A 115,343-nucleotide genomic window follows, 5' to 3' on the forward strand; every position below is an offset into this window, starting at 1 on the left:
CGTATTTTGTGCCAGAGACATGGCAATCCAAGCACGTTGACGCTGTCCTCCAGATAAGGAGTCTACAGGACGATCTTGCAGCTCAATAAGATGAGTCGCCTCTAAAGCAGAACGCACAGCTTCTTCATCTTTCTTGGACCACTGTTGCAACCAGCTTTGATAAGGATATCGTCCTTGTTTCACCAATTGGATGACCGTCAATCCTTCTGGTGTGACAGGTGACTGTGGAAGAATGGCGAGTTGTCTTGCCACTTTTTTCGTGGAAGATTGATGGATGTCCTTACCATTTATGATGATGTTGCCTGATTTCGGTTTCAACAGCCGGGCAAGCGCTTTCAACAATGTTGACTTACCAGAACCGTTGCTTCCGATCAGGACGGTGATTTTACCTTTAGGTATTTTAAAATTCAGATCCTCGATAATCGGTGTATCTTGATAAGCTAATGTGAGCTTTTTCGTTTCAAGAGAAAACATGTTTTTCTCCCCTTTATCGTACCGGGTACCGGCATTATTCGCTCCTTTAAGTTTATTTCAAATGAGAATCACTGTCAATGAATTTGAGAATCATTATCACCATTTTATCAATAATATTCACCCTTTTTACATAAAAAAAGCACTGACCCTTAATGGACCAGTACTTTCAGTTTCATAGATTTTCTTTGAATACTTCTTCTAGTCCGGTTACGACTTTCAGGTTGTCATGCTCGAGCTCGATGCCTGTTGGTTGGATGTACATGGTCCGCATTCCCAATAGGAGAGCAGGTGCAATTTCATTGATCAGATTATCTCCGATTGAGACGGTTTCTTCTGGCTTCACTCCATACTTCTCCATCAATTCAAGGAAGATTTTTTTCGTTTGCACCGGCTTTTGTGCAAGCGGAATGATTTCTGGGAAGATGTCTTTGAGGCCCAACTCCTCTAGAAGACGCTGCACATCGTCTTCTTCACTATTGGTGACGAGAACGACCTCTGCCTCTTCTTTTAACTTCAAAAGTCCTTCCTTCAAACCAGGAGTCTTCGTCAGTTGAAACGCATCGGTCACCATGAATTCCTTCGTTCGGGAATAACATTCATATGTTTCTTCAATGGAAACACCGTGATGTCTTGCAGAGGAATATGGAAGCCACCATCCATCTCCTATGGCAATGATTTTTTCAAAATCGAATGAGAGGTCACCGGAGTATGTATGTTCAATGCGCTCTTTATCCCATTCTGTTCCGTCCCAATCCTGTACATGTGTCACCTTCAAAGTCAGGGGATCGAGTGTTAGAACAGAGTCGTTGACAGCGTCATATGCCTTTCCGATGCTGACAGTATGTTCTCCTCTCTTCATTGCTACATAATCGTCCATGAAATCTTCTTGATGTTCAGGAGCGACTCTTTCTTGTAGAAGAGAAGCATAGTGATCGAAGTGATCGGTATCTTCATATAAAGTCCCGTCCAAGTCGAAAATGATCAATTTACAATCCGGGTAGTACCGTTTCATCATTACATCCCCCACTGATCTATTTTGATTAAATTATATTCTTAGTCATTATAAGGGTTCTTTTTTCGGAAGGCAAAGAAGAAACAGTATGACACAATTATTTAATAATATGTAAATATAATAAAGAATTTGTAAATGAGTATGGAAAAGTTTGTAGAATTATAGGATAATATAGTTGTTGTTTTTAAATTTTCTAAACTTTTTGGGGGGAAATAGGAATGAAAAAGGTTTTTGCACTTTTGTTTGCGGCTCTTCTCGTAGTCGGGTTGACTGCATGCGGTACAAGCAGTGACTCTGGTTCTGGTGATTCAAAAGACGGAGGCGATCCAGAAAAGCTCGTGATGGGATTCGTACCATCTCAAGACTCTGATGAAATTGCTGACACGGTCAAGCCACTTGCAGACAAGTTGAGCGAGGAGCTCGGCGTTGAAGTTGAAGGACAGGTCATGACGAGCTATTCAGCACTTGTTGAAGCAATGGGAAGCAATCAGGTACAAATCGGTTTCCTACCTGCTTTCGGTTACGTTCTTGCAAATGAAAAGCACGGTGTAGAAGTAATTTTGAAGTCTGAGCGTTATGGCAGCGGAACTTACAAAGCACAATATGTTGTCCGTGCAGACTCTGACATTGAAACGCTTGAAGACATGGAAGGAAAAGCTTGGGCGATTCCTGACCTGACATCTACTAGTGGGTTCTTGTTCCCAGCAGCTCAAATCATGGATAAGTTCAATGTAGAAGATGTTCAATCTGGTTTCTTCAGCAACACGATTGAAGCAGGTGGACATGACAACGCGTTGATCGCTGTTTACGAAGGGGATGCAGATGTTGCTACAACATTTGACGATGCACGCTCTACGATTGAAGAAGACTATCCAGACGTAATGGAAAAGCTGAAAGTAGTAGAATATACTGCTGAAATTCCAAACGACACCATTTCCGTATCAAAAGACCTTTCTGACGACATGCAAAAGAAAGTCAAAGAAACATTCCTATCATTCAATGAAGACGAAGAAATGATCAAAGTCATGAACGAAGTATACAGCTGGGATGCGATCATTGAAGCAGACGACAGCGAATACGACGTTGTTCGTGACACTTATGAGAAGTTCAAAGATTCAATTTCACTTGATTAATAGAATTAATAGAATTGAAGATTTATGATGATTGAAGACCTGGGGGAAGCTAGCCTTCTCCCTTTTTTTCTACAAAAATGCAATTTAAAACTATTTCAAAAGTAGAGAAATTGCACCTCTGTAACTACTAAATATTCATTTTTGTTAGGGGAGTAAGTATGATCGAATTCAAAGATTTATCACTCGTATATCCAAATGGCACCCAAGGTTTGAAAGATGTGAATGTCAAGATCAATGAAGGTGAATTTGTCGTCATCGTCGGCTTGTCCGGTGCAGGTAAATCCACGTTCATTCGTAGCATCAACCGTATGGTAACACCGACACATGGTGAATTGCTTGTTGAGGATGAAAACATACTGAAGTATAAAGGAAATGATCTACGGAAACTTCGTACAAAAGTCGGTATGATCTTCCAAAACTATAATCTCGTCAAACGTTCGACCGTCATGAAGAACGTCATTTCAGGTCGCTTAGGGCATACAGGTACGTTGAGAAGTATCCTGAACCTCTACAAGAAAGAAGATATGGCTTTGGCTTATGAAAGCTTGAAGCGTGTCAATATTGAAGAAAAGCTCTATTCTCGTGCAGATCAATTGAGTGGCGGACAACAGCAAAGGGTATCGATCGCACGCGTATTGACTCAGCAACCGTCTGTCGTATTGGCGGATGAGCCTGTAGCGAGTCTTGACCCTCCAACCTCTCACCAGGTCATGAAATACTTGAAGAAAATCAACCGTGAAGATAACATCACGACTATTGTCAACTTGCACTTCATTGATATGGCGATGGAATATGCGGATCGCATCATCGGTATGCGCTCTGGAGAAATCGTATTTGATGGTCCAGCGAGCGAAGTGAATGAGCAAACATTCGAAGAAATTTACGGCCGACCGATTAAAGAGGATGATATTCGAGGGGGGAAGGACGACAATGAGCAAACCCCTTAATACAAACGTTCCTTCCGGCCTTGTTTCCGGTAAAGCGAAACTTCGGATGAATCTGATCATGCTCGTCGTACTCGGACTTTATATCTTCAGTTCTGTCATGACCAATTCTTCAGTACTCCGTTTCAACGCTGAGTTCTTTGAAAATGTTTGGGTCATGGTCGTTCAGCTCTTCCCTCCTAACTGGGCCTATACAGGTGTCGTATGGGATAAGCTGATGGAAACTGTGAAAATGGCACTGATTGCAACGACAATCGCTGGTATTTTATGTATACCGTTCAGTCTTTTGGCTGCTAACAACATTGTCCATAATAAGTTTTTGTACAACTTTACGAAGATGTTCTTGAACATCATGCGTACGATTCCAGAACTCATTCTGGCGGTTGTGTTCGTTGGTTTGTTCGGAATCGGGGTATTTTCAGGGATTCTCGCATTGATCATCTTTTCACTCGGAATCCTTGCGAAGTTGATCAGTGAAACGATTGAATCAATCGATATGAATCCTTTGGAAGCGATTCGGGCATCTGGTGGTAACACCCTACAGGTGATTTGGTATGCTGTCGTACCTCAAGTGTTGCCTCAGTTCGTATCGTTCACGCTTTATGTGTTTGAAATCAACGTACGGGCTTCTGTCGTCCTCGGGTTCGTCGGTGCAGGTGGAATAGGTTTGATCCTCCGCCAGCAAATCAACTTCCTGAGCTATCAGAATGTCAGTACGATCATCGTCATAACGTTCGTAGTCGTTGTCATCATCGACTATATCAGTAACAAGTTAAGGGGGCGACTTGTCTAATGAACAACATCACAGTACCTCCTAAACCACAGAAAAGTCCTACTAAACTGGTTCGTAACATCGGGATTGGTATCGGTTTGCTCGCTTTGTATATCTGGGCATTCGCTACGATTGAAATCCCGTGGGGTCGTATTTTCAGTGAGCGGACAATCGCGAACTTTGACCGTGTCATACCGAAGCTGTTCAATCCAGACTTCACATTTGCGGAAAAAGTGCTGAACTACATGATGGAAACGTTGTTCATCGCTTTCACAGGCTCATTTATGGCAGCGATCCTAGCCGTTCCATTCGGATTTTTTGCAGCATCGAACATCAACCGTAATCCATTCCTGAATACGATGGGAAAATGGATTTTGAATGCTGACCGGACGTTCCCGGAAATCTTGCTTGCATTGATTTTCGTCGTTGCGATCGGACCAGGTGCTTTTGCCGGTGTCCTTGCGATTGCAATCCACTCGGTCGGAATGCTCGGGAAATTGTACTCTGAAGTCATCGAGTCGATTGATATGCATGTCGTTGAAGCGATGGAAGCCAACGGGGCAAACAAGATCCAGATTTTCTTCTACGGCATCATGCCGCAGGTCATTCCTGAATTCTTGTCTTATGCGATTTATCGATTCGAAATCGATGTCCGTGCTTCCTCCATTCTTGGAATCATCGGCGCCGGTGGTATCGGTACGCTTCTCGTCATTTCATCCCGTAACCGTAACTGGGATGAAGTCGGTATGATCTTGCTCGTCATCATCATATTCGTAAGCATCATCGACTATATTAGTACCGCAATCCGAAAAAGAATCGTATAAAGTCGAAAGGAGCCTGAACCAAAAGCATATGAAGCTTTGGTTCGGCTCTTTTTTGTTGTTTTCTGGTCACCCTTGTAGGTTTTCTGTTCATCCTTGTAGGTTTTCTGGTCATTTCGAAGCTTTTTCTGGTCATTCCAGAACATATTCTGTTCATTCTACTGCATTATTACATCAATTCTCTTCTTCTGTATCAAAAGAAAGACTGACCTCTACACGAAAAGGTCAGTCCCCTATATCATTTACTCACTTCAATTTTTCGCATGAACGTATGAATGGCATGAGCTACGCCGCTTTCATCATTCGTTTTCGTCGTAAAGGAACAAAGCCGCTTGATGTCTTCCTCCGCGTTCCCCATCGCCACACTGATACCAGCGAGCTCGAACATGGAAACATCGTTGTAATTATCACCTATCGCCATGACCTCTTTCATCGGAATGCCGAGTTCATCTGCATAGTTTTTCACTGCGATCCCTTTCTGTGCATCACGGTGTGTAATCTCAATATTCGCTTCTGCAGAACGGCTCACCGCTAAATCATTGAATGTAAGGAAATCATTCATCGCATCTGTTCGATTCTTCTCATTCCGTGAGAAGCTCAACAGTTTGTAGATTTCCACCTCAGGATCCTTCACGATATCATGGTAATCTTCAGTATAGTGAATGCGGCCATTTTTCACTCGGTAGTCCGCCAGTTTATGTGCATGAGAGTCCGTCACTTCTGGGTTCGCACTCTTAATGATGTCGACGATGATATCGATTGCCATTTCCAAATCGTTGCTGTACGTCCCTTTATTCGTATATAACTCATAGTACATGGAGTAATGGTTCAGCAACTCATCTACTTTATAGTACGTCTCTTTGGAGAGCGTGATGCTGTTTTTGATTTCGCCTTCTTTATTTCGAAATTGCGCTCCGTTGATCGCGATGATCGGGAGATTCAATCCGGCTTCTTCAACTGGATTGACCGCCTCTTCAAAAGAGCGTCCAGTAGCTACGACAACATGAATGCCCGCCGCCTGCGCTTTTTTGATCGCTTCAACATTCTCCTCATTGATCGTTGTATTATTATTGACAAGTGTTCCGTCCATATCGATTGCGATTAATTTCATAGTATCCTGTCCTTTTTTGAAGTTTTCTTAGCTATTTTTCCCATTTTATCAGTCTGGGAAACAAAAAGAAAAAAAGAGCCTCTAATCAGCTCTTTTGAAAACGCTTTATATTCCCTTTAGCTCCCATGAACGTGGTGATGGTTTCTTTTACATTAAAAAAAGCATTCATTGTTGTTGCCATCTCAGTCACCTCAAATATGGGAGTAAAATCAATATAACATTCTTCTCCAGTGTTTGGAAAGTTAAGTTATTGTTAAGTGAACAGCAAGCTGAGCGTACATAACACGCCTACTGAGCAGATGACGATAACGATCAGACTAGCCCCGAAATAAGCTGCAACAAACGCAGTCAGTGCTCCGACAATCCCCATCCAAAGATTTTCGTTGAAGACCAGGATTCCCGGGAAAATCAATGCCCCTAAAATCGCGTAAGGAACGTTCTTCAATACCCCTCTCAGGAATGGAGGAATTGAATCCGTCTGGAAAGCGACGAGCGGTAACATCCGTGGGATATAAGTGACGATCGCCATACCGAGAATGATCCATATATACGTGCTATTCATCGACCTTCTCCCCTTTCCAAACGAGTTCAATGACGACCGCAGCGACAGATGTCGATAAGATGATCGTCCAGCCCGTTGACATTTCTGTTGTGAACGTTAGAATACTATTCAACAAGGCTGCAATTGCAGCTAACAAGACGACTTTCATCGATTTCCGTGCGCTTGGTACGAGAAGCCCGATGAACAAGGCATATAATGCGATGCCCATACTATCTTGCAGGATGGATGGCAGTCCCGCACCAATCAGATAACCGATTGCAGAAAACGAAACCCAGCTGGTCCAGACGACCAACCCAAGCCCGATCATGAAGGCGGATTGAACCTTCCCTTTCTCCAGAGACGCGAGGGTAAAGGTTTCATCGGTTATGAAAAAGCTGTACAGTGCCTTTTTCCACTTTGGTTCATTGGCCGATTTTTCACCGATTGAAGCACTCATCAACAGGTGACGGATGTTGACGATGAACGTAGTCAGTATGATTTCAAAACCGCCGATACCAGCTGCAAAAAGGGTGAGCGAGATGTATTGAGCGGCCCCGGCAAAAACGAACACACTCATGCTGACCGTCTCGAACAGATTGAGCCCGGAACTTTTCGCCAATAGACCGAATGTAAAAGCAACCGGCATATACCCGATGGCGATACTGCTCCCCTTCTGGAATCCCTGCTTAAATAACGATGTTGTCAAACGCTGTGCCAAAGCGGTATTCATAGGTTTCCCTGCCTTCCAGAATTTTGTGTGAATGATGTTATGTATGATATATTGTATGTATTGTATGTTATAGCATATATCTAGTCAAGGAGAATTTAATAAATGTCACATGAAGTAAATCGAATGATCGGTGATAAAATTAAAGCGATCCGTGCTGAGCGCAAGTTAAGCCTGGATGAACTATCGAGAATAACACAGGTGAGCAAAGCGATGCTCGGACAAATCGAAAGAGGTACTTCCAGTCCAACCGTCAGCACACTCTGGAAAATTGCGACCGGACTCGGTGTTGCGTTTTCTTCATTCGTTGAGGAAGAACAGCCGAAGTTTTCGAAGGTCAACATTTCTGAGATTGAACCGTTACTTGAAGATGATGGACGCTATCTCGTCCACACGCTGTTTCCGACTGAACCGAAGCGGAATTTCGAGGTGTATTCCGTTTCTTTAAAACCAGGATGTGAATACACGAGTCCCGCTCATATCCATGGTGTGGAAGAATATCTGTTTTTACATAGCGGGGAAATGACCGTTATGGTCGCCGAGGCTGAACACCTGTTGAAAGCAGGAGATGCATTCCGGTTCTCTGCGGATTACGAGCATACGTATGTGAACCAATCGGAAGAGACATGCGAGCTCTTCCTGATTGTGCATTACACTTAAAAAGGAGGTCTGACCAAGTGTCAGACCTCCTTTTACTCATCCTACGGGTTGAGCGTCCTTTTTCTGTTGTTTATTCGGCGGTACGTGGATAGCTGTTCCGGTCATGCTTTCGAGCGCTTCCAACCAGCCTTCATTGAAACTTGGGTGTGGATAGAATGGATACAGCATATCTTCCTCTCTCGCTGCCATTTCTAATGCGGTCACACCGGACGAAATCATTTCAACGGCTCCTTGGCCAATCATATGCACTCCGAGCAAAAGATCCGTCTTGCTGTCTTTGACGATCTTGACGAGGCCTTCTTTTTTACCGGTGATGCTCGCAAATCCATTTCCAGACATCGAGAATTGACCTGTCGTTACTTCAAATCCTTCTGCCACTGCTTCCTCTTCAGTCAAACCTGCAAATGCGATCGGAGTCGACGTGTGCACGACTGTCGGAATGTAACGGAGATTGAGCTCAGTGGATTGACCAGCTGCGTGTTCAGCTGCCACTTTTCCTTGTTTGATCGCTTTAACAGCAAGGGCAGGTCCGATCGTCACGTCCCCAACTGCATACAGCCCTGTTTCATTCGTTTCGCTGTACTCGTTCACAACGAGGAATCCGTTGTCATCTGTTTCAACCTTCAGTGCATCTAGACCTAATTCCTTCGTGTTCGGTCTGAACCCTGTGGAAATCAGTAGGTGACTACCTTCCACCGTCACTTTTTCCTCCCCTTTTACGAGGTGCAGTGTGACGTGATCTCCATTTGATTCCACTGATTCCAGACTGCTGTCTTTGACGACCTTCACTTTGGACTTTTTCAATACTCGGTTCAACTCTTTGTTAAGATCTGCGTCAAAACCAAAGTCACTTTCCTCATCAAGTACGATCGTCACTTTCGCGCCTAATGCATTGAAGCTTGTTGCAGCTTCCAATGCAATGTAATCAGAACCATAAATGACGAGATGTTCAGGTACCTCTTCAAGAGAGTAGATGTTCTGAGCGGAGTATACACGTTCCGCACTCAGATCGATTCCTTCTGGCACATAGACGGAAGCTCCTGTCGCAACGATTGCTTTCTCGTACTTGTATATTTCGAACGTGTCGCCCGACTCTACACCGATTCGATTTCCTGTCATGAAGGAACCTGAACCGTTGATGACCTCAATCTTATTCGCTTTGCAGAGTGCTTCTACACCTTTCTGCAATCCTGAAACAGTTTGTGCCATATACTTTTGGTGTTGCTCCATGTTAAAAGTAGGCTCACCTGCTTCGATTCCGATCTGCTCCATATGCTTCCAATCGGAAAGTTTGCCAGCAGTATGTGCGAAAAGCTTGGAAGGAATACAGCCTTTGCTTAAGCAGATTCCTCCGAGCTCTCCTTTTTCAACCAGCGTCACTTCGATTCCGAGCTGAGCGGCACGGATGGCAGCATTGTAACCACCAGGTCCGCCACCGACGATGATCAGCTCACGCTCTTGGATTACTTCGCCAACTACCATCTATATCAGCTCCAATGTCATTGCTGCAGGGTTTTCAATATAGTGCATAAAACGATTCGTGAACGCAACAGCTGTTGCACCATCCGCTACACGATGGTCGAATGTCATCGACACGTTCATGATTGAACGAATGACGATTTCATCATTGATGACGACCGGCATCTTCTTCGTCTTATGGAACGCCATCAAGCCGACTTCAGGATGGTTGATGATCGGTGTCGCACCCGTACTGCCGAGTGGGCCGACGTTACTGATCGTGAACGTTCCACCTTTCATGTCAGATGGCTTCAGCTTGTTCGTCTTCGCCTTTTGAATCAACTCTTTCATTTCACGGTTGATTGTCGCGATCGACTTTTGTTCCACGTTTTTCACGACAGGAACGATCAAGCCATCATCGGCATCCGTTGCGAGCCCCATGTTCACTTCGCCTTCTAAGCGGATGACTTCGTTCTCTTCATCGAGCTTTGCATTGAAGATCGGATAGTCGCGCATCGCGAGCTGGATCGCTTTGACGAAAAAGGCTGCAAGGGATACGTTCATACCTTTTGAACCGTCTGGATCTGCTGCTTTCAGAGATTTTTTCAATTCTAATAGATTCGTAAGGTCTACTTCGTCAAAATGAGAGACGTGCGGAATCGTATACAACGATTGCGTCATCTTCTGAGCGATCTGTTTACGACGGCCTTTGAACGGAATCTCTTTCGCTTCCATCGACTTGTAGACCGGTTGAGCATCAGGCGTGGTACTCGTTTCTTCGGCTACAGGCTCAGCTTGCGTTTGCGGCTCGCTGCCTCCGTCGATAAAGTTGTAGACATCCTCTTCGGTCACACGACCACCAGGTCCTGTACCTTCAACCTGTTCGATATCGACGCTGTTGTCTCGTGCAATTTTTCGCGTATAAGGAGCTGCCAACACGCGGCGTGTCAGTCGTGCCATCGTCTGTACTGCCGTATTGGTGCGCTTTTGTTTCATTTCCTCGGAATGCGTACTCTTCGGTTTTTCTTCTGCTTTTGGTTCGTTTGATGGTGCATCGTCAGAAGGGACACTGCCTTCTTTTTCAATGAGGATGATCGTCGTGCCGACCGTGACGACATCCCCTTCGGATGCTTTGATTTCTTTTACCGTACCAGCGACAGGAGACGGAAGTTCTGCTGTGACCTTGTCCGTCTGTACTTCGACAAGCGGTTGGTCGATTTTCACAGCATCGCCAGGAGAAACGTGAAAATGCGTAATCTCCCCTTCTGTAATTCCTTCGCCAATGTCATGGAGCTTTACTTCAATCATTTTCTTCCTCCTTTTTAAAAACGAGCGGTTTCGATGATCGCTTGCTTGACGCGGTCTGCGTTCGGTAGATATTCGTCTTCGATGGCGCACATTGGTACTGGCGTATCATGGCCTGTCACACGCTTGATCGGTGAACGCATGTATAAGAAAGATGTATCGTTGATAAGGGAAACAACGTCGTTCCCGACTCCGCCTGTTCCAGGTGCTTCATGTACGATGACTGCGCGTCCTGTTTTTTGTACCGATTCGGCAATAAGATCACGGTCCATCGGATAAAGTGTACGAAGGTCGAGCACGTCACACTTGATGCCTTCTTCCTCTTCAATTTCCTTGGCAGCTTTTTTGATCACGTCGACCATTGCGCCCCAGGCGATCAAAGTAATGTCGTCGCCTTCTTGAAGACGAGCACCTTTTCCGATTTCGACTGTGTACTTCTCTTCTGGTACTTCTAGTTTGTGAGAACGATAGTTACGCATCGGCTCAAGGAATAGAACCGGATCCGGGTCCTCGATACTCGCAATCAGTAGACCTTTCGCGTCATATGCGTTGGACGGAATGACGACCTTAATCCCTGGCATATGCGTGAAGAGTGCCTCTACACTGTCCGAGTGGATTTCCGGTGCTCTTACACCTGCTCCGAACGGCGCACGAATGACCATTGGCACGGTAAAATGTCCAAGCGTCCGTGAACGGATACGGGAAGCGTGCGTCATGATCTGGTTGAACGCCGGGTAGATGAATCCGAGGAATTGCATTTCAGCAATCGGACGGAAGCCGTTCATCGCAAGTCCGATTGACGTGCCGATGATGCCGGATTCTGCAAGAGGTGTATCGATGACACGCTTATCACCGAATTCAGCTTCAAGCCCGTCTGTCGCACGGAATACGCCTCCGTTTTTCCCAACATCTTCACCGAGGACGAGGATGTCGTCGTGCTCACGCATCATTGTCGCCATCGCATCTGTGATCGCTTGTACCATCGTAAGTTTCTGAGTTTTTACCGCTGTACTCATCTATACTTCCTCCTTTACGCGAGCCTTGAATGCATCAAACTGATCCTGGACAGACCAAGTCGGAGTCTTGAAAACATGGGTGAACATGTCGTTCGGCTCTGCTGGACCGAACGCTTCCATATCCTCAACCGCTTTTTCGATTTCCTTCGTGATGTCTTCTTCCACTTGTGCTTTCCATGATTCTTCAAAATAGCCTTTGTTTTGTAGATAACGCTCAAGGCGTAGAAGTGGATCCGTCGTTTCACGTCTGCGCTTGCTTTCTTCCTGATCACGGTATTTGCTCGGATCATCTGCTGTCGTGTGAGCGCCATAACGGTAGGTCACCGCTTCAATCAATGTAGGACCTTCGCCATGACGAGCGCGTTCCATCGCTGCTTTCGTTTCAAAATAGACGACGAAGATATCGTTTCCGTCAAGACGTACACCAGGAATATCATACGCGACCGCTTTTTGCGCAATCGTCTTCGATTTCATTTGTTTTTCCGTCGGTACGGAAATCGCGAATCCGTTGTTCTGGTTGAAGAAGACGACCGGTGCATTGAATACGCTTGCAAAATTGAGCCCTTCATGGAAGTCCCCTTCAGAAGTCGCTCCATCACCGAAGTAGACAATCGAGCCGCGGTCTGTTCCTTTCAACTGTTCCGCCCAAGCTGTACCTGTCGCATGTAGCAGCTGGGAAGCAATCGGTACCGCTGGTGGAAAGATGTTCTTTCCTTCCGGTGGCACACAGCCCATCGGATACCCTTTCCAATATAAGAACAGGTTTCGCGCAGAGTGACCATACGTTAGTGTTGCACCGTGATCACGGTACGTCGGGAACATCCAGTCACCTTCTTCAAGGACGAGTGCACTACCGACTTGTGCCGCCTCTTGTCCTTCAAATGGCACATAAGTCCCGATACGCCCCTGACGTTGCAGATTGACGCTTTTACGGTCGAACATGCGCGCTCTCAGCATCATGACATAAAGCTCTTTCGTCAGTTCCTCTGTCATTTGGCTTTCATATTCCGCGTTCACAACGATTCCATCTTCATTTAAGATCTGTTTCATCGGAAATTGCGTTTCCATAAGACCCCTCCTTAGTTACGTACGTTCCATTTTGGTCGCTTATCATGACTGAAGAAGCTGTTACGCTTTCGTCTGCTTTCGATTCGGTTGTTACAGAATTGATTCGCTGCTTCTGCAGTTGAAATCGAGTCTGCCTTCGATTGTTGATAGATTTCCATGAGCGTGTCATAGATCGCTCTCGTTTTCGCCAACACACGCGCTTTGTTCGGTGTGTACAGCTCATCTGCTACTTGGATGAGTCCACCGGCATTAACGATGTAGTCCGGTGCATACAGAATGCCTCTTTCCTGTAAGAAAGAACCATGCTCATCTCTTAAAAGCTGGTTGTTCGCTGAACCGACAACCGCTTTCACTTTCAGGTGCTCGATTGTTTCGTCGTTGATGATGCCGCCTAAAGCACACGGGACGAACACATCCGCAGGGACACTGTAAATCTCATCTCCTTCGACGACTTTAACATTCCCTTTCAGGACTTCCGCCTGGTCGACGATTTGACGGATCGCTTTTTCATTGATATCGGTCACATAGATATCTGCGCCTGCTTCAAGAAGTTGTTCAGCGACTTTATAACCGACTTTGCCTAATCCTTGGATGGAGTAGGTTTTACCAGATAAGTCTTCAGAACCGAAGAGCACGTTGTTCGTCGCTTTCAGTCCATAAAGCACACCCTCTGCCGTCGGTACGGAAGAATCGCCGTTTCCGCCATACTCTTCCGGTACTCCGACGATGCAATTCGTCTCTTTCAATGCGTGGACGAAATCGTTCGGCGTCGTCCCCATGTCCGTTCCTGTGTAGAATCGGCCGTTGAGAGAGTCGACAAACTGTCCGAACGCACGGAACATTTCCGGTGTGCGGTCTTTCAACGGATCGCCGATGATGACGGCTTTACCGCCGCCGAAGTCCACATCAGCAGCCGCACATTTGTACGTCATCCCTTTTGATAGACGGAGGACGTCTTCAATCGCCTCATCCGTCGTCTTATATGGACGCATCCGGCAGCCACCGAGTGCTGGCCCTAGCGTCGTATTATGTATGGCGATGATCGCCTTCAACCCCGTGTGTTCATCATTACAAAATAGCAATTGTTCATGTTCACTTATGCGTTCAAACATGTTGTCTTCCCCCAATACTAGTAATCTTTCAAACTTTCAAACGAGTAAACGCTTTCATAAAATCTTTTTTAAAAAGGCTTATGCCTTCATGGCCTCTATTTTTTCGCGGATCATTTCTCTTGGCAGGATATATTGTGTAACTTCCCCTTCACCGATGACTTCTTTCTGATTGCGGACCTCCAAGTCACAAATGACCGCTTTTCCCTTGATAGCGCGTAATGTTGCAGTCACCGAGATCTCGCTTCCTTCCGGTGTCGGATTCAGGTGTTTGGCAGCTACTCCCCCACCGATTCCTTCTTCATGATCCTCTAGATACGGAAGGATGATCTGACGCGCCGCCCATTCCATATGGTACACCATCGAAACCGTCGAGTACGCTGGATGTACGACGTTTCCTTCGAATTGAGCGAACATTTCTGGTGTGACCGTTGCTGTAATCGTAGCCTGTTGGCCAACTTCCATGCCTGGTTTCACTCGTTCTCCGCCTCCTTTTATGTGTAAAAAATGCGTTCTCATTTTGTAGCGTATTATCCGTAAAATATATGACGTTTATTTAACGATATAATATCATTTTGTTAAATAAAAAGCAATGTAATGTCAGGTTGTGTCGAGGGCTGAAGGACTGGTACGAATGGGTTTTTACGTAAAAAAAGATGACCCATCCTTTCGTTCTGGGTCATCTCCTGGTGTATGGTTTTTATTATGCGCGTGGGTATTCTTGTGAGAGTGGATGGAGCAGAATCTCATCGACGACCATATGTTTTGCGGCAGATGCCATGTAGCATACCGCTTCAGCGATGTCATCGACCTTCAGCCAATCCTCTTTGTGCGTTTCACCTTGATTCGAACCTGCAAAGTACGTGTCGATTGCGCCCGGGTTCACCGTTCCCATGCGGATACCGTATTCCTGGACTTCTTGCGCGACCGAGTTGATGAAGCCTTGGACCGCATATTTTGTCGCCGTGTAAGCCGATCCATTTGCGATCGCTCTTCGTCCAACGTCAGATGAGATCGTGATGATGGTTCCCGACCGGTTTTCCTTCATGGAAGGCAGGACTTCACGCGTTGTAAGGAAGACGCCTTTCGTGTTCACATTGAACACCTTGTCCCACTCTTCGACCGTTGTTTCTTCTGCCGTTTTGAAAAATCCGATTCCTGCATTGTTGACGAGAATGTCGATTTTGCCATATTGATCAATCGCTTGCTGGAATGCTTCTTTCACTTGTTGTTCGTTTGCTACGTCCGCTTGAAGGCTGAGGACTTCCCCTCCGCTTTCTTTCAGCTCTGTGGCTGTTTCGTGGATTTGTTCAGAAGAACCGATGATTGCAAGCTTGACGCCTTCTGACATGAGGCGCGTCGCAATTGCTTTCCCTGCTCCTCTTGAAGCTCCTGTAACGACTGCTACTTTTCCATTCAGCATGATTTTGGTCTCCTTTCCACTGTCTGATCTAAGTTGTCCATCCATATTGTACTACAAACCTACCAAAACATTCGAATCCGGGGGCGATTTTGGTGTCGGTTTGGGGTGGTTTTAGAAAAAGTGGGCTTGGTTTTAGAAAAAAGAGGGTTCATTTTAGAAAAATGAACCTACGTTTTAGAAATTTGAGGGTTGGTTTTCGAAAAATGAAGGTCGGTTTTAGAATTCGGGTCAAAAGTCCTGCTCCATATAGAAAAAGGACTGCCCCTATCAAGGGACAGTCCTCTCAGATTAACCAAATAATAAGTCGAACACGCCGAGCGCATCCAGGAATACGATGATGATCAGAACCGGTACGAAGTACTTCAGCATGAGGAGCCAGAGCGCCAACAGCTGTTTGCCGCGACTGCTGCCATCCGTCAGTTCTTCGACCAACACTTCGCGCTTCATTTTCCATGGTACGAAGATGGAGATCAACAATGCACCAATCGGAAGCATGATGTTACTCACAAGGTAGTCCATTAAATCAAAGATCGTTTTGTCGAACAGCTTCACATCGGCCAGTAAGCCGTAAGAAAGTGCTGATGGAATTCCAACACCGAAAATGATCAATCCGACAACCCAAGCCGCTTTTGAACGACGTTGGCTGGAATTCTTCGAAACCGAAGCGACGATGATCTCAAGCATCGAGAACGCAGATGTTAAGGTTGCGAACAAGAACAATGCCAAGAACACGATGAAGAAAATGGTTCCGCCCGGCATTTCCGCAAACACAGACGGCAAGACGATGAACAGCAGTCCTGGTCCTTCGGTCGGCTCGAAATTGAACGAGAAGACTGCTGGGAAAATTGCCAGTCCAGACAGGATCGTAATGAAGATGTTCATGAAAACGATAGACGTTGCAGATCTTCCAAGGCTTTCTGTTTTAGATAGGTAAGAACTGTATGTGACCATGACCGACACACCGAGACTGAGTGAGAAGAACGACTGGCCGAGTGCGAACAGGACGCCTTCAGACGTTAACTTCGAGAAGTCCGGTTGCAGGAAGAAACGGACCCCTTCCATTGCCCCATCGAGTGTCAAAGAACGTGCGATCAAGATGATGAAGAGCACGAACAAGGCCGGCATCATCCATTTACTCGCTTTTTCAATCCCTTCTTTAATCCCTTTCGCAACGACGAGGATCGTCAAGAGAATGAACGCAAGCTGTGAACCGACTGCGGTCCAAGGGTTGGAAATAATCGTTCCGAATAACTGTTCATAGTTGTCGACACCCGATACATAACCGGTAATACTAGCACCAAAGTATAATAGAATCCAACCACCGATCACACTGTAGAAGGATAATAGGATGAATGCTGTGAAAACACCAATCCGACCGATGAATTCCCAACCTGGTGCAATTGAGCGGTAGGCAGAGATCGCTTCTTTCTGAGTGCTACGTCCAATAACGAATTCAGCTAGTAAAAGTGGAAAACCTACTAAAAACGTGAAGAGTAGGAATACGAGGAAGAATGCTCCTCCACCACTCGTACCTGCGACATAAGGAAACTTCCAAATCGCACCGAGCCCGATTGCAGAGCCGGCAGCTGCTAGAATGAATGTGAGTTTCGAAGTCCATTGCTCTTGTTGTGCCATAAGTACCTCCAGTGGTTAAAAAGAATTAGTTCAATTAATGTATATTTGTAACAAATCTCACCGATATAGGCAAGAGGAAATTTTTCCGCACCAAAGCTTTTAAGTGTTAAAGCGACTTCATAGCCTGGTAAAAATTCCGCGTCTACAGCAAATTTTCCGTTTTACGAAGCGTCTCTTTTGCTTCTTTTACCATACGCTGAAGCAATTCTTCGGCGGTAGGGATGTCTTTGATCAGCCCTGCAATCTGTCCGGAGTTGATGAATCCTTTATCGAAGTCACCCTCAACTGCGCCTTTGCGATGATAATCTTCTGTTGTCTTCTGCACGAACTTCTCAACATCAGCACCAGAAGCTTCGTCTTTCAACAGTTCGAGTGCGTATGGCGTTTTCATGAGTCTGCGGATTTTACCATATGATCGCCCGACAATCGTCGTTTCCGTATCTGTCGCTTCCATCAACTTCTGTTTGTAGTTCTCATGGAAAGCACCTTCCTGGGTGGCGATGAACCTTGTGCCCATTTGTACACCCGCTGCACCGAGAGAGAGTGCTGCGGCTAGTCCTCTGCCATCGCCAATCCCACCAGCTGCGATGACCGGAATGTCCACCGCATCCACGACCTGAGGAATCAACGTCATCGTAGTCGATTCTTCCGTCGCATTGATACCAGCCGCTTCGTATCCTTCAGCCACGATGATGTCAGCTCCAGCCTGTTCCGCTTTTTTCGCATGCTTGACGGAGGCGACCACGCATATGACCGTCAGTCCCTTTTCTTTGAACTTCGGAATGAACGGTGCCGGGTTACCAGCTGAAAGCACGACGACTGGAACCTCATATTGAAAAAGCAGCATCGCTGTTTCTTTGACCGCAGGTGAGACGCTAAGCGGGATGTTCACGGCGAACGGCTTGTCCGTTCGTTCCTTTGTATCCTTTATGAGCGCTTCAATTTCATCAGGTTGCATCGTACCAATTCCGAGTGTTCCGAGGCCGCCCGCTTCGGAAATTGCTGCAGTCAACGGGGCATTCGAAACGTTCCCCATGCCTCCCTGGATGATCGGATATTGGATGTTGAGCAGTTCATATAACCGGTTCATTTTGAAAGATCCTTTCTATAGAAAATTACAATTTATCGGGAGAAGTGGTTCGATCTCCTCGACAAGTGGTTCGTATTGATCGTGAAGTGGAGCGATTTCCTCTAGAAGTGGTTCGCAAACCTCCAGAAACGGGTCGATCGCTTCGAGAAGTGGTTCGTAAACCTCCTGAAACGGGTCGTAACCTCTCAAAAGTGGTTCGTAAACCCCAGATACGGGTCAATCACCTCTCGTTCAACTCCCGACTTCTGATATGTTATACTTTAGAAAACGTTTTCAAGGAGGTCTATTATGCTTTATCCATATAACGGGAAGAATCCGAAAGTCGATGAATCCGTCTTCATCGCGCCAGGAGTACATATCATAGGTGACGTTTCCATCGGCAAAAATTCAAGTGTTTGGTTCAACACGGTCGTCCGTGGAGACGAAGCGCCGATCGTCATCGGTGAGCGCTGCAATATTCAAGACAATTGCACGTGTCATTTGTATGAAGAGTACCCGCTCATCCTGGAAGACGAGGTTTCTGTCGGGCATAACGTCATCCTTCATGGATGTACGATTCGTAAAGGTGCCTTGATCGGCATGGGCGCAACCATCCTCGATGGTGCTGAAATCGGGGAATCGGCATTCATCGGTGCAAATACGTTGATTCCTCCAGGTAAAAAGATCCCCCCTCGTACTATGGTCATGGGTTCTCCAGGAAAAGTCATCCGCGAACTCACGGACAAAGACCTGGAGCTCATCCAATTGACAATCGACACTTACGAGCAAAAGGGCAAAGAGTTTAAAGAAAACTTAGGTGAAATCAAGCTGTAAGCGCAGATTGAACCTTAGTTGCGCTTATACTGGTTTCCCAACTTTTCCACCACGTCGAAACAACACCTTGCTGAAAAGTAATTCAAATCAGTGTAAAGAAAACTTAGGTGAAATTAAGCTATAAACGAAATAGTTTCATAGATAAGGGGCTGACCTTCGTCAGTCCCTTATTTGTTATTCTCTATGATCAGCGGATGATTCAACGCGTCATACTTCTTGTCCTTGTTCTTCACTTCGTTTCCTTCACTGAATACGTCCTCGAAGAATCGGCTCGCGGGCTGAGCGAGCGCCTTGTAATAATCACTGAACAGACTCGCAGCATAATCCCCCAGCCATTTTTTCGGTAAAAGCTCTTCAGGCAAACCTGGGTCGACGAACAAGAATTTACGGTATTCATGGACGAGCTTCGTACGCTCGACGAAACACTCTCCATCCGTCATCTCGCCTTTTTCAATCTTGTTTTTGTCCATAACGTACTTCTGACTGTACGTCTTGATGAACTCATCATACTTCTCGTTGATGTCGTTCAAGTCCCAGCATTCTTCCACAAGCTTCTCGCTTTTATGAGGACCTTTGTATTCCGAAACGAAGAAATGGACGTAATCTTCGATGTCATACTTATCGATCATCTGTTTCAATTGTTTCTCCTGCTTGTTCGGAGAAATCCAAAAGCTGTTGGACAGAAGTCCGAACCCGCTCCACACAAGTTCCTTCCGCAACTCATCCCGGATGTTTCGTTTCTCCTCCGGTATCGTGTAAGTGAACATGCGCCACTGACCGTCCCAGTTTTCCGGTTGCAACTTGAAGATCCTCTTCGCCGCTTCTTCAATTCTTTGCACACCAGGTTCCGTCAAACGGTAATAACTTTTGTTCCCTTTCCGTTCCGCTATGACCCAGCCTTGTTTGTTCATTCTCGAGATCGCTGCGCGTACGGATTGCTCGTTATGTCCGAATTCCTTCAACAGTCTGATCAGACTTCCAATCCATATGTCGTTGCCGTAATGGCGAATGTAATCTCCGTATAACGTGAAAATCATTGAACGAGTGTTCAAACTGTTCTGCATGGTGCTCATCCTTTTCCGGTTCATTTCTAAATGATTTCTTTATGATACTAAATATCGTGTACCCTCTCAATCTTTCTCTTTATAACGGCGAAAAGGATGGCCACTTTGTTCCTGTTATTCTCCCTTGAATTCAGGCGGACGCTTTTCACCGAATGCGACTAACGCTTCGACACGGTCCTTCGTCGGAATCGTCACTTCGTAGGCTTTCGCTTCGAGATTCAATCCTGTTTCGAGGTCGACGTTCATTCCTTGCTTGATCGCATATTTCGCTTGCTTCAATGCGATTGGACCGTTGCTTAGCATTCTTTCTGCCCATTGCTCGGCCGTTTCAATCAATCTGTCGAAAGAAACGACTTCATTGACGATACCATATTGGAGTGCTTCTTCGGATGATACTTTTTTCGCTGTTAAAATCAGTTCCATCGCTTTCGCCTGGCCGATCAAGCGTGGCAAGCGTTGCGTACCGCCAGCTCCAGGGATAATCGCCCATCCAAGCTCGGTCAAGCCCATCTTCGTATCTTCGACTGCAATTCGGAAGTCACACGCCAACGCCAGCTCGAATCCTCCACCAAATGCATAGCCGTTCATGACGGCAATCGTCGGCTGAGGCAACTTATCGACTGCCGTAAAGACGTCTCTGATTTTCGTGACGTTACGACGGACTTCGTTTTCCGTCAACGTCTTACGTTCTTTCAGGTCAGCACCTGCACTGAACGCTTTCTCCCCTGCACCTGTGAAGATGACGACTCTCGCTTCAGGGTTATGATGGATCTCCTCGACGACTTCGCCCAACTGTTTCAACGTATCGTAATTGAAGCAGTTCAACACGTCCGGACGATTCAATGTGACGTATGCGATATGGTTCTTCACTTCATATAAAATGGATGACATGCCGATTCCTCCTAATAAAATTTAGTCGTTATATCCTTCTACGATTGCTGCGATTCCCTGGCCGACACCGATGCACATCGTTGCAAGGCCGTATTGGGTCTTCTGTTTCCGCATCTCATGTAAAAGCGTTGTGAGAATACGCGCGCCGCTTGCTCCGAGCGGATGACCGTAAGCGATCGCTCCTCCGTTCATGTTGACGCGAGATGGATCGAGCTCCAGTTGACGGATACACTCAAGCGACTGGGAAGCAAAAGCTTCGTTCAGCTCAATCAATCCGAGGTCGCTCGATGAAAGTCCTGCACGTTTCAACGCTTTACGTGAAGCGTGGATGGGTCCGAGTCCCATGACACGTGGCTCGAGTCCTGCTGTTGCGGACGTCACGTATTTCGCCATCGGCTTCAAACCGAGCGCTTCCGCTTTTTCCTTGCTCATGATCAGGAGGGCTGATGCACCATCGTTGATTCCCGATGCGTTTCCTGCAGTAATCGTCCCGTCTTTGAACAGCGGTTTTAGCGTGGAAAGCTTTTCAAGAGAACTTGTCGGACGAGGGTGCTCATCCGTATCGACGACGATTTCATTCCCTTTGCGATCCTTGTAAACGACGGGAACGATTTCGTCCTTAAGGCGACCTTCATCCATTGCGCGTTTCGCCTTCATCTGGCTTTCATAAGCGAATTGGTCCTGCTCTTCACGGGAAATTCCGTAGTCTTGTGCTACGTTTTCCGCCGTCTCCGGCATGCTGTCTGTCCCGAATTTTTCCTCAAGCGCCGGGTTTACGAAGCGCCAGCCAATCGTCGTATCGAACATTTCCATGTTGCCACGTGGGAATTCCTTGTCCGGTTTCCCCATAACAAACGGTGCACGGGTCATACTCTCCGTACCACCTGCAATGAAAATGTCCCCTTCATCCGCCATGATGGCACGTGCCGCATAAGAGACAGCATCAAGACCGGATCCACAAAGACGGTTGATGGTCGTACCGCCGACCTCGACTGGTAGATCTGCAAGGAGTGCTGACATACGCGCTACGTTCCGGTTTTCTTCACCGGCACCGTTCGCGTTTCCGAAAACGACTTCCTCGATTTGTTCCTTCGGTAGATCAGGATTCCGTTCTAGAAGCGCTTTGATGACAAGGCTTCCGAGGTCATCCGGGCGAATGTTCTTCAGTGCGCCTTTATAGCGTCCAATCGGTGTGCGGACTGCATCTACGATGACAACTTCACGCATGTTAGTTGCCTCCTTTTTCACTATAATCGTAAACACCCATGCCTGACTTGCGGCCAAGGCGTCCTGCTTTGACATATTTCACAAGCAGCGGACATGGGCGATATTTTTCACCAAGTGTTTCATGTAAATACTTCAAATTGTTCAAGCGTGTATCAAGTCCGACGAGGTCACCGAGTTCAAAAGGTCCCATCGGATAATTCAAACCAAGCTTGATCGCTTTGTCGATTTCCTCCGGTGCGCCAACGCCTTCTTGCAGCATATAGAACGCTTCGTTTCCGACGAGTGCACTGATCCGGCTCGTCACAAATCCAGGAAATTCATTCACTGTGACGGTTTCTTTCCCCATCTTAGTCGCGACTTCATTGGCGACTTTCACCGTATCTTCAGCTGTATCCAGTCCTTTGATGATTTCGATCAACGGCATCTTATGTACCGGATTGAAAAAGTGCATTGCGATCACTTTCCCAGGACGGTTCGTGAATGAAGCGATTTCCGTCGGGCTCATTGTGGATGTATTCGTTGCAAAATAGCAATGCTCCGGTGCATGCTTGTCGATCGTTTCGAAGACGTTCTTCTTGATGTTGAGGTTTTCCGGTACCGCTTCGATGACCATGTCCGTGTTGGCGACGGTCTCTTCCAAGCTTGACGAATAGCTCATGCGCTCCATGCTTTCGTTCGCTGCATCTTCAGAAATCTTGTTGCGTTGAACCCCTTTGTCGAAGATGGCATTGATTTCCGTTTTAGCACTAGCGAGCGCTTGTTCAGATATGTCCACGAGCGTCGTGTTGTAACCACCGACCGCTGAAACGTAGGCGATTCCACGACCCATGACACCAGAACCGATGACTGTAATGTGCTTGATCATGCTCTTCCACTCCCTTATTGGAACTTTTGTCCGATAGTATTCAAACGTTGAAGCAATTTTTCTATGCTCTTTTCGCATACATTGTTGCTCTTGTATGTTTTGATCTCCGCTCCAGGTTGCTCGCTTTCCACGGGGCGACGGTGAGCCTCCTGGCGCTTTGCGCCATTAGGAGTCTCCACCTGACCGCTTGTCCCGTAGGACAAGGAAAGCTTCAGCAGCGATACATCGCACGAAGAAAATACGATTTCCATTTTCGAGGAGTATCGCACCTTACGCTTCAATCAACTCAAATAAAGAAGAGTGCCAAAAGCAACAATCTTTTAGAAAACTGCCTTTTTCTAAAATGGAAGGCGAGCTACCTGAAAAGGTGCTCGCCTATTGGTTGATTATGGTTACACTCCGAACGGATTCAGCGGCTTGCCTCCAACATAGGAGATGACACTTTTTGTTTCTGTATATAGGTCGAGTGTTTCAATACAAAGCTCTCTTCCGAATCCAGATTGCTTGTAACCACCGAACGGCGTTCCAGGGAATGCGGAGAACGGTGAGTTGACCATCACAGTACCAGCTTTCAGCTTAGTAGCGACGCGGTTTGCACGTGCGTGGTCCGTTGTCCAGATTGCTGCTGCAAGTCCGAATACTGTATCGTTCGCAAGCTTCAGAACTTCCTTCTCGTCACTGTACTTCATAACAACGACAACTGGTCCGAAGATTTCTTCTTGAGCAATCTTCATGTCGTTCGTAACATCCGTGATGACTGTTGGCAGGTACCAGTGCCCGTTTTCGTAGCCGTCGACCTTCGCGCGACCACCACCGACAAGTACTTTCGCACCTTGTTTTTCTGCTTCTTTTACATAACCGTCGATCACTTCTACCTGGCTTTCGCTGATGATTGAGCCGATGTGTGTACCTTGATCAAGCGGGTTACCAAGAACTAGCTTTTTCGTCTTCTCAACGAACTTCTCCATGAACTCGTCATAAATGTTTTCGTGTACGAAGAGACGGGAACGAGCTTCACAAGATTGACCTGTGTTGTAGAAGATTCCGAATAGAGACCCGTCAACAGCAGCGTCCATGTTCGCATCTTCGAATACGATGTTCGGAGACTTTCCTCCAAGCTCAAGCGTTACGCGCTTCAATGTTTCAGAAGCTTTTGCCATGATGTCTTTCCCTGTTCCTGTTTCACCAGTGAACGCAACTTTATCAACACCAGGGTGCTCGACCAAGTGGTTTCCGACTGTTGAACCAGGTCCTGTTACGATGTTTACAACACCTTCTGGTACGCCTGCTTCGTGGCAGATTTCCGTCAAGATGATTGCTGTTAGTGGCGTCAAGCTTGCTGGCTTCAATACGATCGAGTTACCAGCAGCGATTGCCGGCGCTACTTTCCAAGAAGCCATCATCATCGGATAGTTCCATGGGATGATTTGCGCACATACGCCAAGTGGCTCTTTCGTTTCTGTATTTGTAAAAGGTCCAGGCATGTTGTTTACATGTCCGCGGTGACCAACGATTGCACCTGCGTAGAATTCGAAGTTTTCAACTGCTTGCATCACTTGCCCTTGAGCAGCTGACAATGACTTACCGCTGTTCAAGACTTCTAGTTCAACCAATTCGTTGAAACGGCTGCGCATGATTGAAGCGATTTTGTTCAATACGCGAGCACGCTTTCCGACTGGATACTTCGGCCATTTCCCTTTTTCAAAAGCGTTACGAGCTGCTTCGACCGCTTTGTCGACGTCTTCTGTACCCGCTTTAGCTACTTGAGCAAGTACTTCACCAGTTGCTGGGTTATATGTTGTGAATGTTTCACCAGATACGCTGTCGACTTGCTCTCCGTTGATGACCATTTTGTAAGCGTCACGTTTCATCTCTACTGCAGTTTGTTGTTGTTCTTTCGTTGTACTCATTGATCAGTCACTCCTTCTAAGTAATTTAGTTCTAACGTTGATACATCTTCTGCTTCTTCTAATCTAACGCCCTTTGAATTCAGGCATTCTTTTTTCGATAAAAGCTTTGACTCCTTCGGCGTGGTCTTCCGTCATCCCCGCTGTTCGTTGAGCGTATGCCTCGTTCTCGAGCATTTCGCTCAAGTCCGCGTCCCAACTTTTACGTAGATAGCGCTTGATGAGACCGATCGCTTTCGTCGGTTTGTTCGCAAGATTTTCCGCAAAAGCGGTCACTTCTTCTTCCCAGCTGTCCAATGGAATCACCTTGTTCGCAAGTCCAAGGTCTTTCGCTTCTTCTGCCGACACCTTGTCTCCCATGACCGCAAGCTCTAGTGCTTTTGCATGTCCAACAAGTCTTGGAAGATAGAACAAGTTCCCTGAGTCAGGTACGAGTCCGACATTGATGAACGCCTCTATGAAACTCGCTTTCTCTGACATCAGTCGGAAATCACAAGCAAGTGCGAGACTCATGCCTGCTCCAGCTGCAACCCCATTGACTGCCGCCACGACTGGTTTTTCGAAGCTCGCCAGCTTCTCCACCATCGGGTTATATCTTTTTCGTAAAATTTCCGCGTGATCCGTATCCTCTTTGACCCCCGCCAGGTCTTCGCCTGAACAAAATGCTTTTCCATTACCGGTGATGACCAGGCAACGAACTTCCTTGTCTCTCTCTGCCTCTTTTAATGCTTTCGTGATCTCGAAGTTCATTTGTTCGGTGAAGGCATTAAATTTGTCCGGTCGGTTCAGTCGAAGCCAAGCAACATTGTTTTCCGTACGGTATTCAATCGTTTCAAACATCCTTCAACCGCTCCTTATTTCCCTTTGAATTGTGGTTTCCGTTTTTCGACGAATGCGCGCATGCCTTCCTTCTGATCTTCTGAAGAGAACAGCATATAGAAGTTTTTACGCTCGAACTGCATCGCTTCATAAATGGAATGATCGACAGATTTGTTGACCGCTTCCTTGATCATACGGACAGACAACGGTGCTTGCTTCGCAATTTTCCGAGCGAGTTTCATCGCTTCTTCAAATACGAGCTCAGGTGCGACCGTTCGGTTCACGACGCCATTTGCTTTCGCAAATTCTGCTGTCATATAGTCTCCCGTCCAGAGCCATTCAAGTGCTTTTGCACGGCCCATCAATTTCGTCAGTCGAACCGTTCCTCCAGCACCAGGCATGACACCGAGGTTGATTTCAGGGAATCCGAACTGGGCATTTTCCGCTGCAACGATCAAGTCACAGCTGAGTGCCAATTCGAAAGCTCCTCCAAGACAATAGCCGTTAACAGCACCGATGATCGGCTTCTTCACCCAGGCAAGACGGTCCCACTCAGCGAACTGGTTCAACAGCTCGAGAGAAATCGAGTCGTCTTCTGCCATTTCGTCGATATCAGCACCTGCCGCGAAGACTTTCGGTCCGCCTGTCACGATCATGACCGCGACGTCATCATCACGATCCCACGCTTCCATCGTTTCAAGGATTTCAGTAACCATTTTACGGTTGAGTGCGTTCAAAACCTTCGGACGATCTAGTTGGATGACACCGACACCAGCTTCAGTCCATGTTTTGATGGTTTCTTTACTCACCATCGACTTCCTCACCGATCATCAGTGTTACCAAGTCACCTGCAAATCCCATGAGGTCCTTCCCAGAAGCTTTTGCTTCATCTGTTTTCATTGCTGCTTTCAAAGCATCGTGATCGTCATAGTACATTTCACATAGAAGGTGATAGTCGCTTCCTCCCATTGGTGAACCTACGATTTTCGTCACTTCCATTTTGCGAAGTCCGGGTATCTTAGCTGTGATTGGTGAATGTGTGTTGAAATAGTGCTCGTCGAATTCTTCTTTGTTTTCAGGATTTCTGTAAAGTGCGATCAATTTTACCATTAAATAAACACCCTTTCTTATTCGTCACCGATGTTGGCGACGGGTTTCATAGCTTCAAATGGATTTTTACAGCTTCTGCAATAGAGAATGCATCGGCACGCTGTCGGGCCGAACAGATTCTCCATCGTGGTATAGACCGACCCGCAATACGGGCATGGGATCTCCCACGGTTCTCCAGGTGTATGATTTGCAGGAGGAGGCGATATTCCGAATTGCTTCAGTTGTTCTTTCCCTTGATCAGTGATTCGGTCTGTCGTCCAGATCGGTTTGGATGGAAAAATGACTTCCACTTCTTCGATGCCGTCTACTTCAATGACAGCATTGACAATGTCCCGTTGGATGATGTCGAGTGCTGGACAACCTGTGAATGTCGGTAAAATTGAGACCGTTGCTTTCGATTCATCCACGTCAACCTTCTCCACCATTCCAAGATCACGGATGCTGACAGAATCAATTTCAGGGTCAGTGACATTTTGAAGCACTTGATAAACCGTCTCTACCAATTGTTTCGATTCGATTCCGGTCATCGTAATCCTCCTCTCAAACTCATAATCTTAAAAATTAGGTCAAAACTCGTCGTTTTCTACCAGGCTACCTTTGGATTTGTTTCGTACACTTCCGAAAGTGTTTCTAGTGCTTGCGTCAGGTCTTCTGTATGTTCTCCCTGACGGCCGTTTCCTTTTGTCATACCGAGCTCGCCTGGGAAGTCCGCGCCGATTTGTTCGAATGTCTTTTCCATATGATCGAGCCATTTCGTACGCATCGTTTCTTCGCTTGCGATATAGCCCTTCTCAGCCATTTCGTCTGCCATCGGTCCGAGTGAAAGCACTCCGCCCATTTCATTCCAGCAACGATCGATCGCTGCTGTCATACGGCGCTTCGCTTCATCGGTACTCGTCATCAATTGCTTGAACCAAGTCTCCCAGTGCATCAGGTGGTACTGAAGCTCGATGCTTACTTTTTTCGCGGTATCGCTGAGAGGTTCATAGCTTGATTTTCTCAGAGAGTCCATTCGGTACTTTTTATGGATCGAATAGAAGTAGTTTCGAACAACAGCGAACGCCCAATCGTATTGAGGTTGTTCAAGGTACGTCCCTTCTCCGTTCTTCTCCTCTAAAAGGACTGCGTTCCGGAACTTCTCAGGTGCTCTCAAGTGAGAAAGCTCGTCTGCGTCGCCTTCTCCCAACTCTTCCAATAGGTGATAATACTTCGCTGCGTGTCCCATCATGTCCTGATTGATCGATGAGTACGCAACATCTTCCTCGATGTGTGGTGCAAGACCGAGCCACTCAGACCCTCGATACGCCAAAATGAAATCATCATCAGCAAGTGTGTAGAGAAGCTCAACCAATGCTTTGTCTTGTGCCATTACTTGGATCCTCCCTTGCTGTTGCTATTACTAAGCAGGTTCTTTTCTGTAAATTGCTCCTGCTGGTATTTACGCCACTTTTTCTTCAGATAACCGTAACCTTTTGTTTCACGGTAATCCTTATCGTCCAAACGCTTGAGCATTTCCTTCTCTTCCTGGTTCATCACGCGGATATCTTCACGCTTGACGACCCAGATGTCGGCTACAGGCTCACGGCGGAAGAAGTTTTCACGAGCCATGATGAGTGCCATTTCTTCGTTCGGTGCCAATAGACTGAATTGATGTTGTAGTGGACTTTTATCTGTTTTTTTACTGAATACTTCATAGACGCTGTAGAAGCCGTCTTTTCCTTTTTCACTCAATGGATTCCCTCCTCCTCCGGTTAAATCGCTTGTGCTGCAGAGTTCAATGCTTCGCGTACCCAGCGGTTGTTTTCGTATGATGTTTCACGAAGCTCAAGGCGTTCTTTCGATTGAGGTCCGTTACCAGTAACGATTTCTTTGAATTCGTTCCAGTCAGGATCTTGATAGACCCATAGACCTTGTTCTTCGTCAAAGTGGATCGTTTCATCCGGAATCGTCAGGCCGAGAGACCAGATTCGCGGTACATATTTGTTGAAGAATTCTTGACGAAGTTCTTCGTTCGTTTTTTCACGGATTTTATAGCGCATGTTCTTATCAACGTGAGAAGTCGATGCATTCTCTTTGCTCTTTGGTCCGAAGAACATGAGAAGTGCAGTCCACCAGCGGTTCAATGCATCTTGTAAAAGTTCGCGCTGCTCTGGCGTTCCTTCTGCTAAAGCCATGATGATACTTTCTCCGTGTTGTGCATGGAAGACTTCCTCTGCACAAATTCGCTTCAATGCTCTTGCATACGGGCCGTATGAAGAATTCAGCATCATACTCTGTGAAATGATCGCCGCGCCGTCAACGAGCCATGCGATGATTCCAGCGTCGCCCCATGTAGGCGCTTTCATATGAAACACATTGTGGAACTTCAGTTTTCCCGAGAATAAGTTCTGCATAATGTCTTCACGGTTCATTCCAAGTGGTTCCATCAGGTCTTCAGCTACACGAAGAAGGAGCTGGCCGTGGCCCATCTCATCTTGAACCTTTGCCATGATGGCAAGTTTACGGTGTAACGTCGGTGCTTTCGGAACCCATTCCTTTTCTGGAAGCGCTCCCATTATTTCGCTGATTCCATGCATGGAGATCAGACGAATCAACGATTGACGGTAATCATCCGGCATCCAGTCGTTTGGCTCGATCTTCTCACCAGCGTCGATACGCGCAAGGAAATGCTCGTATTTTTCATCTTCTGTCAACTGATCGAACGATGTTTCGATAGTCATCTATTATCACCTTCCGAGTATTACGTTTATTTAACGTCATTATAGAATATCGTTATAATTAATTCAATGCTTTTTACCCCATATTCTGAAAAGTACTACTTCTGTAGGGCTTCTTCTTTTCGTAAATCCACAACCCGCACGGCTTTTCCTTCTGATCGGGGAACAGAATTCGGCTTCTGGATATCAACATCGATGGAAACGAGGCAATTCGTTTTGATCGTGTGCTGAATTTTGCTCTTCAAGCCTTCCATCATGAGGTGAGACAAGTCTTGAGAGCATTCATCGAACACCTTTTCACTGACTTCAACTTGTAAAACGACCTGGTCCATCGTACCGTCCCTCTTCAATTGAATTTGATAATGTGGAACGATTTCTTCTAGCTGTAAAAGGCAGTTTTCAATTTCAGAAGGGAAAACATTCACACCGCGGATGATGAGCATGTCATCGATTCGGCCTTTCACTCGCGACATCCGGACCGATGTACGTCCGCATTTACACGGCTCACTATTGATGGCAGCGATATCACCTGTACGATAACGGATGATCGGGAATGCTTCTTTCGTCAAGCTTGTGAAAACGAGTTCACCGTATTCTCCATCCGGCAGCGGTTGAAGTGTTTCGGGATCGATAACTTCAGCGTAAAAATGATCGTCTGCGATATGTAGTCCATCTTGTGCTTCATGGCATTCAATGGAGACCCCTGGTCCGATAATTTCGCTCAGTCCGTAGATATCGACTGCCTTGATGTTGAGCTTCTCTTCAAGCGTTTGCCGCATTTCCTCTGACCATGGTTCGGCACCGAAGATCCCGTATTTGAGACTCGTATTTCTCGGGTCTTTCCCCATCTTTTCCATCGTTTCAGCAATGTTGAGAATGTAGGAAGGTGTCCCACAGATGACCTGAGGTTTGAAATCTTCAATCAATAGGATTTGTCGTTGCGTGTTCCCGCCTGATACCGGAACAGTCGCCATTCCAAGCTGTTCAGACCCATAATGCAGACCAAGTCCACCCGTGAAGAGGCCGTACCCGTAGGCGTTATGAAGCACATTGCCCGGTTCGCCACCAGAAGCTGCAATCGCTCGTGCAACGACTTCGCTGAATAATTCAATATCACTTTTCGTATACCCGACGACAGTCGGTTTTCCACTTGTACCTGATGACGCATGGAGACGAACGATGTCCTTTTGATCCACCGCAAAAAGACCGAATGGATAGTGGTCACGCAAGTCCTGTTTCTTCGTAAACGGAAGCTTCTTCAAATCTTCTAAACTATTGATTTGATCAGGAGTAATGTTTGAATCTTCAAACTTCTTTTTGTAAAAAGGGACCTTCTCATACACAGTCTGTGCCGTTTTCTTCAAGCGTTCGAGTTGCAACCGCTCCTTTTCCTCGACACCCATCGTTTCCTTCTCGACATTGTAAATCACTGCTTCCCCTCCTCTGAAATATAACGAAAATAAATCGAACTCCAATAAATATGATATATAAAAAGCTTATAAGGAAAGCGCTTTCTTGTCAACGAAGTGCTCATCAGTACTCCATCATTACCTCTTCAGTACCTGGTACGCTCAAAGAATCCTTGCCAGCAGCGGAATCGTAATCGGTGCCAGGTACCGATAGTGTCAGGCACCTACTACTGGAATGATCAATGTTGTTGGAGCCTGACACATCGAGAAGCATAAAAAAACTCCCTGAAGTGAGGGAGTTTTAGTAGTACGGGTATGGATAGTATGGATAGGGTTGGTAGTAGGGGACGAGTGACAGGGCTGCAAGACCCGCAAGCGGTAAAATCAATCCCCCGAAACGGCGGAACCTCGGCTGTCGATACCCTTGTTCTCTCATTTGTCCATAGGATTCCGGCTCCATCATTTCCGGTACGAGCAGTTCCACCTTATCCTTCTTCACGTCCATGATGATTGCATCGAATTTCTTACCGTCTTTCGTTTCGACAAGGACGTGGTACTTCGTATATTCCTTACATTTTTCATACATGTGTTTGTGTTTCGCTCGATCTTCTTCTCTCGGTTGGTTGCCCTGTCTCGTCGAATTTGTCGGTCGTTTTTGTTCAGACATCATCATCACTCCTTTCTTACATAACCATGATATTCACCTATAGGAGGGATGTGCCTATTTTTTGTTCACACGAGCTTGTCACCTGTGAAAAGTAAAAAACGGATGCATTGAAAAAGACGACCTGTCCAAAGGTCGCCTCTCCTTAATTCCTTAGTGCACCAAATCCAAGAATTGCTCTCTTGTAATTTTTCCAAGGTAATGTCCGATATCCAAATCACTGATTGCTTTCTCGATTTCCTCTCGATCATATTTCACTCCGATTAAACGGGACTCGATCTCTTCTACATCCCCTACACCGAAGAAGTCACCATAAATTTTACAATGCTGGATCGTATTCTTCTCCACATCCAATCGGAGATCAAGCTGCCCAGCTCCCTCAAAACGGTGAGAATGCTTCACGTTGAACTTAGGTGATTTACCATAATTCCAATCCCAGTTTTGATAGCGTTCCTCGGAAATCTTGTGGATGTTCTTCCAATCTTCCTCGGTCAACGTGTAATACGGGATTTCCTCTTGCTCCTCGAAAAGGTACTTCAGAAGGGTTTCTCTGAACTCCTCAGCTGTCATGTCCTCATCCAGGTGCTCACGGATATTCGTGACTCGACTTCGGATCGATTTGATTCCCTTTGACTTGATCTTGTCCATGTTCACATTCAATGCAGAAACGACGTTCTCAATTTCAGAGTCAAACATGAGCGTCCCATGACTGAACATGCGCCCTTTCGTTGAGAACTGTGCATTCCCAGAGATCTTTTTCCCATCTACTAAAATGTCGTTCCGACCACTGAGTTCAGCCGGTACACCCAGGCGATGCAGTGCTTTGACGACTGGATCGGTGAACTTTTTGAAATCGTGGAAGCTGTTGCCATCATCCTTCGTTATGAAACTGAAGTTCAAGTTCCCAAGGTCATGATACACAGCTCCACCACCTGATAGACGACGGACGACATGAATGCCATGTTCCCTCACATAATCGGAATTGATTTCTTCTACCGTATTCTGGTTCTTTCCAATGATAATGGACGGTTCGTTGATGTAGAACAGCAAGTAAGTATCATTGATATCAAGGTGTTTCAAGGCATATTCTTCAATCGCCAAATTGATTCTTGGATCTGTGATGTTGTTGTTATCGATAAATAAGAGCATATTTATGTCCTCCTCTATATTTTTTCTCCGTCCCAGACGTAACCACTTTTCGCAAGGGTCACGGGACCGTCAAACTTTTCTTCCGCTTCTTTCACGAGCTGGTCGAGATCACCAAAGTGAGGCAGATGGGTCAGGACGAGTTGACGAACATTCGACTCCTTCGCAAGAATTCCCGCTTCTTCACTCGTCGTATGGCCGATGCTGGCACCGTCCATTCCTTTATACAGGTTAGATTCCATCAACAAGAGATCCGCTCCACGGAAAAAGTCGAAAAACTCCTCCTGGTAACTCGTATCCGCCGAATAGACGACCGTATGATTCTGACCTTCAATCCGCATCGCATAACATGGGACTGGATGCCTCGTTTGTAAAAACGAAATTTTAAACGGACCAATTGTAATCGGAACCGCCGGATTATACTCTTCACCAACCGTAAAACCTTTATAGGAAAGCCGCTGGAATTCCCCTTCGTTGAAACGATGGCCGTAAATCGGAAGCTCAGGTAACTTAGAGCCAGTGTGTGATTTGACGAGCCGTGCGAATTGCAAAGGACCGATATCGGCAATATGGTCATGATGATAGTGGGACAAAATGACGGCGTCCAAATCCTCAACATCTATGTACGCTTGCAGCTGGGAAAGCACACCACTTCCGCAATCGACGAGCAGGTTGAATCCATCTTCCTGTAGCAAGTAACCAGATGTCGCTTCCAGCTTCCTAGGAAAGCCGCCCCAGCAACCGACTATTGTGACTTTCATTTAGTTCACCTCTCACTTTTCTTCTATTGTATAAAAACACCGACTAATGTTCTAGTATGGCGCTGCTTCTCATTCGAAATCGTTTATATTCTTTGCTAATGTGGAACATAATAACTATGTTTTCAGAAGGGAGCTGGAATAGACAATGAAAGTACTCGTTGCAGGAGCAAACGGAGGTACAGGTCGAAGTATCATTCAACATTTAGCTGAAAATGGACATGAGCCAGTGGCCATGATCCGTGACATTACACAATCTGCTGAACTAGAGCAGTTAGGAGCGAAAGAGACAGCGCTCGCGAACCTGGAAGATGAGGTGGACCATGCCGTAGAAGGCTGCGATGCGATCATCTTCGCTGCGGGATCCGGATCCAAGACCGGACCTGAAAAAACGATTACGGTCGACCAAGAAGGTGCCATCAAACTGATTGAAAGCGCTGAAAAATTGGGTGTGAAACGCTTCGTTATGCTCAGTACAGTCGGAGCCGACAACCCTGAATATGGTTCTGACGAAATGAAGCACTATTTTGAGGCAAAAGGAAAAGCAGATGATGCACTCCGAAACAGTTCTCTCGAATACACGATCGTAAGACCAGGAAGGCTTTCTTATGGTGCTGGCAACGGTCAGATCCGTGCAGCAGAGAAACTGGACAATTATGAAGGAGAGATTTCGCGTGAAGACGTTGCTAATGTGATGGTTAAAACGCTGGATCTTAAGAACACATATGGAAAAACGTTCGAAATCCTTTCAGGCGATAAAAGCATTACGGATGCTTTGAAAGCTATATAAAATAATGAAAGCGGCCATTTGCGGCCGCTTTTTTCATTCATTTTCTCTATATTTACGTTCACTGGAGGAGTCGTCTTTCGATTTCTCCTTCTTCTTTTCCTCTTTTATTTCTTGCCTATGGTCCTCTGTTGGTATCGGATCGACGGTCTCGTCTTCATGAAGTGTATGGTCAGGTTCTTTCTGCTTCTTTTTATCAGTTGGCATGGTTAATACCTCCTTTTAACCCCTCATTACCGTTCTGCGGAGTTTTAAAACTTGGGAAACTAAAGGATCAGCCCAAATTTTTGGGGTTGCTTCAGGAAGTTTGATACTGACTTGTGGAAGATTCGCTTTTACTTGGGGAACTTTTGCTCTCACTTGTGGAACTTTCATCTTCACTTGTGGAACTTTCCCTCTCGCTTGGGGAACTCAATACTTTTTTACTACGAAAAAAGAGCCCCACTAATCAGTGGGACTCTTCCTCATTTATGCCAACTTATAAACGCGTGCTTCATACGGTTTCAACGTCAACCCTTCGAGTGAATGATCGCGTACATCATAGTTGGAGATCAACAGCTCAGGACGACTGCCGTCAAGACCAGCTGGAAGCTTGAAGACAGGCTTCTCTCCACTGAAGTTCGTAATGACGAGCAGCTTCTCATCACCTAACGTTCTTGTATACGCGTAAATTTGCTCATCGTCTTCGAGAATCAAGTCGTAATCGCCATGAACGACGATTTCGTGCTGTTTTCTCAACTGGATAAGACGCTTGTAGTACGAGTAAACGGAGTTTGGATCGTTCACTTGCTGTTCCGCATTGATGTCTTTGTAATTCGGATTCACCTTGATCCACGGTTCAGCATCACTGAAGCCAGCGTTCGTGCCACTGTTCCAATGCATCGGCGTACGCGCATTGTCTCGACCTTTCGCACGGATTGCATCCATGATCATTTCCGGATCCTCGCTTCCGTTCTCGACGACATCACGGTAGAAGTTATGGATCTCAACATCCTTATAATCTTCTAAACGCTCGAATGCGACGTTCGTCATGCCAAGCTCTTGCCCTTGATAAACATAAGGCGTTCCTTGCATCATATGAAGCCAGGTCGCAAGCATCTTCGCAGACACCTCATGGTATTTTCCGTCATCGGCAAAACGGGAAACCGACCGTGGTTGATCGTGATTTTCCAAGTAAAGGCTGTTCCAACCTTTCCCTTCCTGCATAGAGACCTGCCACTTCGTCATGATCTTCTTCAGATCCGTCAGTTTCCAGTCCGGATTGATTTTCCACTTTCCGAGGTGGCTTCCAGGCGTACTGTCGACGTCCATGTGTTCGAATTGGAACAGCATGCTGCAGATCCCATCTTCTTCATTTGTAAAACGAACGCCGTCCTCTGGCGTGACCATCGGTGTTTCGCCGACCGTCATCACATCGTAGTGATCCAGCACTTTCTCGTTCATCTCTTTCATGAACTCCATGAAGCGTGGACCGTTCACAAAGTGCTCTCCACCCCACTGGTACTTGCTGTCTGTTGTCACTTCTGCATCCGGGAGACCTGGCGTTTTCGAAATGACGTTGATGACGTCCATGCGGAAGCCGTCAATTCCTTTATCGAGCCAGAATTTCATCAGATCATACACTTCTTCACGGAGCTTCGGGTTCTCCCAGTTGAGATCCGGCTGCTTTTTCGTGAAAAGGTGCAAGTAATATTCTTCCGTTGCCTCATCATACTGCCATGCGGAACCACTGAAGAACGACACCCAGTTGTTCGGTTCAGCCCCATCTTTTCCAGGATCCCAAATATAGTAATCACGATATGGATTATCCTTCGATTTTCTCGATTCTGCGAACCAGGCGTGCTCATCAGACGAGTGGTTGACCACCAAGTCCATCACGAGCTTCAAGCCGCGATTGTGCATCTCTTCCAACAAGCGATCCCAATCTTCCATTGTCCCGAATTCGTCCATGATCGCCCGGTAATTGGAAATGTCATAGCCATTATCGTCATTTGGAGATTCATAGACTGGAGATAACCAGACGACGTCGACACCCAGGTCCTTCAGGTAATCCAATTTTTCAATGATGCCATTCAAGTCTCCGATTCCGTCATTGTTGCTGTCGTTGAAGCTACGAGGATAGATTTGATAAACGACACTTTCTTTCCACCATTGTTTCGCCATAATTGCCTCCTAAGTTGTAAACTGATCCCTATTCTTTCACTGCTCCTGATGTTAGTCCGGATACGATTCGTCGTTGGAACAAGAGTACCATGATGACAAGTGGTACCGTCACGACGACGGTTGCAGCTGAAATTTCGCCCCAAGGAATCGTGAACTGTCCCTGGAACATCGCGATTCCGACTGGTACCGTCTTATACGCTTCCTCCGTATTCAACACGAGCGCGAACAGGAACTCGTTCCATGCTGCAATGAATACAAGAATTGCTGTTGTAAAAATACCAGGCACCGCAAGTGGAAGGATGACCCTCCAATACGTCTGCATGATGCTTGCCCCATCGATTTTCGCGGCTTCCTCCAAATCGAATGGGATCTTCCGGAAGAACGTCACCAAAATCCAGATCGATAGCGGCAAGGTGATTGTTGTATAAGGAATGATCAGCCCAATATAACTATTGGTCAGACCGAGATTTTTCAAAATGATATAGATCGGTGAAATCGTCGCCACTTGCGGGAACATCGACACGGACAGAACAAGTCCGAGGATGATCGTTTTCCCTTTGAATTGCATACGCGCAATGGCGTAAGCTGCGAACGATGCGATGAACACCGTGTAGATCGTCGTCACACCCGAGACGATCAAACTGTTTTTCAAATAAACCAAGAACGGATGGTTCACGAATACCGATTCATAGTTTTTGAACGTCGGATCTGAAGTATAGGGAATGAATGCTTTCTCACCGAATAATTCAGATACCGGCTTGAACGAACTGATCAAAATCCATAAGAATGGAAACATGACAAGGAAAATAAACACGAATAAACCTATATAGAATAATGGTCCAGCTTTCTTCTGCATTCAACTCACCCTTTCCCTTCCATTATTTCTTATCATCCAACAGGTCTCTGCCGAGTAATGAAATGTAGATGATCGAGATGATCGCCACACAAATGAACACGACTACAGATAATGCGGAACCTTCACCGAAGTTCGATTGCGCAATCATGACCTTGTAGGCGAGGAGGGATATGGTTTCCGTTGAATTCGCTGGTCCTCCACCCGTCAATACGAAAATCAGGTCGAATACACGGAATGCATCCAACGTACGGAATAGCAATGCGACGAGAATGCTCGTTTTCAACAATGGCAGTGTGATGGTGAAAAATTGCTTCAACTTGCCAGCTCCATCGATGGCTGCAGCTTCATACAAGCTGCGCGGGATCGTCTGAAGACCTGCCAAAAGCAACAACGCCATGTACGGAGTCGTTTTCCATACGTCTGCAAAAATGACCGAGAACATCGCACCGGTATCGTTTGTGAGCAAGGTCGCCATCCGATTGATAAGCCCAACCTCTTCAAATACTTTTGCAACGATTCCGTTCTGACCATCATATAGGAACTTCCACATCAACGCGGCTACAACGGTCGGAATTGCCCAAGGTATTAGGATCGAGGCACGGACCAATCCTCTTCCGAAGAAAGCTTTGTTGATCAACAATGCAATCAAGAGACCGAGGACTAATTCAAAAGCGACCGAAACGACTGTAAAAACAACGGTGTTCCAGATCGACATCCACATCCGTTTGTCGGTCAGGTTTTTCGCGTAATGGTCAAAGCCGATGAAGTTCGGCTTGATGACGGTCTCTGCAAGTGCGGAACTCAGTCCTTTTACACCGTTTGCGTCTTCCAAGTTTTCAAGTGCCTTCAGTTCCTTTTCAACAGAACTTAATTTCCCCTGGATTTTTTGAGCTCGTTCTTGATCAACTTCAATCATCCGTTCTTTCGCACCGATTTTTTCGAAGTTCATGAGCTTCTCATCAATGACTTCATATCGTTCAGCAATTTTCTCATCTTCTAAAAGGGTACTGTTCAGTTGATTAAGATCTTCTTTTACCGAAGTCAATGTTTCTTCATTCGGTCCTTCAGCATTTCTCAATTCTTTATCGATTGCACCTTGCAAGAAAGGATAGTTATCCAAATACCGCTTCAAATCCAGCTGATAATCAGTATGTACCTCTGATTTCGTCGGATTGTTGAGCCTGAGGTCGAACATTGAAAAATAAAACGATTGAATGACCGGCCAAATGGCAATGACAAGTATCAAAAGTAAAGAAGGTGCAATGAGTAAATAGGCGATGGATTTTTCCGAAAGTTTTCTTTTTTTCTTAGGCTTTGATGTGTTTTCGCTCAACCGTTCTTCACACCTTTCAAAGATAGAGGCTGACCTGAAAAGCATTCAGTCAGCCTCATATGATTTTCGTTATTGCATTGCTTCTTCGATTTTGGTCTGCATGTTCTTGGCTGCTTCTTCAGCTGTCACCTTACCTGTGATCGCTTTAGAGATTTCAATCTGGATGATCTCAGAGATTTCAGGATAGTTCGGTACGACTGGTCTAGATACAGCACTGTCGAGCGCATTGACGAAACCTTCTTCTTTAAAGAACGGGTTCGCTTCTAAGATTTCCTCATCTTCAAAAAGGGATGGAAGGGTTGGTGCAAGTCCACCATGAATCGCAGAAATCTTCTGCCCTTCAGGTCCAGTCATGAACTTCAAGAACTCCCAAGCTTCCTTCGGATGCTCAGAGTATGCATTGATTGCACTCATCCAACCGCCTAAGGCTGCAGCAGAACCTGCATTACCTTCTGGTAGTGGTGCTACGCCTACATTACCAACGATTTCAGATTGCTCTTTGTCATTTGCCAACGCATATTGATATGGCCAGTTACGGATGAACGGGGATTCTCCTTCAATGAAAGAAGTATGAGATTCAGGCTCAGTGAATGTTGTGATGTTTTCTGGAACAAAGTCAGCATTCGCTACCTCAACCATTTTCTTGATACCTTGGATTGCATCTTCACTATTGACTACGACTTCTCCATTTTCGTCAACGATCTGTCCACCGTAGGAAGCGATATACTCAACAGCGTTCGTTACAAGACCTTCATATTGCTTCGCTTGCATCAAGTAGCCGAACTTCGTGTCTTTCTCACCTTGAAGTTCTCCTGCTTTCGTCAGCAACTCGTCCCACGTTTTCGGTACACTTCCTTCTTCCACGATATCAGTACGGTAAAACAACATTCCAGCATCGATGAATTTCGGCATAGCCCATTGCTTACCGTTGAAGTTAGCTGCGCTTAAAGCACCTTCGTTGTATTCACTCAATTCGATGCCATCTTTTTGGATGAAACGATCGAGCGCCATGACGTAACCCGCTTGTGCGAATTCTGCCGGCCAAACAACATCAAGGTCCATCACGTCAATTTCACTTGATTTTCCGTTTAGAGAAGTTACATATGCATCATGCTGTGCACCGGAATCAGAAGGCATTTCACGGTATTCAACGTTGATGTTCGGGTGTTTTTCCTCAAAAGCTTCAATAATCTTGTCTGTCGCTTTTGTCGCATCCATTCCTCTTGCATAGACGATTGTCACTTGTTCTTCAGAGTCGTTGTTTTCATCTTCGTTTCCACCTTCGCCACTTTCACTATCAGAACTACAAGCTGCTAGCACAAGGACGAAAACGAGCATTAATGAAAATAGGCTTGTCCATTTTACTTTACGCATCAATAAATCCTCCCTGAATTCTTGTTTTTGGAATCGATTCCATAATCGTGTAAAAAGAAACTTGGTTATACCAAGGTTCTACTAAACTGTTCAACTGGTTTTCTATCAAGTCGTTTCTCGGATGATCAGTTCGAAAGGTAATTCCACACGTCGTGCATCACCCATCTTCTTGGATTTGATTTGTTGGATCATGAGTTCCATCGCGGTCTTTCCGAGCCTGTCGATCGGTTGCTTCACCGTCGTCAGTCCCATCAGCTCCGCAATCGGTTGATCATCAAATCCGATGACGGCCAAATCTTCTGGGACCCGGTAACCGTTCTTCCTCGCCTCATGAATGAGTCCTGCTGCGACTTCATCACTTCCGGTGAAGATGGCGGTTGGTCGGTCCTTCTGGTGATGGATGCGATAAAAGAGCCTTTTACCGCCTTCAACTGTAAACTGGTCTGAAAACATCCACTCCGGTCTGATCTTCAAATCAGCCTGTTGCATCGCCTTTATGTATCCTTCTTGGCGGTCTTTGGAAACCCTGCTGATGCCAGGCTCCGAACTGCAATAGACGATTGCTTCATGTCCTCGATCGATCAAGTGCTTCGTCCCGATGTACCCGCCCATGACTTGGTCAAGATGAGCAATAGGAACTCTAGCGGAGTAATCGTAATCATTGCAAAGGACGATGGGACCATATAATAAGTAAGGCTCGATCTCAGACCATGGGTTTTCCATTGAAGTAAGAATCAAACCATCAATCTGTTTACCTTTTAAAATTTGCAGGTAATTCAATTCTTGTTGCTTGTTGTATCTGGTTTGACAAAGTAATAATTGAAAGCCTTCTTCCACTGCAACCTCTTCCATCGTTTCAACCAATTGGCTGAAAAATGGATTGGTCAGTCGCGGTACATAAACTGCAATCGTTTCCGTACTCTGTTTCCTCAATTTCTGAGCGTTCGAGTTCGGAACATACTTCAACTCAAGCATCGCCTGTTCGACGAGTTTTTTCTTATCCTCGCTCACATAGGGATGTTGGTTGATGACTCTCGATACAGTCGTACGTGAAAGCCCAGCGCGCTTCGCTACATCTGATATCGTTGCCATTTGGATATCCTACGTATAGGATGCGCCTCCCTTCAAATGGAATCGATTTCATAGAAACTATGAAATCGTTTTCATAGTCCGATTATAGTGAATCTAGTAAGCGATGACAACCCAAATCTACAAATTTCTTATAAAGTTTTCTGATAATTCGAAAGGAGTCGTACCAGGTACCAATCCGTAACCGTTGATACATAAGAGGTTATGATCGGTACCTGGCACCGTTCTCAAACCGTTGATACATTTGGATTCAAAAAAAGTGCCAGGCACCAGGACCTGACACTTGATCTACTATTCTACTTTCTTTCCGACGAGTGGTGAGATCTCCCCTTCATGGAGGATCCAGAGCTGGTGCAGTGCGCGGGTACATCCGACATACATCAGCTTCGCATCAAAATCATTCAGCGGATAATGCTGAGCGTCCGCATCCATCATTATGACTGCATCGAATTCGAGTCCCTTCGTCATGTACACGGGCATGATTGATATCCCGCCTCGGTACTCGGTTTGATCCGCAGTGATGAGCGTAGCTTCCACGCCTGCATCAGTCAGACTTTCATACAAGTCTGCGCAGGATTTTGCCGTCCTTCCTACTAATGCGATGCTTTGGAAATCGGCTTTTTCAATCTCCTTCAACAGACGGATCACTTCTGACGTCCGTTCTCCACTCTTGATCCGGACTTCTTTCACCGGCTCTCCACTTCGGAAAACCGGTTTTGCCAATCCGGCTGTATGTTTCATATTTTCTAACATTCGGTTTGCATATTCGATGATTTCATAGGTGGAGCGATAACTTCTTTCCAGTTGAACGTATTTGCTCGGTCTTTCGTCAAACACATCCATGAATTCCTCCCACCGGTCAATTCCTTTATACGCATGAATGCCTTGCGAGATATCTCCTAGAATGGTGAATGAATCTTCCATCGCAATAGACTTCAACACTTCTATATGGAAAGGTGACACATCTTGCGCTTCATCAATCACCACGTGCTGATACGTAAACTGTTTCTCTTTACCGACAAGCTTCTGGTGGATCCACAGTATTGCAGGAAGATCTTCCGCAGTGACTTCTTTCTTTCCTAACCGCTTTCTCGTCTCTGCCACCACTTCATCCGGCAGGTATGTTTGAACCGGCTGTGCATACTCAGGCGCGTTCGTCTTTTTGAATAATTCCTTGTAAAAAGAGAACGCATCATAGTCCGGCCATGCCTTCATATATGTTCTTAATTTCTGATTGGCTGTTTTCTTCCGTTCTTTCCGCTCATGCGGCATTTGGTTTTCGACCTGTTGCTCGATCCAGGATTTCATCCGTTTCATGATTCGGTTACGTCGCACGCTCACCGCAAACAGCTGCTGCTCTTCATACCATTTCCTAATGATCTCACCTGTCAGCCTACAACCTTCCCATAAAACGAGATCGCCGTCTGGCACGAGGTTCTTCTCATACTTCAAAAAGACGTCTTCTGTCGCCTGTAGATACTTAAGAGAACCTTTCAACTTGCCGGGCTCCATCCCATTCTCTACAATGGTTCCTTTTTCAAAATAAGATTCCAAATGACTACTGTCGTCTATGACCTTGAACGTTCCACCGAGAATCTCTTTCGCCCATTCAGCGAATGTTGTTTGCTGGATGCCACCTACCCCTAGCTCCGGTAATACATTTGAAATGTAATCCAAGAACATCCGGTTTGGTGCAAAAATGATCATCTGACCTGCGCTGAGCGTATCCCTGTAATGGTATAGAAGATACGCAAGCCGATGCAACGCAACCGTCGTCTTTCCAGAACCTGCGACTCCTTGGATGATCAACGGCTGATTTTTTTCCGCTCGGATAATGTGGTTCTGCTCTGACTGAATCGTTGAAACGATATCGCGGAGCCGATTATCTTTCCGGTCCCCTAACCGGTATAGCAGGAATTCATCCGTACCACCCGTTTCATGGCTACCTTTCACATATGTATCGACCACTCGCTGCAATTTCCGGTTGCGTATGACGACATTCCGTTTCAGATGGATGTCCCCTTCAACCGTTCCCTCAGGCGAAGTGTAATAGATGTCTTCTTCTCCGCCGCTGAACGAGTAGAAAAGACTTGCAACTGGTGCCCTCCAATCAATGACAAGCAAGTCGTTCGTCGCTTCTCTAGAGACCCCGACTTTTCCGATACACAGCTCATCAGGGACCGATTTTCCTTCTTCGTGAAAATCGAGCCGACCGAAATACGGCTCTTCCTTCGCAATCCTCAGGTTTTGCCTCGTTTGCTCGCGGCTGTCATCAATCGCCTGTTCCGTAATATCCTCACCGTAATAGCGTCCGATTTTTTCCAACCGTGATAATTGATCTTCAATCTCTGCAGCGATTTGATCGAGTTGCTGCTTCTCCACTTCAAAGGCACTTTGAATCTTCTTACTCATATTCAGTTACCTCCTCTTTTAGATTTGTCCTGTAAAAAAGAGACAGAGTACAGATTTTACCAGATTTCTGAATCTAGAACAATCGCTTTTTGTCGGTCTTTAATAAAAAACAAAGGACACCTATGTGCCCTTTGTTTACGGTTGGACGTAAAGCTCTGCTTCCATTCTCTCGCTCACTTGATGTAGCGCTTCGAGCGATGAAACATCTCCGTCCAGCAACGGAATATAGATTTTTTCTTGTGCAAACGTTCGATTGATCCACTCGAGGTACTCTTTTTCCTGCTCCATCCGCTTTTGGAAAAACGAGCTCGTTTCCTCTTTTGGCAAAAGCTTGTTCACGACTAGCGTCCGAACATCGATCTCATGCTTCTTCAAAGTTTGGACGGCTTTTTCAGTCTCGACAATCGGAAGGCGCTCCGGATTCAGTACGAAGACATATTCCGTCTGCCGCTCATCCAGCAACACCTCACGGACTGCAGAGAACCGCTCCTTCCTTTTATGGAGGATGTCGTAAATCGGGTCCTCAATAGGTTCGCCGTCCTCCATCCAGGCAGAGTAGTTTTCGTTCATGCTCTGTCTTCGCTTCAACATGCCGTCGATCCAAGCGCCCATCAATTCCGGTAACGTCAGTAAACGAATGGTATGACCTGTCGGCGCTGTATCAAACACAATCGTATCGAACGCCGCTTTTTCATCAAGGATGATAGAGACAAGACGGTCGAATAACGCCGCTTCATCTGCACCAGGCGAGCCAGCCGCCAGGTCGATCTGTCTATGGACCTCTTCCACCATTTTCGATTTGACAAGCCCTTTCAAATTTTTCTTTACTCCATCTAAATATCGCTTCGTTTCTTCATCCGGATCGATTTCAATCGCCCATAGATTATCCGTCAAGGATTGCGGCTTCCCGGATAATGGCTTTTGAAAAATATCCCCGACATTATGCGCCGGATCCGTGGAGACCAGCAATGTCCGGTTTCCCTGTTTCGCAAGAGTCAGAGCGAATGCTGAAGCAGAGGTCGATTTACCGACGCCACCTTTTCCTCCGAAGAACACGATCTTTTTATTCAGTATCTTTTTCAATGGACCACACTACCCTTCTGTTCAGCAACAACGTATGCCTTCTAATGGTGATTTTTCCATCCCCATCCGCAAGTGCCACTCATGAAATCTTTCAATGATGACAGGATAGATTTCAAGCGTGTAATAGGAAACGGGATTCGGTATCCCTAACAGCTCTGATACGCATAACAGCAGGAATAGATCATCCTCGTCCCTCAGTTCTCTTTTGATTTCGGTTTTATGTGGATGGCTTAAGATCTCATCGTACATTTCAATCAACTTTTTGATCGACCACTTCATATCTGTCATTTTCCAACACCCAATTCTTGATGTATATTCTCCACAAGCGTTTCAATTGATTGAGAAGCCTGATTCATCCAATGTCCATTCAGAAACACAGCACCTCTCCGTGAACCCCAGAACGTATTCTTGATCATTGCGGTGAATCCGATCTGTCTTCTCTTCAACTGCCGGAACATATAATCCATGATGGAAATTGTATTGCGGGGGTCTACATAAATGACGTCGAGACGGTCCCCGAACCGCTCTACGATTTCCTGATACACCTTGCCGGTTTCTCTCATTTCATGAATGTCTTCTTCGAACTGATCGCTCATACTGATGAACCCGTCACCAGAAACACCGCCGCATCAGCCTCCACCGACCTCCGGCCAAACACGGATAATCAACAGCTCGTCCTTCATGAATCGTCCCTCCTTTATTGGTAAAAAAAGAAGGTCGGTATCCCGACCTTCTTTAATTGTTATGCGGACTTATCAATGTCAGAAGGTGTCCCTTTCTTGGAGAGGATGGTCATAGCCTCAAGTATGATCCAGAGCGCAAAGCCAAGGATGGCTGCTCCGAAAACGAACAACAACATGTTGGCATCTGAATCCCCAAGACCTGACCATTCGAATACGACCTGCTTCAACATCGCCCATACCGTCATGATGATGAGGAAGAGCATCGGAATGAACGTCGGCATAAAGTTTCTTCCTTGTTGCTTCAACCAGATCGAAATGAGTAATAAGCTGATTCCGGCTAATAGTTGGTTGGACGTACCAAACAACGGCCAGAGCAAATATCCACCGGAGCCGAAGCCATTCGGTCCTTCTGGAATAAGAACCAATGCAGCACTTGTACCAACAGCAATCGTCGTTGCGACGTGCGCTTTCGTAAGGGCAGGCACATTGTATTCCGTACCAAGTTCCGAAATGATGTAACGCATCAAACGAACGGATGTATCAAGTGAAGTCGCTGCAAAACTGATGACGATGACCGCTACGATCGTCGCACCGATATCCACCGGTATTCCGATTCCTGCCGCAAGCTGTCCAGCACCGTTGATGAAGTTCCCTAATCCGCCACTGCTTGCTGCAGCAAAACTGCTGTAAGCAGCGGTGAAATCTGCACCTGTTGCAAATAAGGTCGTTACTGCAATGATGGCAAGTAGTGCAAGCATCCCTTCACCGACTGCACCAGCATAACCGACAAAGCGGGCGTCCGTTTCCTTGTCCAATTGCTTCGAAGACGTACCCGAGGATACGAGTCCGTGGAAGCCTGAAATCGCACCACAAGCAATCGTAATGAACAACAGCGGGAAGATAGACATTTCAGCATTCGGATTCGTCGCAGGTGCTGTAATGGTCGGATGTGCAATCAAAACACCAGAGTATAGCATCAACAGTCCGATGACCAATTGGTGTGAGTTGATATAATCACGCGGCTGTAGCAGCTTCCAGACTGGTAAAGTCGAAGCGATATACACGTATACCATCAAGACGATGATCCAGACGAAGAACGCCATAGACACGCCATTCAATCCGAACATGACGGTCGTCTCTTCTCCACCGAACCATTTGACCAGGTCTACCTGGAGGGCAGGCACTTTAGAAGCAAGAACGGCAGCTCCATACATGAATGCCAGTGCAATGATTGAAGGCAACAGCATGCTGCCTTTCTTTTTGTATACAGAATACCCGATCCAGATCGCTAATGGGATTTGGATGAAGATCGATAATACCGAAGCCGGGAATTTAACAAATAGGTTTGCAATTGCCCAAGCAAAGACTGCGTTTACCATCAATACAAGAATAAGAATGATGAATAAGAACAATACTTTCGCACGTTTACCAATGAGCTTGCTCGCAATCGTTCCAACAGATTGTCCTTTGTTACGGACGGATAATACAAGTGTTCCAAAGTCATGGACACCAGCTGCAAAAACCGTTCCGAGGATGACCCAAAGGACCGCAGGCAGCCAACCCCAATAGACTGCAATTGCCGGACCGATGATTGGTGCAGCACCCGCTACAGAACTATAGTGATGTCCCCAAAGGACGAACCGGTTCGTCGGAACAAAATCGACACCGTCCTTATATTTGTGAGCCGGTGTCACATAATTCGGATCCAGTTTAAAGATTCGATCTGCAATATACTTCGAATAAAACCGATAACCTAACAAAAAGATTGATATTCCAACTAAAGCCAACACTAAACTATTCATTTCGCCTACCCCTCTCTTTCACTATTCAACATCCATAGTACGGAATCCGAAATATACTGTCAAGAAAATTCAGAATGTTAAAATGTTTGAAAATAATGTTAAACAAACAATTGATAAAAGGCGTACACTATAAGTAGGAAAAAAACTGATGGAGGTAATCATGATTTCACGAGCCATTATCATGAAGGATCGGAAAATACTTATGGTTAAGCAGCATGTAAAGCGAGGCGCAATCGTTTGGAATTTCCCCGGAGGCGGGGTTGAACAAGATGAAACCCCGGAAGAAGCATGTATTCGGGAAGTGAAGGAAGAGACGGGATACGACATCCGGATCACTTCCCTGTTTTCAAAATTCAAAGGTAAATTCACGTATTTAGCCGAGGTGATCGGCGGCGAGATGCATTTGGATCAAACCAATCCTGACAATGAAGATCTCCTCGATCTACGATGGATTTCACTAGATGATCTGGAAAAGTTCGATACGTATACACTGCCATTCGTCAAGAAATTATTAGATCAGGGTTCTAATGGAGAGGGTTAGGGTTCTGGATCATTTGAAATCTCCCGAATCACTATGTGGGCGTATCTGATAGGATGATATCGCTAAAATCTCAATGTCACCTATCCAGATGACGCATACAAATTTTCAAAGTAGAAAAAGGCTGGCCTGAAATGGCCAGCCTTCATCACTTATTATGGTAGTGCAACTGTTTTTGTTTCAGTAGTCGCTTCTTCCTCTACTTTAACTTCAGTTGTTTCTTCTACATCTGTTTCAACTTCTGTAGATTCTTCTTCATTGACTGTTTCTTCTGTCTCAGTGCTTTCTTCCGTTTCAGGAGCCACAGACAATTGGACAGCAGAGTTTTCTGCTGCATTAGCTTTTGCAATGTCGTTTGCGTTATATGCTTCAGAGTTCATCTTGTTTTCTTCAGAAGACTCGACTGTTGTTTCTTCTTCTGTGTCTTCATCAGTTTCTACGTCTTCTTCAGCATCTTCTTTTGTGTCTTCTTCAGTATCTGTGTCTTCTTCAGCATCTTCGTCTGTTTCTTCGTCTTCATCTTCTGTCTTAGCTTCTACGTCTGTTTCAACAGCTGGTTCTTCTGATTCAGCTGGTTCTTCAGCATCTGTTTCAGGTTCTACAGAAAGTTGAACTGCAGAGTTTTCTGCTGCATGTGCTTTTGCATTTTCACTTGCATGATAAGCTGCAGAATTTTTCTTGTTTTCTTCAGAAGGGTTTACTTTTTCCTCAGTAGCCTCATCTTTTTCAGTAGTATCTTCTTCTGCAACGTCAGTATCTTGCTCTTCTTCTACTGCATCTTCTGTAGCTTCAGTTGTCTCTTCATTTGATTCATCGGTTGCTTCTTCTTTAGTAGCACCTGTTTCTACGTTTTCTTCCGGAGTCACTGTTTCTTTCGGCTCTTCTTCCATTTCAGCTTTTGCTTTTACTGCAGAATTCTCTGACGCATGTTCCTTAGCCGTCTCACTCGCATTTACATGTCCTTGCGATTGTGCTTTATTCTCAGCAGATGGATGATCTTTCTTCTTCTTCATTTCTTTTTTCGTATCATCTTTTGCTTGGACTTCATCATGAGCTTGAACTTCTGCTTTCCCTTTACCTGCTGCTTCAGCTGAATCCATACCAAAGAATGCTCCTACTGAAAGTGCACCTGCTAATACAAAAGATTTCACTACCATTTTTCCGTTTACTCGTACCATCTAAATCTCTCCTTCTTCTCATTGATAATTATTTGTTGTTTACACAGCTTGAGAAAGAAGGTTTGATTTTGGTGGCGGTGAAGGAGGTGCATTGGTCCACTGATTGTGTGCCCTTCGATATTCCATTAAGAAGTCACCCTTAAGTGTGACCAACGGACCTTCCCTTTGTAAAAGTAAACCATATAAGGTAAAGCCACTTCCGGAACTTGTAGAATGACCATCTCCATTTCCTGTTGTTTTAGATAAATGTGTCATTGGATTCGACGGCATTACAACAGGTGCTTCTTTCCTTGGTTGATCCATTGGGAGAGGCGGTTCGTTTCCAGGTTCAGGTTGGTGGTTGCTGTTAACCTTTTGATCTAGTTGCCCTTCATTGCTTTTAGTCTCTACCTCACCTGAATCCTTGTTCTTTTTCTGAAGATGATTAGATGTTGAAGGTTTACTTTTCATTGGATCGTCATTACGCGCTTTATGTATTTTCGTGTCTTTATGGTCGGTCCCAACTTTTTCTTTTCTCTGATCTATACCTTTGTTTACCTTAGAAGAATCCTTTATTGCTCCAGGCTTTTTCGAAGGTCCAGTTGCTGGCTTTCCAGCAGATCTGTCCTTTTTATCAGATGGTTGACTTTGTTGGACATGATCAGGTCGCTTTTCACCTGCAACAGGATTTGCATTTTCATTAGTTCCCTTTGTATCAGTCTTTTTGGAAGGAGTATGATCTTTGGTTTTTGCCTCTGTAGATACCTTTTCTCCTTTTCCATTAGCAGCCTGTTCTTCTGCAGGTGGATGTTCAGGTTTTCCTTGATCAGCATGATCGTTCGCTAAAACTTCCGCCGGAACGAAAAGACATGCAGCCGTAACAACCCCTTTGACAAGCAGGGTTTTCATACGCACATACTTCACCCCCTTTCGTGTCTATTATAAAGTTCTACCTTTTCAGACAAATTCTGTCCGTTTAATCACTAAAAGTGCCAGGCACCTTTTAGAAAGTTGATGAATCAACGTTTCTGTGTGGTACCTGGCACTAACGTGAAGGTCTATTTATTTTACAGTATTGACCGCTTCATAAGCATTTACATAACCTGCGCCTACTTCGTGGAGCTCATAACCTGGCATTGCATCAGCAGTGTTGATCATCGTGTTCAAGATGTCATCTGGTGTCAATGCAGGGTTAGCTTCAAGCATCAATGCTGCTACACCGGAAATATGAGGTGTCGCCATGCTTGTACCACTTGCCGTCGTATAGAATGGCAGATGTTCAGGTGCAATGTAGTTGATGTCTTTCGTAGACCCTAGCGTGTTCATGACAAGACCTGTCGTAGACTTCGTTGCAACGATATCAACACCAGGTGCCGTGATGTCAGGGTGTACGAGATCATCCCCAGGAATACCTCGAGAAGAGAAGTCTGCGAGTTTCTTATCCTTCGTACCGGCTGCTACAGAAATAACCCATGGAGCAGCAGAATAAGGGTTCAATGTATCATTGTCTGGACCTTCATTCCCTGCTGCAAAGGAAACGAACATACCAGCGTCATGTGCTTTCTTACTTGCTACGTTGATTGGATCATTCGGTGAATATTCACCCGTTGTACCCCAGCTATTGCTGATGACATCGATTCCGTATTCTTCTTGATGTTCTAGTACATAATCAAAAGCCTCCAAAGCCCAAAGTACGCTGATTGCCTCACCAGTACCAAGTCCGACTAGCTTTGCATCAGGTGCTACACCTTTATACAAGCCGTCACTTGCCGTACCGAGTCCAGCAATCGTACCTGCTACGTGAGTACCATGACCAGAAGAAGTATCTGTGTTCAAGACGTTTTCTTGATAAAGTGCAGATCCACCAGAGAAGATGCTACCTGCGATGAATTTTACATTTTGTACGACCTTATCACCGAATGGAAGGTCTTGATGAGTCGCATCAATACCACTGTCGATTACCGCGACTGTCGTACCTTTCCCAGTGTATCCAAGATCGTTCCAAACTTTCTCAACACCGATCAATTGTCTTGAGTCACGAAGTTTATATTCCAATTGCTTATTGTAGAAAAGAGATGTTGCGTTGATCCCATTGGAAATAATGGACTCAACTTCCACTGCTGTCCCTTGAACAGCTACCATCGGAAGATTTTTGTAAGTCTTCGTCACTAACCCCAAGTCTTTTAAATCCTGCACTTGAGAGCTGGTCGGCATGGTCGGATACGTTACAACTGCCTCAACCGTAAACATGCTTCCTGCAGAATTCAGTACATTGGATAACGTTTCACCCACTTCGATGGATGAAGCTTTTGCTTGATTGTTGGATTGAGCTGCAAAAAACAACCCGACAACCATTGCCAAACTTAGGATAATTGAACTGAGTTTCTTCATTTTCTTCCTCCCCAAAATGTCTAAATTATCTTACATCTTAATTGTCTTGGAAAAGGAAGCTCTCTACAATCGAGCATTCGACATATATTTTAAGTAGGTACAAAACGCAGAATCATAGTACCTTTGATGTACCGGGTACTGTAAAAACCCTATATATTTAAGGTTTTTTTGAGTTCTTATACGAAAAAGCTCTGTTCTTAAGAATTATTGCCGAGACTTTCCTTGTCCTGCGGGTCACCGCACGCCCTGCGGAAAGCGAGCACATGAGGCGGAAATTGACGCCATCGAAAACAGCTTAAACAAAAAAATCCCCTCCACTAGGAGGGGAATTCTACATTAATCGATCAATCCTTTTTCCTTAAGGAAGTCGATTGCGACTTGTTTTGGATCTTCATTATCAATGTCGACTTTGGCATTCATTTGTGCCATCTCTTCGGATGAAATCTTTCCTTCCAATTCCTTCATCACCTTTTCCACATCCGGGAACTTGTCCAATGCTTCTTGGCGAATTACAGGTGCTGCAAAATATGGAGGGAAAAAGTTTTTGTCATCCTCCAACGTCTTCAGGTTGAACCGTGGGATACGCCCATCTGTTGAAAAGGCTGTGATAATATCCACTTCTCCGTCTTTTACCGCCTTATACATCAGGTTCGGATCGAGACTTTCCTTGCTTTTGAAATTAAAGTCATAAACTTTAGCGAACGGGTCATAACCATCTGCGCGTTCGTAAAATTCAGGAGGCGCACCGAAAATAAGCTGATCCGACTTCGGTGCCATTTCAGAAATCGTTTTGACCCCAAGTTCATTGTATGTTTCTTCTGTCATTGCAATTGCATAGTTATTTTCGAATCCAAGCGGTGGTAACCATACAATATCCTTTTCCTCTTTATAACCTTTTTTCGTTGCCTCATAGACCTCTTCAGGTGATTGATCCGGATTGTATTCTTTCTTCAATACAGCTAAGTATCCCGTACCGGAATACTCGACATACATATCGATGTCTCCGCCTTCCATCGCCTTCGTCAATACATCAACTTCACCAAGTGCTTCTTTCACTTGTACATCATAATCGGTATTACCTTTGATATATTCAGCGAGAATGTGAGGCAGGATGTATTGCTCGGTCCACTTTTTACCTGAGATGACGAGCGTGTCTCCACCAGCTCCTCCATTTCCACCGCATCCTGCAATGATTAGAATCAACATAAAAAACGGAATTAAAGTTTTCTTCAACATGAGATCCTCCTAGTCAGATTTTTTCAGTCCTTTTGGTGTGACGACTTTTTCGATACCTTTCAAGATCGCATCAAAGAAAATGGCCAATGCGGCTGCAGGCACTGCCCCTGCTAAAACCAGTTCGTTATTCAACGTACTCAAGCCACGATAAATGATATCTCCCAAACCACCTGCACCGATGAATGTCGCTAGTGTCGCGACACCGATCGTCAATACGGTTGCTGTTCGGATTCCAGCCATGATAACAGGCAGCGCGAGCGGTAGTTCAATTTTCCATAGTATTTGCGAGGAAGTCATCCCCATACCTTTCCCTGCTTGAATCAATGCATCATCAACACCGACGATTCCTGTATATGTATTCCGCAAAATCGGCAACAACGCATAGACCATCAACGCGATGATTGCAGGAGTGCTTCCAATCCCAAAGACTGGCAATAAGAATCCGAATAACGCTAAGCTCGGAATCGTTTGAAAAACGGCTGTAATACCGATGACGAATTCAGCGATTTTCTTCAATCTTGAAATGAAGATTCCAAGTGGAACAGAGATCAGGATCCCGATCAGTATCGAGACAAAAGATAAATAGAGATGTTCTTGCATGGCCGTGAAAATCGTTGGCCATCTTGAAATGAATGTATCAATGAATGTTGTCCATTCCAAAGGAGTCCCCCCTTCCTAAACGAGTTGTTTCATGCCAGCCAGCCCGCGCATCATACTTGAGCGGGTAATCAAGCCGACTAGACGCCCGTCTTCTACGACTGGGATCGTCTTTACTTCATGTTTTGCGAACATTTCTGCGATATCTGTATAGGACGTCTCCGTGGTCGCAAATTGCTTTACTTCATCCATGATGTCCTGAACTTTTTTCGACTCATCGCCATAATGATCTTCCAATACATCAAGCTCCACTACACCTTCCAGCTCACCTTTTTGATTCGTGACCATCAAGCTGTCGACTGTGTAGCTTTTCATGACTTTCAAAGCTTCAGCCAATCCACGGTTCCCTTTGACGGTTGCAACCTTTGAAAGCATCAATGAACGCGCTGTCTTGCCACCCATCTCCTTGTTCATCCGCTCTTCACCGATGAACTCTTCGACAAACTGATTCGCTGGGTGACGTAAAATTTGATCAGGTGTATCTAACTGGATGATCTGACCTTCGTGCATGATGGCGATCCGGTCGGCGATTTTCAACGCTTCATCCATATCATGCGTGACGAATACGATCGTCTTTTGGATGCTGTCCTGTAATGCCACGAGCTCATCCTGTAACTGCTCGCGGCTGATCGGGTCCAATGCACTGAACGGTTCATCCATCAGGACGACTGGCGGCTCTGCTGCTAATGCCCGGATGACCCCGATCCTTTGTTGTTGTCCACCACTCAATTCAGATGGATATCGTTTCTTGAATACATCTGGCTCAAGTCCGACCAGCTCCAACAGCTCGTCCACTCTTCGTATGTACTTGTCTTTTGACCATCCTTTCAATTTCGGTACGAGGGCGACGTTCTCTTCAATGGTCATATGCGGAAATAGACCGATCTGTTGTATGACATAACCGATGTTTCTTCTCAGTTCTACCGGATTTTGATCCTTTATATCTTTCCCATCAACTAAAATTTCTCCACTGCTTGGCTCCAATAATCGATTGATCATTTTCATCGTCGTCGTCTTCCCACAACCACTCGGACCGATCAACGTGACCAATTCTCCTTTATGTATGTGAAGGTTGATGTTCTTCAACGCTTGGAATCCATCAGGAAAGGTTTTGTTCACTTCCTTGAATTCAATCATTCTTCTAACCCCCTTTATCTGCTCCTTTTTTACCATCATTATAGAATACCCTCTGTACTATTTAATAAACACCCTCTTAGGAAATTCAAGCAACCTGCTCATCACATGTTTATTTATGGAAGCAACAGGGTAATTTTGTGTACAGATTAAATTGCCGAAAAGAAAGGTTGAGTCGTATGTTATCACGGTTTAAATGGAAGAAGACATCAAGAAAGCACAACAATCAGAAGGGATATATCAAAATCCTGCTTGCGACTTTCCTCGTCTTTTTCTTGATACTCCTCACAGGTGGGGTCACTGGTCTCGCGTTCATCCAAAGTGCTCCGAACCTGACGGAGGAACAATTGAAGAATGCACAGTCTTCAGCGATTTATGACATGAACGGAAATAAAGTAGCTGACCTGGCAGGTAGCGAACATCGGATTCTAGTAGACATCGATAACGTTCCAGAGCACGTTAAACAAGCTTTCCTAGCTGTTGAAGACGTTCGATTCAAGGAACACTTCGGGATTGATGTCAAACGGATTGCCGGCGCTGCACTTTCAAACATTAAAGAAGGATGGGGAGCTGAAGGTGGAAGCACCATTACACAACAAGTCGTAAAGAATACATATTTATCCCCGGAAAAAACGATTAAACGTAAGATCCAAGAAGCTTATCTTTCTATTAAAATGGAACGCAAGTATTCGAAGGACGAAATCCTCGAAATGTACTTGAACAAAATCTATTTTGGACATGGTGCTTATGGCATCGGTGCAGCAGCTGATGTTTATTTTGACAAGCATGTCGACGAGCTGACAGTTGCTGAAGCCGCTTTGCTGGCTGGTCTTCCACAAAGACCGAGTGGTTATGACCCTATGAAAAATCCTGATCAAGCTCTTGAGAGAAGAAACCTTGTCCTCTCTCTCATGGAGAAGCATGATTTTATAACGAAAGCAGAAGAGAAAGAAGCTACAGACACCAAGCTGGAAAAGATTTTGCACAAAAAATCTGATGAATCCATTTATCAGTCTTACATCGACTATGTGTTGGACGAATTGAAAGAAAAAGGAATCAAGGAAAGTGAACTTTACACTGGTGGCTTGAAAATTTACACAACCTTGGATCCTAAAGCGCAAACACATACGGAAAACATGCTTCGTAAAAATGATGTCATTCCGTATCCGAATGATCAGTTCAAAGCTGGTGTTGTCCTCTTGGATACGAAAACGGGGGCAATCCGAGCAATCGGTGGTAATCGGAAAAGTGCCGAGGAACAAATCAAACGTGGTTTCAACTTCGCTACGGACATTAAAAGGCAACCCGGATCGACGATCAAGCCGATTTTAGATTATGGACCGGCAATTGAATTTGAAAAATGGTCGACTTATCACCAGATTGAAGATGAAGAACTTGAAATTGACGGGAAAGAATTCCAGAACTGGGACGAGGAGTATCACGGAATGGTTTCCATGAGAGAAGCCCTTATCCAGTCTTATAACATTCCTGCAATCAAGACCTTCATGGAAATCGGTGGCGAACGGTCCGTCAAATTTGCAAACCAGCTTGGCATTCCGTTGAAACATGCTTTTCCAGCTTATGCAATCGGTGGTTTCGGAGATGGCGTTTCCCCGCTTCAAATGGCCGGTGCGTATGCTGCATTCGGAAATCAAGGAAACTATACCAAGCCATATGCATTGACGAAAATCGAATATCCGAGTGGAGAAACGAAGTCGTTTGAGACAAAACCGAAAAAAGTCATGAACCAATATACCGCCTACATGATCACGGATATGCTAAGAGATGTGGTCAAGCGTGGAACGGGTACACTTGCGCAAATCGATGGTCTCGATGTGGCAGGAAAAACAGGGACGACCAACCCGCCTGAAGGCATCGAAGACGGTTCGACAGATGCATGGTTTGTTGGATATACGACTCAATATACAGCTGCTGTTTGGACAGGTTATGAGCAAACTAGTGCTGAACAATTTGTAACCAATGAAGATTCCAAAATTTCAAAGCTTCTTTTCAAAGAAATCGTGGGACACGTATCCAAGGATGTCGAAACACCAGGATTTGAACAACCTTCTACTGTAAAAGAAGTGAAGATTGATAAGCGGAATGGACAAAAGGCATCCAGCTATACCCCATCGTCCAGTATCATTACTGAACTATTTGTAACAGGGACAGATATCCCGGATGCCTACAAACCTGTAATCAAGAAAAAACCTGAAAAGAACGACACGAAAGATAACGAAAAGCGTAAGAAAGAAGAGGAAGAAAAGAAAAAACGTGAAGAAGAGAAAAAGAGAAAGGAAGATGAAGAGAATTCCGGAGACGACGGCTCTGGTGACGATTCCAGCGGAGGCGACTCCGGTGGCGACGGTTCTGGAGATGGATCTGGCGGCGGTGACTCTGGTGGCGACGGTTCCGGTGGCGGTGACTCCGGTGGTGACGGATCTGGTGACGGTTCCGGTGGCGGTGACTCCGGCGGCGATGGCTCTGGAGATGGATCCGGCGGCGGTGACTCCGGTGGAGATGGCTCTGGAGATGGATCCGGTGGCGGTGACTCCGGTGGAGATGGCTCTGGAGATGGATCCGGTGGTGGTGACTCTGGCGGCGATGGCTCTGGAGACAGTTCCGGCGGCGGTGACTCCAGCGGCGACGGCTCTGGTGACAGCACTGAATCTGGAGATTCATCTAATTCAGACTCCAATAAGAAAAAGAAAGACAACTCATAAATCAGGCCTAAGTCTTGCCAATTCGGGCTTTCTTACAAATAAAAAGGACCAACGACTCTCATAAATAAAAGCGCCTCAAGGGGCGCTTTTTTCTATATTAAAGGAATTCTCACTGTAACAGTCGTCCCTTTGTTCGGCAAACTTTTATAATAGATGGACCCCTTCATATTTTTGATCAACTTATACGTAATCATCGTACCAAGTCCAGTTCCCTTCGTCTTGGTCGTATAGAAAGGGAGTCCGATTTTTTCGAGCTCTTCATTTGTCATACCTTTCCCATTGTCTTCAATGAGGAGGTCTATATGACCTGGGGTCGTGACTTTCTCTTTGATGACGATTTGACCACCGCCTTCAATTGCTTCAATCGCATTCTTTATCAAATTGATGAGACACTGCTTCAAGTGTTGTTCATCCGCTTTGACAAAATGATGTGCCTTCAATTTCGATTGGATGACGACATTATGATAAACCCCTAAAGGGGCAAGCAATGAAATCGTGTCTTCCACCACTCGTTTCAGATTGATTTCATTAAGAGTCAATTCATTCGGTTTTACCAAAGCCAGATAATCAGAAATGATCTTATTGCTCCGGTCCAGCTCATCTACCAAAAGAGGCGCATACTGCTTCAATTGCTTGTCTTTCGTATCGGTAGAAAGAAACTGGATCATCCCTCTGACTGTGGTCAGTGGATTCCTGATTTCATGTGCGATGGACGCAGCCATTTCCCCTAGTATGGACAGCTTTCCTAAATAAATGGTCTCTTCTAATTGCATGTTGATGCGAAGCAGACGATCAATCAAAGTGAGCATCAAGAAGAAAGTGATGACGAGTGGAACGAAATAAGCCACATAAAATTGCATACTCAGAAAGTCAATATAGATATTCAGAATCAAAATGTAAAATAGAAAGTACAGGAAAATCGCCAGGAAGCCTGGTTTCCACTTCTTATGTGCATCCTTGAACATTTTCGAATAACCGAGGCTGGTCAATAAAGCGACGATCGTAATCAAAACACCTACCCACGCAAATTCCCCACCTATACTCAATCTCGCCATGATGATGAAAAATGCACAGATTCCACCTGGAATGATGCCAGCGTACAAAGTGACGATCAGCAAGGGTACTGTCCTCAGGTCGAAAACCGTTGACCTCAACACCTCGATAGGATAAGCCATACATAATAAGGCAGCAATCGAGCTTAACACACCAAAGTATACTTTTTCCTTTAAAGTGATGGATCCCCTGTATGTAAAAGGGAACAGCATATTTGCGATAAAAGTGATTGAAACGATAATTGAAATGTTAACGAAAATCGGTTTGATGAGTTCTGCCATCTGTATCCCTCTGAATCTCTGACTTCCAATGTAAATGTAATATGTACCATTTGTCATTATAGCAGAACATGTTTAAACCTAATAGCTCAATAATGATGCATATTACAGCTTATATCCAAAGAAAAGCTGACACATAAGTGAAAACCCGCTCCAAAGATAATCTTTGACAAGAGGTTGTTCCATGTGCCAGCTCGGCTCTTATTTCAACGACTGTATAACGTTCTCTGCTGCTTTTTCTCCAGATACGATACAATCCGGCAAACCGATGCCGTCAAATGAGGCACCCGCCAAACGCACACCTGGATAATCACGATCAAGCAATGCTTTAACCTTTTCTTTATTCTCTTGGTGACCGACGAGATACTGAGGCATCGCCTTTTTCCATCGCGTCACATAGTAGAACTCAGGTGTGGCTTGTACATCCATGATGTCGGATAAGTCATCCAACACTTTTGATAAAATCGTGTCATCTGATTCATCCACGATGCTTTGATCATGCTCCCTACCGACATAACAGCGGAGCAATACATAACCCTCAGGCGTCGTGTGCGGCCACTTCTGATTGGTCCACGTACATGCTGTGATGGTATATGGTGACTTTTTCGAAACGACAAAACCTGTCCCATCTAATTCATTCGTAATGGCGGATTTCGGAAATGCCATCGCGATCGTGGCGACAGATGTCGCCGGAACCTCACCAATCAGCTCGCGTATTTCATCACTGAAGTATTGAGCTGCTCTACGACCTGGTGTCGTGACGATGATATGATCCCCTTCAATTGAAGCGTTGTCCTCGAGCTTGATCGAATAGCCTTCCCCTTCCTTTATAATGGAAGTGACGGAACTATTTTTGCGAATCTCAATTCGTTCATCGAGCTGCTGTTCAAGTTCAGACACGAGAGAAGACAGTCCCTGTTTCAATGTAAGGAAAACTCCTTTTGACGAGCCAGACTTCTTACTCGGTTTCCGAGTCCGCTTCATCCCAAGAATCAAACTGCGGTGTTTGCTTTCAATGGTCTCAAATTGAGGAAACGTCGATTGCAAGCTGATTCGGTCGATGTTGCCGGCATAGATTCCAGATAACAGTGGCTCGATCATGTTCTCGACGACTTCAGTGCCGAGTCTTCTCTTAAAGAATGCACCGACTGACTGATCGCCTTGCACATTGCTTTTTGGCAACACAAGATCCAAACTCGCCCTTGCCTTCCCTTTTAAAGAGAAAAGACTGCTTGATACAAAAGGACTCATCTTCGTCGGAATCCCCATCACAGCCCCTTCAGGCATCGGATGAAGCTTTTTACCATAAAGGATATAAGCTTGTCCCGTGTGATTGTTGACGAGATCGTGATCCAGTCCGACCCGCTTGATCAGATCCGTCATCGCATGTTTCCTCTCCAAGTAGGAATCCGGTCCCCGTTCGATGACGAACCCATCTCTATGGATCGTCTCGATCTTCCCGCCTAGACGTTCCGTTGCCTCCAGGAGGGTAACTTTCGCAGAGATGTTCTGTTTCTCGATTTCATTTTGTAAAGAAAAAGCGGCAGAAAGACCTGTGATCCCTCCGCCTATGACGACTATTTGTTTCATGTTTAATCCCGGCTTTCCAGCTTTTTCGAAACGACACGAGCCAGCGTTTCGATGAATTCAGGCTTGGCATTCGGCATTTCTGGTCGATAATAGTTGGCACCAAGCTGATCAGTGACCACTTTACATTCATAGTCATTGTCGTATAGAACTTCCAAGTGTTCTGTAACAAAGCCGACTGGACAATAGATGAAATTCTTGAAGCCTTCTTGCTCAAACAAGTCTTGCGTCAAGTCCTGAACATCTGGTCCGATCCAAGGTTCTGGAGTGTTCCCCGCACTTTGCCAACCAGTTGTGTAGTTGGAAGCTCCTGCTTCTTCTGCTATCAATTTCGCTGTCTCTTCTAGTTGATCCGGATATGGGTCTCCCATCGAGATGATTCGTTGCGGAAGACTATGTGCTGAGAAGATCACGACTGTACATTTATGGTCCTTTTCTGGTATTTCAGTATAGATCTGCTTGATTCTCTCTGCCCAGTAAGAAATGTAACCAGGCTCATCGTACCAGGAATCCACCGGTGTGATTTTTGGACCCCCTAGCTTTTCAGCTTCTTCCAATGCACGCCCGTTATACGACTTGACGGAGAAAGTTGAATAGTGAGGAGCCAGTACGATGCTGATCGCCTCTTCAATACCATCCTTATGCATTTCTTGGACTGCATCTTCGACATACGGGTCGATATGCTTTAATCCTAGATACGCTTTGAATTCGATATCATCATACATCTCGTTAAGCTTTTCTTCGAGTTTGTCTTTTTGATCGTTTGTGATTTTCGCAAGAGGAGAAACCCCTCCAATTGCTTCATACCTTTCAACTAGATCCCTTAAATCTTCTTGGGGTGGTTTTTTCCCTCTGCGGATATGAGTGTAATATGATTCGATTTCGTCTGGGTGTCTTGGCGTTCCGTATGCCATGACCAGCACCCCGATTTTCTTCTTTTTCAATTCATTCACCCCATCTCAATTGATTAAAAAATGTTACTTAGCTGTATATTCATGTACGAAAGCCGTTAAACGCTTCAACGTATCTGGATCCACTTCAGGGAATACACCATGACCGAGGTTGAATATGAACTTGGATGATTCTGTCCCTTGGTCTAGGATTTCCTTCGTACGTTCCTTTATTACATCCCATGGTGCGAGCAACAATGCGGGCTCAAGATTCCCCTGGACCGTTTTGTCGATGCCCCGAGCTCTCGCCTCACGGATCGGTAAGCGCCAGTCAAGTCCGACAACATCGAGCGGTAGGTCGTTCCAATCATTTGCAAGATGGCTTGCACCGACCCCATGCATGATCAGTGGAACATTCTCTTCTCTCAGCTCTGTAAAGATTCTCTCCATGACCGGTTTGATATATTTCTGGTAATCCGCCACATTCAAAGCGCCGACCCACGAGTCGAAAATCTGGAACGCCTGTGCACCCGCGTTAATTTGGGCTTTTGCATAACGGATGACCGTATCAGCCAACTTATCCATCAATTGGAACCATGCTTCAGGCTCAGAATACATGAACGCCTTCGTCTTGTAATAGTTCTTGGAAGGTCCACCTTCAATCATGTAGCTCGCAAGTGTAAATGGAGCCCCACTGAAGCTGATTAAAGGTACAGATAGCTGTTCGCGCAATAGTTTAATCGTATCGAGCACATAAGGAACATCCTGAACCGGATCGATCTCTCCAAGTCGATCCACATCCGCTCTTGATCGAATCGGATTGTCAATGACAGGTCCGATTCCTGATTTGATTTCCACATCCACTCCAATTGCCGGTAGCGGGGTCATGATATCTTTATAAAGGATGGCTGCATCTACATCGTATTGTTCGACAGGAAGTCGAGTTACATATGCACACAGCTCTGGTTGATGCGTAATTTCAAACAAAGAATTTTTTTCTTTGATTTTTCGATATTCCGGTTGAGAGCGCCCTGCTTGTCTCATGTACCAAGTCGGGACATGTGTGACTTCTTCTCCTCTACACGCTCTTAAAAATTGATCATTGAATTGTTTCGTCATGACTACTCACCTTTCATGTTAATACCTTGACGTCGTTTCGTCCGTTGCATAGTCGAATTATCATCATTGTAAAAGAAAATAAAAACATTGTCATTTTATAACCATTATAACTATACTTGTAATGCTGAAATATGTATACAGCCACAAGGAATCTGTCATAATTTAGTCGTAAATTTGGCCTACGGTTTCAACAGGACCTATGTAGGGTATTTTGTTAAAACGATTACCATCTATAGGGAATTTTGACATCTACATAGAAGTAAATTCGTAGTTCCCGATTTTTCGTCTATACTATTACAGAACTGTATCAACAACTAAATCATACAAAAACCCTTTCCTATGTTCGAAAGGTTGAAGGTGGGGATTCCGACAATGAGTTCATTACGCAAGGAGAGAAGAAATATGCATAAGAAAGAGAAAGGCGGACCTAAATGGTATAAATTCGCCTCGATCTTCTTCATCGGATACGGCATCATGTATCTAGTGATTTTCATCAAAAAACTCTTCTTTTCTTCATTGACCATTGAAGATATTTCGAGACTTTATCTATATGACCTGGAAGCTTCTTTCATATTCAGTATTATTGCCGGTACGATCATTTTCATGTTCGTCTATACAAAATTACAGTTACGTCATAAGCAGAGGATCTTGTTCGACCAGCTGCCGAATCTTTTCATGCTCAGGATGATTCTTTATATCTGCCTTTATTTCTTGATCATATTGATATTATTGGGTCTATACATGATTTTCACGACCCTCTTCATCCAACGGACTGGCGGCTCACTGAACCTATCGTATTCCGTCTATTATTGGGCAGTGGTCTTCTTATTCGTCGACCGGCTTGCGAGTTTCTTCCTGATCGATAAGGTAAGAACGAAGCAATTGATTCTCTTGCCGTTCCTTATTTTTTATTTAGGGGTTCTCATCGGCTTCAAATTCCAAACGACCTACCAATTGGTGTTTCAATTCATGGGCAACGGTTTGGTGATGCTGATGTTCGGACTCTTACTCGTCGAACGGTACCGGATCTATCGCAATCAAAATAATGCTCCATCGGCTCCAATGGAAGAAAACATTCCAGAAGATAACGATCGAAGAGAAGATGAAAGAACATTTGAAGATTAGAAAAAGAGGGTGCCCATTGTGATTGGGCACCCTCTTCTATGCTTATACTTCCTTATTCATTTCCTTTTGTTCTTCTACTGCTTCTTTTTCAACCTTGAATTGCTGGACCAATTCGATCAATGCATTACTTGCTGTATTCAAGGCTTCTGCTGAGTCACCGACCGTTTCCAGTGCCCTTTGTTGCTCATCTGTCGAAGCACTCACTTCTTCAGAAGAAGCTGCTGCTTGCTGAGCGACCGCTGAAATGTTCTGGATCGATTCCATGACCGCTTCTTTATGCGAATTGAGGTTTGTAACGTCGTCTCCGATAGACGAAATCGACGTAATCATCGTATTCAAGGATTCAGCTAACAGCTTGAACGCTTCCTCTGTACCTTGGACGACTTCGCTTTGTTCAGCTGAAATGACTTTTGTATGATTCATTTCTATGCCGACACGCTTCGATTCGTCTTCAATCCCTTTCAGGATGGTTTTGACACGTTCAGTCGCCACTGCAGATTGTTCTGCCAATTTACGTACCTCAGTCGCAACGACAGCGAATCCTTTTCCACTTTCACCTGCACGTGCAGCTTCAATGCCTGCATTCAAGGCTAACAAATTCGTTTTCTCTGAAATCTCCGTAATCGTTGTAATGACTTCTTCTACTTCTTTAATCTTGTCATTCAAGCCCTGGATGACAAACTCTACGGACTCGAGCACCTGGTTGGATTCCTGGTTTTTCGTACGTAGTGTTGTAATTTGATCCATTCCTCGTTGGTTCGCGTCGTTCGCACCATCTGAAAGTGCCAACATGGATTTCGTCTGTTCACTGATTCGCTCAATGTCCTCAGACAAATTGATCGCACGTACATGTGTCGTCTCAACGTCGGATGCTTGCTGGGATGACCCTTTTGCGATATCTGTTACCGCCCGGGAAACTTCTTCACTAGAAGCAATCGTCTCCTCTGCAACCGCGCTCAGGTTTTCAGCCGATTCCGTTACCTGGTATGAAGAGTTTTTAACACTATGCAGTAAGGAACGCATCTTATCGACCATTGAATTGAAGTGGATCGTCAAGTCTCCGATTTCGTCCTTACTGTTTGTCACAGCATTCACAGTCAGATCACCTGATGCGACCTGGTTCAATTGATCACGTAGCTCTTTGACAGGTCTTGTGATGCTTCGTGCGAAGAAATAGCTGATTCCGATTGAAACCAATACGATGATCAACGCAATGATGAGAATGACATCTCGGATGTTTCCAGCTTCTTGCGTAAGAGCAGTGTTCGGTGTTGATGTCCCAACTTTCCAACCTGTAAGATCGATCGTATCGAAATTGACGAATCTATCATCCTTTTGATCCTCAACTGCATTGACTTTGGATGCGTACATTTCTTCTACATACGCATTCTTTTCGATCGCTTTTTCCCCTTTTAATGTCGGGTGGACCATCGCTAATCCGGATTTATCGAATAAGAACGGATAGCCGTCATATTTGACTTCTGTATTGGTAACGACATTTGCCAGGTTTTGAAGACTCATATCCATCGCAACGACACCAAGCACTTTGTCGGTACCAGGATCCACGACAGTCTTTGCGGTCGTCAAAACATATTCTCCTGTAGCCGCATCTTCATATGGATCCGTCCATATCACAGCCGATGGGTCTTCAGTAGCTGACTGATACCACGGTCTGGATGTTGGATCGTAATCTCCCGGCAACTCCAAGAATGGCGTAATCTTCATTTTCTTGTTCGGACTAGCTAAGTAAAGGTACGCAACGTTTTCGTTCAGATCTAAATATTGCGCGAAATCCCGATCGACGATTTTCCAGTCGCCGTCTTCCGTATCGGCACCGCTTTGGGAGGATTTCAAGGATTCAATGATCCTTTCATCCTGACTGTAACGCACCATTGTTTGTTCAATACCTTCAAGGTACATGCTGATCTGGCTCGACATCTGGTCGACTTTCGCCTCTGTCTGGGCTTTCACATTCGATTCCATCGTATCTTTAACCCGGTCGTATGTAAGGAAAGCAACCGAGAATAGGGAAACGAACAGAATGAGTCCCATGACAAGCATCAGCTTGGTTTGTAGCTTTTTAAACATATCCCTAACCCCCTGTGTAAATAAAAAACCCTCTGTCCATTTTCATATCGACTTCCCTATGAAAATGTTTACATTGCAACCTTAGGTCGAAAATCCTATTTATTGAAAATTTCTGAATGCTTGAACGGTACCAGGTACCATTTCGGATCCCTTGCCTATCAAGAGGTTTGAAATGGTACCTGGTACGCATAAAATATTCCACAAAAAAAAGACCCGAATCACTTTAAAGGGTTCTGATACCTGTCACAAAACCGTAATTTACTTTAGAAATTGCATATGGAAATGCATAGATAATTTCACTGTATTTCATATCGTATAAGATAAAAAATAAGCCGAACTTTCAATCCATTACGGATCGATGTGCGGCTATTATTCTATTCCAGTTCTTTAAACTAAAGCGCTCGATAATTAATGAAGAATGACTAATTCATAAATCTAACGGACATTGAGGACCTTATTTCTATAAATTATTCATTTTCACTAAACTTAACGGACATATGATACCTTATTTGGTTCAAAATCATCCAATACAATATACTTTTTAAAAAATAGCGCATCTGATGTCCGTTTGCACACCGAAATTAGCGTTTTTGTCACAAATAACGGATCTGATGTCCGTTAAACCCTATCTCCCACCTTCAACAATCCTGCTTCCGCATTCTAACAAAAACAACTAATAGTAAAATGCAGGTCAATTTGCAAACATACAGGGGATTCTGTAAGCTTACAAATTCGTATGCAAATGTTCAAACAATTTAACGTTCTATTTGAGCAATAATCCTTACAAAAATAGTGCCTCAAATTGCTATGCAATTAGGGCACATTTTAGTCAACATATTTATTGTTTGTGATAGATAACCGAACCGGTTAGAATCACTTCGGATCTTTTTTAGAACAAGGAGGAAGAGATAACATTCGATGGCTCTCCATCCTGTTCTGTCAGCGGATTGAAAGGGACGACATAGAAATCCGGGAATGTGAACAGCTTCGGTGAAACGACCGTGTAGCTCCCTTTCCCTACGACTGTATCGATCTTTTCAGCTCCATCATCAGTACGAATATAAATCTTGTACATGAGACGATCATCGTCAGAAGGTGTCCAGGAGAGACGAATGCCAGGTACTCCGAACCGATTGAACGCATATTGTGCGCTCAAATCATCGATTTCGATCAGTTCAATCGGAGGCTCAAGATCTTTGACCCCTTTTGGCTTGGTAAACGATAAATTCTCCTGCCCTGGTATTTGATTGATGATGTCTTTGAACATGAGCGTCGCATCTGAGCTGGTGCCTGCCATGTACTGCCCTTTCGTCGTTCGATCATAACCGATCCAGACAGCACCGACAGCTTTAGGTGTATAACCTGCGAACCATAAGTCTTTGTTTCCTTCTACATCATCCATCGTGGTGGTCCCCGTTTTACCGGCAAGTGCTGTGTTGACAGAACCTCTGCGGCCAGTCCCATCATTTACAACCGACTCGAGCATTCGTGTCATGAACCACGCATTTTGCTTAGAGAACACTTTCTTCTCCTCTACCTTCGCTTTACCGACCAACTTACCATCCCGGTCATACACTTCTTGTACGAAGTAAGGCGTCACCATTTCACCCTCGTTGGCAAAAGCGGAAAACGCACGTGTAATTTCCAATGGGGAGACGCCGTTATCCAATCCACCTAATGCGATTCCCAATTGCCTCTCTTCTACATCCATTCCAAGCTCTTGAACGTAAGACAATGACTTGGACAACCCGATTTCGTTCAACAGCCAAACAGCAGGTGCATTGAGAGAATCCTCGATCGCTTCATACATGGAAACGGTCCCTTTGTACTGACCATCATAGTTTTCAGGTGTGTATCCGTTATATTTCAACCGCTCATCCTTAAGAATCGAGTAAGGCTCCCATTTGCCGGCTTCCATAGCTGGCCCATAAACCGCAATCGGCTTGAAGGTCGATCCTGGCTGACGCTTCGCGTTCACCCGGTTGAAACCTTGACGCACATAATCACGGCCCCCTTGGACGGCCATGACACCACCTGTATCTGAATCCATCAATACGAACGCGCCTTGCGGAGACGTTTCAGGATTCGATCCTCTGAAATACTTATCGTTTTGTATCGCTTGAAAGGAGGCTTCTTGGGCTTCCGGACTCATCGGCACAACGATCTTGTATCCCCCTTGGAGAACCTCCATCGTCGACAGTGCATATTTTCCCTTCATCTCTTCTAACACCATGTCAATGTAAGTCAGGTAGGACGGATCTTTTTCCAATCGCTTGATATCCAGCGCAACAGTCTTCCCTTGTGCACGGACCGCTTCTTCCGGAGAGATGTAATCGAGCCGCTCCATCAATGAAAGAACTGTATTTCGTCGTTTCTTGCTCTCTTCAATGTTCTGAATCGGTGAATAACGTCCCGGTGCTTTCGGCAACCCGGCGAGTAACGCACCTTCTTCAACGGTCAGCTCACTTACATCCTTATTAAAATAGAGCTTAGACGCAGCCTGAATGCCATATGCACCGTGGCCGAAATAGATTTGGTTCAGGTACATTTCGATGATTTCTTTTTTCGTATACTTCCGCTCCAGATTGATGGCGATGGTCGCTTCCTTCGTCTTTCTCAACAAGGTTTTTTCATTCGTCAAGAAGATGTTCTTAGCAAGCTGCTGGGTGATGGTGCTCCCACCTTCCACTTTACTTCCTGAGCGAATATCCTTGTACAAAGCACGGATGATCGCTTGAAGATCGATCCCAGGGTGACTGTAGAATCGGCGGTCTTCAACGGCTACGAAGGCTTGTTGGACATGTTTTGGAATTTCCTCAATGTCGACCAGTTCCCGATTTTGAGCATAGAGCTTCGTTATTGTATTCCCATCTTCGTCTACGAGCGTTGAGGCCGAGCTCATGACGAGATCTTTTTCATCAATGACATAATTTCCTGCGAACACAATCGCTATGAATACGAGCAATGAACAGAGAATGACCCCTACTGCCCAAAGCGATATGCGCGTTGCTTTTTTCCACACAACGCATCAACTCCTTCTAGAAGTACAAATGCTTTTTCCACTTTACCCAATATTTACGTCCATTACCACCTTTTCGTTTCGTTTAGTATGACACTTTGAAGGGTAAATCATGAATAAATCTCTTTTTGTCCATATTAGTGAAAAGGTAAAGTAAAAAGTCTGGTGATTTGTAATAGGATTCATAAGCGAAAATTCACGACACTCCTGCGGGAACTGTGAACCTACAAGGAGTAATCCCAGCTAAAATGAAGAAAGGACGATGTCAAATGAACTATCATATCGCCTATGGAACGGAAGATTTTTTAGAATCACTATTGGAAAAATACCAAAATGAAGAGGGCAACTTCTATTTGCTTGACGGGCCGGAAGAATCCATCTTGATACATAGAACAACAGGTGAAAGTCTATTTGAATCCGGTCATTCCTATGAAGCAATTGAAGAGTCTGGAGGGTTTGACGGAGCGAACTTCGTCGTCTTCAACAACATCCCCGTCTCATCCGAAGGTCGTCCAGTCTTCGAGGATCGATTCAAGCAACGCGCAGGGCTCGTGGAGAATGAACCAGGTTGCGCAGGAATCATCATCTTGAGACCGAAAGACACCGACACGTACATCGTTTCGAGCATGTGGCACGAGGAAAAAGACTTTGAAGCGTGGAAAGAATCCTCATCGTATGAAAAAGCCCACAAAGGCAGAGGGACAAGCGAAGGTCTGCCTCAAACCATTTTTACCGGAAAGCCATATATCAAGTCCTTCCATGTCCAACAAAAAGTTGAAAAATAAACGGAAGAAACTTGGCATGATACGGCCAGGTTTTTTCGTGTGCTTCCAGAGGCCAGTATGAAAGGAGAATCTACCTTGAACATCAATCGCGTTGATCTTATTATCAATCCAAATGCGGGAAATGGGCGACTTCATCAACAATTGGATAACATCGTGGCAGAGCTTGAGGAGCATTTTCCTGAGGTGAACGTAAACGAGACACATGAACCCGGTGACGCATCGGAATATGTGAATGAACTGGGAGGAAAATCAGATTTCATCATCGGCGCTGGAGGCGATGGGACGATTTATGAACTCATCAATGCACTTGCCCCCCTTTCTGATCGACCTGCATTCGGCATCATCCCTGGGGGCACATGCAACGATTTCTCAAGAGCGTTGGGCATCTCTCAAAATCCGTTAGAAGCAACGAAACAAATTTGTGAAAAGAACTTTAGAGCGATTGATGTCGGTAAATGCAGCAATCAATACTTCCTGAACTTTTGGGGCATCGGGTTGATTACCGAAGCTTCAACAAATATCAATCCGAAAATGAAGGAGAGTTTCGGCCGGTTATCGTACTATTTAAGCGCAATCCAATCGATCAGTGAAGATCGTTCATTCACATTGAAATTGGAGTCCGATGAATGCGCTTACGAAGGGGATGCCGCGATGGTCCTCATAGGTAATGGTCCATTCACCGGTGGCGTCCGAGCGTTTTTCCCTCAATCCAATATTGAGGATGGCAAGCTTGAAGTGCTCATTATCGAGTCCAACCGGTTTCAAACGTTCTGGGATATGCTCAGGTCCAAGGTGATGAATGATGTTCCGAACAGTGAAGACATCTTATATTTCCAATCGAAAGAGATCAAGATTGAAGCAAGTCCGAAACAAACGATTGATTGCGATGGCGAGCGCGATTACGAGACACCTTCGACAATCACCGTCCTCCCTGGCCATATCCAAATGGCGGTCGGGAACTATCCAAACAATCCGTAAAGAGTAGATTGAAGGGGGTTCGAATGAATCAACAGACCCAAGTTCGTAAATTCGATAAACAGGCGAAAAAATATGAACGTCTTCAAACGAAGGATCCGACTTCACGATACCGAAAGAGGATCATTCCAGAGGCTTCAGGAAAGGTTTTGGAAGTCGCTGTCGGAACAGGGTTGAACTTCCCTTACTACAATGAGGTAGAGGAAGTCATCGGCATTGACTTCAGTTCTAAAATGTTGGACTCTGCCCGAAAGGTGACACACCTACACTCTTTTCCAATCCAACTCCAGCAAGCAGATGTGGAAGAAGTGAATTTTGAAGAGAACCAGTTCGATACGATTGTTTCCACTTTGTCATTTTGTTCCTATGAAAATCCTGTTACGCTTTTGAACCGTTTCAACCGTTGGTGCAAACCGGGTGGTCAAATACTGATGATGGAGCATGGCAAGTGCACCAACCGGGTACTGGCCTGGGGACAGAAACAACTGGATCCACTCGCCTACAAAATGATCGGCTGTCATCAGGACCGTGAAATCTCCCGGTTCGTAGTAGAATCGGACCTAGAAGTCCATAAATTTGAACGGGCGTTGGCAGGCTTCCTCTACTTCATATGGGCAAAACCGAACAAATAAAAAAGACAGCCATCAATCGGCTGTCTTTCTTCATGTGATTAGTCCACCATGCGGACGAGCATGTGGGCTAACATATGTTGTTGTTCATCGTTCCCCGCACTCCATAGTTCCTTAAGAAGCTTTTCCTCTCGGTTTCGCGGTTCTTCATTCTCCGCCAGATAATCGGCCACTTTTTCAGCCGCTTTCGCCAATTGTTCTTCCGACATGCCCATCTTTTCACCTAAACGAACACGCTTTCCGAGATACTCTTTGAACACATCAAAGTTTTGTAAAATCTGATCACGTTCTTCTTCTGGAATTCGGTCTACAGTGGATTTCACTTCTTCTTCATGTAGTCTGTCGTTCTTATCTACCATGTGATTCCGTTCAGACATTTGAGGTCACTCCCTGTTTCAATAATTTTTTGGATTCTTCGATAAATACTGGGATATCATCCGGCTGTCGGCTTGTGACAAGGTTGCCGCCACATACGACGACAGGCTCATCAAATACGTTCGCACCCGCTAGCTTCAGATCCATTTGAATAGATTTGAATCCAGTGATATTTCGACCTTTCAGTACATCTGCTGTGATGAGGATCTGCGGTCCGTGACAGATGGCGAACACCGGCTTCTCTCGATAAACAATCTTTTTCGCAAATTCAACGATTCGGTCATCCGCTCTTAAAATGTCAGGAGAAAATCCTCCAGGTATGAAGAGTGCATCAAAATCGTCGGGGTCTACTTGATTGATCGTCTGATCGACTTGAACCGAAGCATCCCCTTGTTTACCTGTGATTTCTTTTTTATCTGTGCTGATGATGGTGAGTTCATGTCCATCTTCTTTAAATGCTTTTGCTGAATCCGTGTACTCTACATCCTCAAACATATCGGTCATTAATACTGCAATTTTCATTACTTAGCATTCACAACCTTTCTATAAATTCTTTGACTAGACTGCTTTTTCTATTCCCGATATGGCTTTGTTTAAACCTAGGCATGATGAAACCTTCGTGTCAGAAGTCTCGTGAAATTCATGAACAGGAAGTTTAATTATGGATGCCAGAGGGTACATTAAACACGTGAATGAAGTATGAAATTTCATTGGAAAGGATGATTGACTAATGGATAAAGATCTCCAAGAACTAATTGATGGACTAAATGAAGACCTTGCTAACGAATATGCTGCAGTCATCATGTACACATACAATGCTGCAGTCGTTTCGGGGATGTATCGCTCGGTCTTGAAGCCTTTCTTTGAAGGTGAAATTACAGATGAATCAGGTCACGCGATGTACTTATCTGAAAAAATCAGTACACTCGGAGGTACGCCTACGACGACACCTGCAGAAGTCAAACAATTGACGGATGTCCGCGCAATGCTAGAAGAGGCGAAGAAAGCAGAAGAAGATACAATTGAGCGCTACGAAACGCGTAAGAAACAAGCAGCTGCTCTGAATATGACTGAACTTGTTGTCAAACTGGAAGACTTCATCGCAGATGAAACACACCATATGGAAGAAATGAGCCGATTATTGAAGGACCCACGCCTTTCATAAACTCCATAAAAGACTGAAGGACATTGCCCCGTGCAATGTCTTTTTTCATGTTGTAAGAGAACTGTAGTTACTTGAAACATTTCATTCATGCATAACGGAGGTGAACATGCTATACTGTCAAAAAGACTGACTTTTCAAACTTTTAATCCACGTGAGGAGGAGCAATATGAAAGACTTTTATGAGCTCATAGACCAGCATTATGATGAAATGGTTGAAATCCGTCGTTATCTCCACCAATATCCTGAATTGTCGTTTGAAGAAGTGAAAACATCCGTATACATAGCAGAATATTACGAGAAGTTGGGAATTCCTTATCGTGCCAATGTCGGCGGTAACGGTGTCGTTGCCACAATCAAAGGAAAAAAACCCGGTAAAACGATTGCGCTCAGAGCCGACTTTGATGCTTTGCCAATCCATGAACAAGCGGATGTCCCCTTCCGATCCAAAAATGACGGAGTGATGCATGCATGTGGTCATGATGGTCATACCGCTACTCTACTCGTCCTCGGAAAAGTTCTGAATCAGCTGAAAGATGAGCTGGAAGGAAACGTGGTTCTCATCCATCAGCATGCTGAAGAACTCGTGCCTGGCGGAGCGATTTCCATGATCGAAGATGGTTGCCTGGACGGAGTCGATTATATTTATGGCGTCCATTTATGGGCAACTGATGATGTCGGGCATGTCTACTATAGAGAAGGTCCCTTCATGGCAGCGGCTGACCAATTCAATATCAAGATCGTTGGACGAGGTGGACACGGTGCGCAACCTCACTTGACGAAGGACTCTATCATGACGGCTTCCCAGCTCGTGGTCGCCTTGCAACAGATTGTGAGCCGTAACGTCGATCCATTGGAATCTGCAGTCGTCTCAGTCGGATCATTTGTAGCGAACAATGCTTTCAATGTCATCGCTGACACAGCTGAGCTGAAGGGAACCGTTCGTACGTTCAAGGAGGCTGTACGCGGAAAAGTCGAGTCTCGAATAGAGGAAGTCATCAAAGGGATTTGTGACGCTTGTGGAACAGATTATGAATTTACGTATACAAGAGGCTATCCGCCACTCGTCAATCACAAAGAAGAAACAGAGCATTTGAAGAATGTCGCTTCACAGCTGCCGGGCGTCCTATCCGTCAGTGAAAAAGCTGCACAGATGGGCGGAGAGGATTTCGGCTACTATCTCCAGCACGTACCTGGAAGCTTCGCATTCGTAGGAGCCAAAGATCCGAATGCCGATGACGTGGCACCTCACCATCATCCTAAGTTCATGATTGATGAACGTTCACTTCCGATTGCTGCTAAATTGCTCGGAGAGGCAACGTTGTCTCACTTGAACTACAAGGCAGAAAAGAAAGTCGAAACCAAATAAAAGAAAAAAAGAGGTTGATCCGCTCAAAAGGCAGATCAGCCTCTTCTTTCTTGTAACGTTCTTAATCGATAACAGTTCATGGCGGTTTCACCCAGTTGATCGAGGAAATTGTAATTCGCATACGCTCCGACGATCGCCCCGAATCCGGGGATCATTTGAAGCATTTTCGCCAAATCGATATGGTCCCGATACGTGATTTGGAACTTCTTCCAATCATAGTCCTCCTGGATCGAGGATTTCGAATGCCATTTCTGTTTCGTCTCCTCCCAGTTTTTGATCGCATCGTAAGTCTCTCTGCGAACGTCATCACTGGAAAAAGCGAGCAAGAACACGTGAAGTAGGAAGACCCTTTCCTGGACATCTTTCGTATCGTATCCATAGATCCTCGCTGCTTCGAAAAGGAACCTCATCTTGATGCCGAGCAACAATGGGAAATCGGCCAGCCCCCAAAGGATACCACCCGCACCCGTTCCTGCCCCTTCTGCCATGGCTGTCTTTTTATATGCTGCTTTCCTTTCAATTAATAACGCATCACGTTCTTCTAATGACACACCAAGTACCGGAGGTTTTTTCGTCGTAAACTCCGTTCCGGTCAAAGTCGCTTTCACCATATTCCGGATACTGTTGGTCACAACGTTATGCACCTTCTCTGGGATCCGATCATTAATCTGTTGCTGGATCCGTTTTGCGGCTCTTTTATAAAGGGGAGAGCGCTTCAGGATTCGCCTCTCCCATTCTTGGAGCTCATTTTGTATTCGACTTTCCAAGTGAGTCCAACTCCTTTGTTTATGACGAACGACCTGCAATGATAAATCGTTTACTCAACTGCTTGAACAATACAATCCTTACGAACGCCAAGACAAGGAACAGTCCAGTTATAAGTACGATGCCTGTATGGAAAAAGGACATATGCTTCAAATAGCTCGCTATCGTAAATAAAGCGACCTGAATCAGCATGATCTTCATCAACAGATTCTGGAATGTCTCAAACCGGATTTCCCTTGAGACAGGATACAGGTCTACCCAGACTTTCAGATCGTAATGTGGCCACATCGTCGTAAGTTGGATCGCTGTCATGTACAGGATCAGCACATTCGCCGTCCATAACAACATACCGGATGGCAAAATAATCATCAATACGATTCCGATGACCGTCAATCGCAAGAAAATGCCAAAGTAATCGTTTGAACGGATGAACGCTCTGGAATACATATAGCTATATATATTACGCGATGGACCGGACAACAAATTGAGGATCGGAGTCGCCCATGCCCTGTTCTTCACTTTCCGATTCAGTTGAGGAACCTCGACGAACATATTCGCAATCCGATAGAAAAGCATCAATGCGTCATTTTCGAGTCCGATCAACCGCTCCCACTTTAACGTATGGTTGTTGGCCAACGGACGATAAACCACTATATAGAGAATGGCCAATCCGACGACCAGGACCCCTGTAACGATCCAGAAACCTTGAAGGATGGAATAAAGCGTCAAGAGGACGGCCGCAAGGCGGATGATCGGTAACGTCTTCCGCTTCGTTCCATCAGGCACTCGTAATTCTTCCCATCTGGCGAAAAGATTCCAGCCTGTCAGGAGTAAAATCAACAGGATACTCGCGAAGTAAGAAGCCCGTTCCGAGGTTACCTGGGAGAAATACAACGGTCCAAGGACAAGTAGGACGAGCAGTACATTAAAGGCTTGCATCGTATAGCTGTATAATAAGGATCGCTGTATATAAGGTCGGAACCTCTGTTCCAAAGGCAGGAGGAAGTTCGCATCCGGGTACTTCAGAAAGGTACGGATCTTTCCTCTTCCAACCATGAAGAATAGAATGATCGTCATCAATTCCACCGCAGGAAAGTTCTCTGGCAGGACCTTCAACAGCTGTCCATAATAAAAACTACCGACCAGAATCGCCACATAGATTGAAAATAAGAATCCGCTGTTTCCGATGTAACGTAAATATTTGATGGCCATGCTCCAAAATTCGTTCGCACGTTCTTTCCATAGTGTCTTTACACCCATAGGTTAAGCTCCTTTAGTGATTTGGACATAGATCTCATCCAATGTCGCATTCGGCATGTTCATTTTCTGTTGGATTTCGGTGAGGGTTCCACTTTCCATCACCTGTCCTTCATGTAAAATGACGAAGCGATCACAGTAGCGTTCTGCAGTGGAAAGGATGTGCGTAGATAAAAGGACCCCGGTACCCCGCTCCTTCACCTGGATGATCAGATCGAGGAACGATTGGATTCCGAGTGGATCCAGCCCGACGAAAGGTTCATCGACGACGAATAAAGAAGGTCGGACCAAAAACGCACACATGATCATGACTTTCTGTTTCATCCCTTTGGAAAATTGACTCGGATACCATTTCAGCTTATTTTCCATCCGGAACTCTTTCAGCAATGGATCGACCCGTTTTTTCAAATCCTCTGCGTTGATATCATAGGCCATGGCGGTCAGTTCAAGATGTTCCCAAAGCGTCAATTCATCGTACAGTACCGGTGTTTCTGGGATGTAGGCGATTTGTGAACGATAATGATCGGGACCTTTGGCGATTTGTTTTCCGTTCACTCGAATCGCACCCGAAATCGGCTCCATCAATCCTAGAATATGCTTGATGGATGTACTTTTGCCGGCTCCATTCAGGCCGATGAGTCCTATGATTTCTTTTTGATTCACTTGGAAATTCACGTTATGTAAAACAGGCTGCTGTTGGCTATAGCCTCCTGTCAGATCTTCTACCTCAAGTACACGTTCCATACTGAACCCCTTTCCGGCTTTCATCTGTTTTTTCTATCATACCAAATTCATCGTCGGTACGCTCAAACTCTAGCAATCGGGTATGTAACGAAGATTTTTTGGAAAGGATGATAGGTGAAGAAGGTATCCCCTCTTCTTCAAAAGAAAAGAGAAAGAGATTGCTGTTGTGTAATCCAACTTCTTGGAGAGAAGCTGATGGCGAGATGCTATCGTGACTCTTCTGACAATGACCACTTTCCCAAGCCATTGTTCATGATCTCTTGTTTCTCTTTTCTTCTCTGACCTCTCCGGAGAGCTCTATCATTGGATAGGGCTCTTCAATTTTTTCTAAAGAGAATGAGAGATACTATACATGAAAAGGGACTCCTGAGGTCGCAACACGACGAATGGGCTCACCGCACGCCCCGCGGAAAGCGAGCATCCTGGAGCGGAAATCAACGACTTACAAGAGCAACAAAGTTTGCGAATAAAGCCTTATATTTTATCCATCCCCCTTGTATTGGGACGACTTCTTCCCTCTATGATACAATGACAACAACAAACCATCATTCTCAGAAAGGTGTGAGCTTCATGCAAGATTGTATCTTTTGTAAGATTGTAAATGGTGACATCCCTGCAGCAAAAGTATATGAAGATGAGCACGTTTTTGCATTTCTAGACATCAGTCAAGTGACGAAAGGGCACACGCTCGTCATCCCGAAAGAGCATCACAAAAACCTATACGAATTGCCAGCAGAGGCAGCTGAAAAAGTGTTTTCCGTCGTACCGAAAATTGCAAATTCCATCAAGGATGCATACGATCCAATCGGGCTGAACCTCCTGAACAATAATGAGGAACCGGCTGGACAGTCCGTCTTCCATTATCATGTACATATCATCCCCCGCTACGGACATGGAGATGGATTCGGCGCCGTTTGGAAAACGAATGAAAGCGAATATTCCTCTGAGCAATTGCAAGAAATCGCGAACAAAATTTCAGAACCGCTCCTGTAATACGAGTAAAAGGCGACTTATTGAAAAGTCGCCTTTTTTTCATTTCCTTATTCGCTCTTATTTATAGATGGCCAATAGCTTCCGAACGTCTTCCGCATCCTTTTTCAAAAGTGACCGCTTCATTTCACCGACTTTATGGATGTAATCCGGTTCACTCCAGTCGGGATGATCGAACCTGGCATCGAATTGTTGGAGCCATTGTTGCATTTCTTTATAAAAAGTCGTATTCCATCTGAGTTGATGGATGAACTCCTCTCGCGTTCCATGGAACTGAAAACGATCTTTCACCAAATCGAGCATATCCGCTTGCCACTTCGCGGGAATTTTAGATTCGCCTCTGATGTCCTTGAACCGGAACCACTGGTCATCTATCTGCAAGGCATGTGGATAATAGTACGCATATACCGAATCAAATCGCTCCCCATTCGCCGTGATCAGCTTTTGCCCCCGATGTTCACGAAGAACATAGCCTCCTTCTGTACGGTTCATATGTTCCAATTGTTCTGGATCGACGAAAGTCAGCCAGATTTCCGTCACAGCATCTTTTACAGGTGCAACGATTGCAGGCAGTGAACCATATGGCGCTAGGAATGATCCATACACAATGTCAGAATCGACCATGGACGCTCTCAGATTCAGGACGAAATCGTTCAAGTTCTTATTCAAATTGAACTTATACCTGAGCTGGGCGAGACATATGTTGGAACCATATGCCACTAAAGGAACTCTCTCTTCTAAAGGCAATAATTCATTTTCATGAAGAAAATCTCCGATGGATAACGTATAGTCGGAGGGGTCCTGAAAAGAGCCCGCCAGTGAGGAAGAATCAGAAACTTCAACCTTCAGATCTTCAATGGACACGCCTTTCTTCTCAATGATCCGATGTGCTTTCCCTTCGAAATAAATGAACGAAGAGGCCGGTCTTGGTCCTGGATAAATATCCGGGTGATCATAAGGGCTGACATCGATCGGTTTATTTTCTTTATACATGTTTTCATCCCCTTACATCTCTGGTGCAATTCAAGTATAATGAATTTTCAGACTCATTACTATAACGAAAAAACGCGATGATCAATCCTCGAAAATGGAGCAAGGAGTGTCGTTTAATGGAGAAAATGGTTTTCAACCCTGGTCCAACCGCCCTGCCCGATGAAGTCCTTTCAAAAGCCAAAGCAGGCTTAGGAAAAGAAACGTATGAAGGCTTGTCCCTTCTTGAATTAAGTCATCGTAGTACAGAATATCAAGCGATCCATGACAATGCAAAGCAAGCTCTCCGTCGTTTCTTGAACATTCCGGCTACACATGAGGTCCTTCTTTTACAAGGAGGTGCCAGCCTGCAGTTTACGATGGCTCCGATGAATTTGTTGCGGACTTTTACATGTGGGTATCATATCGTAACTGGCTCCTGGAGTAAAAAAGCGTACTCTGAATCCAAAAAGATCGGTACGACACACATGCTGACAAGCAGTGAAGACGCCAAATTCTCCTACATCCCCAAGGCAACCGATTGGCACTCCACTCAATTGGATCCTGATGGTTATGTACATATCACAAGCAACAATACGATCTACGGCACCCAGTGGCAAAATTTCGAACAACTACCTTCTCTTCCACTCGTGGTGGATATGTCCAGCGACATCGGTACAAGACCGATTCCATGGGAAAAAGTTGCGCTAGCCTATGCAGGTGCTCAGAAAAACCTTGGTGCATCTGGTGTTACAGCTGTATTCATCCGGAAGGATCTGCTATCTCGTGATTCTTCAGATTTGCCCGCCATGCTTGATTACAAAACGCATGCGGAAAAAGGCTCCCTTTTCAATACCCCGCCGACGTTCAATATCTATGTATTGGGTTTGATGGTCGACTGGATGATCGAACAAGGTGGAATGGACGAATTCCAGAAAAGGAGCGAGCAAAAATCTCAGTTGCTTTACGAGCTCATCGATGACAGTGATGGTTTCTATACCGGTCATGCAAAATCATCCAGCCGTTCTCAAATGAATGTCACCTTCCAGCTGCCGGACGAACAACTGAACAAACGTTTCTTAGAAAGTGCGAAGCAATCAGGCTTTGTCGGCTTATCCGGGCACCGGTCCATCGGCGGATGCCGCGCATCTTTATATAACGGAATCACATTAGAGGCTTGCGAGAAACTGGTTGAATTCTTGGCGTCTTTTCGTCGCACACATACGAAATGATGGAAGAAAGTGTATAGGACAAATTCCTTCCCATCTACTGGCATCCTTGATAAAATAGTCACATCCGTTTAACTCGCAATAGGCACGAGCGCACTATTGGGGTAGACGAGACGAGTTGAGAAGAGGAGAGGATTCACAATGAAATCCATTCAATTAGCTTTAATTGGAGTATTACTTGCAGTAGGTCTTGTATTGCACGCTATCATTCCAGGGATTTTAGGAGCGATGAAGATCGATATGCTCCTGACGATGATGTTCCTGGCGATCATCCTATTCCCGAATAAAAAAAGCGTCGCAGTCACAGCCTTGGCGACAGGCGTCATTTCTGCGTTGACGACGACTTTCCCAGGTGGTCAGCTTGCTAATCTGATCGACAAACCAATTACCGCTTTCGTCGTATTCGGTTTATATCTTACATTAAAAAAATACCACGGGAATGTGGTATTAGTGTCATTCCTGACCGCTGTCGGCACAGTCATCAGCGGTGCGATCTTCTTAGGAGCCGCAGCAATCATCACCGGGTTACCGGCACCTTTTGCCGCACTGTTCCTAACAGTCGTCATCCCGACTACCATCGTCAACACGATCGTCATGACCGTACTGTATCCGATTTTACAAATGGTAACAAAAAGATCCAACTTCGCATATAACGCATAAATAGAAAAGCGCAAAAAAACCGATGCCTATCCAATGGTATCGGTTTTCTTCTTTTCATCTTCTTCCCATGATAAAAATTGCTGCAGTTCATTGTTGACTGTTTTCCAGATGTATCCGATTACGGCGATGTCATCCACTAAGCCTAAACCAGCGATAAAATCCGGTATAGCATCCACTGGACTCAAGAAATACAATAATCCGGCTGTGACCATAACGATGGATTTTTTAGAGATATCTCTATAGTTTCCGAGACGATATTGATCCACAAGGCGAATCAACGCTTGTATCTTGTCCAAAAATCCTCTTAAGGCCTCCTGGATGTCATCTTTTTGGAGCTTTGCACGTACATTCTGGACCATGTTCCCGCTTTCCGACTCATCGGCAATCAGGACACGTGCCCTTTTCAACATTTTCCTGAAGTACATGAATACCTTGATCTTCTTCAACATCTCAACCGCCTCCTTCTTATCTTATTTTCCACATCTTTCTTCATCTTAATCCGATAAGGGAAGTTTGCCAAGATGCTAATTGAAAGTATTCTGGTATCATTCGAGAGGTTTGGATACACTACATTGGGACGAATCCGTTGTCATCAAAATTTGATCACGAAAAAAAGAACGACAAGCAAGAGACAGACACTTCCGATCACACCGAAGAGCTTTCCGATACTTTGTTTCTTATAGACACTCACATTTCGGAATGAGTACCTTTTCGTATCGAGAAACATCCTTGTCATTAGAAATAAAAGAAGTAAGCCGAGTATGGCCAGTACGATTATTCCGTAGATCATCTCACATCACCCCATATCATCCTATGATAGAGACAACCGGTTTATTCCCCGAGTATTGTTTTATCATGTCGATTTCATGGGAATGTTTTGTAGAAATGGTCGAACGATTTATAGAGGTTTATCGAAAGGTCTCGCGAATTATGTATTAAGAGACTTGTCTTGTTTGCCCTGAACATGTCACATGATCTGGTCAGATGAGAAAAGATCACGAAAGGAGAAGGTATCTAGGATGAAGAAAACTCAAAAATCAGTATTAATCGGCTTTGCGGTAGGAAGTATCGTCACGGCGGCAGCAACTCTATTATCGACACCGAAGTCAGGTCGGGAGCTCCGTAAAGACATTAAGGATTCGACTAATAAATTGAAGCTCACGATCATGGATGTGAAGAAGGAAGGCATCAGCCTGAAGGAACAGATCGTACAAGTTTCTAAAGAAGGTGTCGATGCGTTCAAGGAAGTCGCTACCGATTTGAAGGAAGATATCAAATCGTGGAGAAAAGACATCGAGCCGAACGTTGAAAACATCAAGGAAGACATGGATACGATCCAAGAATCGGTTTCTGAACTTCAAGAAGAATCAAAGAAACCAGTTAAGAAATAATCCATAAGCTACAAAGCTGTCCCACAGGGGCAGCTTTTTTATGTTGGTGGTGTTAAAATCTTCATAATCATTACTATCACTACGAGTGTATGCCTCTCTTAGGGAAGAATAGCTCCTATTCATTACCATCACTAAGGTTTTTGCCTCCCATAGGGATGAATAGCCCTTATTCATTACCATCACCTTGGGTTTGACCCTCTCATAGGGATGATTAGCCCTTATTCATTACCATCACCGCGGGTTTGACCCTCTCATAGGGAGGATTAGTACTAAAATGCATTTTGTGGCAAAATGAGAAACAATCTAAACCTTTTTTACAAGTTGCCGATAATAGATGAGTAATACAAACTATTGTACAATAATAGAAATTCCATTAATTTTAAATTTTTCTTATCGATAAAAAAAGGTTTTGTCCTTTTTTGTCGAAATTAGACTAATATACACTACAATTTACATAGATTTAGACAGTTCTTACTGTTAAGAAGTTATGAATAGTTGGATATTTCGCTTTATAAATCTAACAATTCCTGTCATAATTAAGTTAAGAATGGAGGCTCATTATGGAAAACAAGAAAGATTTTTCAATGAAGGAAGCAATGATGTTCAGTCACAAAGTTGCTCAAATCAGCAAAGCGATGTGGAAATGCGTAGAAAAAGACTGGCAAGGATGGATCAAACCATTTGGCCTGAATATTAACGAGCATCATATCCTCTGGATCGCCTACCACTTGGAAGGAGCTTCGATCTCTGACATCTCCAAGTATGGTGTCATGCACGTTTCTACTGCCTTCAACTTTTCCAAAAAGCTTGAAGAACAAGGATATCTGACATTCTCTAAAAAAGAAAACGACAAACGGAACACGTATGTAAAATTAACGGAGTCAGGACGAGATCTTCTGTTAAGGACCATTGAAGCGTATGAGCCTGAAGAATATGGCATTTTCGGTGCCTCACTCAAAATCCGTGAATTATATGGGAAATTCCCTGAGTTCGATGAATTGATGGCTGTCATCAGAAGTGTGTACGGCAATGAATTCATGTCCATTCTCGATACAACGGTTACAAAAATTGACCAGGAATTTGACGAAGTAAACGGTCAATTGCTTCCGAACAAAAATAATCCAGATGCAAAACACCTTGACGAACAGGAAGACGAAGAAACTGAAAAATTAGCCACTACTTAATTTGACTTTCTTTCTCTTTCATCATCTCAATTAACTCTGCAGTCAAGATTTTGAAATACCCTTGTCTGTTCAGAGCATTTGCAGTCATGAAAGGATGCAAAGTCAAATTAAGCATGCCTACATAATGAAGAAGAAGAGGAGTCTGATCGAGCATACCGGCTTCTCTTAAATCTTCCTTTTTGCGTTCCAACTCTTCGAACAACCGATAAATGTCTTCAACCTCTCCTTCACTCAAGTTTTTCTCCACAATCATCCGATACCATGGATATTCTTTCTCATCCATCGTTCTGATCAGCAACTGTTGATAGAAAGAAAGACGATCAATCTTCTCACGATCTTGATCATTCATTTTAAAACACTTCCTATACTGGTTAAATCCATCGTTTTCTTACTCTTTATTGTACCCCCACTTTCCCTGCGTGAAAATACTTCCAAATGCTTTATAATTTTTTTGTAAAACCTATTGATTTTTTAAATAAAACATCGTAATGTATGTACGTGGTTTTTGAAAAGTAAGGTTTTCACCTTTTTCCACACTTAATGAACAATCCTAATAAAAGAAGGTGATTCAGCATGAATTGCTTCAAGTCAATCAACTTAATCAGAGAATACGGTAAATTGCGATTAGGGCTCCTTTCGACGATGTTCAGTCTGACGTATTTTATCGTTTATTTTATGTTGTTTAGAATGTTTCACCCGGAAACAATCTACACTCAAACCGGCTTGTTGTCGATTTTGGTACTGGCTGTTTTGATTATTCCATTGCATACATTGTTGCATTGTATACCGATTTGGATGACGGGAAAAAAAGCTTGGATGGAGTTGGCAGATAACCGTTTCTCGTTCTTCTGCCGTATTCCGGACGTATTGCCAAAGAGAACAGCATTAATTGCGGTCTCATTCCCGCTTGTTGTCATTACCTCAGTTTCATTAGTAGGTCCTTTGTTCTTCCCGGAATACTTGCATGTATTTGCGATTGTCTCCACATTGAACATGTTCTATTGTCTTAAAGACTTGATCTATGTGATGCACTTGTGGAATGCACCGAGTGATTCTTTCTTAGAAGACAGTCCGACAGGATTCCAAATCATCGTACGTCGTACTTTTTAAAATTAAAAGTCGCAACATCCACAAACAAAAAAGGCTGCCGAGGCAGCCTTTTTTTATTCTTCTGTAATGTAATACACCTTGAAACGGATATTATCTTCTTCAAGATCGAATGAATCTGCTTTCAAGAACAACTGATCCTGAAATTTGTATTCGGTCAACTTCACGAGTATCGTTTCTTCATTATCATTGATTTCCACCCACGGAGGCAATTTCGTACTGCCTTTGATGAACTCCAAAATTTTCTCACCCGGAAGTTTCAGTGCTCCAAGCTTGATTGATTCCTCTTTTAAAATCAGATTCCCGTTATCAAGCACTTGTGGTTCGAAGTCCATCGTAAAGTCCACTTGATTAGAAAAGAATGTAAAATAGCCGGTTACCTGGACATTATCTTTCAGACGGACATCATAATCGAATTTAGGATTTCGTCCTGATTTCAATTCGGTCAACTGTTCTTTAATGAGGAAATTCAATTGTTCTTTTGAAGATTCGATATTGAATATCGCTTTCCCCTGTTTCGCTTCCTGCCTTCTCATCTCTTCTTGATTCTGATCGCTGACGAAAATCAAGGATACGACGATGATCGGTACGATGATCATGATGGTAAGCAGTATGAAAAAGGCTGATTTCCACCTGAGTTTCAACGGTTTTCTCCTCCTATCTCTCTTGTCTCATGATAGTTGTCACTGTTCAATTGGTTGATCTTTTGGTATGTTTAATATACAATCTCTAAACGTTGGAGGTTCAATTATGACACTAATCGCAATCTACTATATAGCATTCGCAAGCGTTGTACTATTCTTGTTCAATTCTTTGACGAATCGTCTATGTATCCAAAAAAACATCCCTGCCGAAAAACAGGTGAATGTATTCCGATGGATCAACATCATGATTACGATATTACTGGTAAGCTCCTATATTGAAGTCATTTATGTCTCATAATAACTCATTATTCCCCAGAACGGTTATGGAGCAAACATGGTAACAAGATGATTATATAGGACAGCTTAGCCGAAAGATAGTATGTATTTTTTCGGATAAGTAAACAAGAGGCTGACAAGCAAGTCAGCCTCTTTCTTATTCCCCATTATTATCCTATTAACCTAGACAAGCGCATCCTACGATAATCAAAAGGATGAACAATACGACGATAATCGCGAATCCTTTTCCATATCCGTATCCACCCATGATCTCACCCCCTGTTCTGGTGTTGCTTTATCCTATGCATCCATATAACCCAAAGCATAGGCGGCTATCCTTCGTTTGTTAAAAATTCCTTTCTAACAGAGGCAGCAAGCTCCTATGATGATTAACAAAAGGAACAATACTACGATCAAAGCAAAGCCGCTTCCATATCCGTAACCCATTGCAATCCCTCCTTTTGGTGTACAGTATAGTGTATAAGTCTAGAGCAATTTTGATTAGACCAATGCCCTTATTTTGAAAAACGGGCTCCTGCACAAGCAATTCCAATAAATGTGTATTTTTTCTCATATTTGCGGTCCAGAGTGTATTTTTAATAGAGGGATATGCTATAGTAGAACATGTGAAAAAATTTCTACTTCATAGGAGTGTATGTCGATGAAAAAGTGGATCCTATCCATTGCAGCCGCAACGACGATCTTTGGGGTCGCAGCATGCAGCAATGACGGCGCATCAGGAGACAGTAAGGTCCTGGTGGAAACAAAAGCAGGAGAAGTGACACAAGAGGATTTCTACAATGAGTTGAAGAAACAACCTCAATCCGAACAAATACTTAAAGAGCTCGTACAATATAAAGTTCTTTCTGAGAAATACGAAGTAACGGATAAAGAATTGGATAAAGAAATCGAATACTTGAAGAGTCAATTCGGTGGAGAAGAAGGATTCAAGAACGCTCTTGAACAAAGCGGAATTAAAGGTGAAGATGAACTTCGCGATGTCGTGAAACGTAACCTTGTATTCTTCAAAGCTCAAACCGAAGGAATCGAAGCTTCTGAGGAAGAAATGAAGAAAATGTACGAAGAGCAATATAAAGTAGAAGAAGTAGAAGCTCGTCATATCCTTGTAAAAGACGAGAAAACGGCGAAAGAAGTGAAGCAGAAGCTTGAAGACGGCGGAGACTTCGCTAAATTGGCGAAAGAATATTCTACAGACCCTGGTTCTAAAGAAAAAGGTGGAGAGTTAGGCACATTCGGTCGCGGACAAATGGTCCCTGAATTCGAACAAGCAGCATTCACCCTTGAACCTGGTAAGATTTCTGAGCCAGTGAAATCCCAACACGGCTTCCACATCATTGAAGTGTTGGATCAAAAAACACAATCATTTGAAGATGCAGAATACCAAATCAAGAAAACACTACTTCAGCAAAAAGCTCAAGAGCAAGCACAGAAAAACCCTGAATCCAATCCAATCGACAAAGCTCTAGAAGATGCTGATATCGATGTAAAAGTGGACGAGTACAAAGACTTGTTCAAAAAGGGCGGCTCTGAAAACCCTGAAGAAGCGAAATAAAACGTTCAATAAGGAAGAAGCTGACCTCGCGTCAGCTTCTTTTTTCATATGTGTGGGTTTGTGGAATCGCCAGGAGTTGTGGCGTTTGGGCTATATTTTCTGATTTTGGTCTATAATTCTGGAATCTGATCTATAATTTCTGAATCTGGTCTATAATTCCGAAATCTGGTCTATAATTCTGAAATCTGATCTATAATTCTCATCATCAGGCCCTTTTTGCAGATTTTTTCTTCCTCAAAAATAAAAAAGCTGATTCGACACCCCATTAAGGTTGTGCTGAATCAGCTTTTTCACCTATATATGCTCATTCTCCTGATGCATGGTCTCTTCGCTTCTTTTCTTCTTCAATCCGTTCCATATACACTTTACCTTCTTCTTCGATGTGGACACGATCAAGCTTCTTGTCCTCCATCGCATGGTGCCATGCCCGGTATCCCGAGTAGGCGATTCCGGCCATCACGAAATACATCCACCACGGTACACCTGACAAAACGGGCGTGAGGCTTGCGTATATACCTGTCCATTGCAATAAGACAAAAAATAAAACAACCGTTGCGACTACGTAAAGGCGACGCATCACAATTCCTCCCTTTGTAGACAAGCATTGATATTACAAAGGTATGTAGGAAAACGGTTGTTTATGACAGATTACATATTGGTCGGTACAGTCTTTTTATGATCCATCAGAGGTTTATAGAAGGAACGGTTATCGAGGGCAAAGACACGCTCCGTATATTCACCTGGTTCGACTTTACTCAAGGCACGGTCCATCATGTTCATCTTCGCATCGATGTTATCGATATAATGGAGAATTTCCGCCTCACGGACTAATGGCGGTTTAGGACTTCCCCACTCTGCTTTATGATGGTGGCTCAAGACCATGTGCTGGAGGATGACGACCTCTTCCCCATCAATGTCCAGTTCTTGTGCCGCTTCCTTGATTTCTTCGACCATCATCGTGATGTGTCCAAGCAGATTCCCTTCAAGTGTGTAGCTTGGTGCAACCGGACCGGAGAGTTCCCTCGTTTTTCCAAGGTCATGTAAAATGACACCGGCATAAAGAAGGTCGGTATCCAATGATGGATACAACTGTGCGATCGACTTCGCGAGACGAAGCATCGAGACCACATGGAACGCAAGCCCGGACACAAAGTCATGATGGTTCTTCGTCGCAGCAGGGAAATCCAAGAATGCTTTCTGATGCTTCTTCACGAGGTGACGCGTAATGCGTTGGATGTTCGGGTTTTTCATTTCAAAAATCGCCTGGGTGATCACTTCGATCATTTCATCTTGTGCAATCGGTGCAGTCTCGACGAAATCATGAACACTGACGCCATCCGCTTCATTCGATAATCGGATCTGTTTCACTTTCAACTGATTTTTCCCGCGGTAGCTTGTAATGTCACCCATCACACGCACGATGTACTCAGGCAAATATTGCTTCTCATCTTCAGGTGATGAATCCCAAAGTTTCGCCTCGATATCCCCTGTATGATCCTGGAGAATGAGGGTCATGAACGGCTTGCCTGTACTCGTCACCCCTTTGGATGCTGATTTGATCAGCAGAAAATCATCAAATACATCGCCTACATCATATTGCTGGATACCTCGTTTCATTCCGTTACCTCCTTAATTAATTACTGTTTTCAATTGTACTGTTCTCGACCTTTGATGCTGTCCATACTTTCACTGCGGCCAGTGCAACCAACAATACAGCTGCTCCGAGCAAGTATGGAATATGTATGTTGACCTCGAATAAGAAGCCTGCAACGACAGGTCCGACTGCATTCCCCAGACTCAAAAACGAGTTGTTCAATCCCATGATCGTCCCTTGCTGTTTTCCGGCAAGTTTTGAAATGAAGGAATTGAGTGATGGTCTCAGAATTGAGTTTCCTAAAAAGAAGATGGATACGGTCAAAAGAACCGTCACATAATCAAACGCAAATACCATGAGGACGAACCCGATGGCACTCAACAGTAATGATCCGGATACGACTCTATTGTCTCCGAACCGCTTTGTGAGCCTTCCGACGAGCGTTCCTTGAGCAATGGCACCGATCACGCCCGTCACTGCTACGATCACGCCGACTTCAGCTGGGTCATAACCATACCTCTTCAACGCGTAAAATCCGAAAATGGAAGTGAAGTTCGCTAAGGCGAAGCTCATCACGAAGACAAGCACGAGCAAGAAGCCGACCGGGCTTTTCAGCGCGGTCATCATCCGGACGAGATGATTGACTTTCTCTTCATTCTTCGCTGCTTCCTTGTCTGCATCGGACAACGTTTCTTTCAACATGAATACCGATACGATGGCTGCCAACGTACCTGCGCAACCGGCAATCAAAAATGGTAATGAGAGCTCGATTTCAGCGAGCCAACCACCGATTCCCGGTCCGATGACAATTCCTAACGCCATGGCTGCCCCTAAAAGGCCCATGCCTTTCCCTCGATCTTCTTCTGAGGTGACATCTGCAACATACGCCATTGCTGTCGGCATGATTGCAGAGCCGAAAGTCCCTGCGAGAATTCTGGAAGCGTACAGCATCCATAGATCCGTTGCAAAAGCAAAAATGAATTCCGCTGCAGCAAATCCGAACATCCCTAGGGTGATGAGCGGCTTACGACCGATTCGATCCGATAACCTACCCCAGAACGGGGCAAGCAAAAACTGCATGAATGCGAAGGAAGCGACCAGCAAACCGAGATCCCTTCCTGTTGCGTTGAATGCTTCTACATAGTAAGGGAGAATCGGAATGACCAGTCCGATTCCGACCATGATGATAAATAGGTTCAACATTAATAAAAGCAATGGTGCCGTTTTCTTCTGTTTAGCTTCTACCATGAAATCATCCTTCTAACGACATACGGTCCATATTCAAATGACCATCCGAATCCATACGCCATCCTGATGGTTTTGGACCTCTACAGTACCATTATGAAGTTCTACGATCCGTTTTACAATAGCTAAGCCAAGACCAAACTGCCCCTTATTGCTTTTCTGGAACGGTTCGAACAATCCATCCAGGTCCTCTTCCGGTATGCGCTCCCCATCATTCTTTACAAGCATGTAGGTTCTCCCATCCTTTTGATCGGCCGTAATCTCGATATAAGAGGATGCATAACGGAAAGCATTTTGTATCAGGTTTTCAAATACAACCTCCCACTGCTTGCGGTCACCATGGAAGACCACCTCTTCACCCTCAAGAACGACAGAAAGGTCTTCACGTTGATAACGGAACCGATCCAACACCTCATCGAGCAAGGTACCGAAACGGATTTTCACAGCATCCGGTTCTGTATCTTGCAACATATCCAGCTTTGAAAAGTAGATCATATCCTTGACCCGTTCTTCCATCCGCCCGGATTGCTGAAGGATGACATCCATCATCCCCTCGAGATCCTTTTCAGGCATCACGCCGTCTTTCACGGATTGCGCATAGCTTTTGATCGTCATGATCGGTGTCTTCAATTCATGGGAAGCGTGTTGGATGAACATTTTCTGAGACTCGTCATTCCGGATGAGATTCTGCCTCATCCGCTCGAATTGGTTCGATAAAAGCTCGAAATCCTGATCCCCTTTCAGCTGTAACGGCTCTTTCCAATCCCGGTTCCCGATCTGCTCGAACCGCTCTCCGAGAACCACTAAAGGCTTCCGCAAATAATTGGACAACCAGATAGCAGGGATGATGCTGATCAGGATACCGATTAGGAAAATCCATATCAAACGTTCCCAAAGCCGTTGGACGAGCTGATCCCGATAGGTGTCCCACATGTAAGAGACCAGATACGTCGGATTCCCGTTCACTTCTATGGGACGGATGATGTAAAAGAGCGAAGCTTCACGATAGGTCAGTTGGAATTCTCCGACTTGGCCATCCAGCGTTGAAACGTTCTCCCAGATTTTACTCAGTACGACATCCGGTACGACATCCCCTTTCAACAGGAACGATTGATTCCCTAATAGAAGATGTCCGACAGACCGGGTCGCTTCCCTCCGCTCGATGAAATTCATGCTAGAGTCGGGTAGCTGCTGCTCTGGACTCGTCCCTTGCAAAATCAACTCCTGCTGCTCTTCAATTAATCGATACGTTTCGTCTGTGAGGGCTTCCCTCATGGAAAGCGGGTAGATGACCACGACAGAAAGCCCGACCACAAAGACCAGTAGGAAAAATGATAGCCAGATTCTCTGAGCGATACTCAACTGTTTCATGGATGCTCGATCCTATAACCGCCACCGTACAACGTCTCCAAATTCAAGCGGGGCATCTTCTTTCGTACCCGGCGGATGACGTCATCGACTGCTCTTTCTGATCCGACATAATCCTTACCCCAAACGGCCTCAAGGATTTCCGATCGTTTTTTCGTTTCATTCACATGCTCGGATAAAAAGAGGACTACATCGAATTCCTTGGAAGTCAGGTCGATTTCCTCTTCTTTATGGAAAACTTTCCGCTCTATAGGTTGGATGCTGTATTGATTGACCCACCGGGTTTGCAGCCTTCCACCTGGTCCTTCATAGATGCGCTGCAACAGTTTCTTCGCACGGATGACGAGTTCTTTTGGCAGAAACGGCTTGGAAAGATAGTCGTCACTGCCCAATTCCAAACCTTTTACACGGTCGAGATCTTCGTCTCTGGCAGAAGCGAAGATGACAGGGGTTTCCATCTTTTCTTTGATTCGGCGTAAAAGCTCGTATCCATCGATGTCCGGCAGCATGATATCCAACACCCATAGATGAGGAGGGTCTTCCATCGCTTCCAATGCACTGTTGCCATCCGGAAAAACCTTGACCGTCCAGCCTTCCTTTTCCATATACGCTTTCATCAGTAAAGAGAGGTCTGTCTCATCTTCTACCAAATAAATCAAGTAAGCTCCCAAATCTATTCAACTCCTAAATCCATTGTTAGAACGTTTGCGGCTGCATCGTGTTCGGTGAGGGTAATCGGATCGATTCTGTAGATAACGGCTCAGCAGTCGTCTCATGACATGTAAAATAGAGAACCTGTCGCTCCTTCGCGATCGTTTGTATCAATTCAGATGCAAGAATTCTTCGCTTCTGATCAAAGTTAACGAGGATATCGTCCATGATCAGTGGGAACGCTCCGCTATTCTCATATTCCCCTGCCAATGCAAACCGTAGTGCGAGATACAGTTGTTCCATCGTTGCGCGACTCAATTCTTCTGGTCTGAAAAGGATTGAATCGTTCCGTTCAATGAGGAAACTTTCTTCCCCTTTCGGAGCAATCAATCTGGTATATCTTCCTTCAGTCAGTTTATCGAGATAGTTTTCAGCCCGACGCATGACTCTTGGTTGTCTTTCAGCTTGATAGTTTTGTTTCGCCACATTCAATGCGTGCTGGGCTGTCCTGTAAATCGCCCATTGCTTTGCTTGCTCGTTGAATTCACTTTTCGCCATTTCAAGGGCATGCAGTTGATTGGAGTAGGATCCGTCTTCTTCCAGGTGTGTGATATTCGCCTGAAGTGTGGCACATTCATCTCTTAAACCATCGATTCTTCCATCAGCCTGTTCAATTTGATGATTCAACTCATTCAACCGTTCCTTCGTCTGTTCAAAGGTCTGCTTTATATCCATCAGTTCATCCACAGTCTCTTCGGTAATCGAATGTTCCAGCTGAGCATTGACCAACTGCAATTGCTCCATAAGATTGTTGAACTTTTCGTTGGCTTTCCCTTTCGACCAGAAGGTCTCTTCATCATTGACTTCCGCTGTGGCGAAAAGCTTCTTCATTTCATTCTCATACTGTGATGCTTTCTTTTGGAAGCCTTCCATCCGTTTCAGAAGATCCTCCTGCTCTTTTTCCAAGTGCTTCAATTGCTCTTGTTTTTCAAGCTCTTGTTTCAATTCTGATACTAATCGATTCATTTCTCGGTCAAGATCATGGCGATCGGAAATGGTATTTTGAGAGAGCCGTTGAAGTTTAGACATGAGTCGATCCATTTCATTTTGAAATTGTACACGTCTTGATTTAAGTTTCTCCAATTCCATTACCCGGCGCTTCAACCTATCAATCCGATCGAACAGCTCAAGCATCATATCATTCGGTACATGATCAGGCATATTGAAGGTTTGCCGCCAAGAGTGCAGCTCCTCCTTTACTTGAATGTCGTCAAGTTCCCATTGATCATATAACCTTGCAACCCGTTGATATTGTTTTTCCAAGTCAATCGTCTGCTCTTCCAGGTGCGCTTTCTGAATAGTGAATTGTTGCTGTTCCATCAGGATCTTTTCCAGTTTTTCCTTTTCATTTTCATCATAGTCCTGGTTGGATAACTGGCGCTCCAATTGCTTAATCTCTTCTTCGATGAACTTCCTGTCTGTTCCATTCCCTCTACTATTCAGGATCACACCTGTCCCAGATAAAGCGATACCGATAATCAATCCGGTGATGAGATCTCCGTTCATGATCCAGAATGCGGCGAGGATGATTCCTAATCCGATCAACATCCAAATCATCATCTTTGGGATCGGATACGGATTGTCGGACTTCTGCATTTGCTGTAGGCGGGATAATTGCTCTTTGATTTGAGATGGAGAATGACTCGTAAGGCGTTTCAGTCGTTCCTTATACGCCTCCACCTTCTCCTTTTCTACTAGACGGCTCTTCAGTCTGGCCAGCTTATCTTCGTTTTCTTCCAACTGGACACGTGAATGCTCTAAATCGTGATCTAAACGTTTTTGTTCACTTTCCAGTCGATCCAGTTTTTTCAGTATCGTCGTCAACTGTTGTTTAGAGACTAAATCTGTATTCGCTGAACGTACCTGCTCTTCTGTCCATCCTGTACCGACGGCATCTTTCTCTTCAACAATCTCTGATTCCAAGTGAGAGATTTGCTCGTTCAATTTATCATAGTCGGATTGTCGACCCTGGAACAGATGATAGGAACGTTCCAGCTCGTTAAGTTCAGAGGCTTGCGCCAACCTTTCTGTGTCCAAGTCAAGTTGATCTTTTGTTTGTTCGGTTTGCAGGATTAAATCTTCTAAATGTTGGACTTCACCTTCAAGTTCGAGCATCCGCTCTTTTGCCATCTTCAAACGTTTCAGACCTTCTTCAGGAAAAGGCGTCGCGTTCGGGAGCTCATCCAGTTGTGTCTCGATCGTCCTCTTCTTTTCCAATAAAGGATGTATGGAAAGGAAATGCTGTTGCTTCGATGCTGCCGTTTGCCATCTGGATCTTTCCTGTTCAAGCTCGGACAACTCTTCTTTCTTCACATCGAGCGTTTCCTTCTGTGCTGAGTACTCGTCAAGCTTGCTTGACCACTGTTTCACTTGTTGATCCAGTTCTACCAATTTCTCAAGCTTCTGATTCAAAAGCGGATTCTTGCCGTTCGGCTTGAACAATTTGTTTTGCTCATCTTCAAGGCGATCGGATATCGTGTTCAATTGCTGTGCGCCGGTCAGTCCAGCATTGAACAAGTACTCTCCTAGCTGATCGGCTTTGATTTCATTCACCTTCTGTAGTCCATCCAGGTTGAAGCAGAAAATATTCCGGAATATCATATGGTTCACTTCGGCTAAGACTTGATTGAGCAACTGTTCATCAGCTGTACTTCCGTCTTCGTTAAAAAGCTGGACTGTCCCTGAAGCACCTCCAGTCCGTTCAATGGTCAACATCCCATAACGCTCCGTTTCAATCTTCAACCTTCCGCCATAAGCTTGAGTCGTTTTCGGTTCATACCGGAGTCTCTTTTCGCTTTTCTTCGGAAAACCGAACAGCATGTACTCTACGAAAGCCATCAAGGTCGATTTACCCGACTCATTCTCCCCGAGTATGACCTGGATGTCCTCTGACTCAAAGTCGATCAGACGGTTTTCAAAGCGACCGAAGCCAAAAATATGTAAGCTTTTCAGTTTCATATGTCCCGCCTACCTTCCTGACTCTCTCGTCATCGTTTCAATCAATAGATTCTGTGCTTCACGTTTGATTTCTTCAGCATCAAACGCTTCCCTGGAAACAAACCGTTTCGCTTTTCTATGTTTTGAGAGTGGTTGCAACACTTCGTCCAATTGATCCAGTCCATCGAAAACTTCCATCATTTCTTTCAGAAAATGAGAGTCTTTCAATTCTCGCAACAGGTCTTCGTTTCGATGCTCCACTACCAGTCGATTGATCCAAACGAAAGAGGCTTCATCCTCTTCCCCTTCCTGCAGATGGTCGAGCATTTCCTCTATGACGGATGGGTCCTGGAACTCTGATTCAAACGGGTGATCCGGAGCGATGGATACAGACAATATCGTACCGGTCAGATTAGAACGAAACGTTTCCTTGAGTTTCTGCAACCCGTTTAATAGATCGTCCATCCCTCCTATTCCTTCAGCTGATAAAGTCGTCGTTTGCCATTGGATCGGTGCGGTCTGGATGAATTGAAGGTGGTTCCCCGCTTCTGAAAGTTCTACGAGATAACACCCTTTCGACCCTTCCTCTTTCCGATTCAACCCTTGGATGTTTCCTGGATACACGATAGGTGGCTCTTGATTCAGTTCTGACCGTATGTGAATGTGGCCAAGCGCCCAATAATCAAAAGGTTTTTCAATAAGTTCTTGTATGGTGAAAGGGGCATAAGGGTCATGGTCCGTATTACCTCCGACAGTTCCGTGCAGCAACGCGATGTGGAACGGTGCACCATCAATGACCTCATAACGAGCTGCGATATTCTCTGTGACAGCTCTTTGCGGATAGCTGTACCCATACAGATGAGCGACAACATCATTGTTTTTATGAAAAGAATGCATATCTGGCTCTTCACTTCCAAAGAAATGGACATTCTCCGGCCAGGTAAGCTGGACGAACTTCCCTTGAAGATGATCATGGTTGCCGTGGATGGCGAACACTTCAATGCTGGCTTCTTCCAATCTGATAAATTGCTTTTTCAAAAACAGCTGCGCTCTTAAACTCCGATTCGCCCCATCATATAAATCTCCGGAGATGACGACAAAATCGACTTTCTGCCGAATCGCTTCCGTTATGATTCTCTCAAAGGAGTCGAAGGTACTTTGTTTGATACGCTCGAAAATCGCTTCTGGTAAATGTCCGAGTCCTTTGAAGGGTGTGTCTAAGTGTAGATCTGCTGTATGTATAAAACGGACTTTTTGCATGAATTCATCCTCCTTTCTTAACTTTAGTTTCCTTATACGCATTTTACCATATTATACGAGCGTTTGTTCGTTATCTTGTCATGAGAAAACCCTGCAAACAGGTCCGTTGCAGGGTTTGTATCGAGCTTATCGTTTTGCAAAAATCAGTGCTTTCTTCAAACTCTTCAAGCTGGTTGCATTTCCGTACATGAGGACGCCTCCTCGGTATACTTTCGCAGCAATCATTGCGAAAATTCCGATGGTCGCAACCAAAATCAAGATCCCAATCATGACTTCCCAAATCGGGATGTTCAGCATACCCGCTCTCAAGAACATGATCATCGGTGTGAAAAATGGAATGTAAGAAGTGATCGTCACAAATGTGGCATCCGGGTTACCTAACCCAGACATGGCGATCATGAAGGCCACCACAATGATCAAAATGACAGGTGTGATGACTTGATTCGCTTCTTCCACTTTGTTGACGAGAGATCCCAGCATCGCAAGCAATGTCGCATACAGAAGGAATCCTAATAAGAAGAAGACGACCGCATAAATCATCGTAGAAACCGGTAATTGATCGATCGCAATGAAATCTGTGAAACTATCGATGGATGATGGTGTATCTGACTTCGGCGCAAATTTCATCGAAATGAAACCAGCTCCGAACAATAGTGCAAATTGTGTCAGCCCCAACAATGCGATCCCGAAAATCTTGCCGAACATCTGCTTAACGGGAGAAACGCTTGAAATGAGGATTTCCATGACTCTTGACGATTTCTCTGTCGCAACTTCTGTCGCAATCATGGAACCATAAAAGATAACCGCAAAATAAATGATGAACAATAAGACATAAACGATGGAACGTGCCTGATTCAACTCTTCTTCCGTTTTCGCATTTTCTTTCAGTGCTTCCGTTTCAAAAGAAACAGGCGAATATAAATTAGATAGCTCTGCCGGGTCCACGCCCAGGTTCTGAGTCGCAATCATGACTTTCGTTTGCTGCAGGCTGCTTTCAATCTTGTTCATCCATCCAGCATCCGATACACTCTCGGCCTTGAATAGACCTGTTGGCAAGCCTTCACTGTTCTCTTCTAACACGAGGAGAGCATCATACTCGCCTTCCCGGACTTTTTCTTCCGTTACGCTTTCGGATTCCGTCACTTTGACCATCTCGATATCATCCGATTCTGCTTCCACTTGCTGTTTCAAAGGTTCGTAAAAACGGTCCGAAGAATCGATGACGGCTACTTTTTGTACTTCTTCTTCATCAAAAAGTCCGACAATCGTCTGCATATTGGTCAATCCGACAACCAGCAGCAAAGAAGCGATCGTCGTTATGATGAAAGCCTTGGTACGAAGACGGGATTTGAATGTATGGGCCATGACGATCCATAATTTATACATAAGATGCACCTACTTTCTCAATGAAAATATCGTTCAAGGATGGCTCTTCCAGGTCGAATTTACGAACAAATCCCTTTCCCTGGAGCATGTCGAAGATTTTACCCGCGATATCTTCACTTTCCACTTGAAGCCTAACCCCTTCTGTCACTTCCTTGTAGCCAACAACACCCGGAACCTCCTTCAAGAAAGCCAGATCAAAATCCGCATATACGGTGACATTCTTTTTGCCGAATGATCGTTTGACATCTTTCAACGAACCATGCACGACTAGATTACCTTTATGAAGGATGCACAAATGTTCACACAGTTCTTCTACATGCTCCATTCTGTGGCTAGAAAACACGATTGTCGTACCATTCTTCTTCAGCTCGATGACCGCTTCTTTCAACATTTCGACATTGACAGGATCGAGTCCACTGAATGGTTCATCAAGGATCAGGATCTTCGGTTTATGTAAAACCGCAGCGATGAATTGAATCTTCTGCTGATTTCCTTTTGATAACTCTTCTACTTTTTTATTTTCATATTCCGGAACCTTGAACCGCTCCAACCATTTTTTGATTTCAGGAATGATTTCAGATTTCTTCATCCCTTTCAAGCGTCCAAGATAGAGCAATTGATCCGATACTTTCAAGCTTGGATAGAGCCCTCTTTCTTCTGGCAAATAGCCGATCAATTCTGAATCACTCGTCGTAAGAGGGTTGTTGTTCCAGGTAATCCGTCCGCTCGTCGGGTTCAAAAGTCCAATCATCATTCGGAATGTCGTCGTTTTTCCAGCCCCGTTCGCCCCTAATAAACCGAATATCTGATGCTCGGGAATTTCGAATGAAACATGGTCCACAGCTGTGAAGTTCCCGAATTTCTTCGTCACATTTTCAATATGTAAAGTCATCGTATCGCTCCTCTCTCCCTTAATAACGTATGGTGGAGGAAAAAGTTTCATGTTTTTGTTAATTTGAATTGAAAGAAGGAGATTCGACATAAGACTAGAATATATGCAGGAAAAGGAGGCTTATACACCATTATGAAAATGTACATTGTAACCGTATTCGATAAAAAAGGCTCCAAGATCTACGAGGAATCCTTCGAAGCCCCGAATAATGATGAAGCGAAGAAAATCGGACAAAGCATTTTGGAGGATAACAGCTACGAAAACCACACGAGCCGAGTGACTTCACCCGCGGGAGAATTAGTCTTATTCCACAGATAGACGGCATCTTTATTCGATGCCGTTTTCTTTATTAAGGAATATGATTTCTAGAGGGTTGTCAAAGAGATTATATAGAAATATGGGAGGCGTCCTATGGGATTCAAGCCATTATTGAGGCATAGAGATACGACCGTTAACGAAACGAAAACGGGCTCTTTGTTTATCGAAGAGTCGGAGTCTGCTTCCGTAGCAGTAGTAGCCATGCGCGGTACAAACTTGGTCGTCGTTGAACAGTACCGACACCAGTTGGGTAAAAACACGTTCGAGTTACCCGGTGGAGGCCTGGATTCAGGAGAAGAACCGATCGCCGGTGCTAGACGAGAATTGGAAGAAGAAACGGGAATTCAAGCGGGTAAGCTGATTCCTCTAGGCACCTTCTTTCCACAACCGTACTTTACAAACCGCCACTCGCATTTGTTTTTCACTGAGGAAACCCACCAGACGGGAATGCAAAACTTAGATGAAGACGAAGACATCTCTGTCCATCAAATTCCAGTCAGTGAAGTTCTGGAATCAATTGAACAGGGGCATTATGCAGACGGAGAGTTGGGCTATGCACTCTTTCTGTGTATGTTGAAGGGATATATTAGAAAGGGCTGATCACAACGGATCAGCCCTCTTCTCACTTTATTTCATTGTCGCAAGCCATGCAGCAACGTTCTCAGCTTCTTCCCCTTCAAGCAGGTTTGGAGGCATTCCACTACCGCCGTTTTTGATTTGCGCTAAAATTTCTTCCTTGTTCATATCTTGACCGACTTTTTTAAGACCTGGAGCGGTTCGACCATCCAGATTTTCTCCGTGACAGGAAGCACAACTCTGGTTGAAAGACTCTTGAGCTGCAGCAGCATCTACCGTGCTAGATCCGCTTTCAGCTCCACCGTTTTCCTCTGTTGAAGCACCTCCATCGGAGGATTCTTCACTTCCACCGCCGCAAGCAGCTAATCCGACCACGAGCAATAAGGCAATTCCGAGTATAAATAGGTTACGTAACATGCAAACACCTCTTTTAGGACTTTTCTTCATGATAACATTCTTCTACCCTACGGAAGATGCGAGAAAACATCAACATAAAAAAAGCTGGTCCTCATCGACGGACGCCGATGGTTGGACCAGCTTTTTATATTTAAGAGAAATCAGCTCATGTTGATCCAGACGCTCTTCACTTCAGTGTAGTTATCAAGCGCATAGGATCCCATTTCGCGTCCGATACCGGATTGTTTGTAGCCTCCGAACGGAGAAGCAGCATCGAATGCGTTGTAGCAGTTCACCCAAACCGTTCCTGCTTTGATACGGTTCGCTACATAGTGTGCACTCTTCAGGTTCTCAGTCCAAAGACCCGCAGCCAACCCATAATCAGAATCGTTCGCACGGTTGATGACTTCATCAAGATCATCGAACGGCATCGCAGCAACGACAGGTCCGAAGATTTCTTCCTTCGCAATCGACATGCTGTCATTCACGTCAGCAAAGATTGTGGGAGATACAAAGTAACCTTGGTCGTAAGGCTTTGTTCCGCCTGTTAAGAGCTCAGCACCTTCGCTCTTACCTTTTTCAATGTAATTCAATACACGATTATGTTGCTCTTCTGATACGAGTGGTCCCATTTCAGAGTTCGGATCGAGTCCAGGACCTTGCTTCAATTTTTCAGAGTGGGAGACAAGATCAGCCATGACATTGTCGAACGCCTTCTTCTGGATGTAAAGGCGAGATCCCGCACAGCAAACCTGTCCCTGGTTGAACATGATTCCAGAGAATGCACCTGGGATCGCTTTCGACATATCCGCGTCTGGGAGGATGATGTTCGGTGACTTACCACCAAGCTCTAACGTTACACGCTTAAGATCCTTAGAAGCTGTGCTCATGATATGCTTACCAACTTCAGTAGATCCTGTGAACGCGATCTTGTCGACAAGCTTATGCTCGATAAGCGGACCGCCTGTTGTCTCACCATAACCCGTTACGATGTTGACAACACCTTCAGGGAATCCAGCTTCTTCAATCAATTCAGCTAAGTATAGTGCAGAAAGTGGTGTTTGCTCTGCAGGCTTCAATACGATTGTACATCCGCTTGCCAGTGCAGCTCCCATTTTCCATGCAGCCATCAAGAGTGGGAAGTTCCAAGGGATGATCTGTCCAACTACCCCAAGTGCTTCATGGCGCGTATAGTTGAAGAACTTTCCGGATACAGGAATCGTTTGTCCTGTGATCTTTGTCGCCCAACCTGCATAATAGCGGAAATGCTCGATTGCAAGCGGAACGTCCGCATTTGTCGTTTCACGGATCGGCTTACCGTTATCCAACGTGTCCAATTGTGCTAATTCTTCTTTATGCTCTTCCATCAAATCAGCAAGCTTATAAATGAGGCGGCTTCTGGAAGCAGCACTCATCTTCGACCAAGGGCCTTCGTCGAATGCTTTACGAGCAGCCTTAACAGCTCTGTCTACATCTTCATGTTCTGCCTCACTCACGACAGCAAGGACTTCACCATTGGAAGGATTCAATGTTTTGAACGTCTTTCCAGATACAGAAGGTTGCCACTGTCCATTAATGTACAGTTTCTTCGTTCCGTTCAAAAACTCCGCGACTTTCGGCTTTAACTGAGCGTCTAATACTTTTTCCATCATAATCCTCCTTCAAATTTTAAGATGCATGACATAATTTCTCGAAGAAGGAGGGGTATCCCTACCGCTTAACATTCTTTTAACATTCTTTCCATCGTGCTTTCTCAACAAAAAACGAGGTGGTATATTTTAACATATGAAATTTTGCTGTAATAACAGGAATTTTAGCGATTGCATGTTGTGCGATTCGTAGCAGATTTTGTCAGAGGGTTCCATAAGAAAATCAGAGAAATTGAAAGGGTTTTCATTTTCTGTAACATTTGTAACATTAGCAGGGGCTAGATATGATGAATGAGAATCAACTTGTGGAACTTTTATGCCTACTTAGGGAACTTTGCTACTCACTTGTGGAACTTTCCCGCTCACTTGTGGAATTCCATACTTTTTTACCATGAAAAGAACCGCCCCCCAATGCGGAGCGGTTCCTCAAACCTCTTCTTTAGTGTTCCATCGGTTGTTCGATCTGCATTTTCATCTGTCTTCGGAAAACTTCGCGGACCATGTAGCCGACCCCATGTTGGTCGTTGGATCTCGTCACCCAATCCGCCGCATTCTGAACGGACTCTGGCGCATTGCCCATCGCTACACCTAATCCTACCTGACGGATCATTTCAATATCGTTCGTGAAATCTCCTACTGCTACCATCTCTTTCAAGGAAATACCTAAATGATTGCCAAGGAATTGAAGACCTGACGCTTTACTCACACCTTTTGGGCCGATCTCGAATCCGCAACGTGTCGAGGCTGTAACATCGATCTCCTCAAACTCTTCCATGAGCCTTTCGTATGCTTCTTCTTTTTCCTCTTCGTTGAAAAATTGAATGTCGATCTTCGGAACGGACATCGGTTTCTCTTCGAGATGATTGCTCAGCCTTTCCGTAAAGGTGACCGGATAGAACAGCGGATCGCCGATGCCCATCGTCATTTTCGCAACCAGCTGTGACTTTTGCTGCACTTGATTACCTAAAGCATAGCGTTCATGCAATAGACGCACATGCGCGTCATAATCCTCTACCACTTTTACAATGTTTCTCACTTTTTCCGCTGAAATCCTGTTTTCGTAGAGTGGTTCATCAATGGAAGAAGCAATTAATGCTCCGTTATGCGTAATCAGTATGCAGTCGAGCTTCAGGTCCTTTGCAATCTTCTTAGCAGAAGGAAAGTTCCGCCCTGTCGCAAGCGTGACATACACACCTTTTTTACGGACATAATCAATCGCATCCTTTGTCGAACGGTCAATCTTGAAATTACTTTTCAGCAGGGTACCATCGATGTCTAGAGCCAGCAGTCGATAAACCAGGATAATCCCCCCAATCTAGAGTTCTCCTCTTCTCAACTCTATGTACGAGTGAAAGAAAGTAGAACTGTAAAGGAAACAGGAATTTCCTCTTCCCTTCACGAATAGATTGTGTGGGTCAGAAGGAGGATTCGTCATGGAAAAACAACTAGTAGAACAGACAGACCAACCAAGAACAAGATTCACCATAGCAGAAGACTTACGCAATTTAGGGGTTCAGCCGGGTGATACCATCCTCGTGCATGCTTCGTTAAAATCATTAGGCTGGGTATGCGGCGGGAGTCAGACGGTCATCCAGGCTTTGATGGATGTGTTGACTGAGAAAGGAACGCTCGTCATGCCTGCACACTCAGGAGGACTATCAGATCCAGCCAATTGGGAGAACCCTCCTGTACCGGAAGATTGGTGGGAAACGATCCGTGAGACGATGCCGCCATTCGAAGTCGATAAAACCCCGACCAGGGCAATCGGGACGATACCTGAACTATTCCGCACGTATTCAGGGGTATTACGAAGCTATCATCCGAATATGTCGTTCGCAGCGTGGGGGCAGGATGCGCCATATGTAACGAGCGATCATTCCTTGGACGATGGGCTCGGTGAACAATCACCACTCGCTAAGCTTTATAAGATGGGTGCACAAGTCCTCTTCCTCGGATCAGATTTTGACACCCACACGTCATTCCATCTTTCAGAGCATCGAGCAGGCGCACGTAAAGCTATGTCGAAGGGTGCCCCTATTCTCGAGAACGGCAAAAGGGTATGGAAAAATTATTTGGAGATCGATTATGATGATGAACCATTCGGAGCGATCGGCAAGGCTTTTGAACAAGAGCACGATGTCACGATCGGGAAAGTCGGCTCAGCAACCTGCAAGCTCTTCAGCATACGGGAGTCGGTCGACTTCGGTGTAAAGTGGTTCAAAGAGAACCCACAGGATTAAGCGACCGGTTGGACATAAAAAAATGGCTGACACTCGAGGGTGTCAGCCATTTTCACTTCTTGCGATTATTGTTGTGGATCCTCTGGATTACCGTACAATTCTTCCAAAGGCTTCGTCACAATCTTGTTAATGTCCTGAATCAATTGGCTTACGCGTTGCTCAGCGTTCATCAACTTAGAGATCACTTCGTTCTGTTGAACGAGTTCAAACGTTTGTTGTGCTTTCTGAGCTTCTTCTTCTGTGATTTGTTGACCTTGCATCTGCTTTTGTTGAAGCTCTACTTGCAAGTTACGGAAGTTATCGAACATGTTCTTCACGCTCTCATCCGCGTTCACTTGATCATACAGATTGCGAAGCTCTTGGAAATCATCACTTTCACGCAACGCTGTTTCTAGATTGTATGCCGCATCATGGACATTTTTACTCATATTTAGCCTCCTAATATTTGCATTTCATGCCGTTACTATTAAGCACCTCTTCCACTATAACAAGAATTACGTAAGGAAGTAAACCATCAGCCCTTGTATGAAGCCGATTGCACCACCGAGTAACGCTCCCAGGTACGTAATCATCTTCAATTCACTCCTTGAAATGGAAAGGACCATCTCCTCAAGCCGCTGTACAGAGAACGTTTGAACTTGATGGCGGACGAGCTCTGATAGCTGTAGCTTCTCCATGATCTCTTCCATATGGCCCGCGATTCCATCCAACCCAAGATTGATTGCGTGTGGAATGAGTTCATCTTCAATATAAGGTAAGTAAGGGCTTAACAATTCATGAAGAGGTTTGTTGAATATCCCTTCCAGGTCCACTTGCCGAACAACATAATCAATGACATGTTCCTGTCCTTCCTTGAGCTTCAACAAGTCGATCAGTTCTGAAGCCGGTCTCTCTTTCAGTGCGTTCCATTCTTTCATCAACACTTCTTCCATCATAGAAGAGACTGTATGCCTTTGAAGGAGTTTAATCAACTCCGATTGAACCTTATCAATCAGACTTTCATTCCCGAGGAACATGTTGATCATATTGCCTAGCATGCCCCTCCCTGCAAGGAAATCATCCACTAATCGCTTCAGCTGCATCTTACCTTCCGGACTTTTGATAAAATCAATCAGCCGTGACTGGATGAAATCCGTCGTCTCAGGTATGTAGGCGTCTATATTTTTAAGTAAAGACTCGGGCACAACCTCTTTAATCGGCTTTCCTTCGATCTCTGAAATCTTTTCAGATACCTTGGCGTTCATATAGCTTTTCAACTGATCTTCCAGTGACTTGGTTACGTCCTCTTTATTGAATAAACCGACTACGCATTCGTTCAGTGTCCGCTCTTTCCCGATCTGCTTCTTCATCTCACGGCGTGCCCACGCCACGAGCTCTTCTTTGAATTGAGACTGCTGTAGCTTCTTTTCCAATCCCTCTTTTGTAATGAGATGGTTCACGGTCATTTGTCCGAGCTGGACCGCAAGCTCTTCCCTTCTTTTCGGGATCAACCCCGGCGTAAACGGGAGTTTGAAACGTCCTATATAGATTGCCTGATAAGGTCTGAATAACATTTTGATGGCAAGAGAGTTCGTGAACCCGCCAATCGCCGCTCCGATCACTACCATCATAAGTATGATCCATAAAAACTCCATCTATCTCAACCTTCCCGAACTGATGTCACCATTTTTCATATCTTACCATAGTATACGATATCCGCAGATGCCTATAAATGCAATAAAAATGAGGGAGTCCAATGAAGGGAAAAGAAACGATCCAAATCGCCTATACGCCACATACTTCCTCAACCCCCTATGTCATATGGCTCAGCAACCATTTATGTACCTCATTCCAAATCGAGCCGGGTAGTAAAACCTGGTTCCGATTCGGTAGTGAACGTTTTTTGGTGACGTGTGAACCGAAATTGGACGACACTTTCAGTCTGATGCTCTTTCCGGAGGAACTCGCCCTGAACCACATTTTACCTTCTCCACATCGCACCTATACGCTTTCTTATCATGTGGAAAAAAACGAACTCCAAGTCGGGCCGATCTTATCGATGCTCGTGGAAAAACAGGAAGACCAAAAGGACGATTTCGGAAAGCTTACCGATTTCGCTTCGGAACTGAATGAATACTGTCAACAACATCATGCGCTCTTCTATATGTTTTCAATCGACGATGTGGATGAGGACCGAATCTGGGGTTATCGGTTCAATGGAACGGAACTTCTAAAAGACGTATACCCTTTTCCGGATGTGATCTATAATCGCATTTCCAACAGGAAATTCGAACGTTCAGTTCCTTGCGTGCAATTTTTCAACCGTTGTCAGGATTGGGGCATCCCTTATTTCAATGACCGTTTCTTATCCAAATGGGATGTGTTCAACCTCCTTGTGGATCGCAATGCGTTGGCCGCACACTTGCCGAAAACCATTCAGCTTAAGGAGGAAGAATCCATCCTTGAGCTCTTGAACACGTTTCCGAGTCTGTTTTTAAAACCGATCGATGGCAGTGAAGGCAGAGGAATCTTACGAATCACCCGCCTATCCGATGGGCAGTTCCGATTGGATGCATCGAAAGCATTGGATCCACCTCTCCCATTATTGAATGAACAAGGTGTAATCACATTCATTGAACAGTATGTTCCTGAGGAACACTATATCCTTCAACAGGGTATCCCACTCATTCAGCAAAACGACAGCTATGTAGATTTTCGTATACTTTGCAACCGGAACGAATACGGTATATGGTGTATCACCTCAAGTACGGCAAGGGTCGGGACTAGAAACCGTATTATCACGAACGTCTCAAGCGGGGCTGCAATCGAGCCATTGATGGATGTGTTGGAAAAACGCTTTCCGATACAAAAAGCGAAATACATCCGCTCGGTCCTTTTCGATCTCGCTATTGAAACGGCGCAATGTATTCATGAAAAAGCAAACGGAATCTACGGAGAGTTCGGTATTGATTTCGGTGTGGATACGGAAGGACACGTATGGATCCTCGAAGTCAATACGAAGCCTTCAAAGCATGCGTCGATTCAGCGTGAATCTGGTGAAATCCGTCCTTCCGCCAAGGGCGTTTTCCTGTTTGCAAACTACCTTTACACAACATCTTCTCATGAATGGAATCACCATAAAAGCAAACGATGAAAGGAGCTTTCGTATGCACGACCCTCAAATCATCCCTGTCATGGAAGGCAATACCGACATCCTGTATGCGCCTAACAGCCAGTTCAGGGAATGGATGAATCTAAAGTCGTTTCCGAATACAGTTTGTTATGGACAGAAACAGATTCCGATTCAAGTTCAACCCCATCCGGATCAGATTGAACAATACGCAATGACTTGCTCTCTACAAAAAAAGTTGAACTGGCCGGCCGATGATCCCGTCCATCTGTTTGATAAGGACTCCATCTTATACGCTGGTCCGATTGTCGGAATCTTTACCGCCGGTTTTACGAGTAATCTCCATCTCCCTTTCGGTGAAAGGACGAAAATGTTCGCGAAGCTCCTATCAGCTGCACGCAGAAACGGTGTGATCTGTTTTGTCTTCGGCTCCCATCATATCGATTGGGAAAAAAGTGAAATCACTGGATACCAATATGATGCCTCTGGCTGGTCACGAAAGGATTTTCCTTTTCCAAATATCATTTATGACCGCCTTCCCAATCGTAGAATCGAGCAGATGCAAGTCTCAGTTGAAACGAAAGGAAAGCTGCAGGAGCAAGGCGCCCTCTGGTTCAACCCGGGCTTTTTCGATAAATGGCAGGTGTATGAAAAACTGAAGACGGATAAGACAGTGAGAAACTTCCTGCCGAACACAGTACTGTCACCGAATCAGAATCAGATTGAGCAACTATTATCCCGCTATCGAAACATCTATTTGAAACCGACGAACGGAAGCCTTGGCAATGGGATTCAACAAATCATCAAGCGAAAGAATGACCCATTTTACTATATTCGTTTCCGGAGCAGTGATTCGAACCGGCTGAGACGTTACACGAGCTTGAAACGCCTACTCCGAAAACAGTTCGCGAATGGAACCGATGGATTCATGGCACAACAAGGTATTCATCTCGTCCAGTCAAACGGCAACGCCATCGACTTCAGGGTCCATACGAATCGTGGGAGGAGAGGACAATGGGAGGTCAGTGCGATTGCGGCGAAACTTGCGGGTTCAGACAGCATCACGACACATATTACAAGTGGCGGCAAGACTTTAAGTCTTTCGGAAATCATCAATGACCTTGGATTGTCGAAAACGATTGTGCAAGACATTAAAGAGGCAGCGCTAAGTTTAAGTGATGCTTTGAGCGAGCATGAAAATGGGGAAATCGGGGAAATCGGATTCGATTTAGGTGTCGATGAAAAAGGATCGATCTGGATGTTCGAGGCAAACTCGAAGCCCGGTAGAAGCATTTTCGACCATCCGAATTTGAATGCCTATGATCGAAAAACGCTCGAACTTCCTTTCCAATATGCCCTTTACTTGTTTGAACAATCAATTGGACAACAGGCAGCTGTCAAACAATGATCCCGCTTTTCTACAATGTAAAAAAGAAGCAATGGTTTCATCGGGAAAAAGGTAAAGCCTACACATGGGGTGTGCTTGACACACCTATCTCCTATCTTGAAACAGATACAGATGACGAAACGTTTAAAACGGTGCTGCACGAAAAGCAGACGAAACTCGGTCCCGTCGTCGGGATTTTGGCTTCATCGAGTAAAGACGCTCCTTTTACAGGGAATACCAAGACGTTTCAAAGGTTCATCAACCATGTGCATAGCCATCATGGCTTCGCATTCGTTTTTACAAGGTCGGGGATCAAGGTGGACGCAGTAGACGGCTACACCCTCCATCCTGTTACACATCAATGGATTAAAATCCGCCTGCCTTATCCCGACTTCGTTTATAACCGGATTCCATCGCCTGACGACGAAGATTCTCTCGAGTATGAAGAGAATATGAGCTGGTTGAATGAATATGGGATCCCTTTTTTCAACCGCTCTTTTTTATCTAAATGGGAGACGTATCTATTATTGAACCACCATGTCCACTTACAACCGTTCTTGCCAGAAACGAAGCGCGTCACCTCTCCACAGGTTTTGAGACAGATGCTAAAGGATCATGGAGCCATTATCCTGAAACCTACATCACGATCAAAAGGAAGCGGTGTCTTGAAGCTTGAGAGGTCGTCTAATGGTAAGCTCCAGGCTTTCTCTAATGCAGGATTGGATTCATTTGAAGATGTTACGGAGTTTTGGAAAAAGCGTTTTGACCACACAGTGAGGTTTATCGCCCAGCCTTTCATTGTGCGGAAGAAAATAGAGGGTCTCCCATACGATTATCGGGTCCTCGTCCAAAAGGGACCGGATGGCTGGCGAGTTTCAGGGTATGGAATTCGTTGTGCAGGAAAAGGTAAGCTGACCACCCACGTTCCGAGCGGCGGTACTCTGTTACCTGTGAACATGGCGCCACTCCACGGGGAACGATTGAACCGTTTAGCCATCATGATTGGAAAAACACTCGACAATGCATTAGGACCGATCTGCGAATTTTCCATCGACCTTGGAATTGATCAAGGGAACCACTGTTGGATATTCGAAGTCAATTCGAAGCCGATGGTCTTTGACGAAGCACCGATTCAACGGGAATGGGAAAAACGGTGGTTCGAGCAGGTTTTAGCAATTACTGGGTTTTCTCAACATGACATAAATCCCCTCCCCGGCACTCATACTATCGGATAAGGAGGGTCAAAACATGGCTGATAATGGTTCACAGTATGAAGGACGCGACAAATCCTATATGGACATCGACCGGATGATCAATGAAGGGATGGCTGGAGGTACGGTAACAGGCCGTTACAATCATGAACAAATCGACGAAAGCCGTCCACTTTATGATGAAGAGCCTCCTGTTGAGTACAAAAACTCATCTAAAGACCGGTTGAAATAAAGGATTACGACGGACTGTACCATCCCCTTTATTGGAGATGGCAGTCCTTTCTATTTTTAATAGCGATGATTATACGTTCTGATCTAGCTATTGTTATACTAGAGTCAATACGTTGATGAAGGGATTATGGGCAATGACAGATCTACATAAACTGAAAAATATTCTAGGCCGTGACAACGTCATCCAACACAACCATGAGAAAGGAACGGACGAGGAGTTCTTATGGTACCGGACGCAAGAAGGTGAAGAGCTCGGGATCCGAAAAACAGCTGTGACCTCAGACAATGAACAGCTGCTTGGCGTGTTCCTTACACCTTTGGCAAGCCGTCCGATGGATGAGGACCAGACACAGTCCGCCTGGTTTGAGCTGTTGTACAATGACCGGACATCAGACAAGAATTATCGTATTGAAAAAGGCCGCCTTTTGCACTTTCAAATCAACAGCGAGGATGTCGAGCATGAGCTATTCGTAGAAGCTTTTCAGAACATGCTTTCTCCAGACATCATCCCTGTGTGGAGAGATCGGTATTCAGGCGTCTTCATTGAACCGTCGGACCTCCCTCCCACTACTGTCCAGCAATTAGACGAGCTGATCCATACAATTGAGAGCGACTTTTACATGAAAACGACGATGTTCATCGGCTCTCCCTTTTCTTCTATCCAGGAAGCGAAGAAATGTTTCGATAAGGAAGAGGATTTTTACGAAGTGGTGGCTGAATATCCGCAACGGTCGCAGATCTACACGCTCACTTCTGCCTTACCTGCCATACTGTTACATCAAGCAAAGCGCGATGATCTGACGTATGTACAAAATCAAATATTGAAAGAAGTCGATACCGAACTGTTGAATACGGTAAAAGTGTTGCTGGAGTGTGATTTGAACTATTCGTTAGCAGCGAAGAAATTGTTCATCCACCGCAACAGCCTGCAGTACCGGATTGAGAAGTTCTCTGATCTGACCGGTCTCGATCCGAAGACATTCATGGATGCCGTCACATGTCATCTGCTCTTCTTATCACTCGATTAATCAAACGTTTGTACAAAGTGCATAACAATAGGTGCATTTTTTGTGCATCCTTCCAATTTACGTGAAAACGTTTTCCCTCTAAACTTATGTATTAAGAGAAAACGTTTACATATTGGAGAGGGGAAATTGACATGGCAGATATCACTATGAGCAAAATCGTTAAACGATATGACAACTCCGTCACTGCAGTACAAGATTTCAACCTGGACATCAAAGATAAAGAATTCATCGTATTCGTCGGACCATCCGGTTGTGGTAAATCGACTACCCTTCGTATGATCGCCGGTCTTGAAGAAATTTCTGAAGGAGACCTAGTAATTGGGGACAAGCGTGTAAATGATGTTGCGCCTAAAGACCGTGACATCGCAATGGTTTTCCAAAACTACGCACTTTATCCGCATATGAATGTGTATGACAATATGGCTTTCGGACTGAAGCTCCGTAAGTTTGATAAAGGTGAGATTGAAAAGCGTGTAAAAGACGCCGCTCGTATTCTCGGACTTGAAGAATATTTGGATCGTAAACCAAAAGCATTGTCCGGTGGTCAGCGTCAGCGTGTGGCACTTGGTCGTGCCATCGTACGTGACCCACAAGTGTTCTTGATGGACGAGCCGCTTTCCAACCTTGATGCTAAGCTGCGTGTACAAATGCGCGCTGAGATTTCGAAGCTTCACCAACGTCTGCAAACGACTACGATTTACGTAACGCATGACCAGACGGAAGCAATGACGATGGCAACTCGGATCGTCGTCATGAAGGACGGCGTCATCCAACAAGTCGGAACTCCGAAACAAGTATACGACACACCTGAAAACGTATTTGTCGGCGGATTCATCGGGTCCCCTGCCATGAACTTCTTACATGGGCAATTGGAAGATAACCACTTTACCATGGGGAACATTAAATTGAACGTTCCTGAAGGAAAGATGAAAGTCCTTCGTGAGCAAGGTTATGGTGGTAAAGAAATCATCCTTGGCATCCGACCAGAAGACATTCATGATGAGCCTGTATTTACAGAGGCTTCTGAAGGAACGAAAATCTCTGCTGTCATCGATGTAGCAGAATTGATGGGTGCAGAAACGTACCTCTATTCAACTGTAGCGGATCAAAACTTTATCGCACGTGTCGACTCCCGTACTGACATCCAGAATGGACAAAAGCTCGAACTCGCATTCGACATGAACAAATGTCACTTCTTCGACGCAGAAACTGAAAAAAGAATCCACAGCTAATTGAAACTTAAGGAAGCTGACTCGAACATTCGAGTCAGCTTTTTTCATTACCTTTCTCCTATTTTTCTCCGATCATAAAATGAATAACCCCGATGCGTTATCCTCCTTCCATTTTCCCGAAGCATAGAGATTATGAAGAAGAGATTCAATCGTGCCTGGAACGGGAAATGCAGTTCACAAGATGTTTGTTTTAGCTGAAAATGAACATAATACTTTATGATTGACTTCACACGTTTACCTCACTACAATGTAAAAGGTACTTAGTTATCCTATGTATTTTGTCAGAATTAAAACATAAACCATCAGGAGGGTATATACATGAAACGTACTTGGCTTTATTCCTTTATTGCTGTCCTTCTCATTGGAATCCTCGCAGCTTGCGGAGGCAACAATGAAAACGGACAAGGTGAAGCGGGAGGAGATGGAGACGAGCGTGAAGTTCTGAAAATCGGAACGGAAGCGACCTATCCACCATTCAGCTTCAGAGATTCTGAATCCAATGAAATTACGGGTTATGACGTGGAAATTGCTCGTGAAGTCGCAAAACGCATCGGTATGAAAGCAGAATTCGTACCGACCGAATGGAAAGGTATGTTCGGAGCGCTTGATACAGAACGCATCGATATGGTTGCGAACCAGGTGACCATCACAGATGAACGTAAGGAAAAATACGCTTTCTCTGAGCCGTACACGGTTTCAGGTGGTCAAGTCATCGTTCATGAAGATAACGACGACATCAAAAGCATTGAAGACTTGAAAGGTAAAACCGTCGGTACGACCCAAGGAAGTAACTATGCGGAAGCTGCTGAAAAAGCGGGCGCAAACTTGAAGTATTACAAAGGGATCGCTCAAGTTCTTACTGATCTGAACGTCAAACGAATTGATGCAGCCTTGAACGACCGTCTCTTCATCCAGCAAGAATTGAAAGAGGACAGCTACAAGGTAAAACCTGTCGGAGATCCATTCAACCAAACGAAGATGGCATTCGCTTTCCGTAAAGGTCAAGATGAGCTTATTGAAAAAGTGAACAATGCGATGAAGGAAATGAAAGAAGACGGAACACTTGAAGAAATTTCTCAAAAGTATTTTGGAGAAGATGTAAGTGAATAACGACATCATCAACCTCATGACAAACTCCCTCCCGTTCTTACTGGAGGGAGTTCAAATTACAGTCTTCCTAAGTGTCGTTTCCATTATCGGCGCTTTGTTCCTTGGGCTGATCATTGCGGTTATGCGGATCTCGAATGTGAAGGTCTTATCGGGCTTGGCTCGATTCTATGTATCCTTTTTCAGAGGAACACCTTTGTTGACCCAGCTGTTGCTCATCTATTTCGGGTTGACCTGGTTATATGCATTCTCTGGCGTTCAAGCTGCGCTTTTAGGACTCATTCTCCATTTTAGTGCTTATATTTCAGAATCGTACCGGGCATCGATCCTTTCCATTTCAAAAGGACAATGGGAAGCAGGATATTCACTCGGTATGAACACAGCGCAAGTGTTTAAGGAGGTCATTCTTCCTCAAGCGTGGAGAAGATCGATTCCTCCTGTCTGGAACTCTTTAATTGATATTGTAAAAGCATCCTCTCTTGCGTCCGTATTGGCTGTCCAAGAACTGACTGCAAGAGCAGATATCATAGCGGCTTCGAACCTGGATGTCTTTTGGATCTACGTAGAAGTCCTCTTTATGTATTGGGGATTGACGACGTTGTTGAGCTTCCTTCAAACGTATCTGGAACGAAAACTGGATGTCAGTTTACAAGCCTAAGCAATAGCTCGAATGGAGCTGTTGCTTTTTAATTGGATTCAGATCGCCATTCGTGGATCAGCAATACATTTTCAGCCGCACATTGTGAACAATAAAATACATGAGGGCATTGGTTGTCCTTCTCATCATCCGGAATACCGTCTTCCATTTTCAATGAGTCGATTTCCGCATAGGGGCTATAATCATCATAGTAATCCATCACTCGACCGCTGTCTTCCATCATTCCAAGACAAGAGGGGCAACGATATTGGGTTGAACTTAATTGATTACAGACTGGACAAATGGACATAGTTGTCGATCTCCTTTTCAATAAAGTTGAAAGAAGGAGTGGAACTTGTCCACCCCCTCAAAGCCATCTTTATGAATGTTATCTTCCACCAAGTTGTGATTGAGCTTGTTGAACAAGACGCTTAGTGATTTCTCCTCCAACAGATCCGTTAGCACGAGAAGTTGTGTCTGGTCCTAGTTGTACTCCAAATTCAGAAGCGATTTCAGTCTTCATTTGGTCTAAAGCAGCTTGAGCACCTGGTACTACTAATTGATTAGAATTGTTTTGAGCCATGTATCTCACCTCCTCCTTGGTAACCATAGTTTGCGTTATTGAGAATGCGTTATTCATATTTATCGCATGGAATTTTATAGCACATGAATATGACTGCTTTTTCTCGAAAAACGAACCGTTCCTTTCGAGATACGAACCACTTCTCCCGAATTACGAACCACTTCTCCCGAATTACGAACCACTTCCCTCGAAATACGAACCGCTTCTCTCGAATTACGAACCACTTCTCTCGAATTACGAACCACTTCTCTCGAATTACGAACCACTTCTCCCGAAATACGAACCAAAATCTGTTCACTCCCAGAATTAACCCACTTTTACACAAAAAAACGACTGAGCTTTTCCGCTCAGTCGTAACATTTCTAGCCAATGATGACTTGTTCTTTTGGATAGTGATAGGTTTCTTTGACGATTTTCCCTCGAATGATGAACAGGAACGACAGGATGCCGACACGTCCTATGAACATCAGGAAAATGACGAGCACTTTTCCAGGTGTACTCAACACTGGGGTCAGTCCCATTGATAAGCCACACGTTCCGAAGGCTGATGCCACTTCAAAAATGATCGCCATCAGAGGAGCTGATTCCGTGTACATCAAAATAAGTACAGAGGTCCCGAACATGAGCACAGCGACACTTAGGACGACGAATGCTTTTTGCACATCCTCTGAAAGCAGTTCACGCTTGAACACCTTGATGGTCGGTTTTCCTTTCGCAAAGGACAGAATCGCCAGGATGACGATTGCGAAGGTAGTCGTCCGGATTCCGCCACCGACGGAACTTGGTGAGGCACCAATGAACATGAGACCGGACATCAGCAGCTGTGTCGGTTCCGAAAACGCATTGATGTCCATCGTCGATAATCCCCCACTCCGTGTCGTTACGGATTGGAACAAGGAATAGAACAAGATTTGATGCCACTTTTTATCTTCATAAAATAAATTGAACTCCAGTACAATAATGAGAAGTGTACCTATAACGACTAGGAAAAAGAAGGTCACTGTCGTCAATTTCGTAAACAATGAGAACTGGTACTTCCCTTTCTTAGAAGTTATGTATTCTTTTACTTCCAACAAGACCGGGAACCCGATTGCTCCAAGAATCATCAACAAAATATTGATGAATTGGACAAAATAATCGGCGGCAAATGGCTGCAGCGATTTCCCTGTTATGTCGAATCCTCCGTTCGTCGTCGCACTGACGGATGCGAAGAACCCTTGCATGAACGCCTCTTGCCACGTTTCGAAGTAATTCAGGAAATACACGCCAAGGATCATCGTTCCGATTGCTTCAATGATCAAGATGAGATAAAGGATCTGGATCATCAGGCGGACTAGCCCCTGGAGAGTCGATAGGTTCTGGTCGGTCATGATGAGCTGCCGTTCCCTTAACCCGATCCGCTTACCGACTAAGAGCCAGATGAACGTTCCGAGTGTCATGATTCCGATACCACCGAATTGTAAAACGAACGCCAACAAGAAATAACCCAGCTCGTTGAACGTCTCAGCCGTATTCACGACTGTCAGACCTGTTACACTGATCGCACTGACCGCCGTAAACAATGCGTCGATGAACGACCAGTCCATCCCGCCTCTATGCGCATATGGAATGCTTAATAAAGAGGTCGACATGACGACGGCCCCTAGGTAAAACAACACAATCAATTGTACGGAAGTTAAACGTATTCTGCGATAACGTCGAATTTTTTTCATCATTATACAACCTTCTACGATTTTCTATGTCGAATGAATCTATCGTACCTAATTTAGATAAAACTGAAAACCCTTTTCTTGAATTAGTTTTCCCATCTTTTCCCGACACAAATGCGTTTTATTGTTATTTAGTATTAACACCCAATGTAAATCAAAGTATAATATTGGTATTGTTTTGAAAAAT

The 115,343-nt window shown here is 44.8% G+C and carries 117 protein-coding genes (1 of these 117 cut by a window edge); 34 read left to right on the plus strand and 83 right to left on the minus strand.

The window, feature by feature from the left end:
• Both ACXQIQ_RS09140 and ACXQIQ_RS09145 read right to left on the minus strand, forming a co-directional pair.
• Positions 1-474 carry the 5' portion of an ABC transporter ATP-binding protein gene (locus ACXQIQ_RS09140; RefSeq protein ID WP_439299071.1) on the minus strand. It extends 345 nt beyond the left edge of the window, so 474 of the gene's 819 nt are visible here — the first part of the coding sequence; its start codon is at positions 472-474; its stop codon lies beyond the left edge, outside the window.
• Between the two features lie 172 nt (positions 475-646).
• A complete protein-coding gene (locus ACXQIQ_RS09145) occupies positions 647-1,489 on the minus strand; it encodes an HAD family hydrolase (protein ID WP_439299070.1) in 843 nt (280 codons plus the stop codon).
• Between the two features lie 215 nt (positions 1,490-1,704).
• On the opposite strand from ACXQIQ_RS09145, the gene ACXQIQ_RS09150 reads away from it, so the two are divergent.
• The 4 genes from ACXQIQ_RS09150 to phnE (ACXQIQ_RS09165) all read left to right on the plus strand — a co-directional run bounded on the left by ACXQIQ_RS09150 (position 1,705) and on the right by phnE (ACXQIQ_RS09165) (position 5,159).
• On the plus strand, positions 1,705-2,619 hold the full coding sequence (locus tag ACXQIQ_RS09150) for a phosphate/phosphite/phosphonate ABC transporter substrate-binding protein (RefSeq protein ID WP_439299069.1): 915 nt from the start codon (positions 1,705-1,707) through the stop codon (positions 2,617-2,619).
• Positions 2,620-2,777: 158 nt separating this feature from the next.
• A complete protein-coding gene (phnC, locus tag ACXQIQ_RS09155) occupies positions 2,778-3,566 on the plus strand; it encodes a phosphonate ABC transporter ATP-binding protein (RefSeq protein WP_439299068.1) in 789 nt (262 codons plus the stop codon).
• Positions 3,550-4,356 carry a phosphonate ABC transporter, permease protein PhnE gene (phnE, locus tag ACXQIQ_RS09160; protein ID WP_439299067.1) on the plus strand — a complete coding sequence of 269 codons (807 nt, stop codon included), beginning with the start codon at positions 3,550-3,552 and terminating at the stop codon, positions 4,354-4,356. The genes phnC and phnE (ACXQIQ_RS09160) overlap by 17 nt, the downstream gene beginning before the upstream one ends.
• Positions 4,356-5,159, plus strand: coding sequence for a phosphonate ABC transporter, permease protein PhnE (phnE, locus tag ACXQIQ_RS09165; RefSeq protein WP_439299066.1), 804 nt, complete (start codon positions 4,356-4,358; stop codon positions 5,157-5,159). The genes phnE (ACXQIQ_RS09160) and phnE (ACXQIQ_RS09165) overlap by 1 nt, the downstream gene beginning before the upstream one ends.
• A 235-nt stretch (positions 5,160-5,394) precedes the next feature.
• Here phnE (ACXQIQ_RS09165) and ACXQIQ_RS09170 read toward each other — a convergent pair whose 3' ends face one another.
• From ACXQIQ_RS09170 to ACXQIQ_RS09180, 3 genes are all read right to left on the minus strand, one after another.
• Entirely contained in the window at positions 5,395-6,267 is an 873-nt protein-coding gene (locus tag ACXQIQ_RS09170) for a Cof-type HAD-IIB family hydrolase (RefSeq protein WP_439299065.1), read from the minus strand.
• A gap of 253 nt (positions 6,268-6,520) precedes the next feature.
• Positions 6,521-6,829: an AzlD domain-containing protein gene (locus ACXQIQ_RS09175; protein ID WP_439299064.1), complete on the minus strand. Its 309-nt coding sequence runs from the start codon at positions 6,827-6,829 to the stop codon at positions 6,521-6,523.
• A complete protein-coding gene (locus ACXQIQ_RS09180; RefSeq protein WP_439299063.1) occupies positions 6,822-7,538 on the minus strand; it encodes an AzlC family ABC transporter permease in 717 nt (238 codons plus the stop codon). Before ACXQIQ_RS09180 ends, ACXQIQ_RS09175 begins: the two co-directional genes overlap by 8 nt.
• Before the next feature lie 102 nt (positions 7,539-7,640).
• On the opposite strand from ACXQIQ_RS09180, the gene ACXQIQ_RS09185 reads away from it, so the two are divergent.
• Complete coding sequence (locus ACXQIQ_RS09185) at positions 7,641-8,195, plus strand: helix-turn-helix domain-containing protein (protein WP_439299062.1); 555 nt, start codon at positions 7,641-7,643, stop codon at positions 8,193-8,195.
• Between the two features lie 36 nt (positions 8,196-8,231).
• On the opposite strand, the gene lpdA is transcribed toward ACXQIQ_RS09185, so the two are convergent.
• The 9 genes from lpdA to ACXQIQ_RS09230 form a co-directional block, all read right to left on the minus strand.
• Positions 8,232-9,677 (minus strand): dihydrolipoyl dehydrogenase, encoded by a 1,446-nt coding sequence (lpdA, locus tag ACXQIQ_RS09190; protein WP_439299061.1) that lies wholly within the window; start codon positions 9,675-9,677, stop codon positions 8,232-8,234.
• Positions 9,678-10,961, minus strand: coding sequence for a dihydrolipoamide acetyltransferase family protein (locus tag ACXQIQ_RS09195; protein WP_439299060.1), 1,284 nt, complete (start codon positions 10,959-10,961; stop codon positions 9,678-9,680). It lies immediately after the preceding gene.
• Between the two features lie 14 nt (positions 10,962-10,975).
• Positions 10,976-11,974, minus strand: coding sequence for an alpha-ketoacid dehydrogenase subunit beta (locus ACXQIQ_RS09200; protein ID WP_439299059.1), 999 nt, complete (start codon positions 11,972-11,974; stop codon positions 10,976-10,978).
• A complete protein-coding gene (gene pdhA, locus ACXQIQ_RS09205) occupies positions 11,975-13,042 on the minus strand; it encodes a pyruvate dehydrogenase (acetyl-transferring) E1 component subunit alpha (RefSeq protein ID WP_439299058.1) in 1,068 nt (355 codons plus the stop codon).
• Between the two features lie 11 nt (positions 13,043-13,053).
• Positions 13,054-14,154 (minus strand): Glu/Leu/Phe/Val dehydrogenase dimerization domain-containing protein, encoded by a 1,101-nt coding sequence (locus tag ACXQIQ_RS09210; RefSeq protein WP_439299057.1) that lies wholly within the window; start codon positions 14,152-14,154, stop codon positions 13,054-13,056.
• A 78-nt stretch (positions 14,155-14,232) separates the two neighbouring features.
• Positions 14,233-14,628 (minus strand): thioesterase family protein, encoded by a 396-nt coding sequence (locus ACXQIQ_RS09215; RefSeq protein ID WP_439299056.1) that lies wholly within the window; start codon positions 14,626-14,628, stop codon positions 14,233-14,235.
• Between the two features lie 226 nt (positions 14,629-14,854).
• Positions 14,855-15,574: an SDR family oxidoreductase gene (locus ACXQIQ_RS09220; RefSeq protein WP_439299055.1), complete on the minus strand. Its 720-nt coding sequence runs from the start codon at positions 15,572-15,574 to the stop codon at positions 14,855-14,857.
• Positions 15,575-15,862: 288 nt separating this feature from the next.
• The gene (locus ACXQIQ_RS09225) at positions 15,863-17,209 is read right to left on the minus strand and encodes a sodium-dependent transporter (protein WP_439299054.1); all 1,347 of its coding nucleotides are present in this window, start codon (positions 17,207-17,209) and stop codon (positions 15,863-15,865) included.
• Positions 17,210-17,351: 142 nt separating this feature from the next.
• Positions 17,352-18,299, minus strand: a complete 948-nt coding sequence (locus ACXQIQ_RS09230) for an NAD(P)H-dependent flavin oxidoreductase (protein WP_439299053.1) — start codon at positions 18,297-18,299, stop codon at positions 17,352-17,354.
• A 288-nt stretch (positions 18,300-18,587) separates the two neighbouring features.
• Here ACXQIQ_RS09230 and ACXQIQ_RS09235 point away from each other — a divergent pair, with 288 nt between their 5' ends.
• A complete protein-coding gene (locus ACXQIQ_RS09235; protein ID WP_439299052.1) occupies positions 18,588-19,112 on the plus strand; it encodes a gamma carbonic anhydrase family protein in 525 nt (174 codons plus the stop codon).
• 167 nt (positions 19,113-19,279) lie between these two features.
• Here the strand turns inward: ACXQIQ_RS09235 and paaX are convergent, their stop codons facing one another.
• From paaX to ACXQIQ_RS09320, 17 genes are all read right to left on the minus strand, one after another.
• Positions 19,280-20,176, minus strand: a complete 897-nt coding sequence (gene paaX, locus ACXQIQ_RS09240; protein ID WP_439299051.1) for a phenylacetic acid degradation operon negative regulatory protein PaaX — start codon at positions 20,174-20,176, stop codon at positions 19,280-19,282.
• A gap of 114 nt (positions 20,177-20,290) precedes the next feature.
• A complete protein-coding gene (locus ACXQIQ_RS09245) occupies positions 20,291-21,067 on the minus strand; it encodes an enoyl-CoA hydratase-related protein (protein ID WP_439299050.1) in 777 nt (258 codons plus the stop codon).
• Between the two features lie 21 nt (positions 21,068-21,088).
• A complete protein-coding gene (locus ACXQIQ_RS09250; RefSeq protein ID WP_439299049.1) occupies positions 21,089-22,294 on the minus strand; it encodes a thiolase family protein in 1,206 nt (401 codons plus the stop codon).
• A 1-nt stretch (position 22,295) separates the two neighbouring features.
• Positions 22,296-23,159, minus strand: a complete 864-nt coding sequence (locus ACXQIQ_RS09255; RefSeq protein WP_439299048.1) for a 3-hydroxyacyl-CoA dehydrogenase — start codon at positions 23,157-23,159, stop codon at positions 22,296-22,298.
• A gap of 392 nt (positions 23,160-23,551) precedes the next feature.
• Positions 23,552-25,069, minus strand: coding sequence for an aldehyde dehydrogenase family protein (locus ACXQIQ_RS09260; protein ID WP_439299047.1), 1,518 nt, complete (start codon positions 25,067-25,069; stop codon positions 23,552-23,554).
• Positions 25,070-25,132: 63 nt separating this feature from the next.
• The gene (locus ACXQIQ_RS09265) at positions 25,133-25,906 is read right to left on the minus strand and encodes an enoyl-CoA hydratase-related protein (protein WP_439299046.1); all 774 of its coding nucleotides are present in this window, start codon (positions 25,904-25,906) and stop codon (positions 25,133-25,135) included.
• Positions 25,907-25,920: 14 nt separating this feature from the next.
• The gene (locus ACXQIQ_RS09270; RefSeq protein WP_439299045.1) at positions 25,921-26,697 is read right to left on the minus strand and encodes an enoyl-CoA hydratase/isomerase family protein; all 777 of its coding nucleotides are present in this window, start codon (positions 26,695-26,697) and stop codon (positions 25,921-25,923) included.
• A complete protein-coding gene (locus ACXQIQ_RS09275; protein ID WP_226548346.1) occupies positions 26,687-26,995 on the minus strand; it encodes an EthD family reductase in 309 nt (102 codons plus the stop codon). Before ACXQIQ_RS09275 ends, ACXQIQ_RS09270 begins: the two co-directional genes overlap by 11 nt.
• Positions 26,996-27,012: 17 nt before the next feature.
• A complete protein-coding gene (gene paaD, locus ACXQIQ_RS09280; protein ID WP_439299044.1) occupies positions 27,013-27,522 on the minus strand; it encodes a 1,2-phenylacetyl-CoA epoxidase subunit PaaD in 510 nt (169 codons plus the stop codon).
• Between the two features lie 56 nt (positions 27,523-27,578).
• The gene (paaC, locus tag ACXQIQ_RS09285; RefSeq protein ID WP_439299043.1) at positions 27,579-28,364 is read right to left on the minus strand and encodes a 1,2-phenylacetyl-CoA epoxidase subunit PaaC; all 786 of its coding nucleotides are present in this window, start codon (positions 28,362-28,364) and stop codon (positions 27,579-27,581) included.
• On the minus strand, positions 28,364-28,726 hold the full coding sequence (gene paaB, locus ACXQIQ_RS09290) for a 1,2-phenylacetyl-CoA epoxidase subunit PaaB (RefSeq protein ID WP_439299042.1): 363 nt from the start codon (positions 28,724-28,726) through the stop codon (positions 28,364-28,366). Before paaB ends, paaC begins: the two co-directional genes overlap by 1 nt.
• A 20-nt stretch (positions 28,727-28,746) precedes the next feature.
• Positions 28,747-29,715, minus strand: a complete 969-nt coding sequence (gene paaA, locus ACXQIQ_RS09295; protein ID WP_439299041.1) for a 1,2-phenylacetyl-CoA epoxidase subunit PaaA — start codon at positions 29,713-29,715, stop codon at positions 28,747-28,749.
• Between the two features lie 95 nt (positions 29,716-29,810).
• Positions 29,811-31,115, minus strand: a complete 1,305-nt coding sequence (gene paaK, locus ACXQIQ_RS09300; protein WP_439301907.1) for a phenylacetate--CoA ligase PaaK — start codon at positions 31,113-31,115, stop codon at positions 29,811-29,813.
• A gap of 130 nt (positions 31,116-31,245) precedes the next feature.
• Positions 31,246-31,395 carry a hypothetical protein gene (locus tag ACXQIQ_RS09305; protein ID WP_439299040.1) on the minus strand — a complete coding sequence of 50 codons (150 nt, stop codon included), beginning with the start codon at positions 31,393-31,395 and terminating at the stop codon, positions 31,246-31,248.
• A 27-nt stretch (positions 31,396-31,422) separates the two neighbouring features.
• Positions 31,423-31,788 (minus strand): hypothetical protein, encoded by a 366-nt coding sequence (locus ACXQIQ_RS09310; RefSeq protein WP_439299039.1) that lies wholly within the window; start codon positions 31,786-31,788, stop codon positions 31,423-31,425.
• 150 nt (positions 31,789-31,938) lie between these two features.
• A complete protein-coding gene (locus ACXQIQ_RS09315) occupies positions 31,939-32,934 on the minus strand; it encodes a lipoate--protein ligase (RefSeq protein ID WP_439299038.1) in 996 nt (331 codons plus the stop codon).
• Positions 32,935-32,948: 14 nt separating this feature from the next.
• On the minus strand, positions 32,949-33,692 hold the full coding sequence (locus tag ACXQIQ_RS09320; RefSeq protein ID WP_439299037.1) for an MBL fold metallo-hydrolase: 744 nt from the start codon (positions 33,690-33,692) through the stop codon (positions 32,949-32,951).
• 145 nt (positions 33,693-33,837) lie between these two features.
• Between ACXQIQ_RS09320 and ACXQIQ_RS09325 the strand changes: the two genes are divergently transcribed.
• On the plus strand, positions 33,838-34,479 hold the full coding sequence (locus ACXQIQ_RS09325) for an SDR family oxidoreductase (RefSeq protein ID WP_439299036.1): 642 nt from the start codon (positions 33,838-33,840) through the stop codon (positions 34,477-34,479).
• 33 nt (positions 34,480-34,512) lie between these two features.
• Here the strand turns inward: ACXQIQ_RS09325 and ACXQIQ_RS09330 are convergent, their stop codons facing one another.
• The 11 genes from ACXQIQ_RS09330 to ACXQIQ_RS09380 form a co-directional block, all read right to left on the minus strand.
• Positions 34,513-34,683, minus strand: a complete 171-nt coding sequence (locus ACXQIQ_RS09330; RefSeq protein WP_439299035.1) for a hypothetical protein — start codon at positions 34,681-34,683, stop codon at positions 34,513-34,515.
• 261 nt (positions 34,684-34,944) lie between these two features.
• Positions 34,945-36,639, minus strand: a complete 1,695-nt coding sequence (locus ACXQIQ_RS09335) for a glycoside hydrolase family 13 protein (RefSeq protein ID WP_439299034.1) — start codon at positions 36,637-36,639, stop codon at positions 34,945-34,947.
• Positions 36,640-36,667: 28 nt separating this feature from the next.
• Positions 36,668-37,495, minus strand: coding sequence for a carbohydrate ABC transporter permease (locus tag ACXQIQ_RS09340; protein WP_226548365.1), 828 nt, complete (start codon positions 37,493-37,495; stop codon positions 36,668-36,670).
• Positions 37,496-37,517: 22 nt separating this feature from the next.
• On the minus strand, positions 37,518-38,828 hold the full coding sequence (locus ACXQIQ_RS09345; RefSeq protein ID WP_439299033.1) for a carbohydrate ABC transporter permease: 1,311 nt from the start codon (positions 38,826-38,828) through the stop codon (positions 37,518-37,520).
• Positions 38,829-38,897: 69 nt separating this feature from the next.
• Entirely contained in the window at positions 38,898-40,202 is a 1,305-nt protein-coding gene (locus ACXQIQ_RS09350) for an ABC transporter substrate-binding protein (protein ID WP_439299032.1), read from the minus strand.
• A 105-nt stretch (positions 40,203-40,307) separates the two neighbouring features.
• Entirely contained in the window at positions 40,308-41,294 is a 987-nt protein-coding gene (locus ACXQIQ_RS09355; protein ID WP_439299031.1) for a LacI family DNA-binding transcriptional regulator, read from the minus strand.
• Between the two features lie 288 nt (positions 41,295-41,582).
• Positions 41,583-43,691, minus strand: coding sequence for a HelD family protein (locus ACXQIQ_RS09360; protein WP_439301906.1), 2,109 nt, complete (start codon positions 43,689-43,691; stop codon positions 41,583-41,585).
• Positions 43,692-43,838: 147 nt separating this feature from the next.
• Positions 43,839-44,786 (minus strand): ArsA family ATPase, encoded by a 948-nt coding sequence (locus ACXQIQ_RS09365; RefSeq protein ID WP_439299030.1) that lies wholly within the window; start codon positions 44,784-44,786, stop codon positions 43,839-43,841.
• 21 nt (positions 44,787-44,807) lie between these two features.
• On the minus strand, positions 44,808-45,074 hold the full coding sequence (locus ACXQIQ_RS09370) for a cory-CC-star protein (protein WP_439299029.1): 267 nt from the start codon (positions 45,072-45,074) through the stop codon (positions 44,808-44,810).
• Positions 45,071-45,382: a hypothetical protein gene (locus tag ACXQIQ_RS09375; RefSeq protein WP_439299028.1), complete on the minus strand. Its 312-nt coding sequence runs from the start codon at positions 45,380-45,382 to the stop codon at positions 45,071-45,073. The genes ACXQIQ_RS09370 and ACXQIQ_RS09375 overlap by 4 nt, the downstream gene beginning before the upstream one ends.
• Positions 45,383-45,528: 146 nt before the next feature.
• Positions 45,529-47,271, minus strand: a complete 1,743-nt coding sequence (locus tag ACXQIQ_RS09380; protein WP_439299027.1) for a carbon starvation CstA family protein — start codon at positions 47,269-47,271, stop codon at positions 45,529-45,531.
• Between the two features lie 160 nt (positions 47,272-47,431).
• Here ACXQIQ_RS09380 and ACXQIQ_RS09385 point away from each other — a divergent pair, with 160 nt between their 5' ends.
• Positions 47,432-47,812 carry an NUDIX hydrolase gene (locus tag ACXQIQ_RS09385; protein ID WP_439299026.1) on the plus strand — a complete coding sequence of 127 codons (381 nt, stop codon included), beginning with the start codon at positions 47,432-47,434 and terminating at the stop codon, positions 47,810-47,812.
• 152 nt (positions 47,813-47,964) lie between these two features.
• Here ACXQIQ_RS09385 and ACXQIQ_RS09390 read toward each other — a convergent pair whose 3' ends face one another.
• The 6 genes from ACXQIQ_RS09390 to ACXQIQ_RS09415 all read right to left on the minus strand — a co-directional run bounded on the left by ACXQIQ_RS09390 (position 47,965) and on the right by ACXQIQ_RS09415 (position 54,387).
• Positions 47,965-48,987, minus strand: a complete 1,023-nt coding sequence (locus ACXQIQ_RS09390; RefSeq protein WP_439299025.1) for a hypothetical protein — start codon at positions 48,985-48,987, stop codon at positions 47,965-47,967.
• A gap of 39 nt (positions 48,988-49,026) precedes the next feature.
• Positions 49,027-49,881 carry a hypothetical protein gene (locus tag ACXQIQ_RS09395; protein WP_439299024.1) on the minus strand — a complete coding sequence of 285 codons (855 nt, stop codon included), beginning with the start codon at positions 49,879-49,881 and terminating at the stop codon, positions 49,027-49,029.
• Between the two features lie 147 nt (positions 49,882-50,028).
• A complete protein-coding gene (locus ACXQIQ_RS09400; RefSeq protein WP_439299023.1) occupies positions 50,029-51,357 on the minus strand; it encodes a S8 family serine peptidase in 1,329 nt (442 codons plus the stop codon).
• 336 nt (positions 51,358-51,693) lie between these two features.
• Entirely contained in the window at positions 51,694-52,593 is a 900-nt protein-coding gene (locus tag ACXQIQ_RS09405; protein WP_439299022.1) for a glycine betaine ABC transporter substrate-binding protein, read from the minus strand.
• A 9-nt stretch (positions 52,594-52,602) separates the two neighbouring features.
• Positions 52,603-53,193: an ABC transporter permease gene (locus ACXQIQ_RS09410; RefSeq protein WP_439301905.1), complete on the minus strand. Its 591-nt coding sequence runs from the start codon at positions 53,191-53,193 to the stop codon at positions 52,603-52,605.
• 75 nt (positions 53,194-53,268) lie between these two features.
• Complete coding sequence (locus ACXQIQ_RS09415) at positions 53,269-54,387, minus strand: ABC transporter ATP-binding protein (RefSeq protein WP_439299021.1); 1,119 nt, start codon at positions 54,385-54,387, stop codon at positions 53,269-53,271.
• A gap of 176 nt (positions 54,388-54,563) precedes the next feature.
• Here ACXQIQ_RS09415 and ACXQIQ_RS09420 point away from each other — a divergent pair, with 176 nt between their 5' ends.
• Positions 54,564-57,107: a transglycosylase domain-containing protein gene (locus tag ACXQIQ_RS09420; protein WP_439299020.1), complete on the plus strand. Its 2,544-nt coding sequence runs from the start codon at positions 54,564-54,566 to the stop codon at positions 57,105-57,107.
• Between the two features lie 92 nt (positions 57,108-57,199).
• Here ACXQIQ_RS09420 and ACXQIQ_RS09425 read toward each other — a convergent pair whose 3' ends face one another.
• The 4 genes from ACXQIQ_RS09425 to hemE all read right to left on the minus strand — a co-directional run bounded on the left by ACXQIQ_RS09425 (position 57,200) and on the right by hemE (position 62,034).
• Complete coding sequence (locus ACXQIQ_RS09425; protein WP_439299019.1) at positions 57,200-58,441, minus strand: ATP-binding protein; 1,242 nt, start codon at positions 58,439-58,441, stop codon at positions 57,200-57,202.
• Between the two features lie 198 nt (positions 58,442-58,639).
• On the minus strand, positions 58,640-60,028 hold the full coding sequence (gene hemY, locus ACXQIQ_RS09430; protein WP_439299018.1) for a protoporphyrinogen oxidase: 1,389 nt from the start codon (positions 60,026-60,028) through the stop codon (positions 58,640-58,642).
• Between the two features lie 2 nt (positions 60,029-60,030).
• A complete protein-coding gene (hemH, locus tag ACXQIQ_RS09435) occupies positions 60,031-60,969 on the minus strand; it encodes a ferrochelatase (RefSeq protein WP_439299017.1) in 939 nt (312 codons plus the stop codon).
• Positions 60,970-61,002: 33 nt separating this feature from the next.
• Positions 61,003-62,034, minus strand: coding sequence for a uroporphyrinogen decarboxylase (hemE, locus tag ACXQIQ_RS09440; protein ID WP_439299016.1), 1,032 nt, complete (start codon positions 62,032-62,034; stop codon positions 61,003-61,005).
• A gap of 402 nt (positions 62,035-62,436) precedes the next feature.
• Here hemE and ACXQIQ_RS09445 point away from each other — a divergent pair, with 402 nt between their 5' ends.
• On the plus strand, positions 62,437-63,159 hold the full coding sequence (locus ACXQIQ_RS09445) for a hypothetical protein (RefSeq protein ID WP_439299015.1): 723 nt from the start codon (positions 62,437-62,439) through the stop codon (positions 63,157-63,159).
• 42 nt (positions 63,160-63,201) lie between these two features.
• On the opposite strand, the gene ACXQIQ_RS09450 is transcribed toward ACXQIQ_RS09445, so the two are convergent.
• Entirely contained in the window at positions 63,202-65,247 is a 2,046-nt protein-coding gene (locus ACXQIQ_RS09450) for a methyl-accepting chemotaxis protein (RefSeq protein ID WP_439299014.1), read from the minus strand.
• Positions 65,248-66,136: 889 nt separating this feature from the next.
• On the minus strand, positions 66,137-68,269 hold the full coding sequence (locus tag ACXQIQ_RS09455) for a transglycosylase domain-containing protein (RefSeq protein WP_439299013.1): 2,133 nt from the start codon (positions 68,267-68,269) through the stop codon (positions 66,137-66,139).
• A gap of 266 nt (positions 68,270-68,535) precedes the next feature.
• Here ACXQIQ_RS09455 and ACXQIQ_RS09460 point away from each other — a divergent pair, with 266 nt between their 5' ends.
• The 3 genes from ACXQIQ_RS09460 (at position 68,536) to ACXQIQ_RS09470 (ending at position 70,658) form a co-directional block, all read left to right on the plus strand.
• Positions 68,536-69,051 carry an antibiotic biosynthesis monooxygenase family protein gene (locus ACXQIQ_RS09460; RefSeq protein WP_439299012.1) on the plus strand — a complete coding sequence of 172 codons (516 nt, stop codon included), beginning with the start codon at positions 68,536-68,538 and terminating at the stop codon, positions 69,049-69,051.
• A gap of 75 nt (positions 69,052-69,126) precedes the next feature.
• Positions 69,127-70,029: a diacylglycerol/lipid kinase family protein gene (locus ACXQIQ_RS09465; RefSeq protein ID WP_439299011.1), complete on the plus strand. Its 903-nt coding sequence runs from the start codon at positions 69,127-69,129 to the stop codon at positions 70,027-70,029.
• Positions 70,030-70,052: 23 nt separating this feature from the next.
• On the plus strand, positions 70,053-70,658 hold the full coding sequence (locus ACXQIQ_RS09470) for a class I SAM-dependent methyltransferase (RefSeq protein WP_439299010.1): 606 nt from the start codon (positions 70,053-70,055) through the stop codon (positions 70,656-70,658).
• Positions 70,659-70,696: 38 nt separating this feature from the next.
• Here the strand turns inward: ACXQIQ_RS09470 and ACXQIQ_RS09475 are convergent, their stop codons facing one another.
• The gene (locus ACXQIQ_RS09475) at positions 70,697-71,032 is read right to left on the minus strand and encodes a DUF3243 domain-containing protein (RefSeq protein ID WP_439299009.1); all 336 of its coding nucleotides are present in this window, start codon (positions 71,030-71,032) and stop codon (positions 70,697-70,699) included.
• Positions 71,025-71,552, minus strand: a complete 528-nt coding sequence (locus ACXQIQ_RS09480) for a type 1 glutamine amidotransferase domain-containing protein (protein WP_439299008.1) — start codon at positions 71,550-71,552, stop codon at positions 71,025-71,027. The genes ACXQIQ_RS09475 and ACXQIQ_RS09480 overlap by 8 nt, the downstream gene beginning before the upstream one ends.
• 208 nt (positions 71,553-71,760) lie before the next feature.
• Between ACXQIQ_RS09480 and ACXQIQ_RS09485 the strand changes: the two genes are divergently transcribed.
• Together ACXQIQ_RS09485 and ACXQIQ_RS09490 are read left to right on the plus strand one after the other, a co-directional pair.
• Positions 71,761-72,195 (plus strand): ferritin-like domain-containing protein, encoded by a 435-nt coding sequence (locus ACXQIQ_RS09485; RefSeq protein ID WP_439299007.1) that lies wholly within the window; start codon positions 71,761-71,763, stop codon positions 72,193-72,195.
• 166 nt (positions 72,196-72,361) lie between these two features.
• Positions 72,362-73,561: a M20 family metallopeptidase gene (locus ACXQIQ_RS09490; RefSeq protein ID WP_439299006.1), complete on the plus strand. Its 1,200-nt coding sequence runs from the start codon at positions 72,362-72,364 to the stop codon at positions 73,559-73,561.
• Positions 73,562-73,596: 35 nt separating this feature from the next.
• On the opposite strand, the gene ACXQIQ_RS09495 is transcribed toward ACXQIQ_RS09490, so the two are convergent.
• The 3 genes from ACXQIQ_RS09495 to ACXQIQ_RS09505 are packed head-to-tail and all read right to left on the minus strand — an operon-like array spanning position 73,597 to position 76,327.
• Positions 73,597-74,328, minus strand: coding sequence for an EcsC family protein (locus tag ACXQIQ_RS09495; protein ID WP_439299005.1), 732 nt, complete (start codon positions 74,326-74,328; stop codon positions 73,597-73,599).
• A gap of 19 nt (positions 74,329-74,347) precedes the next feature.
• Entirely contained in the window at positions 74,348-75,586 is a 1,239-nt protein-coding gene (locus ACXQIQ_RS09500; RefSeq protein ID WP_439299004.1) for an ABC transporter permease, read from the minus strand.
• A 3-nt stretch (positions 75,587-75,589) separates the two neighbouring features.
• Positions 75,590-76,327, minus strand: a complete 738-nt coding sequence (locus ACXQIQ_RS09505; protein WP_439299003.1) for an ABC transporter ATP-binding protein — start codon at positions 76,325-76,327, stop codon at positions 75,590-75,592.
• Positions 76,328-76,897: 570 nt separating this feature from the next.
• Between ACXQIQ_RS09505 and ACXQIQ_RS09510 the strand changes: the two genes are divergently transcribed.
• Entirely contained in the window at positions 76,898-77,320 is a 423-nt protein-coding gene (locus ACXQIQ_RS09510) for an HIT family protein (RefSeq protein WP_439299002.1), read from the plus strand.
• Between the two features lie 57 nt (positions 77,321-77,377).
• Here ACXQIQ_RS09510 and ACXQIQ_RS09515 read toward each other — a convergent pair whose 3' ends face one another.
• Positions 77,378-78,310: a hypothetical protein gene (locus tag ACXQIQ_RS09515; protein ID WP_439299001.1), complete on the minus strand. Its 933-nt coding sequence runs from the start codon at positions 78,308-78,310 to the stop codon at positions 77,378-77,380.
• A 116-nt stretch (positions 78,311-78,426) separates the two neighbouring features.
• On the opposite strand from ACXQIQ_RS09515, the gene serC reads away from it, so the two are divergent.
• Together serC and ACXQIQ_RS09525 are read left to right on the plus strand one after the other, a co-directional pair.
• Positions 78,427-79,518 carry a 3-phosphoserine/phosphohydroxythreonine transaminase gene (gene serC / locus ACXQIQ_RS09520; protein WP_439299000.1) on the plus strand — a complete coding sequence of 364 codons (1,092 nt, stop codon included), beginning with the start codon at positions 78,427-78,429 and terminating at the stop codon, positions 79,516-79,518.
• Positions 79,519-79,656: 138 nt separating this feature from the next.
• Positions 79,657-80,175, plus strand: a complete 519-nt coding sequence (locus tag ACXQIQ_RS09525) for a tryptophan transporter (RefSeq protein ID WP_439298999.1) — start codon at positions 79,657-79,659, stop codon at positions 80,173-80,175.
• Between the two features lie 26 nt (positions 80,176-80,201).
• Here ACXQIQ_RS09525 and ACXQIQ_RS09530 read toward each other — a convergent pair whose 3' ends face one another.
• Positions 80,202-80,624: a YkvA family protein gene (locus ACXQIQ_RS09530; protein WP_439298998.1), complete on the minus strand. Its 423-nt coding sequence runs from the start codon at positions 80,622-80,624 to the stop codon at positions 80,202-80,204.
• A gap of 570 nt (positions 80,625-81,194) precedes the next feature.
• On the opposite strand from ACXQIQ_RS09530, the gene ACXQIQ_RS09535 reads away from it, so the two are divergent.
• A complete protein-coding gene (locus ACXQIQ_RS09535) occupies positions 81,195-81,566 on the plus strand; it encodes a YtxH domain-containing protein (RefSeq protein WP_439298997.1) in 372 nt (123 codons plus the stop codon).
• A gap of 560 nt (positions 81,567-82,126) precedes the next feature.
• Complete coding sequence (locus tag ACXQIQ_RS09540; RefSeq protein ID WP_439298996.1) at positions 82,127-82,750, plus strand: HTH-type transcriptional regulator Hpr; 624 nt, start codon at positions 82,127-82,129, stop codon at positions 82,748-82,750.
• Here ACXQIQ_RS09540 and ACXQIQ_RS09545 read toward each other — a convergent pair.
• Positions 82,743-83,099: a DUF1878 family protein gene (locus tag ACXQIQ_RS09545; RefSeq protein ID WP_439298995.1), complete on the minus strand. Its 357-nt coding sequence runs from the start codon at positions 83,097-83,099 to the stop codon at positions 82,743-82,745. The genes ACXQIQ_RS09540 and ACXQIQ_RS09545 overlap by 8 nt on opposite strands.
• 224 nt (positions 83,100-83,323) lie before the next feature.
• Here ACXQIQ_RS09545 and ACXQIQ_RS09550 point away from each other — a divergent pair, with 224 nt between their 5' ends.
• The gene (locus tag ACXQIQ_RS09550) at positions 83,324-83,860 is read left to right on the plus strand and encodes a DUF3267 domain-containing protein (protein ID WP_439298994.1); all 537 of its coding nucleotides are present in this window, start codon (positions 83,324-83,326) and stop codon (positions 83,858-83,860) included.
• Between the two features lie 53 nt (positions 83,861-83,913).
• Here ACXQIQ_RS09550 and ACXQIQ_RS09555 read toward each other — a convergent pair whose 3' ends face one another.
• The gene (locus ACXQIQ_RS09555; protein WP_439298993.1) at positions 83,914-84,501 is read right to left on the minus strand and encodes a YpmS family protein; all 588 of its coding nucleotides are present in this window, start codon (positions 84,499-84,501) and stop codon (positions 83,914-83,916) included.
• A 106-nt stretch (positions 84,502-84,607) separates the two neighbouring features.
• Between ACXQIQ_RS09555 and ACXQIQ_RS09560 the strand changes: the two genes are divergently transcribed.
• Positions 84,608-84,799 carry a hypothetical protein gene (locus ACXQIQ_RS09560; protein ID WP_268963907.1) on the plus strand — a complete coding sequence of 64 codons (192 nt, stop codon included), beginning with the start codon at positions 84,608-84,610 and terminating at the stop codon, positions 84,797-84,799.
• A 156-nt stretch (positions 84,800-84,955) separates the two neighbouring features.
• Here the strand turns inward: ACXQIQ_RS09560 and ACXQIQ_RS09565 are convergent, their stop codons facing one another.
• Positions 84,956-85,045, minus strand: coding sequence for a YjcZ family sporulation protein (locus ACXQIQ_RS09565; protein WP_439298992.1), 90 nt, complete (start codon positions 85,043-85,045; stop codon positions 84,956-84,958).
• 92 nt (positions 85,046-85,137) lie between these two features.
• On the minus strand, positions 85,138-85,224 hold the full coding sequence (locus ACXQIQ_RS09570) for a YjcZ family sporulation protein (RefSeq protein ID WP_439301904.1): 87 nt from the start codon (positions 85,222-85,224) through the stop codon (positions 85,138-85,140).
• A gap of 214 nt (positions 85,225-85,438) precedes the next feature.
• Here ACXQIQ_RS09570 and ACXQIQ_RS09575 point away from each other — a divergent pair, with 214 nt between their 5' ends.
• Positions 85,439-86,350 carry a peptidylprolyl isomerase gene (locus ACXQIQ_RS09575; protein WP_439298991.1) on the plus strand — a complete coding sequence of 304 codons (912 nt, stop codon included), beginning with the start codon at positions 85,439-85,441 and terminating at the stop codon, positions 86,348-86,350.
• A gap of 304 nt (positions 86,351-86,654) precedes the next feature.
• Here ACXQIQ_RS09575 and ACXQIQ_RS09580 read toward each other — a convergent pair whose 3' ends face one another.
• The 9 genes from ACXQIQ_RS09580 to ACXQIQ_RS09620 all read right to left on the minus strand — a co-directional run bounded on the left by ACXQIQ_RS09580 (position 86,655) and on the right by ACXQIQ_RS09620 (position 97,743).
• Positions 86,655-86,927 (minus strand): sporulation YhaL family protein, encoded by a 273-nt coding sequence (locus ACXQIQ_RS09580; RefSeq protein ID WP_439298990.1) that lies wholly within the window; start codon positions 86,925-86,927, stop codon positions 86,655-86,657.
• A 71-nt stretch (positions 86,928-86,998) separates the two neighbouring features.
• On the minus strand, positions 86,999-87,967 hold the full coding sequence (yhaM, locus tag ACXQIQ_RS09585) for a 3'-5' exoribonuclease YhaM (protein WP_439298989.1): 969 nt from the start codon (positions 87,965-87,967) through the stop codon (positions 86,999-87,001).
• 16 nt (positions 87,968-87,983) lie between these two features.
• Positions 87,984-89,192, minus strand: coding sequence for an MFS transporter (locus ACXQIQ_RS09590; protein ID WP_439298988.1), 1,209 nt, complete (start codon positions 89,190-89,192; stop codon positions 87,984-87,986).
• 33 nt (positions 89,193-89,225) lie between these two features.
• Positions 89,226-90,560 carry a sensor histidine kinase gene (locus ACXQIQ_RS09595; protein ID WP_439298987.1) on the minus strand — a complete coding sequence of 445 codons (1,335 nt, stop codon included), beginning with the start codon at positions 90,558-90,560 and terminating at the stop codon, positions 89,226-89,228.
• Positions 90,557-91,228, minus strand: coding sequence for a response regulator transcription factor (locus ACXQIQ_RS09600; RefSeq protein ID WP_439298986.1), 672 nt, complete (start codon positions 91,226-91,228; stop codon positions 90,557-90,559). The genes ACXQIQ_RS09595 and ACXQIQ_RS09600 overlap by 4 nt, the downstream gene beginning before the upstream one ends.
• A gap of 25 nt (positions 91,229-91,253) precedes the next feature.
• Entirely contained in the window at positions 91,254-94,226 is a 2,973-nt protein-coding gene (locus ACXQIQ_RS09605; protein ID WP_439298985.1) for an ATP-binding protein, read from the minus strand.
• Positions 94,227-94,235: 9 nt separating this feature from the next.
• Positions 94,236-95,465 carry a metallophosphoesterase family protein gene (locus ACXQIQ_RS09610; RefSeq protein ID WP_439298984.1) on the minus strand — a complete coding sequence of 410 codons (1,230 nt, stop codon included), beginning with the start codon at positions 95,463-95,465 and terminating at the stop codon, positions 94,236-94,238.
• Between the two features lie 126 nt (positions 95,466-95,591).
• Positions 95,592-96,851 (minus strand): ABC transporter permease, encoded by a 1,260-nt coding sequence (locus tag ACXQIQ_RS09615; protein WP_439298983.1) that lies wholly within the window; start codon positions 96,849-96,851, stop codon positions 95,592-95,594.
• Complete coding sequence (locus ACXQIQ_RS09620) at positions 96,844-97,743, minus strand: ABC transporter ATP-binding protein (protein ID WP_439298982.1); 900 nt, start codon at positions 97,741-97,743, stop codon at positions 96,844-96,846. The genes ACXQIQ_RS09615 and ACXQIQ_RS09620 overlap by 8 nt, the downstream gene beginning before the upstream one ends.
• Positions 97,744-97,875: 132 nt before the next feature.
• On the opposite strand from ACXQIQ_RS09620, the gene ACXQIQ_RS09625 reads away from it, so the two are divergent.
• Together ACXQIQ_RS09625 and ACXQIQ_RS09630 are read left to right on the plus strand one after the other, a co-directional pair.
• Positions 97,876-98,061: a YhzD family protein gene (locus ACXQIQ_RS09625; protein ID WP_226548457.1), complete on the plus strand. Its 186-nt coding sequence runs from the start codon at positions 97,876-97,878 to the stop codon at positions 98,059-98,061.
• A gap of 93 nt (positions 98,062-98,154) precedes the next feature.
• Entirely contained in the window at positions 98,155-98,661 is a 507-nt protein-coding gene (locus tag ACXQIQ_RS09630) for an NUDIX hydrolase (protein ID WP_439298981.1), read from the plus strand.
• A 27-nt stretch (positions 98,662-98,688) separates the two neighbouring features.
• Here the strand turns inward: ACXQIQ_RS09630 and ACXQIQ_RS09635 are convergent, their stop codons facing one another.
• From ACXQIQ_RS09635 to ACXQIQ_RS09645, 3 genes are all read right to left on the minus strand, one after another.
• Positions 98,689-99,054: a c-type cytochrome gene (locus tag ACXQIQ_RS09635; RefSeq protein WP_439298980.1), complete on the minus strand. Its 366-nt coding sequence runs from the start codon at positions 99,052-99,054 to the stop codon at positions 98,689-98,691.
• Positions 99,055-99,194: 140 nt separating this feature from the next.
• Positions 99,195-100,682, minus strand: a complete 1,488-nt coding sequence (locus ACXQIQ_RS09640) for an aldehyde dehydrogenase family protein (RefSeq protein ID WP_439298979.1) — start codon at positions 100,680-100,682, stop codon at positions 99,195-99,197.
• Between the two features lie 439 nt (positions 100,683-101,121).
• On the minus strand, positions 101,122-101,997 hold the full coding sequence (locus ACXQIQ_RS09645; RefSeq protein ID WP_458026102.1) for a Cof-type HAD-IIB family hydrolase: 876 nt from the start codon (positions 101,995-101,997) through the stop codon (positions 101,122-101,124).
• A gap of 118 nt (positions 101,998-102,115) precedes the next feature.
• Between ACXQIQ_RS09645 and ACXQIQ_RS09650 the strand changes: the two genes are divergently transcribed.
• The gene (locus tag ACXQIQ_RS09650) at positions 102,116-102,922 is read left to right on the plus strand and encodes an AAC(3) family N-acetyltransferase (RefSeq protein WP_439298978.1); all 807 of its coding nucleotides are present in this window, start codon (positions 102,116-102,118) and stop codon (positions 102,920-102,922) included.
• A gap of 65 nt (positions 102,923-102,987) precedes the next feature.
• Here ACXQIQ_RS09650 and ACXQIQ_RS09655 read toward each other — a convergent pair whose 3' ends face one another.
• Together ACXQIQ_RS09655 and ACXQIQ_RS09660 are read right to left on the minus strand one after the other, a co-directional pair.
• Positions 102,988-103,350: a YlbF family regulator gene (locus ACXQIQ_RS09655; RefSeq protein ID WP_439298977.1), complete on the minus strand. Its 363-nt coding sequence runs from the start codon at positions 103,348-103,350 to the stop codon at positions 102,988-102,990.
• 66 nt (positions 103,351-103,416) lie between these two features.
• A complete protein-coding gene (locus ACXQIQ_RS09660) occupies positions 103,417-104,556 on the minus strand; it encodes a DUF445 domain-containing protein (protein ID WP_439298976.1) in 1,140 nt (379 codons plus the stop codon).
• A gap of 101 nt (positions 104,557-104,657) precedes the next feature.
• Here ACXQIQ_RS09660 and ACXQIQ_RS09665 point away from each other — a divergent pair, with 101 nt between their 5' ends.
• The 8 genes from ACXQIQ_RS09665 to ACXQIQ_RS09700 all read left to right on the plus strand — a co-directional run bounded on the left by ACXQIQ_RS09665 (position 104,658) and on the right by ACXQIQ_RS09700 (position 112,885).
• Positions 104,658-106,055: a YheC/YheD family endospore coat-associated protein gene (locus ACXQIQ_RS09665; protein ID WP_439298975.1), complete on the plus strand. Its 1,398-nt coding sequence runs from the start codon at positions 104,658-104,660 to the stop codon at positions 106,053-106,055.
• A 13-nt stretch (positions 106,056-106,068) separates the two neighbouring features.
• Entirely contained in the window at positions 106,069-107,439 is a 1,371-nt protein-coding gene (locus tag ACXQIQ_RS09670) for a YheC/YheD family endospore coat-associated protein (RefSeq protein WP_439298974.1), read from the plus strand.
• Positions 107,436-108,653, plus strand: a complete 1,218-nt coding sequence (locus ACXQIQ_RS09675) for a YheC/YheD family endospore coat-associated protein (protein ID WP_439298973.1) — start codon at positions 107,436-107,438, stop codon at positions 108,651-108,653. The genes ACXQIQ_RS09670 and ACXQIQ_RS09675 overlap by 4 nt, the downstream gene beginning before the upstream one ends.
• A 13-nt stretch (positions 108,654-108,666) precedes the next feature.
• Positions 108,667-108,861 (plus strand): hypothetical protein, encoded by a 195-nt coding sequence (locus ACXQIQ_RS09680; RefSeq protein ID WP_439298972.1) that lies wholly within the window; start codon positions 108,667-108,669, stop codon positions 108,859-108,861.
• Between the two features lie 133 nt (positions 108,862-108,994).
• Positions 108,995-109,888, plus strand: coding sequence for a PucR family transcriptional regulator (locus ACXQIQ_RS09685; protein WP_439298971.1), 894 nt, complete (start codon positions 108,995-108,997; stop codon positions 109,886-109,888).
• A gap of 131 nt (positions 109,889-110,019) precedes the next feature.
• Positions 110,020-111,120, plus strand: coding sequence for an ABC transporter ATP-binding protein (locus ACXQIQ_RS09690; protein ID WP_439298970.1), 1,101 nt, complete (start codon positions 110,020-110,022; stop codon positions 111,118-111,120).
• Between the two features lie 318 nt (positions 111,121-111,438).
• Complete coding sequence (locus tag ACXQIQ_RS09695) at positions 111,439-112,230, plus strand: transporter substrate-binding domain-containing protein (protein WP_439298969.1); 792 nt, start codon at positions 111,439-111,441, stop codon at positions 112,228-112,230.
• Positions 112,223-112,885 (plus strand): amino acid ABC transporter permease, encoded by a 663-nt coding sequence (locus ACXQIQ_RS09700; RefSeq protein ID WP_439298968.1) that lies wholly within the window; start codon positions 112,223-112,225, stop codon positions 112,883-112,885. The genes ACXQIQ_RS09695 and ACXQIQ_RS09700 overlap by 8 nt, the downstream gene beginning before the upstream one ends.
• 28 nt (positions 112,886-112,913) lie before the next feature.
• Here ACXQIQ_RS09700 and ACXQIQ_RS09705 read toward each other — a convergent pair whose 3' ends face one another.
• The 4 genes from ACXQIQ_RS09705 to ACXQIQ_RS09720 form a co-directional block, all read right to left on the minus strand.
• On the minus strand, positions 112,914-113,174 hold the full coding sequence (locus ACXQIQ_RS09705; protein ID WP_439298967.1) for a hypothetical protein: 261 nt from the start codon (positions 113,172-113,174) through the stop codon (positions 112,914-112,916).
• A gap of 78 nt (positions 113,175-113,252) precedes the next feature.
• Positions 113,253-113,447, minus strand: coding sequence for an alpha/beta-type small acid-soluble spore protein (locus ACXQIQ_RS09710; protein ID WP_349409562.1), 195 nt, complete (start codon positions 113,445-113,447; stop codon positions 113,253-113,255).
• A 74-nt stretch (positions 113,448-113,521) separates the two neighbouring features.
• Complete coding sequence (locus ACXQIQ_RS09715) at positions 113,522-113,734, minus strand: hypothetical protein (protein ID WP_439298966.1); 213 nt, start codon at positions 113,732-113,734, stop codon at positions 113,522-113,524.
• 75 nt (positions 113,735-113,809) lie between these two features.
• A complete protein-coding gene (locus ACXQIQ_RS09720) occupies positions 113,810-115,162 on the minus strand; it encodes a TrkH family potassium uptake protein (RefSeq protein ID WP_439298965.1) in 1,353 nt (450 codons plus the stop codon).
• Positions 115,163-115,343: the final 181 nt, after the last annotated feature.

Source organism: Pseudalkalibacillus sp. Hm43 (assembly GCF_054170705.1).

Excerpts from the sequence above, each read along its gene's own strand:
- ACXQIQ_RS09145 (WP_439299070.1), bottom strand. The coding sequence starts at position 1,489 with ATGATGAAACGGTACTACCCGGATTGTAAATTGATCATTTTCGACTTG.
- ACXQIQ_RS09150 (WP_439299069.1), top strand. The coding sequence starts at position 1,705 with ATGAAAAAGGTTTTTGCACTTTTGTTTGCGGCTCTTCTCGTAGTCGGG.
- phnC (WP_439299068.1), top strand. The coding sequence starts at position 2,778 with ATGATCGAATTCAAAGATTTATCACTCGTATATCCAAATGGCACCCAA.
- phnE (WP_439299067.1), top strand. The coding sequence starts at position 3,550 with ATGAGCAAACCCCTTAATACAAACGTTCCTTCCGGCCTTGTTTCCGGT.
- phnE (WP_439299066.1), top strand. The coding sequence starts at position 4,356 with ATGAACAACATCACAGTACCTCCTAAACCACAGAAAAGTCCTACTAAA.
- ACXQIQ_RS09170 (WP_439299065.1), bottom strand. The coding sequence starts at position 6,267 with ATGAAATTAATCGCAATCGATATGGACGGAACACTTGTCAATAATAAT.
- ACXQIQ_RS09175 (WP_439299064.1), bottom strand. The coding sequence starts at position 6,829 with ATGAATAGCACGTATATATGGATCATTCTCGGTATGGCGATCGTCACT.
- ACXQIQ_RS09180 (WP_439299063.1), bottom strand. The coding sequence starts at position 7,538 with ATGAATACCGCTTTGGCACAGCGTTTGACAACATCGTTATTTAAGCAG.
- ACXQIQ_RS09185 (WP_439299062.1), top strand. The coding sequence starts at position 7,641 with ATGTCACATGAAGTAAATCGAATGATCGGTGATAAAATTAAAGCGATC.
- lpdA (WP_439299061.1), bottom strand. The coding sequence starts at position 9,677 with ATGGTAGTTGGCGAAGTAATCCAAGAGCGTGAGCTGATCATCGTCGGT.
- ACXQIQ_RS09195 (WP_439299060.1), bottom strand. The coding sequence starts at position 10,961 with ATGATTGAAGTAAAGCTCCATGACATTGGCGAAGGAATTACAGAAGGG.
- ACXQIQ_RS09200 (WP_439299059.1), bottom strand. The coding sequence starts at position 11,974 with ATGAGTACAGCGGTAAAAACTCAGAAACTTACGATGGTACAAGCGATC.
- pdhA (WP_439299058.1), bottom strand. The coding sequence starts at position 13,042 with ATGGAAACGCAATTTCCGATGAAACAGATCTTAAATGAAGATGGAATC.
- ACXQIQ_RS09210 (WP_439299057.1), bottom strand. The coding sequence starts at position 14,154 with ATGTTTGAACGCATAAGTGAACATGAACAATTGCTATTTTGTAATGAT.
- ACXQIQ_RS09220 (WP_439299055.1), bottom strand. The coding sequence starts at position 15,574 with ATGCTGAATGGAAAAGTAGCAGTCGTTACAGGAGCTTCAAGAGGAGCA.
- ACXQIQ_RS09225 (WP_439299054.1), bottom strand. The coding sequence starts at position 17,209 with ATGGCACAACAAGAGCAATGGACTTCGAAACTCACATTCATTCTAGCA.
- ACXQIQ_RS09230 (WP_439299053.1), bottom strand. The coding sequence starts at position 18,299 with ATGAACCGGTTATATGAACTGCTCAACATCCAATATCCGATCATCCAG.
- ACXQIQ_RS09235 (WP_439299052.1), top strand. The coding sequence starts at position 18,588 with ATGCTTTATCCATATAACGGGAAGAATCCGAAAGTCGATGAATCCGTC.
- paaX (WP_439299051.1), bottom strand. The coding sequence starts at position 20,176 with ATGCAGAACAGTTTGAACACTCGTTCAATGATTTTCACGTTATACGGA.
- ACXQIQ_RS09245 (WP_439299050.1), bottom strand. The coding sequence starts at position 21,067 with ATGTCATCCATTTTATATGAAGTGAAGAACCATATCGCATACGTCACA.
- ACXQIQ_RS09250 (WP_439299049.1), bottom strand. The coding sequence starts at position 22,294 with ATGCGTGAAGTTGTCATCGTAGATGCAGTCCGCACACCGATTGGACGC.
- ACXQIQ_RS09255 (WP_439299048.1), bottom strand. The coding sequence starts at position 23,159 with ATGATCAAGCACATTACAGTCATCGGTTCTGGTGTCATGGGTCGTGGA.
- ACXQIQ_RS09260 (WP_439299047.1), bottom strand. The coding sequence starts at position 25,069 with ATGAGTACAACGAAAGAACAACAACAAACTGCAGTAGAGATGAAACGT.
- ACXQIQ_RS09265 (WP_439299046.1), bottom strand. The coding sequence starts at position 25,906 with ATGTTTGAAACGATTGAATACCGTACGGAAAACAATGTTGCTTGGCTT.
- ACXQIQ_RS09270 (WP_439299045.1), bottom strand. The coding sequence starts at position 26,697 with ATGGTGAGTAAAGAAACCATCAAAACATGGACTGAAGCTGGTGTCGGT.
- ACXQIQ_RS09275 (WP_226548346.1), bottom strand. The coding sequence starts at position 26,995 with ATGGTAAAATTGATCGCACTTTACAGAAATCCTGAAAACAAAGAAGAA.
- paaD (WP_439299044.1), bottom strand. The coding sequence starts at position 27,522 with ATGACCGGAATCGAATCGAAACAATTGGTAGAGACGGTTTATCAAGTG.
- paaC (WP_439299043.1), bottom strand. The coding sequence starts at position 28,364 with ATGGCACAAGACAAAGCATTGGTTGAGCTTCTCTACACACTTGCTGAT.
- paaA (WP_439299041.1), bottom strand. The coding sequence starts at position 29,715 with ATGACTATCGAAACATCGTTCGATCAGTTGACAGAAGATGAAAAATAC.
- paaK (WP_439301907.1), bottom strand. The coding sequence starts at position 31,115 with ATGGGTGTCGAGGAAAAGGAGCGGTTGCAACTCGAACGCTTGAAGAAA.
- ACXQIQ_RS09305 (WP_439299040.1), bottom strand. The coding sequence starts at position 31,395 with ATGCTTCTCGATGTGTCAGGCTCCAACAACATTGATCATTCCAGTAGT.
- ACXQIQ_RS09310 (WP_439299039.1), bottom strand. The coding sequence starts at position 31,788 with ATGTCTGAACAAAAACGACCGACAAATTCGACGAGACAGGGCAACCAA.
- ACXQIQ_RS09315 (WP_439299038.1), bottom strand. The coding sequence starts at position 32,934 with ATGCTCTTATTTATCGATAACAACAACATCACAGATCCAAGAATCAAT.
- ACXQIQ_RS09320 (WP_439299037.1), bottom strand. The coding sequence starts at position 33,692 with ATGAAAGTCACAATAGTCGGTTGCTGGGGCGGCTTTCCTAGGAAGCTG.
- ACXQIQ_RS09325 (WP_439299036.1), top strand. The coding sequence starts at position 33,838 with ATGAAAGTACTCGTTGCAGGAGCAAACGGAGGTACAGGTCGAAGTATC.
- ACXQIQ_RS09330 (WP_439299035.1), bottom strand. The coding sequence starts at position 34,683 with ATGCCAACTGATAAAAAGAAGCAGAAAGAACCTGACCATACACTTCAT.
- ACXQIQ_RS09335 (WP_439299034.1), bottom strand. The coding sequence starts at position 36,639 with ATGGCGAAACAATGGTGGAAAGAAAGTGTCGTTTATCAAATCTATCCT.
- ACXQIQ_RS09340 (WP_226548365.1), bottom strand. The coding sequence starts at position 37,495 with ATGCAGAAGAAAGCTGGACCATTATTCTATATAGGTTTATTCGTGTTT.
- ACXQIQ_RS09350 (WP_439299032.1), bottom strand. The coding sequence starts at position 40,202 with ATGCGTAAAGTAAAATGGACAAGCCTATTTTCATTAATGCTCGTTTTC.
- ACXQIQ_RS09355 (WP_439299031.1), bottom strand. The coding sequence starts at position 41,294 with ATGGCAACGATATCAGATGTAGCGAAGCGCGCTGGGCTTTCACGTACG.
- ACXQIQ_RS09370 (WP_439299029.1), bottom strand. The coding sequence starts at position 45,074 with ATGACAGATATGAAGTGGTCGATCAAAAAGTTGATTGAAATGTACGAT.
- ACXQIQ_RS09375 (WP_439299028.1), bottom strand. The coding sequence starts at position 45,382 with ATGAGCGATCAGTTCGAAGAAGACATTCATGAAATGAGAGAAACCGGC.
- ACXQIQ_RS09380 (WP_439299027.1), bottom strand. The coding sequence starts at position 47,271 with ATGAATAGTTTAGTGTTGGCTTTAGTTGGAATATCAATCTTTTTGTTA.
- ACXQIQ_RS09385 (WP_439299026.1), top strand. The coding sequence starts at position 47,432 with ATGATTTCACGAGCCATTATCATGAAGGATCGGAAAATACTTATGGTT.
- ACXQIQ_RS09390 (WP_439299025.1), bottom strand. The coding sequence starts at position 48,987 with ATGGTACGAGTAAACGGAAAAATGGTAGTGAAATCTTTTGTATTAGCA.
- ACXQIQ_RS09400 (WP_439299023.1), bottom strand. The coding sequence starts at position 51,357 with ATGAAGAAACTCAGTTCAATTATCCTAAGTTTGGCAATGGTTGTCGGG.
- ACXQIQ_RS09405 (WP_439299022.1), bottom strand. The coding sequence starts at position 52,593 with ATGTTGAAGAAAACTTTAATTCCGTTTTTTATGTTGATTCTAATCATT.
- ACXQIQ_RS09410 (WP_439301905.1), bottom strand. The coding sequence starts at position 53,193 with ATGCAAGAACATCTCTATTTATCTTTTGTCTCGATACTGATCGGGATC.
- ACXQIQ_RS09415 (WP_439299021.1), bottom strand. The coding sequence starts at position 54,387 with ATGATTGAATTCAAGGAAGTGAACAAAACCTTTCCTGATGGATTCCAA.
- ACXQIQ_RS09420 (WP_439299020.1), top strand. The coding sequence starts at position 54,564 with ATGTTATCACGGTTTAAATGGAAGAAGACATCAAGAAAGCACAACAAT.
- ACXQIQ_RS09425 (WP_439299019.1), bottom strand. The coding sequence starts at position 58,441 with ATGGCAGAACTCATCAAACCGATTTTCGTTAACATTTCAATTATCGTT.
- hemY (WP_439299018.1), bottom strand. The coding sequence starts at position 60,028 with ATGAAACAAATAGTCGTCATAGGCGGAGGGATCACAGGTCTTTCTGCC.
- hemE (WP_439299016.1), bottom strand. The coding sequence starts at position 62,034 with ATGACGAAACAATTCAATGATCAATTTTTAAGAGCGTGTAGAGGAGAA.
- ACXQIQ_RS09445 (WP_439299015.1), top strand. The coding sequence starts at position 62,437 with ATGCATAAGAAAGAGAAAGGCGGACCTAAATGGTATAAATTCGCCTCG.
- ACXQIQ_RS09450 (WP_439299014.1), bottom strand. The coding sequence starts at position 65,247 with ATGTTTAAAAAGCTACAAACCAAGCTGATGCTTGTCATGGGACTCATT.
- ACXQIQ_RS09460 (WP_439299012.1), top strand. The coding sequence starts at position 68,536 with ATGAACTATCATATCGCCTATGGAACGGAAGATTTTTTAGAATCACTA.
- ACXQIQ_RS09470 (WP_439299010.1), top strand. The coding sequence starts at position 70,053 with ATGAATCAACAGACCCAAGTTCGTAAATTCGATAAACAGGCGAAAAAA.
- ACXQIQ_RS09475 (WP_439299009.1), bottom strand. The coding sequence starts at position 71,032 with ATGTCTGAACGGAATCACATGGTAGATAAGAACGACAGACTACATGAA.
- ACXQIQ_RS09480 (WP_439299008.1), bottom strand. The coding sequence starts at position 71,552 with ATGAAAATTGCAGTATTAATGACCGATATGTTTGAGGATGTAGAGTAC.
- ACXQIQ_RS09485 (WP_439299007.1), top strand. The coding sequence starts at position 71,761 with ATGGATAAAGATCTCCAAGAACTAATTGATGGACTAAATGAAGACCTT.
- ACXQIQ_RS09490 (WP_439299006.1), top strand. The coding sequence starts at position 72,362 with ATGAAAGACTTTTATGAGCTCATAGACCAGCATTATGATGAAATGGTT.
- ACXQIQ_RS09500 (WP_439299004.1), bottom strand. The coding sequence starts at position 75,586 with ATGGGTGTAAAGACACTATGGAAAGAACGTGCGAACGAATTTTGGAGC.
- ACXQIQ_RS09505 (WP_439299003.1), bottom strand. The coding sequence starts at position 76,327 with ATGGAACGTGTACTTGAGGTAGAAGATCTGACAGGAGGCTATAGCCAA.
- ACXQIQ_RS09510 (WP_439299002.1), top strand. The coding sequence starts at position 76,898 with ATGCAAGATTGTATCTTTTGTAAGATTGTAAATGGTGACATCCCTGCA.
- ACXQIQ_RS09515 (WP_439299001.1), bottom strand. The coding sequence starts at position 78,310 with ATGTATAAAGAAAATAAACCGATCGATGTCAGCCCTTATGATCACCCG.
- serC (WP_439299000.1), top strand. The coding sequence starts at position 78,427 with ATGGAGAAAATGGTTTTCAACCCTGGTCCAACCGCCCTGCCCGATGAA.
- ACXQIQ_RS09525 (WP_439298999.1), top strand. The coding sequence starts at position 79,657 with ATGAAATCCATTCAATTAGCTTTAATTGGAGTATTACTTGCAGTAGGT.
- ACXQIQ_RS09530 (WP_439298998.1), bottom strand. The coding sequence starts at position 80,624 with ATGTTGAAGAAGATCAAGGTATTCATGTACTTCAGGAAAATGTTGAAA.
- ACXQIQ_RS09535 (WP_439298997.1), top strand. The coding sequence starts at position 81,195 with ATGAAGAAAACTCAAAAATCAGTATTAATCGGCTTTGCGGTAGGAAGT.
- ACXQIQ_RS09540 (WP_439298996.1), top strand. The coding sequence starts at position 82,127 with ATGGAAAACAAGAAAGATTTTTCAATGAAGGAAGCAATGATGTTCAGT.
- ACXQIQ_RS09545 (WP_439298995.1), bottom strand. The coding sequence starts at position 83,099 with ATGAATGATCAAGATCGTGAGAAGATTGATCGTCTTTCTTTCTATCAA.
- ACXQIQ_RS09550 (WP_439298994.1), top strand. The coding sequence starts at position 83,324 with ATGAATTGCTTCAAGTCAATCAACTTAATCAGAGAATACGGTAAATTG.
- ACXQIQ_RS09560 (WP_268963907.1), top strand. The coding sequence starts at position 84,608 with ATGACACTAATCGCAATCTACTATATAGCATTCGCAAGCGTTGTACTA.
- ACXQIQ_RS09565 (WP_439298992.1), bottom strand. The coding sequence starts at position 85,045 with ATGGGTGGATACGGATATGGAAAAGGATTCGCGATTATCGTCGTATTG.
- ACXQIQ_RS09570 (WP_439301904.1), bottom strand. The coding sequence starts at position 85,224 with ATGGGTTACGGATATGGAAGCGGCTTTGCTTTGATCGTAGTATTGTTC.
- ACXQIQ_RS09575 (WP_439298991.1), top strand. The coding sequence starts at position 85,439 with ATGAAAAAGTGGATCCTATCCATTGCAGCCGCAACGACGATCTTTGGG.
- ACXQIQ_RS09580 (WP_439298990.1), bottom strand. The coding sequence starts at position 86,927 with ATGCGTCGCCTTTACGTAGTCGCAACGGTTGTTTTATTTTTTGTCTTA.
- yhaM (WP_439298989.1), bottom strand. The coding sequence starts at position 87,967 with ATGAAACGAGGTATCCAGCAATATGATGTAGGCGATGTATTTGATGAT.
- ACXQIQ_RS09590 (WP_439298988.1), bottom strand. The coding sequence starts at position 89,192 with ATGGTAGAAGCTAAACAGAAGAAAACGGCACCATTGCTTTTATTAATG.
- ACXQIQ_RS09595 (WP_439298987.1), bottom strand. The coding sequence starts at position 90,560 with ATGAAACAGTTGAGTATCGCTCAGAGAATCTGGCTATCATTTTTCCTA.
- ACXQIQ_RS09605 (WP_439298985.1), bottom strand. The coding sequence starts at position 94,226 with ATGAAACTGAAAAGCTTACATATTTTTGGCTTCGGTCGCTTTGAAAAC.
- ACXQIQ_RS09610 (WP_439298984.1), bottom strand. The coding sequence starts at position 95,465 with ATGCAAAAAGTCCGTTTTATACATACAGCAGATCTACACTTAGACACA.
- ACXQIQ_RS09615 (WP_439298983.1), bottom strand. The coding sequence starts at position 96,851 with ATGTATAAATTATGGATCGTCATGGCCCATACATTCAAATCCCGTCTT.
- ACXQIQ_RS09620 (WP_439298982.1), bottom strand. The coding sequence starts at position 97,743 with ATGACTTTACATATTGAAAATGTGACGAAGAAATTCGGGAACTTCACA.
- ACXQIQ_RS09625 (WP_226548457.1), top strand. The coding sequence starts at position 97,876 with ATGAAAATGTACATTGTAACCGTATTCGATAAAAAAGGCTCCAAGATC.
- ACXQIQ_RS09630 (WP_439298981.1), top strand. The coding sequence starts at position 98,155 with ATGGGATTCAAGCCATTATTGAGGCATAGAGATACGACCGTTAACGAA.
- ACXQIQ_RS09635 (WP_439298980.1), bottom strand. The coding sequence starts at position 99,054 with ATGTTACGTAACCTATTTATACTCGGAATTGCCTTATTGCTCGTGGTC.
- ACXQIQ_RS09640 (WP_439298979.1), bottom strand. The coding sequence starts at position 100,682 with ATGGAAAAAGTATTAGACGCTCAGTTAAAGCCGAAAGTCGCGGAGTTT.
- ACXQIQ_RS09650 (WP_439298978.1), top strand. The coding sequence starts at position 102,116 with ATGGAAAAACAACTAGTAGAACAGACAGACCAACCAAGAACAAGATTC.
- ACXQIQ_RS09655 (WP_439298977.1), bottom strand. The coding sequence starts at position 103,350 with ATGAGTAAAAATGTCCATGATGCGGCATACAATCTAGAAACAGCGTTG.
- ACXQIQ_RS09660 (WP_439298976.1), bottom strand. The coding sequence starts at position 104,556 with ATGGAGTTTTTATGGATCATACTTATGATGGTAGTGATCGGAGCGGCG.
- ACXQIQ_RS09665 (WP_439298975.1), top strand. The coding sequence starts at position 104,658 with ATGAAGGGAAAAGAAACGATCCAAATCGCCTATACGCCACATACTTCC.
- ACXQIQ_RS09670 (WP_439298974.1), top strand. The coding sequence starts at position 106,069 with ATGCACGACCCTCAAATCATCCCTGTCATGGAAGGCAATACCGACATC.
- ACXQIQ_RS09675 (WP_439298973.1), top strand. The coding sequence starts at position 107,436 with ATGATCCCGCTTTTCTACAATGTAAAAAAGAAGCAATGGTTTCATCGG.
- ACXQIQ_RS09680 (WP_439298972.1), top strand. The coding sequence starts at position 108,667 with ATGGCTGATAATGGTTCACAGTATGAAGGACGCGACAAATCCTATATG.
- ACXQIQ_RS09685 (WP_439298971.1), top strand. The coding sequence starts at position 108,995 with ATGACAGATCTACATAAACTGAAAAATATTCTAGGCCGTGACAACGTC.
- ACXQIQ_RS09690 (WP_439298970.1), top strand. The coding sequence starts at position 110,020 with ATGGCAGATATCACTATGAGCAAAATCGTTAAACGATATGACAACTCC.
- ACXQIQ_RS09695 (WP_439298969.1), top strand. The coding sequence starts at position 111,439 with ATGAAACGTACTTGGCTTTATTCCTTTATTGCTGTCCTTCTCATTGGA.
- ACXQIQ_RS09705 (WP_439298967.1), bottom strand. The coding sequence starts at position 113,174 with ATGTCCATTTGTCCAGTCTGTAATCAATTAAGTTCAACCCAATATCGT.
- ACXQIQ_RS09710 (WP_349409562.1), bottom strand. The coding sequence starts at position 113,447 with ATGGCTCAAAACAATTCTAATCAATTAGTAGTACCAGGTGCTCAAGCT.
- ACXQIQ_RS09720 (WP_439298965.1), bottom strand. The coding sequence starts at position 115,162 with ATGATGAAAAAAATTCGACGTTATCGCAGAATACGTTTAACTTCCGTA.